This window comes from Microbacterium sp. CH12i, assembly GCF_000685355.1.
In the GTDB taxonomy this organism is placed as follows: Bacteria; Actinomycetota; Actinomycetes; order Actinomycetales; family Microbacteriaceae; genus Microbacterium.
Genome location: NZ_JHET01000003.1, coordinates 173,014 through 284,178 on the forward strand (window position 1 = coordinate 173,014; position 111,165 = coordinate 284,178).

Genomic DNA, 111,165 nt, shown 5'->3' on the forward strand with positions numbered 1-111,165 from the left:
CGGCTTCACGCCCGGCACCGACATCGCGTTGGGCCTCGACGCCGCAGCGACCGAGTTCTTCAAGGACGGCGTCTACCGTCTCGACAACAAGGACTGGGATGCCGCAGCGCTCACCGAGTACTACGTCGGTCTGGTGAACGACTTCCCGATCATCACGATCGAGGATGCACTCGCCGAAGACGACTGGGATGCCTGGAAGGCACTGACCGACGCACTTGGCTCGAAGGTGCAGCTCGTCGGTGACGACCTGTTCGTCACGAACCCCGAGCGCCTCGCTGATGGCATCAAGCGCGGTGTCGCCAACTCGTTGCTGGTCAAGGTCAACCAGATCGGAACGCTCACCGAGACGTTCGACGCGGTCAGCCTCGCCCAGCGCTCGGGCTACACCGCGATGCTCTCGCACCGCTCGGGTGAGACCGAAGACACCACGATCGCCGACCTGGTCGTTGCCACCAACGCTGGCCAGATCAAGGCGGGTGCGCCTGCCCGCAGCGAGCGCGTTGCGAAGTACAATCAGCTTCTGCGTATCGAGGAAGAGCTTGGCGACGCCGCGGTCTACGCGGGCCGCTCGGTGTTCCCCCGTTTCAAGGGCTGAACGCAGCTAAGCCACACACAGTAGTAGACCGCCAGCGAAGCGGCGCAGGGAAGGGGGAGCCATGGCACGACGTCCGGCTCCCCCTTCTCATGCCCGTAATCAGGCCGCTACTCGTCCGTCGACCACGGCGCCGCGAACTCGGACACGCTCTCGCACCCAGGTTGACGTGCGGGAATGGGCCTCCGGCATCCGTCTGTCGGGGTTCATGGTCATCATGCTGTCGTTGGTCATACTTGGTGCGTGGGTGCTGGTTCCGACGCTCGGTACGTACATTGATCAGCGACAGAAAATTGCAGCCCTTGAAGTTTCGGTGAAAGTTAGCGCCGATGAAATCAAGGCGCTCGAACAGGAGCGCGACCGCTGGGACGACCCGGCGTACATCACCACCCAGGCGCGCGAGCGGCTCTACTATGTCAAACCCGGTGAAGTCGTCTACCTCGTCGACAATGATCTCGACCCGGCATCCCTTCCTCAGGAACAGACTGCGGTCAGCAAAGAACTCAAAGAGACCCCGGCCGATTGGATGCCGCAGCTCCTGCGAACCGTTGCCGGTGCCGGTCTCGCACAGACCGCGAGCGAAGCTCGCTAAGGGCTTCCTCAGGGTTGCCTCCCGTAGGCTGAGCCGGTGACGACCCCGCCTTTTGCCCCACCCACGCCCGCCGAGATCGACGTTGTGTCTGCGCAACTCGGCCGTCCGGCTCGTGGAGTCCTCGGCATCGCCGCACGTTGTGTCTGCGGCAACCCGACGGTCGTCGCCACCAGTCCTCGACTGCCCGACGGCACGCCGTTTCCGACGTTCTATTATTTGACGCATCCGGCCGCGACCGCCGCGATGTCAACACTCGAAGCCACCCAGGTGATGCCGGAGTTCGCAGCGCTCCTTGCGGATGACGAAGCCGTCGCGGCCAGCTACCACGCCGCGCACGCGGCATACCTCGCCGATCGCGCCCAGTTCGGTGACGTTCCGGAGGTCGATGGCATCTCGGCCGGCGGGATGCGACCCGGGTGAAGTGCCTGCACGCGCTCGCGGGTCACGCGCTCGCCGCGGGGCCCGGGGTCAACCCCATCGGCGATGCGGCACTTGCCCGGTCCTCCTGGTCTCCACAGCGTTGCCAGTGTGAGGCGCCAGGAGCCGCGACGGCATGAGGATTACGACGATGCTGCGCAGCACCGTCGCGTTTGCGGCGGTGGCGGCATCCGTCCTGCTCACCGGGGCCACTGCGACTCCGCCGCCGATTCCAGACAAGCCGACGGACCCGGTGCGCGCGGCCGAGTACTGGCTCGATGGTGCCGGCATCCGCCAAGCGTGGCAGACGACGCGTGGTGCAGGTGTCACTATCGCGATCATCGACACGGGCATCGGCAAGGTGCCGCTGACGTTCGGGGACGCAGTGCTCGACGGTACAGATGTCTCGGGCAGCGGCTCGCCCGACGGCCGTTCACCCGTTGGCGCCATTGACGGCGATCACGGTTCGTGGGTAGCGTCACTCGCGGCGGGGCGTGGCAATGCGGATGGCACCGGAATGATCGGCGTGGCGCCCGAGGCGAAGCTGCTCTCGGTGTCGGTGGGTTTCGGCGCCGCCGCGACTGTGCCTTTCGTTCAGCAGGTGGCAGATGGTGTCCGCTGGGCTGTCGATAACGGCGCCGACATCATCAACATGTCGTTCACGACGAACACGTTGGACTGGGACCCGAGCTGGGACGATGCGTTTCTCTACGCGTATGAGCACGACGTGGTAATCGTGGTGGCTGCCGGAAACCGTGGCAGCGGCACCGATGTCGTCGGCGCTCCGGCCACGATTCCCGGTGTGCTCACGGTTGGCGGCGTGGATCAGACCGGAACCGCGAGTGTAGAGGCCTCCACTCAGGGCATCACGATCGCAATCTCAGCCCCGAGCGAGGGGCTGCTTGGCGTCTCCGCAGACGGCACGCTGACATCATGGAGCGGCACCAGCGGTGCGGCTCCGATCGTCGCGGGCGTCGCGGCGCTGATTCGCTCGGCACACCCTGAATTGGATGCCGCGAACGTCATCAACCGCATCATCAAGACGGCGATCCCAGTCCCCGGCGTGACCAAGGTCCCAGACAAGCTCTACGGATACGGCCTGCTGGATGCATCACGGGCGGTATCGGCATCGGTTTCGCTCGTCGATGAGAACCCGATGGGTGATCTCGCAGAGTGGGTGCGGCTGTATCGACGGGCCGAGGCCGAGCCTCTGCCCGACCCGGAGGTGACGCCGATTGCGGTCGAACCATTGCCTGCCGCAGACCCGCCCACTGAGGCTGGTTCGCCGCTGGTACCGAGTGTCGAATCGTTGCGATATGGGACTCTGCCGCTCATTGCACTTACAGTGCCTGGTATTCTTATCGGGCTAGGCGTCACCGCTGCTGCCCGGCGCATCCGAACGGCGCGCAAGCAAAGCACGCCAGCACCCTGACGAGGAGTTGTCCACCTGTGCCCAAGATCCTGATTGTCGGCGGCGGTTATGCGGGTTTCTACACTGCGTGGAAGCTCGAAAAACACCTCCGCAAGGGCGAAGCCGACGTGACCATGGTCGACCCGCTGCCGTACATGACTTACTTGCCTTTCCTTCCGGAAGTTGCAGCGGGATCGATCGAGCCGCGCCACGCAGTGGTCTCTACTCGACGTCACCTCAAGCGCACGAACGTCGTCGCGGCGAAGGTCACGAACATCGATCACGCGAACAAGGTCGCCACAATCACTCCCGCCGAGGGGCAGTCGTACGAGTTCGAGTACGACCAGATCGTGGTCACCGCGGGCTCTGTCTCACGCACCTTCCCGATCCCCGGTATCGCCGACAATGCGATCGGCATGAAGTCGATCGAAGAGGCTGTCTGGGTCCGTGACAAGTTGCTGTCGAACTTCGACAAGGCAGCAGCGCTCCCGGCTGGTCCTGAGCGCGAGCGACTGCTGACGGTCGTCGTGGTCGGTGGCGGGTTCGCCGGTATCGAGGTTTTTGCCGAGCTTCGCTCCTTCGCCTCTGCACTGCTCAAGCGCTACCCGCAACTCTCCTTCGACGAGACGCACTTCCACCTCATCGAGGCCATGGGGCGCATCATGCCGGAGGTTTCGCTGAAGACCAGCGAATGGGTCCTCAAGGATCTCGCCAAGCGCGGTGCGAACGTGCACCTCGACACTCAGGTGACGGGCGCCGTGAACGGCGACGTGCAGACCTCAGCAGGCGACGTCATCCCGACCGACATCATCGTGTGGACGGCCGGTGTGATGGCCAACCCGCAGGTGGTGCGTGCCGGTGACCTGCCCACCGAAGAGCGCGGTCGTATTCGTGCGGAGGCCACGCTGCGCGTCGTTGACGCCGACGGCAATGTTGTCGACGGTGCCTGGACTGCCGGAGACGTCTCGGCCGTTCCTGATCTGACCGGTGGCGGTGTCGGCGGCTTCTGCGTTCCGAACGCCCAGCACGCTGTCCGTCAGGCGAAGCGTCTCGCGAAGAACCTGGTTGGGGTGCTTCGCGGCGAAGAGCCGATCGACTACGTGCACAAGAACCTTGGTGCCGTTGCGGGCCTCGGCCTGGGCACTGGTGTCTTCCAGTCCGGCAACCTCGCGCTCAAGGGCTTCGTTGCCTGGATCGCGCACCGTGGCTACCACGGCCTTGCCATGCCGACCTGGGAGCGCAAGTTCCGCGTGCTGTGGGGCTGGTGGAACAACCTGTGGCTTGACCGCGACATCGTCAACCTCGAGAAGGTTCAGGAGCCGCGCGCATCTTCGAAGAATTCGCCTCGCGCCCGCGCCCGACGACGGATGCTGCCCCGGCCGCTGCGGCGAAGCCTGCTGCTGAGAAGCCCGCTGAGGCAGAGAAGGCGCCGGCTAAGAAGCCTGCCGCGAAGCAGGCTCCGGCTAAGAGCGCGGCTGGCGCTCGCTAGCCACCCGCTTCTCCAACGAAACGACCGCCCTTCCGATATTCGGGAGGGCGGTCGTTTGTGTTCTCAGTGGTGTACGAAGTTTCGGTGCCCCCACTGGGACTCGAACCCAGACTGTAGCGATTTTAAGTCGCCTGCCTCTGCCATTGGGCTATGGGGGCGTGCATCATAAGCCTAGCCGCGCGAATCCTCTGCCCACGTCGTAGGGTGGGAGAGTGCTCGACCTCACTGCTGACCTGGGCCCCGTAGATTCGCGATCTCGCGCGTGGGAGAATCCTGCTGCGTGGTGGCCGAGGCTGACGGATACCACCGCGCATCTGTCTGCGCCCGTCGCTGTCATTGACCTTGAGGCGCTGCGTCACAACGCAATGGATCTGCTGGTGCGTTCCGGCGGCATCCCGATCCGAGTGGCATCCAAATCAGTGCGTGTGCGATCCGTGCTCGATGCTGTGCTGCGTATTCCGGGGTATCGCGGCATCCTCTCGTTCTCGCTCGCGGAAGCGCTGTGGCTGGCTGAGACGCACGATGACATCGTGCTCGGGTACCCGACGGCGGATCGTGCGGGGCTCGAGCGACTCGTGCACGATGAGGTCGCAGCATCCCGGATCACTCTGATGGTCGATGACGTCTCGCACCTCGACCTCATTGACAGCATTTCCGCACCTGATCAGCGTGAGCCGATCCGCGTCGCTATTGATGCGGATGCCTCGTGGCGGTCTGCGCTACTTGGACATATCGGCGTGCGGCGATCGCCGCTTTTTACCGCGGCCGACGTTGCGGCGTTCGCCCGCAAGATCACTGGACGCCCGGGATTTCGGCTCGTGGGGTTGCAGATGTACGAGGCACAGATCGCCGGTCAGGGCGACAACGGTCCGGATGGGCCGGTGATCCGCAGGGTTCAGGCTCGTTCGCGCGACGAGTTGCGTGTGCGTCGCGCTGAGATCGCCAATGCACTCACCGAGATCGCGCCGCTGGAGTTTCTGAATGGCGGCGGTACAGGTTCGTTGGAATTCACGGGCAGCGATGAATCCGTCACCGAGGCCTCGGCCGGTAGTGGCCTGCTTGGCGGACACCTCTTCGACGGCTATCGGTCATTCCGACCAGCGCCCGCAGCGGCATTCGCCTATGACGTCGTTCGTCGGCCAGCGGGCGATATCGCCACGGTGCTGGGTGGCGGATGGATCGCCTCTGGTCCGGCGCTCGCTTCACGCCAGCCGCTGCCGGTATGGCCCGCGGGGCTGCGCACGATGCCCAGGGAAGCCGCTGGAGAGGTGCAGACGCCCCTTCAGGGTGGTGCGGCTCGCGCTCTGAAACTCGGCGACCGGGTGTGGTTCCGGCACGCCAAGAGCGGCGAGCCTGCCGAGCGCATCGATGCCTATCAACTGGTTTCAGGTACGCAGGTGATCGACGAGCTTCCGACGTATCGCGGTGAAGGAAAGGCGTTCCTGTGACCCGACCTGGTGGTACGTGGCAGAACTGGGCACGTTCGGCACAGGTCAAACCGACCAGCGTTGAACGCCCGCGCAGCGCGGAGGGTGTGCAGCGGGCGGTGCAAGCGGCCCTCGCCCACAATCTCCCTATCAAAGCCGTCGGTGCCGGGCACAGCTTCACCGGAATCGCGGTAGCGCCCGGCGTCTTGCTCGAGCTCGATGACATGCAGGGACTGGCGTCGATCGAACCCGATCGGGCCAGGGTGACCCTTCTCGCTGGCACCCGCCTGCACCGCATCCCTCGCCTCCTCGCGCCGCACGGGCTCGCGATGCAGAACCTCGGCGATATTGACCGTCAGTCGATCTCCGGCGCAATCTCGACAGGAACGCACGGTACAGGCGCGCGTTTTGGTGGGCTTGCGACGCAAGTCGTCGGCGTCACGCTAATCTCGGCGGCCGGCGAGTTCCTTCGCGTGAACGAGACCGAGAACGCCGAGCTACTGCCTGCCGTCGCGCTCGGACTTGGCGCGCTAGGTATCCTCGTCGACGTCACGCTGCAGTGCGTCCCCGCCTTCGTCATGCACGCGATCGACGAGCCGCTCCCCATCGAGGACGTTCTTGCGACGCTCGACGAGCGGGTCGCAGCATCCGATCATTTTGAGTTCTACTGGTTCCCCCACACCGACATCGCGCTCACCAAGCGGCAGAGCAGACTGCCGGAGTCCACGCCTCGACGGCCGCTGCCTCGTGTCGGCCGCTGGATCGATGAGACCCTGCTCTCGAACGGCGTCTATCGCGCCGTGTGTGACGCGGCGCGAACGATCCCTGCGATCACCCCGCCCTTCAATCGCCTTGCAGTGAAGCTCACTGGGGATCGTGAGTACACCGACCGTTCGCATGTGGTGCTTACGCAGAGTCGAACCGTGCGGTTCCGCGAGATGGAGTACGCGTTGCCGGCCGAGAACGTGATCCACGCCTTCAGAGCAGTACAGGCGCTGATAGCTCAGCGCGGTTGGCGGATCGAGTTTCCGGTCGAGGTGCGCTTTGCCGAAGCCGACGACCGTTGGCTCTCTACCGCATATGACCGAGCGAGCGGATACATCGCGGTGCACCGATACTGGCGCGCCGATCCCACCGAGTACTTCGAAGCGGTCGAGCGAATCTGCCTCGAACACGGCGGAAGGCCACACTGGGGCAAGCTCCACACCCTTGACTCCGAGCAGCTGCGCACCCGGTACCCGCGGTTCACCGATTTTGTGGCGGTGCGCGACCGGCTCGATCCTGAGCGCCGTTTTGCCAATCGCTATCTTGACCGAGTACTCGGAGAATGACGCGTCGCCCAGTCGCTGTGCAGACTGCGCGGTTAGGATGAAGAAAATTCGGTTCAAGGGGGGTTGTGTGCCATGGAGTGGCTCATTCCGGTTGTGATCATCGTCGCGGTGCTGGTAGTCATCGGCATCTATCTCTGGGCGACGTACAACTCCTTGGTGCAACTGAAGATTCGTGTCGATGAGGCATGGAGCGGCATCACGGTGCAACTCAAGCGACGTGCAGACCTGATCCCGAATCTCATCGAGACGGTCAAGGGGTACGCCTCACACGAGAAGGCCGTCTTCGAGAACGTCACGCGCGCCCGCGCCGAGACGCTTTCAGCGGGGAGTCCCGGCGAGGCCGGCATCGCCGAAGGACACCTGCAGCAGGCACTGAAGAGCCTGTTCGCGGTGGCTGAGGCCTACCCGCAGTTGCAGGCGAGCCAGAACTTCCTTCAGGTGCAGCACGCTCTCGTCGACACCGAAGACAAGGTGCAGGCCGCTCGTCGCTTCTACAACGGTGGTGTGCGCGAGCTGAACACGAAGATCAGGGTCTTCCCGAACAACCTGTTCGCCCGTGGACTCGGCTTCACCGAGCGGGAGTTCTTCGAGGTCGCCGACAGCGCTGCGATCGCCGAGCCGCCGCGCGTACAGTTCTGACACGTCACGACCTTCAGCGCTTCACCACACCGACAACACGATGTCGTCTGCCGTGAACGTGACGTCTCCGCGCAGCGCCCAGTTCACCGTGCGGTAGCTCAGGGTCTTCGTTGAGCCGTCGAGCGCGATTCCGGTAATCGTAGCGACGAGCGTGCCGCCGCCGGCCTGAAACGTTGTGGGTGTGAGTGCGAGCTTCGGTGTCTGCTCAATGCGGTAATTGATCCCGCTCAGCGTGGCGAAGTCGGCAGCCCACGGAATGCTGATGCCACAGGATGCTCGCACCTCTGCTGCCGCCTGTGTGCAGGTCGCCAGATATTCGTCGAGCTGTTCCTGCGCGGCGGTGGTTGCTGCGGGCTGAAGTGTCGCCTCGAGAGCCACGTCCTGAGCGCTGCCAGGCAACACCTGGATCACCGTGCTGCCTTTTAGGAACTCGGCAGGGGTCGCGACAACCTCGTATTCTGCCGGCAGCAGCGCGATCGTGGCATCCGGTGTGAGCAGCGCGGCGCCGATCCCGGCTGGTGCGTCGACCTGGACGGTGCCCAACGCCGTTGCCGCATCCGGCACCCACTGCCCGGAGTCTTGGATCATCGTGATCTCGGCGTCGAATTTCTCACCTGCAAGTGCGTACGAGACCTGGACGACCGTCGAGGAATCGGTGGCCGCAGAGGACTTAACGGCAACATCACTGAGGTGATTGCGCGCAGCGGCGAAGGCGGCTGCCGCTTCTGTCGAAACCTCGACGCCGGTGGCTTCGAGGGCCGCCACATCGCTGTTTTCTAGCGCATGCAAATACGCCAAGGCTTGATCCTCGGCGCCGCTGGCTCGGGGGATCAGCAGCACTGCGGCACCCGCGGCTACGACGAGCACGGCTGCGGCTCCCGCGATCCAGTAGGTGCGGCGTCTCATATGGATCCTTCGCGGACGTGAACATGCCGCTGCACGTCACCGCGGGAGATGTGCAGGGCTCCTGCCACCGAGTTCGCGGCGTCACCCCATCCGGACACGGAGACGTTCTCCAAACCCTGCCAGAGGGCTGCCAGGGCGAGCTCGCGGGCGATGGGCTCGGCGTCTTCCGCCCGCGCCTGCGGCTCCCACCAGGCCGACTGCACTTGCAGTGTCGACGAGGCGCGGTCGGCCTTCAGATCTACTCGGGCGACGATCCGATCGCGACGAGCACGGGAAGTGAGTAGTAACCGTAACGACGCTTGTGCGCGGGAACGTAGATTTCGATGCGGTAATCGAGGTCGAAGGCGCGGAGCGCCCTCTCGCGGAACCAGACCACCGGGTCGAACGGAGTGAGGATTGCCGCGGCATCCACTCGTCGGGGCAGAACCGCATCGCGATGCAGCCAGGTGGGCACCGGGCGCCCGCCGCGTTCCCAACCGCGCACCTGCACCGGCTGCAACTCCTCCGAATCGACGAGGTCATTGATCGCCCGACGGACGGCCTGACGATCGCGGATCCGGTAGTAATCGGCGAGGTCAGCCTCGGTCGCAACTCCCGAGGAGCGTGCTGCACGGCGAACCAGCTCGCGGACCGCGTCGTCTCGGGGAACGATCCGTTCGCGAACCTCCGTGGGGATCACCTGTTCTTCGAGCGCGTAGTGCCGCTCAAATCCTCGGCGCCCGCTGATGGCGACATCTCCGATGCGCCAGAGGTACTCGAGAGCGAGTTTCACCTCGTCCCAGTCCCACCAGGTGCCGCGCTCGCGGGGTGCGTCGGCGCGCAGCTGCGCTGGTCGCAGGGTGCCACGGGCACGCAGCTCGTCTTTCACCCACGCGACAGTGCGGGTATTTTGGCTCAGCCATGACTCGGGGTCGGACTCCCAGCGCCTGCGGAAATCATCCATCCGGAATCGCCACAGTGACCAGTCCTCAATCGGCACGAAGGTCGCCTCGTGGGCGAGGTACTCCACGTAATGAGTGGTGCGGGAGAGGAATACCCGATCAAGCAGTGCCGGGTCATACGCACCCAGCCGGGAGAACAGCGGCAGGTAGTGGCTGCGGGCGAAGACGTTCACCGAGTCGATCTGCAGTACGCCGAGGCGCTCCATCGCGCCGTGCACGTGCCGAGCCGAGACCTCGACGGTGGGACGCCGACGAGTGAACCCTTGGGCCGCCAGCGCGACACGACGAGCCTGCGCAGCACTGAGAGTCTCGGACACCTCGTCAGCGTATCGCCCGGCTCCGACACGGCCGTCCTGAACCACAAACTAGAATGGCGGAATGACGGATGAGAAGCGCCCACGCAAGCGTGACCTTCTGTGGGGCGGGATGTCGCTAGAGCGCACTGTTTCCACCCCGACTGACCACGCCGTGCCGTTCTCGCTCCGCGTTGCCGCCGGGTACGCGTGGCGCCTGCTGCTTATCGCCGCTGCCGTAGGCGTGATCATCTGGATCATCATCCAGCTGAAGCTTCTCGTCATCCCCCTTCTCGTCGGCATTCTCATCACCGCACTGCTGTGGCCAGCATTCGAGTGGATGCTGCGCAAACACTTCCCGCGCTGGCTCGCGATCGTGATCGCGCTGCTCGGCACGCTGGCGATCGTCGCGGGACTCGTGTGGCTCGTTGCCTGGCAGGTCTCGCTCGAGTGGTCTCAGGTGCAGACTCGATCGCTTGAGGCGGTCGATGAGTTCCGTAAGTACCTCACCAACGGGCCGCTGCATCTGTCGGAGACAGATATTCAGCACTACATCGATCAAGGGTTCACCCTGATTCAGGAACAGGCCCAGTTGCTGTGGTCCGGTGCCCTTGCGATCGGCACGACCTTCGGGCACGTTGCTGTCGGTGCACTTCTCACTGTCTTCATCCTCATCTGCCTGCTCGCTGACGGTGGCGGCATTTGGGGTTGGGCGACGAAGCTGTTCCCGAAGGCGGCACGGCCCGCGGTCGATGCCGCAGCGCGCAATGGCTGGCGGACGGTCGTCAGCTACGCGAAGACCCAATTGCTGGTCGCGACGATCGACTCCATCGGCATCGGTCTCGGTGCCTTCCTGCTCGGCGTCCCGCTGGCGATCCCGGTCGCGGTGCTGGTGTTCCTTGGGGCGTTCATCCCGATCGTTGGTGCGGTGGCGACCGGAGCGGTCGCCGTCTTCCTCGCGCTCGTCTACAACGACCCATGGAATGCGCTCTGGATGCTGGTCGTCGTGATCGGCGTGCAACAGCTCGAGGGCCACATCCTGCAGCCGATCCTGATGGGATCTGCCGTGAAGGTGCACCCGCTCGCTGTGGTGCTCGTGGTTGCTGGCGGCTCGATGATCGCCGGAATTCCCGGCGCGCTGTTCGCTGTACCGCTTGCCGCCTTCGTCAACGTTGTCGCGGTCACGCTCAGCAGCGGTTCGTGGAAGACCGGTGGGAAACCTGCCGGTGATTTGATCTGGAGTACAGTGCCGCGCGAGCGGCAACGGAGGAATACATGAGTGCAGTCCCGAGCCTGGCCGAGTTCGAAGAAGCCGCACGGGGGCTGGAACGTGTAATTTCGCACACGCCGACGCTGCCGTCTCGCGCACTGTCGGACATCCTTGGTGCTCCCGTGGTGCTGAAGATGGAGAACCTCCAGCGCACCGGCTCGTTCAAGATCCGTGGTGCAGCGTATCGCCTGTCGCAGCTCACCGCCGAAGAGCGCGCGCGCGGTGTGGTGGCAGCATCCGCTGGCAACCATGCGCAGGGCGTCGCGCTCGCAGCTCAAGCGCTCGGCATCCCCGCGACGATCTTCATGCCGCTCGGTGTTCCGGTGCCGAAGTTGCTCGCCACCCGCGGATACGGCGCAGAGGTCGTGCTGGAAGGCGAGACGGTTGCCACGTCGTTGCGCCTCGCCGCGGACTTCGCCGAGCGTACCGGGGCAGTGATGATTCACCCCTTCGATCACCGTGACATCGTGATCGGCCAGGGCACGCTCGGTCTCGAATTGATTGAGGATGCTCCAGACGTCGACACAATCCTCGTCGGAATCGGCGGTGGCGGTCTCATCGCCGGTGTCGCCACCGCGGTAAAGGCTATGGCGGCGAAAGCAGGGCGCACCGTGCGCGTGATCGGTGTGCAGGCCGAGAATGCTGCCGCGATGGCGCCGTCACTCGAGGCGGGGCATCCCGTCGAAATCGAGACCCACCCGACGATCGCCGACGGCATCCTGGTGTCGAAGCCCGGTGCGGTGCCGTTCGAGATCATCAAGGATCTCGTCGACGAGATCGTCACTGTCACCGACGATGACATCGCGCGGGCGATCCTCATCCTTCTCGAGCAGGCGAAGGTCGTCGTAGAACCGGCGGGCGCTGTTGGCGTCGCCGCGATCCTCGCCGGCAAGATCACTGCAACCGGCAAGACGATGGCTGTGCTCTCCGGCGGCAACATCGACCCGCTGCTGCTGCAGCGCGTCGTGTCACACGGGCTCGCGGCATCCGGACGCTATCTGACGATCCGCATTCCGCTGCCAGATCGTCCAGGTCAGCTCGCTAGGGTCTCCGAGCTCGTCTCGCAGGCAGGGGCGAACGTGATGGAAGTCATGCACACCCGTCACGGTCAAGGCCTGCAGATCAGCGAGGTGATCCTGCAGATGAGTATCGAGACTCGAGGAGCAGAGCACACCGAGCTGACGCTCGACACGCTTCGCCACGCCGGATACGACCCGAGCGTCGTCCCGGACTGAGCTCGCAAGAGACAGCCGACGGGAAAGGTCCAGGCGCCTCAGCCGGCGTAGGTGTCGACCTTTGTGACCTCGACCGAGATCGACTTGCCGTTCGGCGCCTCGTAGCTGGTCTTCTGACCGATCTTGAGGCCGAGGATCGCCTGGCCCAGAGGACTGGCCTCACTGTAGACGTCGAGGTCGCTGTTTACTGCGATCTCGCGGCTGCCCAGCAAGAAGACTTCTTCGCCGCCGGCGACAAGAGCGGTAACAACGGTGCCAGGTTCGACGATGCCCCGGCTGGCGGGCGCTTCGCCGACCTTCGCGGTCTTCAGAAGCTGCTCCAGCGTGCGAATGCGCGCCTCCTGCTTGCCCTGCTCGTCCTTGGCCGCGTGGTAACCGCCGTTTTCCTTGAGGTCGCCCTCTTCGCGGGCCGACTCGATGCGCTTAGCAATCTCGTCGCGGCCGAACGTCGAAAGGTGATCGAGCTCAGCGACGAGTCGATCGTAGGCTTCCTGCGTGAGGAACGGTACCTGAGCGTCTGTGGACACAGCCTGCTCCTTTGTCGAACGCCCTTCAGGGCGGTGGGGATATGCCAAGACGCCCCGGCAATGGGCCAGGGCGTCGGTTGTCTCAGAGGAGTCTATGCGACCCAGCAGGTGTTCACCAAACCTGTGGTGGCCTCGGCGACTGTCGCAATGGTGGCGCTCAGCTGCTGAATATGGCCCTCGCCGGGCGGGATCTCGACGATCTTCCAACCGACGATTCCGAACTCCTCGTCGAGCGCCTCGAGCGCACAGGTGACGGCGACGCCCTGCTTGCCGGCGATCTGAAAACGCACCGTGACAGTGTGGGCATCGACCACTTCGTAGCCGAGATCGTCGGCATCCACAGAGTTCATCGACTGTGAGACCGTCATCCAGCTGAAGATGAGGACCACGATCAGGGCGATGGCGCTGCCGACGATCCACGGCGTCCGCTTGTCGCGGGTGCGGCCGTATCGCTCGTCTAGCTCAAGTGCTGTCGTCACAGGGCGGGGCTTTCGGTCGTTAGGCTGGTAACTCCAGGTTATGCGAACTGCGCAGGAAAGGCTGACACATGCTCGTGCTGTTCGGGACAGAGACTCCGATTCCGACGCCGTCGATGACCGTCGACCCTAACTCCGTCACTCCGGGCCCTGCCGGCTTCATCGTCGTCGTGATCGTCGTGATCGCGCTCGTGTTGCTCATCTGGGACATGAACCGTCGCGTGCGCCGCGTGCGTTACCGCGGAGAGGTTCGCGAAGAGTTGGATGCTGAAGAAGCCGCGCGTGCGACTGCCGAGGAGCCGGATGCCGCGGCGTCCGCCGATCCGAACGTCGATGACGCGGCGGCCGATGACGAGACCCCTCCCGCGGGTCCCGTTCGCTGAGCCTGCCGACGCGGCTGAGCCTGTCGACGCGTCAGTGCATCGTCATGCCGCCGGTGACATTGAGTCCTTGGCCGGTCATGTAGCTCGCGAGGTCACTGGCGAGGAAGAGGGCGACGCCCGACACGTCCTGTGTCGTTCCGGTGCGGCCTAACGGCACCTGCGAACGGTCCTCGGCGGCAACCTCGTCGGCGGTCATGCCGCGGATCGCACCGCCCTCGATGCGCTCGCGATGCTTCATCGGCGTCTCGATGATGCCGGGGCAGATCGCGTTCACGGTGATGCCGCGGGGAGCGAGCTCGACCGCCATCGTCTTCGTGATGCCGAGGACTGCATGCTTTGAGGCCACGTATGCGGTCATACCGCGGTAGCCGTTCTTGCCTGCCTGCGATGAGATGAAGATGATGCGTCCGGTGAGGTCGGCCTCGACCAGACGGCGCGCGACGCCTCTGGCCACGAGGAACGAGCCCTTCGCGTTCACATCGAGATTGCGATCCCAGTCTGACCCGGTCGTCTCGGTCGAGAAACCCATCGTCGAGGTGCCTGCCGCGGTCAGGACCACATCGACGGTGCCAACCGTCTGTGTGATGGCATCCAGAACGCCCTCCACCGCCGTCTCGTTGCTCACGTCGAGACGCACCGTCCAGCGTCGTTCACCTGATTGCTTCAGCCCCTCATCGAGGCTCAGATCGGCGCTGATGACCGTTGCGCCCTCGGCGAGGAACGCATCGACGATCCCGGCGCCGATCCCACTGGCGCCGCCGGTGACGAAGACGACGCGACTGCGGAGTTCGTCGAACATCAGACGCCGACGCGCTCGAACGCGTCGAGGCTGAGGCCCTGCTCGAGGATGCGCTTTGACCATTCACGTGCGCTGTGCAGACTGTGGTCGCGGTAATTGCCGCAGCTGATCGCGTCGACGCCCGGGACGTCATCCCACGTGGCCTTTTCTGCGATGAACGTGAGCCCGGCGCGGACAGCAGCGACAACATCGGCGACGCTCGGCTCGCCCCAGGCGATCAGGTGGAATCCGGTGCGGCACCCGAACGGGGAGATGTCGATGACGCCGTCGAGATGATCGCGCAGGATGCTGGCGAGCACATGCTCGATCGTGTGCAGGCCGGCCGTGGGGATTTCGCCCTCGTTCGGCTGCACGAAGCGCACATCGAAGTTCGAAATCGCGTCGCCCTTGGGCCCGTGCTCCACCGCGATGCGGCGAATGTAGGGGGCAAGTACGGCGGTGTGATCGAGGGCGAAGCTTTCGACGTCAGCCATGATGATCTCCTATCTGTTGGGCGTCAGCCGGGTAGGCCGAGCGACGGTGAGTACGGCGCGATCGAAATGAGCAGGCACGCCACCCAGTGGCAGAGGAAGGCGAGCACCGTGCAGAGGTGAAAGATCTCGTGGAAGCCGAAGCGGCCCGGCCACGGGTTCGGCTTCTTCATCGCGTACACGATGGCTCCGCCGGTGTAAAGCAGCCCGCCGACGCAGACCAGCACCATCATCATCACGTTCGCATTCAGCAGGTCAACCATGTACATCAGAGCTGCCCAGCCGAGCACGAGGTAGAGGGCGACGTAGAGCCATCGCGGTGCGTTGATCCAGAACACTCGAAACAGGATGCCGAGAAGAGCGCCGCTCCACACCAGAACGAGCAACAGCGAACCCTTGTCGGGAACAAGCGCATTGACAGCGAGGGGAGTGTAGGTACCGGCGATGAGCAGCAGGATGTTCGCGTGATCGATGCGCTTGAGTATCAGTTTGGTCTTCGGTGACCAGTCGATGCGGTGGTACAGCGCGGAATTGCCGAAGAGCAGCAAGGAGCTCGCCATGAACACGGCGGCTGCCCACTTCGCTGGCGCACCATCGGCGAGCACGATCAGTACAATCCCGGCGACAATGGCGACCGGGAAGGTGCCAGCGTGCAACCAGCCGCGCCAGGTCGGCTTGATCTCGATGGCGGCATCGACTACCGCTGCTTCGTGCAGTGGAAGCTCGGGGACCGAGGCGGAATCAGCGTCAGAAGTGCTCACCTACTCACTCTAAACTGACCCTTATGTCGTTCCACGTACGTATCCAAGATCCACGGTCTGCTCACACCGCAGTCGACTGCGGCGCGGTAGCGTAGGCACGTGAATGCACGCGTGAGCGAGGGTCGGGGGCTGCTGTACCGGCTCTACGGCAAGAGGCTCCGGCGACAGCTCGATCCGGCATCGGTGCCGCATCATGTCGCGATGATGATCGACGGAAACCGTCGATGGGCCCGACAGCTCGGCCTCGATTCACCCGCTGACGGCCATCGGGCCGGTGCGGCCAAGATGCGCGAGTTCCTGAGCTGGTGCGATGACATCGGCGTCCGAGTCGTGTCGCTGTACCTGCTCTCCAGTGACAACCTGCGAAAGCGTGACTCGCAGGAGATCGCCGATCTCATCGAGATCATTGCCGAGCTTGCCGAGGCGCTCTCCCACGAGGCGGACTGGCGGGTAAAGCACGTCGGTCGTTCCGACATCTTGCCCGAAGAATTGGCACGCGTGCTGCGTGACACCGAAGAGCGCACCAAAGGGCACGCAGGTCTGCACGTCAATCTTGCCGTCGGATACGGCGGACGCAACGAGATCGTCGATGCGGTGCGTTCGATCATCGCCGAGCACGACGCGTCTGGCGGCACGCTCGAAGATCTCGCCGCGCACCTCACCCCGGAGATGATCGGCGAGCACCTCTACACCGGTGGCCAGCCAGACCCAGACCTCGTGATCCGCACCAGCGGCGAACAGCGACTCAGCGACTTCCTGCTCTGGCAGAGCGCGCACAGCGAGTTCTACTTCGTAGAGGCGCTCGGCCCGGATCTTCGCCAGGTCGACTTCCTACGGGCAATCCGTGATTTCGTCGACCGTGATCGGCGCTTCGGGCGCTGAGGCCGCCTCCCGTCTCGCGTCTGGGCGAGGTTTCTGGGAAGTTCACCAGCGGTTAACCCGGCGTGTTGCGTGTCGCTCACAGCGCGTTGCCGTGCCGGTCGTAGCTTCGAGTCATCGGGCATGGTGCCCGTTCGAGTCGGCCTTCTGGATCACGACTCGTGGCCCCTTGGTCGACTCGTGGCATAGCCGGGAATCATCCCGGGTCGGGAGTGGGTCGTGACCACACGTACAGCACAGCAGTCCACCCGTCAGGTTTCGCGTCGGGCATCCTCAGGGAAGCCAGACCAAGACCTCCGCACCTATGTGCTTGACACTTCGGTGCTGCTGTCGGATCCTCAGGCGTTCTTCCGCTTCGCCGAACACTCGATCGTTCTTCCGGTCGTAGTGATCACGGAGCTGGAGGGCAAACGTCACGATCCGGAGATCGGCTATTTCGCCAGGCAGGCGCTCCGGCACCTCGACGAGTTGCGCATCGAGCATGGTCGTCTCGATTTCCCCGTGCCGGTCGGCGAGGGCGGCACGCTCCGAGTGGAGCTGAACAATACCGACGGCTCCGTTCTGCCGAGCGGCATCCGTCTGGGTGACAACGACAGCCGGATTCTGGCTGTCGCCATGCACCTTTCGCAGGACGGGCAAGACGTCACGATCGTCTCCAAAGATCTGCCGATGCGCGTGAAGGCTGCGTCCTTGGGCCTGATAGCCGAAGAGTACCTCGCCGAGCAGGCCGTCGACTCTGGCTGGACCGGTATTGCCACGCTCGACCTTTCTGGCGATGAAATCAGTGACCTTTACGAGAGCGAGGTCGGCCTCAGCGAAGACGCCCGCGGATTCCCGGTGAACACTGGCCTCATCATCCACTCCGAGCGGGGCTCAGCGCTTGGCCGGATGACCGGGGAAGGCGAGTACAAGCTGGTTCGCGGCGATCGCGATCTCTTCGGCATGCACGGACGCTCGGCCGAACAGCGCATCGCGATCGATCTGCTGACCGACCCTGACGTCGGAATCATCTCGCTGGGCGGACGCGCCGGCACCGGAAAGTCGGCGCTCGCACTGTGTGCCGGACTGGAAGCGGTGCTCGAGCGTCAACAGCAGAAGAAGATCATCGTCTTCCGGCCGCTGTTCGCGGTCGGCGGGCAGGAACTCGGATACCTCCCCGGTGACCAGGCCGAGAAGATGGGGCCGTGGGGGCAGGCGGTGTTCGACACGCTCGGTTCGGTGGTCTCGGGCAATGTCGTCGAAGAGGTTATGGAACGTGGCATCCTCGAGGTGCTGCCTCTGACGCACATCCGCGGTCGATCGCTGCACGACGCGTTCGTGATCGTCGATGAGGCCCAGTCGCTCGAGCGCAACGTGCTGTTGACGGTGCTGAGTCGGATGGGACAGAACTCCCGAGTCGTACTCACCCATGACGTCGGTCAGCGCGACAACCTGCGCGTCGGCCGTTACGACGGCATCGCTTCGGTGATCGAGACGCTCAAGGGACACGACCTGTTCGGCCACGTAACGCTGATGCGCTCGGAGCGCTCGGCCATCGCGGCGCTGGTCACGGAACTGCTGGAGGGCGGAGAGCTCAGCTGAGGGCGGCTGGGCGTTGCGCCTGTCGGAGGTTGTTGCAGATGTCGGAGTTACTCGACGAAAACCTCCGACAGGCGTGACAACCTCCGACCAGTGCAACGCTCACGCATGGTCGCGTAGGCGGTTGAGAGCGGCGAGGATCGCGGCCTGAACAGTCGGCCAGTCGTGGAGGATCTGCGCGTAGTCGAAGCGCAGCGTCTCATATCCACGAGCGGATGCCGCGGCATCCCGCACTAGATCCTTGTGGCGGTTCTTCTCCGAAGCGTGATTCTCCTTGCCGTCTGCCTCGAGTATCAAGCGGCCTCCGATGACGAAGTCGACCTTGCCTACTCCGCTGATCACGACCTGGCGGTCCAGCTGGATGCCGAGGATGTGCAAGCGGAGCCGCAGAAGCGACTCCAGCCCGCTGTCGGCGTCGGCGCGTGCAAGGTCGACGAGCCACCGTGCGGATGCGGGTAACGCTGCACGAATGCGGGAGCGGGCTGCGCGGGACAGCAGTCGGAGTCTCCACGCGGACTCGAATGCGGCGAAAAAGGCCTCGCCGCCCTGGCAGCGGTACAGGTGTTGCAGTGCACGCTCGAGTGAAGCCCTACCGAGTGGTGGGTCTCCTCGGTAGTAGTGACTGACGCATGTGCAGTTCGTATGCTCGCGTGCTCGCCCCGACGGGCCCATCCAGATGTGCGGTTCGGTGCCCTCGTGCAGAACCCATACTTCGTGCGTGCGCAACGCCGAGGTGCAGGTGAGCGCACCGCCGTGCGCAATGGCTTCGCGTACCGGCGGCATCAGTTCTGGCACGGCGAAGACGCCGGAACGGATGCGTTCGATCGTTCCTTTCGCAACGAGGCGAGAGAGTGCCGTGCGCGAGATGCCGTACTCCTGCAGGCGAGAGCCGAGGGCTACGCCGCCGAGTTTCGTGATGAGCTGTGCGGGATCGATCATCGTTCCAGGGTTACTGGAACAGGCGCCCAGCAGTGGCCACTGCCGCCAATTGTGGAGAGAATCGTCAGATCTCTGATTGTGGAGAAGGACTGGCCGCGTGACGCCTTGCGGAGCATGTTGCGTCCGTCGGAGCAATCGTGGCAGGACCTCCGATGTCCGTCACACACTCCGAGGAGCGGAACATTCAAGTGTCGTCAGTGCGCCGATACGATGAACGGATGCCTGGATCACCCGACCTGCCCGTACCCGACCTGCCCGTATCCGAGTACGCATTCGCGGGGCCGCTGCGCGATCAACTCGTTGGCGCGATTCTGAGCGGCGAGAAAACCTCGACGACCTCACTTGTCGCGGGGTACGAGCTGGACGACGAACCTCTTCCCGCCGTCGGCGACCGCGCCGTCGTGATCGACTCTGCCGGTGCGCCGGTGTGCGTCGAAGAGATCACGGATGTGCGTGTGGTGCGGCTCGGAGATGTCGACCTCGAGCACGCGATCGCAGAAGGCGAAGGTTTCACGACTGTCGACGGATGGCGCGTCGGTCACGAGGAGTTCTGGCACAGCTCGGAGTTCCGCGAAGAAATGGGCGACCCGGAGTTCACCGTCGACGACAACACTCAGATCGTGCTCGTGAGGTTCAAAGTCGAGCCGTTGCCGGCCTGATTCCGCCCAGCATCCGGCAAAAATACCCCGATCTGCGGAGCCGGTCCCGATCTGCTGACGAATATGAGAAATAAGTCAGCAAATCGGGACGGACTCAGCGAATCGGGGCGTTCGCGGCAGACCAGTATCAGCCGGCGTGCGTCATGCTCAGCAGGTCGAGCTTCTCGTCGAGCTGCTCGATGGTCAGCTCGCCGCGCTCGACGTAGCCGAGGGCGATGACGGATTCACGCACGGTGATGCCTTCAGCGACAGCGTGCTTCGCGATCTTCGAGGCAGCCTCGTAGCCGATGAGCTTGTTCAGCGGCGTCACGATCGACGGCGACATACCGGCAAACGCTGCGGCACGCTCGAGGTTCGCCTCGAGGCCGTCGATCGTCTTGTCGGCGAGCACGCGTGACGCGTTAGCCAGCAGACGGATCGACTCGAGCAATGCGGTGCCCATCACCGGGATGGCGACGTTGAGCTCGAACGATCCACTCGCGCCCGCCCACGCCACGGTCGCATCGTTGCCGATGACACGGGCGCAGACCATGAGCACGGCCTCCGGAACGACCGGGTTCACCTTGCCGGGCATGATCGACGACCCGGGCTGCAGGTCGGGAATGTGCAATTCGCCGAGACCCGTGTTGGGGCCGGAGCCCATCCAGCGCAGGTCGTTGTTGATCTTGGTCAGCGAGACGGCAATGGTGCGAAGCGCTCCGGATGCTTCGACCAGACCGTCGCGGTTCGCCTGAGCTTCGAAGTGATCCTTGGCCTCGGTGATCGGCAGTTCAGTCTCTTCAGCGAGTAACGCGATGACCTTCTGCGGGAAGCCAAGCGGGGTGTTGATGCCGGTGCCCACCGCGGTGCCGCCGAGGGGAACCTCAGCGACGCGGGGGAGCGCCGACTGCACGCGCTCAATGCCCAGACGGATCTGACGGGCGTAGCCGCCGAATTCCTGGCCGAGGGTCACGGGCGTCGCGTCCATGAGGTGCGTGCGGCCGGATTTGACGGCATCCTTCCACAGCTCCTTCTTCACCTCGAGGGACACCGCGAGGTGGTCAAGCGAGGGGATGAGCGTGTCGATGAGCGCCTGGGTCACGGCGATGTGCACCGACGTCGGGAACACATCATTCGACGACTGCGAGGCATTCACGTGGTCGTTCGGGTGCACCGGCGAGCCGAGGATGCCGGTCGCCAGAGTCGCGAGCACCTCGTTCATGTTCATGTTCGACGAGGTGCCGGAGCCGGTCTGGTAGGTGTCGACGGGGAATTCGCCGTCGTGTGCGCCAGAGGCGACCAGGTCAGCAGCCTGAGCGATCGCATCCGCAATCGCTCCATCAAGGGTGCCGAGCTCCTTGTTCGCGAGGGCTGCGGCCTTCTTGATGCGTGCAAGGGCGGCGATCTGCGTCGATTCCAGTCCCTTGCCCGAGATCGGGAAGTTCTCTACAGCGCGCTGCGTCTGCGCTCCATAGAGCGCGTTCACGGGCACGCGAACTTCGCCCATGGTGTCGTGCTCGATGCGGTACTCGATATCAGTCACTTCGATCCCTCCTGGGTTGTGGGGACATCGTCGATCCCCGTGTTGTCGATTCCGACGGTGATGGCGGGCACAGCCGTGCCCTCGGCAAGACGGTAATTCGCGCCCACGATGCCCAGGCGTCCCTCAGCGACGGCCTCGCTGATCAGCTCGGAAGACTGCAGCAGGTTGGCGACCGTGTTGCGCAAGTGTTCGCGTCCGACGAGTTCGGCGTCGATGTCGGCGGGCGAGGTGCCGCCGGTCTCTGCCAGAACCTTGCGGGCGGCGGGGATGATCGGAGCGATCAGCTTCCAGATGTGCGGCGGAAGCGGGGCAGCATCAATCGCGGTGCCGGCGATCGCGGCAGCCACAGCGCCGCATTCGTCGTGCGCGAGCACCACGATGAGTGGAACCTTGAGGATCTCGACGGCGTACTCGAGACTGCCGACGATCGACTCGCCGATGACCTGACCGGCGTTGCGCACCACGAACAGGTCGCCCAAGCCTTTGTCGAAGATGATCTCAGCAGCCAGGCGCGAGTCGGAGCAACCGAAGAGCGTTGCCACCGGATGCTGCTGATGGGCAAGGTCGTTGCGACGCTCGACATCCTGATTCGGATGTCGCGGCTCACCCGTAACGAATCGACGGTTACCGGCCAGCATTTCCTGCCAGGCGGCTGTCGGGGTGAGCGTTGTCATTTGGCCTCCGCGATAGCTTCGATCTGTGGGCTGAGAGCCTCTGCCAGCTCAGCCGTGGAATCGGCCGAACGCGAGCCGTACAGGAGGATGTAATCGGTGCCGGCCTGAGTGCCCAGCGCGTATGAGATGTTGTCTTGTGCTGAGTCGGACAGCTTGTAGACGTCCCAGTCGCGACCGTCGATCTGCGTGGTGCCGGTGGCGGCGCTGCCGTTGAGCAGTTGCGGTGCCCAGGCTGCGTCAGCGTCGAAGGCCTGAGCGACGCGGATGAAGCCGCGTTCGTCTTCGGCGGATGGTGCGAGAGTGATGTTCCAAACGACCGTGGCGCCGCCATCCAATGCCGCGGCGTTCACACGCCAGAAGTCATCGAGCTCCGGGACAAGCACGGGGCGGTCGAGGTTCGATTCGACGTCCTGCGCGATGCCGACCATGTCGACGGTCGGCTCGGATGCCCGTTCTCCGCGTGGCACGGCGAAGATGACGATGGCGACCACTGCCACCGTAATGATCAGCGCGGCGATGAGGTTTCGAAACGTCTGGCTCGCACGGTAGTTCTTGCTGAACTCGGCCTTGCGGGCGGCTGTCTCCTCTGGCGTCTCAGGACGACCGAGCTCGGCGACGATGGGAGCGTTCTTGCTCACGAATCGTCCTCATCGGATGCCGCGGCGCGAGCCTCATCGAGGCGGCGCTTCGCGCCGAGTAGCCACTCCTCGCAGCGTGCCGCGAGAGCTTCACCGCGTTCCCAGAGCGCGAGCGAGTGCTCAAGCGTCGGAGAGCCCTGCTCGAGTTCGGCGACAACCTGCACGAGTTCATCGCGAGCGGCCTCGAACGACAGGGTCTCAATCGGGGAGACGTTCGGCGCAGTCACGCCTTCCATCCTACGGCCCTGCGTACGCTCACTCAGCCTCGGTGATCTCGCCTTCGGAACGCGCTGCGATCGACCCTCGGTCGACCGTGATGGTGAGGGTGCTGCCTACTGGGGCATCCGCGGCATCCCGAAGAATCACGCCACCATCCAGATGCGCGATCGCGTAGCCCCTGGCCAGGGTCGCGGCCGGTGACAGCGCGCGCAGCGAGGCGCGCAGTTCGCTGGTCTTGCGAGCGGCGACATCGAACCGGCGGGTGATCGTGTCGCGACCACGCGAGACCAGTAACCACACCTCTTGTGCGCGCTCGTCGATGATCGGGTCGGGCGAGCGCAGTACCGGGCGGGTGCGCAGCTGTTCGAGCTGGGCGATGTCGTTCCTGATGCGCTGGGTGAGGCGCGTGGTGACGCGGGCGCGCAGCTGTGCGATCAGAGCGCGCTGCTCTCCGACATCGGGCACGACGCGTTTTGCAGCATCCGTCGGCGTCGAGGCACGAAGGTCCGCCACGTCGTCGAGAAGCGGATGGTCGTTCTCGTGGCCGATCGCCGAGACGATGGGCGTGGATGCTGCGGCCGCTGCTCGCACGAGTCGTTCGTCGCTGAACCCCAGCAGTGTCTGGGGGTCTCCGCCGCCGCGGGCGATGATGATGACGTCGACGTCGGGATCGGCATCCAACGCAGCGAGCGCGGCCAACGTCTCAGGTACGCAGCGTTCGCCCTGCACAGCGACGTGCTCGGTGCGGAAGCGCACCTGGGGCCAGCGCAGCTCGGCGTTGCGGTGCACGTCTTTCTCTGCATCCGACCTCTCACCGGTGATGAGACCGATGACGTGGGGGAGGAAGGGCAGTGGCTTCTTTCGGGCAGAGTCGAACAATCCTTCCTGGCGCAGCTGTGCGCGCAGCTTCTCGAGACGCTCAAGCTGGTCGCCGAGTCCGACATGCTTCATCGATGAGACGGTGAAGCTGAAATCGCCAGCTTTGACGAAGTAGTCCGCCTTCACAGCGGCGACCACATGATCACCGATATTGAGGTCGGCGGGGATGCGTCCGCGCACGCTCGACCAGATGCGGATCGAGATCTGCGCGTCGGATTTGGTGTCTTTGAGTCGGCCGAACACGTTGCCGGAGCGCACATTCCATGAGGTGATCTCACCCTCGACCCATACGACGTTCCAGCGGGCGATGAAGTCGCGGATCGTCCCGTTCAGGCGGGCGACGGAGGTCGGGGTATCCGCCGTCGAGTCGCGGGGAGCAACGGCATCCGCTGGCGGAGCTTCGCCGTCCGTGGAAGATGCCTCAAAGACCGTCATCGTGCCCTTTCCTGCTTATGCGTCTGAATGCTCATCCAGGCCCGTCGAGGGCTTTCACCGGTAGAATCAAAGCGTGAGCCAGGCCACCGTACATCTTCCCATTCCTCGCATCCCTCGTTCGCGAGCGAAGCGGCTTCAGGATAACCCGGTGGACGGACGCAAGCGCGTGCTGCTCGCCGCTCCCCGCGGCTATTGCGCGGGCGTTGACCGTGCCGTTGTGGCCGTCGAGAAGGCCCTTGAGCGCTACGGCGCCCCGGTCTATGTGCGCAAGCAAATCGTGCACAACATCCACGTCGTCACCGAGCTTGAAGAGAAGGGCGCGATCTTCGTCGAGGAGGTCGACGAGGTCCCCGAGGGCGCCCACATCGTGTTCAGCGCACATGGTGTGTCACCGGCAGTTGTGAGCGCAGCATCCGATCGAGGACTGCACGCGATTGACGCGACCTGCCCGCTGGTGACAAAGGTGCACCGCGAGGCGGTGCGGTTCGCACGCGATGACTTCGAAATTCTCCTCATCGGCCATGAAGGCCACGAAGAAGTCGAGGGCACAGCCGGTCACGCGCCAGAGCGAGTGACCATCGTGAACTCTCCTGACGAAGCAGACACCGTCGTGGTCAAGGACCCGTCGAAGGTCGTATGGCTATCGCAGACCACGCTCTCGGTTGACGAGACGATGGAGACAGTGAATCGGCTGCGCGCGCGCTTCCCCGAACTGCACAATCCGCCGTCGGATGACATTTGCTACGCCACGCAGAACCGTCAGGTCGCGATCAAGAAGGTCGCTCGAGATGCTGACCTCGTGATCGTCGTCGGTTCGTCGAACTCGTCGAACAGTGTGCGACTCGTCGAAGTGGCTCTGGAGTACGGAGCCAAGGCGGCGTACCGTGTCGACTACGCCGAAGAAGTCAAGCAGGAATGGCTCGACGGCGTCGCCACCGTGGGAGTGACGAGCGGAGCATCCGTACCGGAGGTTCTCGTCCACGAAGTCCTCGAGGCGCTGAGCGCTGCCGGATACGGTGACGTAGAAGAGGTTCGCACCGCCGAGGAGGATCTGATGTTCTCGCTTCCCAAGGAACTGCGTCACGACGCCGCAGGCAACCGCGATGCCCGTGCCCTCGGTGGACGCGCAACGGATTCCGATACCTCGACGTGAACACCCAGGAGTCGGAACCCACGTTGATTGGATCTGTTCAGCGCGCGTTACGGCTTGTTGACATCGTTGCCAACGCGCCCCGTCCGATTCCGACGAAAAATGTTGGCTTCTGCCACCGGGCTCACGGCTGGCACCACGTACAACCTCGTTCGCACTCTCGTCCACGAGGGGTATCTTGCCGCCGAGCCAGACGGAGTGGTGCTCGGCAAGCGATTCCCCTCATTTCAAGGTCAGATCAGTGCGCGCGGCGTGTTTCTCGCCAGAGTTCGTGCGGCGTTGCGTGAAGTCACAGACGAGGTGGGTGCGACCGCGTATCTTTCGCGATTCGATGACGGTGAGGTTCATCTCGTTGACATCGTGGATGCCACGCACAATCCGCGCGTCGAGCTCTGGGTCGGTCTGCACTCCAGCGCTCACGCCACTGCGCTCGGAAAGCAGATCCTTGCGAACCTTGATGAAGGCGGCCGGCTCGACTATCTCTCGCGGCATCGTCTCGAAGAGCTGACGCCGAAGACGATCAGTGATCGCCGCACGCTGCTGACCCAGCTGGAGCATTCGCCAAGGTGGGTGGTCGATGATGAGGAGTACTCGGTTGGCAGCACCTGTGTCGCCGTTCCTGTCATCGCGCCAAACCTGACGGCGTCGTTGGCGATCTCGCTACCCGCCGATCGCGCAATTGTCGATGGTGAACTCGTTCACAAGCTTCAGCGCGCCGCGCGGCGACTTTCGCTACAGCTGGGTGCGGATGCCATGGAGGCCGGTGACGCCGGACGCGGCCCTGGTGACGAGTTCACTATCTGAACAAATAGGGATCGCGCTAACCTTGACGGTTGTCTACTCTGATGTTGTAGGCATCCGTTTCACGGTGCTACAGGTGAAAGTAGACGTCCCCAGCGTCATTTCATCTTTTCGGCATGAGCGTCCCCAGCGCTCGATGTCAGCGGCCCCGAGGAGTCCCCACTTCTCCGGGGCCGCCGCCGTTTCTGCACGCTGTGTGGGTTGTTCAAAGGCATCACGGTTAGCATGGCGGAATGACCGATCAACGGCCCCAATACGGCGAATATGCGACTCCGGAGGAGCAGCGTCGTCTGGCAGGGCTCCCGCCGCTTGAGGCCGCGACTTCAGTGACGCCGATGGATGCTTCGCCTGCAGCGCCCCAGCGGGTGCAGGCCGCGACGCCTCCTGCCGCAAAACCGCGTCGGGCCGACCGGATTATCACGATCGCCCTGCTCGCCTACGGCCTGGTCAACGTCATCATGACTGGGATGTCATATCTCGATCTGCCCACGGTGATGAATCAGAGCATGAAGATTCTCGGCATCCCGGGGGAGTTCACGAACTTTGCCCAGGGCAAGCTCTGGGGCACGATCGCTGCGGTGCTGCTGGTGATCGGTTGGGTTATCACCACCTGGCTCTCCGTCAGGCGGTTGCGCAAAGCAAAGCTCACCTGGTGGGTTCCGCTCGTCGGTGCTGCGGTGACCATGGTGGTCGTGTCGATCTGCATCATGATTCCGATGATGAGCGATCCGGCGTTTATAGCGTATGTCGGCTCCGCAGGAGGATGATGAACACCCCACGCGTACTCGCCGTCTGTACGGTGCATCAGGCCTAAGGTGCCCGGTTGCCAGCAAACACGGATGCCCTGACCGCACTGGCCAGGGCATCCGTCGTTCTTGATTCGAGTATCAGCTCTTGGACTTGCCGTATGAGCCGAGCTGGCGGGTCGACTCGATGACACGAGCGGCCATCGCGGACTCGGCGACCTTGCCCCATGCGCGGGGGTCGTACAGCTTCTTGTTTCCGACCTCGCCGTCGACCTTCAGCACACCCTCGTAGTTGCTGAGCATGTAGCCCGCGACCGCACGCGTGAAGGCGTACTGGGTATCGGTGTCGATGTTCATCTTGATGACGCCGTTGGCGACCGCCGTCGCGATCTCCTGGTCGGTCGAGCCGCTGCCGCCGTGGAACACGAGGTCAAGCGGGTTAGGACCGGTGCCGAACTTGGCGGCGATGCCTTCCTGGATCTCGCCCAGCAGTTCGGGGCGCAGCTTCACACCGCCCGGCTTGTACACGCCGTGCACGTTGCCGAAGGTGAGTGCTGCGATGTAGCGACCCTGCTCGCCGAGGCCAAGCGCCTCGACAGCCTGAGTCACGTCGCTGATCGTCGTGTAGAGAGCGTCGTTCGAGCCCTCGTGCTGCACACCGTCTTCCTCGCCACCGACGACGCCGATTTCGACCTCGAGGATGGCGTTGATCGCGCGCATGCGGGGGAGGAGATCCTTGGCGATCTCGATGTTCTCGGCAAGCGGCACCGCCGAGCCATCCCACATGTGGGACTGGAAGATCGGGTTGCGACCGGCCTTGACCTCTTCTTCAGAGGCGGCAATCAGCGGCTCGACGAATCCGGCGAGGGCATCTTTCGGGCAGTGGTCAGTGTGCAGCGCAACCGTGACCGGGTAGTTCTTGGCGACCTCGGTGGCGTAGCGAGCGAAGGCGAGTGCGCCGGTGGCGCGAGCCTTCACGGTGTGGCCGGCGAAGTAGTCGGCACCGCCCGTGGTCACCTGGATGATGCCGTCAGAGCCAGCCTCGGTCAGGCCCTGGAGCACGGAGTTGATGGTCTGCGAGCTGGAGACGTTGAACGCGGGATACGCGAAGCCACCAGCCTTCGCGCGGTCGAGCATTTCTGCGTACTGATCCGGAGTGGCGACGGGCATGAAAACTCCTGCGATAGATGAAGCCGGGACACTGCTCACTCTATCGCTGGCGTCGAGCGGATGCCGTGGCCAGAGGCGTCTTGGACATCGCAGTCTTCGCTGTCGTTAAGAAAACCGATTCCTTCGTCTGAATTCGCCCGAAACACTGGCTGTTTCACGCGATGGCGTGGATATGCTGGCCCAATGGTGAGTCTGACGGCTGATATGAGCCCCCTGCGTCCCGATCGTAATCTCGCACTGGAACTGGTGCGTGCGACCGAAGCAGCGTCGATCCGTGCGGTGCCATTTATCGGTCGAGGTGACAAAGAGGCTGCAGATGGTGCAGCCGTTGACGCGATGCGCGCCTTCCTCGGAACAGTGAACTTCCAGGGTCGTGTCGTCATCGGCGAGGGCGAGAAGGACAACGCCCCGATGCTTTTCAACGGCGAAGTCGTCGGTTCGGGCCGCGGGCCTGAGTGCGACATCGCGGTCGACCCGATCGATGGCACATCGTTGACTGCGGCAGGCCGCCAGAATGCCCTTTCGGTGATCGCCGTCTCCGATCGAGGCACGATGCTTGATGCATCCACCGTCTTCTACATGGACAAGCTCGTCACCGGCCCCGCCGGCGTCGGCATCGTCGATATTCGTCTGCCCGTCGGTGAAAACATTCGCCTGCTGTCGAAGGCGCTCGGAAAGCCGGTCGATGAGATTGTCGTTTCCGTGTTGAACCGTCCGCGCCACGAACGCCTCATCGAGGAGATTCGCGAAGCCGGTGCTGGCACCCGCCTGATGAGCGACGGTGACGTCGCTGGCGGCATCAACGCAGCCCGCCATGGCGCGCGCACCGACATGTGTGTCGGTGTCGGCGGCAGCCCCGAGGGCATCGTCACGGCCTGCGCGATCAAGGCGCTCGGCGGACACATCCAGGGGCGGCTGTGGCCACGGGATGATGACGAGCGTCAGCGTGGCATCGACGCGGGGCTCACGATGGACTACGTGTATGAGGCCAACGAACTTGTGAAGGGCGACAACACGCTTTTCGTCGCAACAGGCGTGACCGACGGCCAGCTGGTTGCCGGAGTTCGTCGCGACGGCAACTACGTCTACACGGAGTCTGTGGTGCTGCGTGGAGCCTCCGGAACCCTTCGTCGCATCGCTTCGGAGCACCTCGTCTCGAAGTGGCTCTAACGCGCATCGTTACCGAGCCGGTACGGCTCTGAGTCTCGCTCCTCCAACCTTTCTCAGGCATTGCTGGCACAATGGTGCCTGGATTCGTCGCCATCAAAGCATTTTTACGATGGCATCCAGGAGGGTGAGAGATGACCACGGAGCAGACGCGTAGCGGCGGTAAGCCACTGCCGACGAACATGGTCACCACCAACACTGGCCGCATCCTGCGGATCGCACCAGAAGACGAGGCCGCTCGGATTGCTGCCGCTGCAGCCGCAACTACCGTGCCTGCGCACATCGACCCGGCACGCCGTCCAGATGTATTCTTCCGCGTTCGCCGTGACGAGGGCCATGAGCTCAGCTCGTGGTGGATGATCGGCGCGTTCGTTGCCACTTCTGGCGTCGTAATCGCCTTGCTCAGCTGGGTGCCGAACGGCGCCTAACGTTCGTCTAGCCGCTCGCGCACCGCGCCAAGATCGGCTTGCACTCCTGCGGTCAGCTCTTCGTCGATGGCCAGGTCGTTGACCAGTTCAGGCGCTGTGAACTTGCGCGCCGACGCGGTGATTACCGGAGGCCCGTCATCGAGTGCTGATGCGTCGATGCCGGGGAACTGACGAGCAGTGACTAGCACTCGACTCTCCAGCGAACCCGCGAACCGGTTGTAGCTGTCGACGGTGCGCTCCAGGGCGCGGCGTAGATCGTCGGCATGCCCGGCCATGGTGCCGATCCGCTCGAACAGTTGTGTGCCGAGTTTCAGCAGTGTGCGTGCCTCGGTCGAGACCTCATGTTGCGTCCACGTGAACGCCACCGTCTTCAATACCGCCCAGAGGTTCACCGGCGAGGCAAGCGCTACACCCTTCCCGAAGGAATAGTCGAGCAGCGTGGGGTCTTCATCGATCGCTGCGGCGAGCAGCGACTCGCTCGGCAGGAAACAGATCACGAACTCAGGGCTCGCATCTAGCCCCGACCAGTACGCCTTCTTCGCGAGTGCGTCGACGTGCGCCCGCACCGCCTTGACGTGCTTCTGCATGTATTGACGGCGCTCGGCCTCTTGCGCGCCGCCGCCGGTGAGAGCGCTGGCTTCGAGGTACGCGTCGAGCGGCACCTTTGCGTCGACCGCGATCGAGGTGCCGCCAGCGAGCCGGATCACCATATCGGGGCGCCCCTGACCGCGATCGGAGGAGATCGTGGACTGCAGGTCGAAGTCGACATGCCGGGTGAGACCAGACGCTTCGACGACCCTTCGCAGTTGTGCCTCGCCCCACACACCTCGGGTGGAAGTTGATCGCAACGCGCCCGCGAGCGACTCGGTCGTCGCGCGCAGCGCCTCGTCGGATTCTTGCGCGCGGCGCAACTGCTCGGCCAGCGAGCCGAACTGAGCATGTCGCTCTTGCTCGAGGGTGGTCACCTTGTTCTGCATCTGCTGCAGCGACTCGCGCACCGGCGCAAGCGCCGTCAGCACGGCGTTCTGTTGCTGCACGCGCTGCGCCTCAGCGTGTTGCTCTATCCGCGCGTGCTCGACGGCATCGCGATACAGGTCGTACTGCCGATCTCGATCGTCGCGTGCTGCCGCGAGCTCGGCCTGTGCACGTGCGAGTTCAGTAGCGGCGTGTGTGCGTTCGTTCGCTGCGCGGGCGGAACACGCGAACCAGCCCACGGCGATTCCTACCGCGAGGGCGGCGGCGGTGAGAAGAACGATCAGCCAAGCATCCATACCGCCATGATGCCGAGGGTGTCTGACATTGGTGGGATGCCGCTCCGATCAACGGTTCGCGTACTCGTCGACAATGGCGCGCATCTCATTGAGGGCGAACTGATCTGCGATCGCTGCAGCAGACAGGCCACCGGCATCCGGATCGGCACCAGCCTCGAGAAGCATGCGCAGCAGCGTCTCGTTCTTACGGAACACCGCACACGAGATCGCGGTCTGTCCGTTGGCGTTCACGGCATCCAGATCGGCGCCGCGTCGCACCAGATCAGCGACGGTGCTCTCTTGCTCGGCGTAGGTCGCCACGATCAGCACAGTGTCATTGCGCGGGTTTCGCACATCGATCGGCACACCGGCGTCGATCATCTCGCCGAGTGGGCCGGTGCGACCCTGGCGAGCCAGATCGAAGGTGCCCTCAATGACCTCAAGGCTGACGGGGGAGTCGTCGGGGATCGTCATGCTCCTATTGTGGCGCGAGAGGGGCGTGTGGCGCGAGAGCGGCACGGATGCATCGCTGCTCAGGCGGCGCGTTCTTCCACGAGAACACGTGAATCGGCGACGCGCGGCTCCGTTACCCGGATGCCGAGGCTCTCGGCCAGCGCGTCGACATCTGCGGCATTGGCCCGGCGGGCGGCATCGATGACGATCTGGGCGCAGGCGCGAGCGTCCGCCAGCGCATCATGGTGCGAGAACTCCGCGAATCCGGCAGCCTCAGCCGCCTTCGGCAGGCGGTACGACTCGAGTTCGTACGTCTGTCGGGCAACCTGCAAGCTGCACAGCGAGCGGTACGGTGGGCACTCCGCGCCGGTAACTTCGGCAGCGGTGCGGAGAACCTTGAGGTCGAAACCCGCGTTGTGAGCGACGAGAACATCGGCGCCGGCGAAGCCGCACAGTCGGTCGAACTGTTCAGCCCAGGTGGCGGCATTCACGACATCCGTCGACCGGATGCCATGGATCTTGGTGTTCCACTCTTGGAACTCGTCGTGCCCTGCCGGCGGACGAATCAGCCAGCCAGCCGTGGCGACGACCTGGCCATCGCGGACGCGGACGAGTCCGACGGAACAAGCAGAGGCGGCGCTGGAGTTCGCCGTCTCGAAGTCGATTGCGGTGAAGTCCAAAGGCACGATTCCACCCTCTCCTCGGATAGGTCGGGTCTGTCGCAGGCTCGCCGTAGGCTGGCGTCATGAGCGACGCAAAGGCGACTTCTTTCGGGGCTGCGGCCGACAGTTACGAGGCGGCACGGCCGGAATATCCCTTTGAAGCTGTCGCGTGGATGCTCGAGAAAATGCCGCACGCGTCACGTCGGATCGCCGACGTCGGCGCTGGCACGGGAAAGCTCACGCGCGTGCTTGCGGAGAGCCCGGATGCTGAGGTCATCGCGATCGATCCTGACCCGATGATGCTCGCTAAGTTGCGTGAAAGCGTTCCGGGCGTCCCCACATTCAACGGCACGGCCGAACAGCTGCCGCTTCCCGCTGGGAGTCTCGACGCGGTGGTCCTGGGGCAGGCTTGGCACTGGGTCGATCCGGTCCGAGCGTCCGCGGAGATCGGCCGGGTCGTGCGCGCCGGGGGAACGCTCGGTTTGATCTGGAACTCGCGCGATGCGCGCACGGAGTGGGTGCGTCGGCTCACCGAGATCATGCACGCGAGCGCCGCGGAAGAGATGTTGGCTGCGTCTGGACCCACGGTCTGTCACCCGTTCGGTGAGCTGGAAGAGCAGGAGTGGGAGTGGGTGCGTCCTATCACTCGTGCGCAGCTGCATCAGATGGCAGCGTCGCGCAGCTATGTCATCACAGCATCCGATGACGAGAAGGCGCGCATCCGCGCGGGCATGGACGCTCTGTTCGACGAGCTCGGTCTCGATGCCGGGGGCACGATTGACCTGCCGTACATAACGCGCGCCTTCCGCGCCGTGCGGGGCTGACGCGGCGACTACCGTACTCGGCGGTGGGGCATGTCCGAGAAGTTGCGGGTCCCGGATGGCTGAGACCGCATCTTGTGGGACACGCCACGGGAGCGGGGACGCGCCCGGCATCGCCGGTCTGCTCGCGGCCAGCGCAATAGCACCCAGCATCCGCCCCGGTAGACTCTTACCCCGTGGCTCTAACTATCGGAATCGTCGGCCTGCCCAACGTCGGCAAGTCCACCCTCTTCAACGCACTCACCAAGAATGACGTGCTCGCAGCGAACTACCCGTTCGCGACGATCGAGCCGAACGTGGGTGTCGTCAACCTGCCTGACTCGCGACTGCGCGTGCTGGCGGACATCTTCGGCAGCGAGCGCATTCTGCCCGCCGCGGTGTCGTTCGTCGACATCGCCGGGATCGTGCGCGGTGCGAGTGAGGGCGAGGGGCTTGGCAATAAGTTCCTTGCGACCATCCGTGAAGCGGATGCCATCGCACAGGTCGTCCGTGGTTTCGACGACAGTGACGTCGTGCACGTCGACGGCGCCATCAACCCGAAGAATGACCTCGAGACGATCAACGCCGAGCTGATGCTCGCCGATCTGCAGACCCTCGAGAAGGCGATCGTGCGTATCGAAAAGGAAGTGCGAGGCAAGAAGACCGAGCCGATCGTTCTAGAGACGGCGAAGCAGGCGCAGGATGCCCTCGAGCGCGGCATCTTGCTGTCAACGAGTGGCATCGACATCGCGCCGATCCGTGAGCTCGGACTGCTGACCGCCAAGCCCGTCATCTTTGTCTTCAACGTCGACGAGGGCGTGCTGACGGATGCTGCGCGCAAGGCGGCACTCGCCGAACTCGTCGCGCCGGCACATGCGATCTTCCTCGACGCGAAGATCGAGTCAGAGCTCATCGATCTCGACCCCGAAGACGCTGCGGAGCTGCTCGCGTCGACCGGCCAGGACGAGTCGGGTCTCGACCAGCTCGCTCGCATTGGTTTCGACACTCTGGGGCTGCAAACGTATCTGACTGCTGGTCCCAAGGAGGCTCGCGCCTGGACGATCCCGAAGGGTTCGAAGGCTCCGCAGGCGGCTGGCGTCATCCACACTGACTTTGAGAAGGGCTTCATCAAAGCTGAAGTCATCTCTTTCGAAGACCTCGTCGCGACCGGATCTGTCGCCGAAGCTCGCTCGAAGGGCAAGGCGCGGCTCGAGGGCAAGGAATATGTCATGCAGGATGGCGACGTGGTGGAGTTCCGCTTCAACGTGTAGTCGCTTGCCCTTCTCCGTGCTTCTTGTGATGCTCTCTTATCGCGCCGATTATCGGCGGCCCGGAAGCCATGGGTCAGAGGCGATGTTCGTGAGCTCGCTGTGGGTCCAAGGCGCGGCGGTTGGCGGAACACGTTCAGCCAGGACACGCCGGTGAGTTCCTGACTTTCGCGATGGATGTTGCGTCGCGCCGGATCGCTGTGATTCGGGAGACGTTCAAGGCTCGCGCACCGACCGTGAGCTGAGGCGTCATCACGACGAGCGCGCCGTTGGGGTGCGCGTTCCCAGCGTGGGTGGGGAGTGCTTCGATATGCCGGCGGACCCGTTCTGGCCAGGATAGACTCCTGCCCAGCGCGGAATTTTTTGCACCCAGTTTGCCGTTGGCTTTACATATATGCAAATGCATACATGTTGTAAAGGAGACTGAGATGATCAAGTTCGACTTCAGCGGGAAAACCGTCGTTATCACGGGCGGTGCCACAGGAATCGGCCGTGCGACGGCCCGCGCATATGCCGAAGCGGATGCGAATGTCGTTATCGGCGACGTGTCGTCGGCCGCAACCGAGACTGTCGAGCTCATCAACGCGGAGCACGCGGGTCGGGCAGTGTTCGTCAAGACGGACGTCACTGAGGAGGACGACGTCAAGAACCTCATCAAGACCGCAGTGGAGACCTTCGGCAGCCTCGACGTTGCATTTAACAACGCGGGCGTACTGCCGCCTGTCGCACCTCTCGTCGAGCAGACCGTCGAGACGTTCCGCAAGGTCATCGCCGTCGACCTCGTCGGCGTCTTTATCCCGCTGAAGTACGAAATCGCGTACATGAAGGAGCACGGCGGGGGAGCCATCGTGAACACCGCATCCGTCGCGGGGCTCATCGCTGATCCCGACATGGCACCATACGTCGCAGCCAAGCACGGTGTCGCAGGGCTCACTAAGGCAGCGGCCATCGATCACGGCAAGGATGGCATCCGTGTCAACGCGATCGCACCGGGGCTCGTCGACACGGCGATGACCCAGGTCTGGAAGGAAGACCCGGCCAAGTGGGCCGAGGTGACCGGCGCGAACGCCCTCGGCCGCGCTGCGTCACCGGAGGAGATCGCCTCCACAGTGCTGTATCTCACGAGCCCTGAGGCGGGCTTTATCAGCGGTGGCGTCTACCCGATCGATGCTGGGACCACCGCCCACTGAGCGCTACGGCTCTGCGCTCCAACATGCTGGCGCACAGTTCCTCGTGAACTGGCGCGCCAGACGTTGGTCCGCTTCAACAACTAAGGATCAACGATGACATCTCATGCCACCATCTCCGCCATCCGCAGTGTCGGGGGGCTCACCATCGTCGCTGGCACGCTGTTCATCGCTGCGGGTGCAGGTGCCTGGTGCACCGTGACGAAGCAGTTGCGCGACGAGAAGATCACGGTGCCCGGCAATGCACCGATTCTCGCGGGCAAGCCGGTTCAAGACCCGGTGACTGCCTACGTCGAGGCGCTCGTCATCAAGAGCAACGCCGAGCGCGGCGCGGGCGGGCGTACCTTCGCCGATATCAGTGATGCGCTGCGCGTTATCGACGGAAGCAGCGACGAAGCGGCCGAACTGCGCAACCACAGCTCGGCGCTGTCGACCGCGGCATCGCTGCGCACCTCCCTGATGACCTCGGTACTTGCATACGGAGTCAGCGCCTTCGCTGCCGGGCTTGGCGCCTTCTTCGTGGTTGTCGGGGCGCGACTGCGGCGAGCCGACGGGCAGTAACGCCCGGGGCCTGCGACGGTATGGCACCGTCGATGCCGCCTCGCGGAGTGTCGAATGGCGTATTCAATACCGGAACATGGTGAAGTCGCCTACTCAGTGAGCGCGGCGGCATAGTTGCGCATTGAACGCTGGTAGCGAGTCAACGTTTCTATCTGCGCTTCGATGGCGACCCGGAGTGCTTCATCCTTGCGTCCGGCGCTATGGAGAGCCAGCGCCAACACGACGCGGGGTGCGGAACCCGTCGATTCATGCGTCGGCGCGGCTTGAAGTATGGCGATTGCCTCGTCGAGGCGGCCGAGATTGCGCAAGGTCGACCCGTACTGGACGGCGAGTTGCGCATGCCTGGCTGCGTCGAGGCCGAGTTCGAGAGAGCGCTCGTATTCTGCGCCGGCCTCAGCCTCGAATCCCATGGAGTCGTACATGCCCGCAAGTTCGAACGCCGCCCTACCGTCGGTTGCCGGGCATACCGTGGACAACTCACGCATCGCGGCCACGCCGTCATCGCGATCGAACGAGTCGAAGCGTTCCCACAGGTCGGCGACGGAGGCCTCCCACTGTTCAACTGCCGGTGTCATGGCACCAACTCTGCCACGACGCGAATCGAACGGGCGACACTAGCGACAGACGACCCAGAGGTTGCTCCGCGCCGCATGAGCCGCCGCATCCGCTGGATGCTCCTGGCAAAGCATTCCTCGGGAGAGTCTCCGGAGTATCGGCGTTGCCGCTCGCAGGATCAGAGGACCGAACGCGGAGCAGGGGCATCCGTTGCCCAACAGCTACCCTGGCATGTCGAACTGACGCCCGCAGAACCTGGCTGCGTCTCTTTCCTAGTTCGAGCAACAGCAGATCCGCTCATCTGGCAGGTGAAGCGAAAGGTCCGTGGATCGCGCAGCGTTCGATGCGCACCAGGCGCGCGTTGCGGCGAGCGATTGGGGTCGCGCCACCGCAGGCATCAAGCGCGACTACGTCATCTCAAACGACGCTCAGCGCCGCAGAGCCTGAAACGTCTCGAGAATTAGCTCGACGCTGACCTGTGACGGCACCTCGGGAGCGCCGTACTCGAATTCTGCGAGTTCTACCCCCTTGATACGGTCCACCGGGAGCGCTGCGAAGATGTCAGCGATCTGATGCGGTAGCAGCCCGCCAGGTACACGGTAGGCCGCGGGGATGTACCCCGGCTCGAGCACATCCCAGTCCACATGGATCCACACTTCACGGCCGGCTACAAGCTCCGCCACGCGCGCGGGGGTGCTTTCTTTCGGGGACAGCACGCGAACGCCGGCTCCTGCCAGTAGGCCAGCTTCAGTCGGGTCGATGTCGCGTCCGCCCACGACGATGACCTGCTCGGGGTTCAGACCTGCGCCGTGGCCGCTGTCCCACAACCCGCATGCGGCCGCGAGTACCATTCCGCCCAGATATCCGGAGTCGGTGCTCTCAGGTGTGTTGAAGTCTCCGTGGGCATCGATCCACAGCACGACCGCTCCGGGGTACCGGGCCGCGGCAGTCGGCAGCGTGCCCAAGCTCGCCGCGCAGGTGTTGGTCAGAAGAAGCGGTACTTGACCGGCGTCCAAAACAGCGGTGACGGCATCCTGCAGGCCCTCCAGCGTCTGCCGTGCGGCGGGAAGCGCGACGCTCCAGTCGTCCACCGCGCCTGGAGACGGCGTCCCGACGATGACCGGGGTGTGATCGAGGTAAGCACTCAGCGCCTCCCCGGCTGCCTGAGCGCCTCTCAACGCGCCATCCGTGCGATCCGCAACGCGGCCCTGCGAGATGATGATCTCGAAATCCTGTGTCATATTCGTTCCTTCCGAGAGCTGCCGCCGATCAGCGGGCCACGGAGCATCCATCCTGGCGGCAGTGTCCGTCCACGGCTGCTCATTCGAAGCCTGTCGCTGCGGACCACCCCGGTGCATCGCACCCAATGTTTGCACAATTCGCATAAGCCGCCCCATCCGCTCAGAGATTCGTCTGATGGCTGCCGACTTCTTCGAACCCGATCTCGTTCCCGAGATGCTCGTCACCGACGTCGCCAAGAGCGTCGGTTCTGGTGCGGTCACCGCGATCGTGAGGTTCGTCAGACTGGGACGAGTCGGCGTGGGAGGACTACAAGCACTGGCAGACGCTGACCGCCAGATCCTCAAACGAATCAACACACTAATCGACGCTTGTCTGCGGGAGCCTTGTGCAGGCATCGGTAAACCCGAGCAGCTCAAGTACGGCGCGCATGGCGCTTGGTCGCGTCGCATCACCGAATAGCACCGACTCGTATATATCGTCGACGGCGACGACCTGGTGATTCTGCAGGCTCGATACCACTACTGAGCAGCTGGGCGGCCGCTACGCCGCGCGGTCTAGGAGCGTCTTGATTATGCGCTCATCACCCTCGAACGCGGGGGGAGGCGTCCCGTCCGTCGGTGCCACCACGAACGCCGAGGCCATCCGGATCGGTCCACGCACCATCCAGCGCTTCGGTGCGAACGAAACCGGCGGGCCACGCGGCGAGTCCGATGGTTGCCCATGAACCTTGAGGGCCTTCATTGGCGCCGCAGAGCGCGATGACCACACGACCCGTCGCAGGTCGGTAATGCGCCAGAAATACCCTTCCATCGCGACACCGTGATGCGCTCGAGTGGGATTGCCGAACAGCGCATCAGCGCCCGTAGATCGGTACCGCTTCAGGAATCCCATGCGGCGAGTAGACCACAGGCTATGACGTCTTGTCTCTGTGAGAGCGCACATCGTCCTGATCCCCGTAGCACCCCGCGTAAAGTTGGAGCACGAGAGATCGCCCGCGCAACGAGGAGAATCACGAGCATGACCGACATCCAGATCTTCGACCCTGAGGGCCGGGCGATCCCGTATGCCGTCGAGGCCACGGCCCCGCCATCGTCTTGATTCCTGGGCAGGGACTCGACATCACCTACCTGGGGCTGCTCGCTCACTCCGTCGCCCAGGAAGACTTCCGCATCGTGCGGATCGGTTCGCGCTGGGCGGATACCGCGGCATCCCTGAACGATTTGGCACAGAATGTCGTTGACGTGATGGATCATCTTGCAGTGACGAATGCGTGGGTAGGTGGGCATGCCTTCGGCGGGTCCGTCGCACGCACAGTCGCGCTCGATCATCACGATCGCGTCAACGGTGTGCTGCTTCTCGGCGTTGAAGAGTCAGCGCTTGTACCGGGTGCGCTCGCCGCCGGCATCCCGGTTCTGGTCATCCAGGGAACCCACGACGAGATCACGCCAGCCGTCAACGGCGAGAAGTTGCAGGCCGCGGCCCCTGGCCTGGTGAGCGTTGTCCCGATCGAAGGTGCTGGGCATATGTTCCCCGAAACGCACATGGGCGCGACCAGTTGGGCCATCGAGGATTACCTCGACTGGGACTAAGCCTCATCCGCCCCACACCGCTCGTGCACCGGCTTCGCCGATCAGGATGACCATGACTGTGCTGCCCACTGCGACCACCGTCGCGGCCACAGCGAAGACAACAACGGTTGCGCGGTCGCCCTTGGTCGCTTGGCGATTTGCAGGCCGTGGCCGGAACCTGAACCACGCCCACTGAGCAGCGGCAACGATGAACAACGCGATCGCCCAAGGCGGCAGCATCCGCCCCAGCATCTCGTGATGCTGGACCGACGGCAAAGCTCCGACCACTTCCTTGAGCGATTCACCGGCCGCGATGGTGATGGGAACGAGTGCCAGCACGACCAGCGAGGCGATCGGTGTCACGACGCCGAGACGTCGACGGGCGGCTGGGACGAAGGTGCCGAGCAGCAGAGCGCACGCGGTCAACGGCAGGAGCACGACAACGGCATGCACGATGAGTGGGTGCAGGGGGAGCCCTGAGATCTCCAGCAGGTCCATACTCAGAACACGAGGCGGCACGCAAATCGGTTCAGATGAACCTGACGCGTCCCGGTCTCGTGTCTCCTGAGGGAGGTTAAGGATGCCGAGCGACGACGCGGCGCGACTGGGCGCGCTCTATGACGCGCACGCGGCCCCGATCTGGCGCTACGTCGTGCATCTCACCGGAAATCATGCCGCAGCCGACGACGTCGTGCAGGAGACGCTCCTGCGCGCGTGGCGCACGCCTCGGATCCTCGCCGAAGATCCGGACACTACTCGGTCGTGGATGTACACCGTCGCGCGCCACCTGGTCATCGACGAGGTACGCAGTGCGCACCATCGCCGGGAAATCGCGATGCCGGAGCCTCCCGAGTCGGCCGTGCGTGACGCCACCGACGCTATCTTCGACGCCATCCTCATCGAGGAGGCGCTGACCACTCTCACCGACGCTCATCGCACCGTCGTTGTCCGCGCCTACTATGGCGGGCTGACCGTCGCCGAGATCGCGGAGGACCTCGCTGTCGCCGAAGGCACGGTCAAGTCCCGTCTGCACTACGGTCTTCGAGCCCTGCGCCTGGCACTGCAGGAGAAAGGAGTGACGCGATGAATTCGGATCACTCGCGCTTCGCGGACTGGGATGCCGCCTATGTTCTGGGATCACTCAGTCCCGCCGATCGTGCGCTCTACGAGAGGCACCTTGCGCAGTGTGGAGTCTGCCGCGCCGCCGTCGCGGAGATTGCACCGACGCTGGGTCTGCTGTCTCGCGTCCTTCCGGAGCGTGCCCAAGCGCTGCTCGATACAGATGCACCGTCGCCGGGGCCCGATCCAACGCGACGCAACAGCGTGATCGAGCTCGGCGAGGCCCGCGCCCGTCGGCGTCGGACGTGGTGGGTCGGCGGGATCGCGGCCGCCGTCGCACTCGTCATCGGGATCGCGGCAGTTCCCATCGTGTCGTCCCTCATCCCCGCCGCATCGCAGACGGTCGCACTCGAACCCGTCGAGGAAGCGCCGCTGACGGCATCTGTCGCACTCACCGAGGTGGCCTGGGGTACGCGGATCGACATGACGTGCCGCTACGAGAAGAACGTCGATGCGCCACCAGACGGATGGGGCTACGCCCTCGTCGTGATCGCGACTGACGGCACCGAGAGCGAATTGTCCAGTTGGCGGGCATATCCGGAGTCGACGACACGGCTGAGCGCGGGAACTGCGCTCGACGCGTCTGCGATCGCAGCCGTCGAGATCCGTGCCGTGGCGACAGGCACTGTGCTGATGCGGAGTGATCCGGGAGATTTCGGCCCGGAGTGAACCAGAGCCGCGCCGCACTCGTGTCTACCGTGACCGGACTTCCGGTTGCGGAGCAGGAGGCTCGAAATGAACTCGAAAATCACGATGGCCGTTCTCGGCGCCACGTTGTTGCTCACATTCGGTCTCGCCGGATGTGCCTCGACGGCCGGAGATTCGACAGGAGGTGCGGATCCTGGGTACGGGGGTGTTCAATCGTCCGAGGCGGCGCCCTCTGAGGCGGCGCCATCCGCGGGTGGGGCATCGCTGGCTACCGCTGAATCGTCGCTCGGTGAGATCGTCGTGGACGGTGAGGGTCTCACGGTCTATATGTTCGACAACGACACGCAGGGGGCTGAGACGAGTAGCTGCGAGGGACAGTGTGCAACGAACTGGCCGGCAGTGACGACCTCTGGCGATATGCCTGAGCTCGAAGGCGTGTCGGGCGAAGTCGGCACGATCACCGGTGTGGACGGTGCCATGCAAGTCACCCTGAACGGCTGGCCGCTGTATTACTACGCAGGAGATGGCGCGCCCGGTGATGTCATGGGACAGGGGATCAACGGCGTGTGGTGGGTGCTGTCGCCTGCCGGTGAGCGGATGGCACAGTGAGAGCCTAGGGTTGTACCGTGGCCCGTAACTCAGCAGACTCCCCGTCAGTCCCCGTCGACCTTCCTCTTGAGCAACGGCTGGCGGCTGCTGTCGAGCGGTACGGCGAGCCCGCGGTCGTTGAGCGTTCGCTCTCGCTGCTTGCTGGCAACAATGAGGGTGAGGACTTTCTTCTCTTCGTGGGGGGAGAGCACGCTCAGGGCATTCTGGATGGCGCGCCTGTGCTGTACTGGCCTGAACTCTGGGGCGCCCGCGCACTGCTCTATGTCTGGGATGACTCGGCCGCACCCGTCGTGATCGGAACCCTGAACAACCCCGCCTGGCGCGTGCGCGAGATGGGTGCGAGGGTTGCCGCAGCGCGCAACCTGCCCGCCGCATCCGAACTCGCAGAACTGCTGACCGACCGCGTGCCTCGCGTGCGTGTCGCGGCAGCAGAGCTCTGGGAACGGTGGGTTCCGTCGCCAACATGAATGGCGTCCGCGCCCTCCTCAAGGATCCTGAGATCGAGGTGCGTCGCGGAGCCCAGCAGGGGCTCGACGCCCTCCGCACCCGCTTCCCCAAGAAATGAGTAGCGGTCAGCCCTGATCGTTAGGCCGTCTACGGCCGCTCTTGGTCTCTGAACGCTGGCGCTTTCCTTCGAGTCGCCGGCGCTGCGATCCCTTCGTGGGTCGCGTTGATCGACGAACTATGCCGGGTACGATCGCCTCGCGAAGAAGCTCGGCAAGCCGCTGCCGTGCGGCAACCCGGTTCTGCCGCTGGGAGCGCTGTTCACTGGCGCTGATGATGAGGATAGTCCCCGAAAGCCTCGATGCGAGCCGTTCCAGGGCCCGCGTGCGTTGAATATCGCTCAGCGCGCTCGTGGTACCGACGTCAAAGCTGAGCTGCACGCGCGAGTCGGTGGTGTTGACGCCCTGACCGCCCGGGCCGGAGGCGCGAGAGAACTGCTCGACGAGCTCTCCCGCCGGAACCCTGAGGCCGCGAGGAGCGCCGGGGCCCGGAGGTACATGCAGGTCATCCACGTACTCAGTCTGCCGCAATGAGCTACGGAAAAATCCGGGCCGTGAATCCTAAGCGCTCGGTGATCTCGAGGATCTCGGCGACATTTGCGATTGGTACCACCACGAGCGGGTACGCATCGGAGTCTTCGTCGAGATAGACGATACGAAGGTCACGGGATGCCAGGAGACTGTCGGCGCGAACGATCGCGGCCGTCAGATCCCCTTCGACATCGCCGACCTTGTCAAGCTCGACGCCGGTCGCGAAGACGCGCGGCAGCGGGGGAAGGGCATCGGCGAGTTCGATGCCGGTGTCGTTCACCTCGAGGTAGGCGAGCGCTCCCGCGTCGTCCAGTCCGTCGATGAGGGCTGTCCACGGATCTTCGTCGCCAGCCACTGCGAGCCGCACGGCCGGCAGGAGTTCAGGGTCATCATCCAGAAGTTCGCAGAGACGCGTCCAGTCGTTCATGCCAGGGGACTCAGCCATGGTGACGACGCTAGCAGTCCGCGAATGGGAGGATTGAGCAATGACCGCAACACTGGTGGCCCGCGACCTTGCCGGCGGACACGGCCATCGCACCCTTTTCGATGCTCTCGATCTCACCGTCGCCCCTGGCGATGTCGTGGGAGTCGTCGGCGCGAACGGTGCAGGAAAATCCACGCTGCTTCGCCTCCTCGCCGGCATCGATGAGCCACAGGGCGGCACCATTTCGTTGGCGCCCGCCGATGCCTTCGTCGGCTGGTTGCCGCAGGAGCACGAACGCGTCGTCGGGGAGACGGTCGCCGAGTACATCGCGCGCCGCACTGGGTGTGCCAAGGCAAGCCGAGACATGGATGCCGCAGCTGCCGCCCTCGGCGATACCACGGCTGCGACGAACGAGGGGCCAGATCCCGCCGACGTCTACTCCGCAGCTCTCGAGCGCTGGCTGGCCAGCGGCGCCGCCGACCTCGAGGACAGACTCCCCGCAGTGCTCGCTGATCTGGGACTCGACCTTGGCGACGAGGAGGTCGCGGATGCATTGATGACGTCGCTCTCCGGTGGGCAGGCCGCCCGCGTCGGGCTGGCAGCTTTGCTCCTCTCGCGTTTCGACATCGTGTTGCTGGATGAGCCCACCAACGATCTGGACCTGGACGGTCTTGAACGCCTCGAGTCGTTCGTGCGTGGCCTCCGCGGTGGCGTGGTGCTGGTGAGTCACGACCGTGAGTTCCTCGCTCGCTGCGTGACACGAGTGCTAGAGCTCGACCTCGTGCAAGCATCCAATCGTGTTTTCGGTGGCGGGTACGACTCGTACCTCGAAGACGCGCGACCGCTCGCCGCCACAACGTGAGAAGTACGACGAGTTCGTCGACAAGAAGTCCGACCTCGTCTCGCGTGCACAAACCCAGCGCGAATGGTCGAGCCAGGGCGTGCGCAACGCCATGAAGAAGTCACCAGACAACGACAAGATCAGACGCAAGGCAGCGACCGAATCGAGCGAGAAGCAAGCGCAGAAGGTGCGCCAGATGGAAAGCCGGATCGCCCAGCTTGATGAGGTTGAAGAGCCGCGTAAAGAGTGGCAGCTCGAGTTCACGATCGGCTCGGCACCGCGCTCAAGTTCGGTGGTGTCCACCCTCAGCTCTGCCGTGTTCACCCAAGGATCGTTCACCCTGGGCCCGGTGTCACTGCAGGTGAGCGCCGGCGACCGCATCGGCATCACCGGGCCTAACGGCGCGGGCAAGTCGACGCTGCTTCGTGCGTTGCTGGGCAGGCAGCTTCCGAACGAGGGAACCGCGAGTCTTGGTGCCAGCGTGCAGGTCGGAGAAATCGACCAGGCGCGGTCGCTGTTCACAGGCGTGCAGCCGCTCGCTGCGGCTTTTGAGGCACTCGTGCCGGAGATGGCCTCCGGCGAGGTGCGCACCCTGCTGGCGAAGTTCGCGCTCAAAGCCGATCACGTGAATCGTCCGGTCGATGAGCTGTCGCCGGGAGAGCGCACACGCGCCGCGCTGGCGCTGCTGCAGGTGCGCGGCGTCAACCTGCTGGTGCTCGATGAGCCGACAAACCATCTCGATCTTCCGGCGATCGAGCAGCTCGAGCAGGCGCTGGAATCTTACGAGGGCACGCTACTGCTGGTCACACACGACCGGCGGATGCTCGACACGGTGAAGACTGACCGGCGCTGGCGCGTCGAGGCGGGTCAGGTCAGCGAGCTGTAAGAGCTAGCGCCCCTGGCGCTTCTTGAATGGCTTCGGCTGACCCTTGACGACCGGTGCTCGGCCTTTGCCCTTCGACGCCTTTGCCTTGCCGCCAGCCGGCACTTTCGGCTTCTCGGCGGGGGCGGGTGCGGCGGCGATCATCGCCTTGGCTTCGTCGATGAACATCGTTCCGACGGGAGTCAGCCGGGTGGGGTTTCCACGCGTGAGCAGCGGCTGTCCGACCTCATCCTCGAGCTTCTCGATCGATGTGTACAAAGCAGCGAGGGGAATGCCGAGCGTCCCGGCTGCTCGCGGGAAGTGCAGTTCGTCGGCGACCGCGACAAAACGCTGAAGCAGGGTGATGTTCATAAGGATTCCTTCGAGTCGAGCGGGTTCTCGTCGCGCAGGCGCGGCTCGGTGCGCAGCTCAGGACGAAATCCTGACTTGTCGGCGTAGAACGCGCGGATGCGGTCCATATCGGCGGCAACATCGCCGGTCATATCGAGAGTGGGGCCAAGGCCGGTCGTCATAGTGGTGCGGTCCACGAATCCGAGGGTCACCGGCATTCCTGCCTCGCGCGCGATGCGGTAGAAGCCCGATTTCCAGTATTCGTTGCCGCCTCGAGTGCCGTCTGGTGTGACCACCAGGCCGAACACCTCGCCGGCATCTATTCGCTCGACGACATCGGCAACGACCGTGCGGGGATCAGAGCGGTCAACGGCAATCCCGCCCAGCGCGCGCATGAGGGGTCCTCGCCACCCGCGGAAGAGACTGTTCTTCCCCAGCCAGCGCATGTCGATGCCGAGGCGCCATGCGATCGCGAGCATGAACACGAAGTCCCAATTCGACGTATGAGGCGCCCCCACGAGAACCGTCGGTCGCTGCGGGGCGCTGTTCCCGGCGAGCGTCCACCGGCTGAACCGCCAGAAGATACGAGAAATGAGTCGTCGAAGCACCTCTCAACCGTAGATCACCCCAGCTGAGATTCCTCGCTCAGACGGTGCCAGCTGCGGTTCTGGTAGACGAGTGCATTGCCATGCGTACCGGCTTCGACGTCGCGATCGATGTGCGCTTGGACTGCGTGTGCGGCGATGACCGTGGAGCCACCGGCATCCATCCGACTCACGATCGCGCAGCGCACCCACGCCCGGGAGCCGGCGTACACCGGCTCTCCGGTGGGAAGCGGAGCCCACGTCGTCGTGTCAGCGAATCGGTCCACTCCGCTGGTGGCACCGAGCTGGGCGATCGCAATGTCATCAGCATCGAGCAGGTGTACGACGATCGTTGAGGCGTTCAAGATCGCCGGTGCCGCCGACGACAGGCTGGAGACGGAGAAGATCAACAGCGGCGGGTCAACACTCACCGACGACACCGATGACGCGGTCAGCGCTACTGGCCCCGCTTCGCTCTGCGCGGTAATGACGGCGACGCCCGACGGGTGCCCACGAAACACCGACTTGAACATGTCAGCAGACACCGAGCCGAGTTCGTGACGTTCGACAGGGCGGCTCTCGTCATGACGGGAGGCGGTGGGTGCAGGCAAGCTGGTCATACCGTGACACTAGAGATCGACACCCCGGCCTGCTCGCCGATCGAAACATGCCGAAATGTAGGGGACGCGCGAAAGGGGCGCCGAAGGTGATTCGACGCCCCTTCCGGTGAAGCTTTACGCCGGTTGCGGCAGGATCGTGAAGCTGACCGCTCCGGCATCATCGACACCAGCATCGAGCACCTTGTCAGAGAGTACCTCGGCGGCATTCTCTTCCAGAAAGACACGGCTGCCGTCTCCTTCGATGATCACGTCGGCGGCCTCGGGTGCGGTGACGACGTGCACTGCGAATCGTGCTTCTCCGCTCGGGCCTTGCCCGTCAGCGGTCTGGATACGCAGCCCGGCTTCCGCGCTGGTTTCTTCTCGGCCGACGATGGTGGTGACGACGGCATCTGCATTCTCGGTGAGGGTGAGCAAAAGACTCTCCTTCCGGTTGCGGACATGCCCCAGACGGAACATGTCCGGGCTACGATTCCGCAGTGCGACGGATGCTGCAACCTCAGAACCGAATTCGCAGGAACCTCTCAACCTCGTCGCATCAACCTCGGAAGCACTACCCACAGGGCGATGACAAGGACTGTACCGACGGCGAGCACTGCGGTCGAGATTATCCGCTGGAGCGTGAAGTCGACGATAAGCGTCACTACACCGATGCTGAGAGCGCCGATGACGACGAGGTCGGCTTTCACGATCTGAGATGCGAACCGCACGAGGTCGGGTTTGCGGTGTTGCCCGAACAATGATCGGTGCATCCCCACTGGGGTGAGAGCGAGGATTGTCGCTAGCGCAGCGAGTCCCACGAGCACGATGTACAGACCGCGCTGCAGATCGTCGAGTTCGGTGAATCGCGGCTGGAAGGCGACCGCGAGCAAAAAGCCCGACAGTACCTGAGTGCCGGTCTGCATTACGCGCAACTCCTGCATCAGCTCATCCCAGTTGCGATCCGCGCGCTCGTTTGACGTCTCGCCTCTGCCATCGTCGCTCATGCCGGGGGAATCGTTCATGCTCTGAGTGTTCCGCTTTAGCAGCGGTACTGTCCACCCCACAAGACGTGCCACTTGTCGTACGCGGGCGTAGCATAGGGGGATGCGTACTTCTCAGACCTCGGAATCCACACCGGACGTGGACACGCTGGCGGCACCTGCTGGACTGAATCTGCTGGGCGACCCGAGCGTTGGCGCCTGCTGTGGCGGCGGCTCCTGCTCGATGCCTGGAGCCTAGAGCCCGCTCGCTCCACGGCGGTCAGTGGCCGCCGTGCGCACCCTCTTCCTGGTCGTCAGCGGGCTTGCGAACGAAAGCGCTGAGCGCGACTCCTCCGAGCGAGATGATCGCGGCGATCAGGAATGCCAATCGTGCACCGGGCGCCCCCGCGACCGCGGTCGGGAGCCCTGCGTTTTCGCCCGCGTGCAGGATCGACGAATACGTCACCGTCAGCAACGCGACACCGGCAGCCCCCGCGACCTGCTGAATCGTATTCAGCGCGGCGGATCCATGCGAGTAGAAGCGACGGCGCAGCGACCCCAGTGATGCTGAGAACAGTGGCGTGAACGACATCGCGAGTCCCACCGACATGACGGTCTGTGAGAGGACCAGCATCCACCACTCGGTGTGCTCGCCGACCGTTGAATAGAAAAACAGTGCGGCCGACACCATGATCGTGCCCGGAATCAGCAGCGTGCGCGTGCCCCGCGCATCATAGATGCGTCCCATGATCGGCCCGAGGAGCCCCATCAACACCGATCCCGGCAGCAGGATCAGTCCCGACTGCAGCGCATCGAGACCAGCAACGTTCTGCAGGTACTGGGGCAGCAGGGTGAGCGTGCCGAACATCGACAGCGCGAGGATCGCCATGATGATCACGCCGATTGTGTAGTTGCCAGAGCGGAACACGCGTAGGTCAAGCAGCACATCGTCGACGCGCTGCAGGACGAGCTGGCGCCAGACGAACAACGCCAGCGAGGCGCCACCGATGACGAGCGAGATCACGCCGATCGTCGCGCCGCCTGATTCACCGCCGCCGCCGAACTGGCTGAGTCCGTATACGACACCACCGAAACCAAAGACCGACAGCACGATCGACAGCACATCGACCGGCGCCTTGCGTGTTTCGCCCAGGTTCGTCATCCACTTGATGCCCATCGCCAGGGCGATCAGAGCGATCGGCAGGATGATGGCGAACAGCACCCGCCAGTTGAATGAATTCAGTACCGCGCCGGCGAGAGTCGGTCCGATGGCAGGCGCGAGAGAGATGACGAGTCCGACGCGGCCCATCATGCGGCCGCGGGACTGCGGGGGAACCACGTTCATGATGGTGGTCATGAGCAGCGGCATCATGATGCCGGTGCCGCCTGCCTGGATGACACGGCCAACGAGTAGCATCTCAAAACCAGGCGCGACCAGGCACACGAGCGTTCCGAGCGTGAAAGCGCTCATCGCGGCGATGAAGACCTGCCGCGTCGTGAAGCGCTGCAGCAGGAACCCCGTTGTCGGAATCACAATCGCCATCGTGAGCATGAACGCGCTCGTGAGCCACTGACCGAGCTCGGGCGGGATGCCGAGGTCAGTGTTCAGGTGCGGAATCGCAATGCCCATCGTGGTCTCGTTGAGGATCGCAACGAACGCAGCCACCAACAGTAGCCAGATCACACGCATATCTGAGGGCGCGATCAGCGGCGCCGACTTCGCAGTGGGGATAGAACCGGTCGATGAACCGGTAGATGTGGTGGCCAAAACGTCTCCTCAGCGGGTGGGGTGGGCGGAAGGCCAATCGCGGAGCCGACAGATACGGCATCCGCTCGCGGACGACGATCCAGAATAACGCCCCTCGCTGTGCTCCCATTCCCGCCAGAGGGAAGTTTCTCGCAGATAGGCTGACCGAATGAGCATGGGTGGTGGCGGCGGTGGACGCGGTGGTGGCGGTGGCGGCGGTTTTCGGGGTGTCGATGAGGCAGCGCAGAAGAAGCTGAACGCACAGGCCCCGAAAATCACCGGACTCGGATCGCGTGTCGTCGGGCTGTTTCGTCCTTATGTCAAACGCATCGTGCTCACCGGCATCCTTGTGGTTGTCGGCGCCGCGATCGCGGTCATCCCGCCGCTGATCGTCCAGCGGATCTTCGACGATGCGCTGTTCCCGGTTGACGGCGGCAGTCCCGAGATTGGTCTGCTGATCCGCCTCGTGCTCACGATGGTCGGACTTTTCCTGTTTTCTGCCGTGCTCGGCGTAGGCCAGACCTGGTTGACCTCCACGGTCGGCAATAGCGTCACCGGCGACCTGCGCGTGCGTCTTTTTGAACACCTGCAGGCGATGGAGCTGGGCTTCTTCACCCGCACCAAGACCGGTGTCATCCAGTCTCGACTGCAGAACGATGTCGGCGGCGTCTCTGGCGTGCTCACGAACACCGTCACCAGCATCCTGGGCAACGTCGTCACCGTCATCGCATCGCTTGTCGCGATGATTCTGATCGACTGGCGGCTGACGATCATCGCCGTCGTGCTGATGCCGTTCCTCATCATCGTCCAGCGCCGCGTCGGCCAGGTGCGAGCGCGGATTGCTGGCGAGACACAGGAGTCGCTTTCAGAGCTGACCTCGATCACCCAGGAGACGCTGAGCGTCTCGGGAATGCTCCTTTCGAAATCCTTCAACCGTCAGCGCGCCGAGTCGCAGCGCTACCAGGCTGAGAACCAGAACCAGGTGAAGCTGCAGGTGCGGCGGGCCATGAGCGGCCAGGGCTTCTTCGCGGTTGTTCAGGTGCTGATGGCGTCAGTGCCCGCCGTGATCTACCTCGTCTCTGGTTATCTGATCGCCGGGGGTGCCGGAGCGATCACCGCCGGGACTGTCGTCGCGTTCACGACCGTGCAGGCCCGACTGCTGCAGCCACTCATGGGGCTGATGCGCGTCTCGCTCGACCTGCAGACCTCGTCTGCGCTGTTTGCCCGCATCTTCGAGTACCTCGACCTCGTTCCTGAGATCGAGGATGCTCCGGGAGCGACATCCGTCGTTGAGGCGCCCGGGCCGCTCGGACGCATTGAATTCGATCGGGTTGTGTTTCGGTATCCGGATGCCGCGGCGGATTCCCGTCCGACTCTTCAGGGCGTCTCGTTCGTGGCAAATCCCGGCCAGCACGTTGCTTTCGTCGGACCGTCTGGTGCGGGTAAAACGACGATCTTGTACCTCGCGCCGCGCCTGTACGAAGCGCACGGGGGAGCGGTCCTGTTCGCCGGCGCCGATGTGCGCACCCTGACGCAAGAATCGATCATCGACAACGTCGGCATCGTGTCGCAGGAGACCTACCTCTTCCACGCCACGATTCGCGAGAACCTGATGTACGCGAAACCCGACGCTTCAGAAGAGGAGCTGATTGCCGCGTGCGTGGCAGCGAACATCCACCACATCATCGCTGGCTTCGAGCACGGTTATGACACCGTGGTTGGCGAGCGCGGATACCGACTTTCTGGTGGGGAGAAGCAGCGCATCGCGATCGCGCGGGTGCTGCTGAAGGATCCGCCAGTGCTGCTGCTCGACGAGGCAACCTCGGCACTCGACACAGTGTCAGAGAGGGTCGTTCAAGAGGCCCTCGATGAGGCTGCGAAGGGCCGGACGACGATCTCGATCGCGCATCGCCTGTCGACGGTGATGGGAGCCGACGTCATTCACGTTCTCGAGGCGGGGCAGATCGTCGAGTCCGGCACGCACAGCGAGTTGCTCGCGCACGGTGGCCTGTACGCCGAGCTCGCGGCACAGCAGGTCGCGGCATCCCGCGTGCTTGAGGTCGAAACGGTCATCGAAGGCGCAGTTTCCGGCGGCATCGCTGCGGCGTTCGCGAATCGGCGTGCAGATCGTGCGCCGGAAGGTTCCGTCGCCGAGGACGCCGTTGATGCACTCACTGCTCCGGTGCCGCTGCTCGATGGCCCCGGTCCGGGTCCTCGAGGCTATCCCGACGAGGGGTGAGAGACGGTCAGTGAGCGATCGCCCTCACCAGGCGAGAGCGACGGCGATGTTCGGATCGGGGTGGGCCTCGGCGAACTCGGGTAGCGCGCGCAGCCCTTCGACGAAGGCGTCGACCTCGGCGGCGTATGCAGGGTCCGCATGGGTACTGACGATCTCGTGCAGCGGCGGCAGATCCATGGCCAGGATGAGTTCGACTCGCGCGGCCACCGCGTCGGTTGCACCGGCTTCGCGCAGCACGCGGATGCCGCCACGAAGGGCGCCAAGATAATCACGCAGCACCGACAGCTGTGCCTTGCCCTGCGTGATGGAGGTACCGTCGGCACGCAGCCGCCACTGCACGACGACGTCCGGGATGACGTCGAAGGATGCGGCCCGTGTGTACATCTGCTGCGCCACGATCTGATCTTCGTAGGCGACGCCTCCGGGAATCGCAGGTCGCGCCAGAAGTCTGTCCGGCTGATCTTTGACCAGGCGACGATGTTCGCTGACGCCCGGGGGTGCTCGGCGATTGTCGTGCGCAGACGCTGCGGATCAGTCGCCGCGGCCGTCCACGGCTGAACTCTTCCGGCAACGTAGGACCCATCCTGCAACCGAGAGCGGACGTATGCGCCGGCGACGAAGTCGCTGCCGGTCTCGGCGAGGGTGCCGGTCAGTCGAGCGAGTGCGGTGGGGGTGAGCTCGTCGTCGGAGTCGAGGAACCCGAGCAGGGGAGTGTCGACGAGTTCGAGGCCGATGTTGCGTGCGGCGCCGAGGCCGCGGGAAGCCTCGTGGCGGAGCACTGTGAACCGCGGGTCGATGCCGCGGCATCCGCGAAGACGTCGCCAGTGGCATCCGTCGACCCGTCATCGATGAGGATGGCGCGCCAGCGAGTTTCGGTCTGCACCTGGAGGGAGGCGATCGCGGCCGGGGCGAACGCCGCAATGTCGCGGCCGGGGACAATCATCGTCACGATCGGGGCGGATCCGGTCGGATCAGAGGCGGTCACCAGCCGAGTCTAAGGTCCTGGCCGTTCACAACTCCTCCAAAAACGGTGCCAGCGCGGGAGGTAGTGCCGCAACGGCGCGGAACTGGAGCGTCCCACTGATGAATCTGGAGGAGTTATGAACCAGAACCGACAGCATCGACTGCAGCAGCGACGAGCGCAGCGAGTTGTTCGGGCGCTTGTTCGACCAGCGGCGTGCGACCGAACGTGAAACGCACCGACGTCTGGGCGACCTCCGGCGCGATGCCGCAGGCCAGCAGCACGTGCGAGGCTCGCCGCTGCCCGCGGCGCACGCCGATCCGCTCGACGAGATCACGCCTCGTCGCTCGAGCTCCAGCAGCACAGCTTCGCCGCTCGTGCCGGCGAACGTGAAGCTCGCAGTACCGGGAAGGCGACGCACCGCGTCGCCGGTCAGCGCAGCCTGCGGTACTGCGGTGAGCACTCCGGAGATGAACCTCGCCGTCAGCTCCTCGACGCGCGCAGCAACGGCATCCCGCTCAGCCTCAGCCAGTTCCAAGGCGACCGTGAGCCCCACGGCCCCTGCGACATTCTCGGTGCCGGAGCGGCGCCCGCGCTCCTGCCCACCGCCGTGCAACAGCGGTTCCAGCGGCACACGGCCCCGCACAGCCAGCGCACCGATGCCCTTGGGCGCTCCGAGCTTGTGGCCCGCGATCGACACGGCATCAGCGCCGAGCCCTGCGAGCTCCAGCCAACCGGCCGACTGCACCGCATCGAGGTGCAGCGGAACGCCGGCGGCTTTTGTCACCGCGGCGAGGGTCGCGGCATCCTGCACCGTGCCGATCTCATTGTTCGCGTGTCCGAGCGAGACCAGGGCGGTGTTCTCGCGTAACGCGTCGGCGAGAGCATCAGCGCTCACACGCCCGGCAGAATCGACCGGCACCCGTGTCACTTCGACGCCGTGAAAGCGCTGCAGATACTCTGCAGATTCAAGGATCGACTCGTGCTCGATCGGCGTCGTAATCAGGTGTGTGCGTCCGCGATCGAGCGCAGCGAGCACGATCCCCTTGACCGCGAGGTTGTTCGCCTCGGTGCCACCCGCTGTAAAGATCACGTCTCCGGTACGCATTTCCAGCACCCGAGCGACCCGCGCTCGTGCATCCTCCAGCGCGCTCGCCGCAGCCTCACCCGCGGTGTGATGGCTCGATGGGTTGCCGAAGACGCCGGTGAGGTACGGCTGCATCGCGTTGAGCACTTCCGGACGCACCGGAGACGTCGCCGCGTGATCGAGGTAGAGCATTATTGATCGTCTTGCATCAGTCGATCCGCACGTCGAGTCCGAGGTCGAGCGCGCGTGCGGAATGCGTGAGCGCTCCGACCGAGATGACGTCGACTCCGGTCTCGGCGATGGCGCGCACCGTGTCGAGATTCACGCCGCCGGATGCTTCGACCGTCGCGCGATCGCCGATCAGAGCGACGCCCGCCCGCAGGTCTTCGAGGGAGAAATTGTCGAGCAGAACGGTGTGGGCGCCGCCGGCGAGCACCGCTTCGATCTGATCGAGTCGGTCGACCTCGACGACGACGTGCGTGGTGTGCGGCAGACGAGACAGCGCCTCCCGCAGGGCCGTGGCGAGATCAGCTCCGGATCGCTGCAGCACGGCGAGGTGGTTGTCTTTGGCCATTACGGCATCCGACAGCGAATGCCGGTGGTTGCTGCCGCCCCCGGAGACCACCGCGTGCCGCTCGAAGGCACGCAGCCCCGGCGTTGTCTTGCGAGTGTCGGCGATGCGTGTGTCGGTGTCGTGGATCGCGCTGACGTACTGGGCAGTGAGCGTCGCGATGCCGCTCATCCGCTGCGTGAAGTTGAGCGCGACACGCTCGGCGGTGAGGATGCTGCGAGCCGATCCCGACACCGAAGCAAGCACGTCGCCCGGCGCGAACTCGTCGCCGTCACCGACGTGCATATCCACCGTGAGCGTCGGGTCGGTGAGTGAGAACGCGGCAGCGAAGACGTCGCCGCCACTGAAGACCCCGCGCTCACGCGCCACGAGGTCAGCCGTCGCAGTGGCATGTGCGGGCAGCAGCGTGCTGCTGGTGAGGTCGCCCCAGGGGGCATCCTCTTCGAGGGCTGCGCCGACGACGCGGGTGAGGGTGGCGGTAGTGAGCATCAGGCTCCGATCAGGGCAGGTTCATGAGCGATGTGGTGAGCGCCGACGGATTCGGCGCGGGCGAGGGCTGCGGATGCCATCGCCTCTGCGAGCTGCAGGAGACTCGCGTCTTCGTGCTCGGCACGGGTGCGGGGGGTAGCGATGGGGGCTGGCGCTGCGGCCCACGAACGAATCGAGTCGAGCGCTTCGACGAGGCCGCCTTCGGTGCGAAGCAACCCAACGTTGTCCCACATGAGCTGCTGGAGGCCGCTGCGGTCGTGGGGCACTTTCGAATCGCGCAAGTTGTGCCATTCGCCCCTCGGATGCAGCAACTTGCGCGATTCGAACGGAGAGGTGACAGCGGCTGCGGCACGCGCGGCGAACACCGCACCCTCGAGCAGCGAGTTGGATGCCAGACGGTTCGCGCCGTGCACGCCGGTGCGGGCGACCTCGCCGACTGCAAAAAGTCCGGGAATGGACGTGCGACCGTCGAGGTCTGTGATGATTCCACCCATTAGATAGTGCGCAGCGGGCGTGACGGGGATCGGCTCGCGCGCCCAGTCGAAGCCACGCTCGCGCGTGACCCGGTCGATCGTGGGGAACCGCTCGGCCAACCGCGAGGCGCCGAGCATCGTGGCATCCAGCAGCACGGGCCGGCCCTGCGCCGCAGCCTGGCGGGCGATCGCACGCGAGACCACATCGCGCGGGGCAAGTTCTCCGTCGGGGTGGCTGTCGAACGCGAACCGCCGACCCTCGTCATTGAGCAGTGTCGCGCCCTCACCACGCACAGCCTCGGAGATGAGGAATGCGGCCCCCGCGGCGAGCACCGTCGGGTGAAACTGCATGAACTCCAGGTCGGTGACGGCGACGCCAGCACGCATCGCTGCGGCGATGCCGTCGCCCGTCACACCGAGCGGGTTCGTCGTGTGAGCGAACAGTTGACCGGCGCCGCCAGTAGCCAGAATCACCGCATCCGCTTCGAGATCGACGGATGCTTCGCCGCACAGCATCCGGACGCCGCGCACTGCGCGCTTCCCGGTGAGTTCGTCGTCGTCGACGATCAGGTCGGCCAAAAACGCGTGCTCAATGACATGGATCGGACATGACGACAGCTGCGCGATCAACGCGCTCGAGATCGCAGCTCCGGTTGCATCGCCGCCCGCATGAACGATTCGGGCGTGACTGTGGGCGGCCTCGCGGCCGAGCAGCAACGTGCCATCGGGAGCGCGATCGAACGCCACACCGCGCGCGATCAACTCGGCGATCCTTTCGGCGCCTTCGCTGACGAGCACGTTCACGGCTGAGGGGTCAGAGAGGCCGGCGCCCGCTGAGAGCGTGTCGGCAGCGTGAGCCTCGGGCGAGTCACCGGAACCGTAAATTCCCGCGACGCCGCCCTGCGCGAGCGGCGTGGAGCCGCCTCCGAGCGCACCTTTGGTGAGGAGCGTCACCGTGTGACCGGCTTCGGCGGTATGCAGGGCCGCGACGAGTCCGGCGATGCCGGAGCCGACGACGATGACGTTCATGCGCGGGGCTTTGCGGCCAGCATCCGCTCGAGAGCGATGCGAGCGGGATCAGCGACGTCGGAGGCTACCTGGATGCGGTTCGGCGTGCGCCCGGCGACGAGCTCTTCCAGCACCCAAGCGAGGTAGCCGGGGTGGATGCGATACATCGTCGAGCACGGGCAGACGACCGGATCGAGGCAGAAGATCTCGTGCTGCGGATACTGCGCGGCGAGCCTGCGCACGAGGTTGATCTCGGTGCCGATCGCGAAGGTCGACGGCTCCGTGGCGGCATCGATCGCGCGGCGGATGTAGTCGGTCGAGCCTGCTTCGTCAGCGGCATCCACGACCTCCATCGGGCACTCCGGGTGCACGATGACGCGCACGCCAGGGTGATCGACGCGGGCCTGATCGATCTGCGCGACGGTGAACCGGCGATGCACCGAGCAGAACCCGTGCCAAAGGATGACTCGTGAATCGACCAGTTGCTCAGCCGAAGAACCGCCAAATGGGCGACGCGGGTTCCACATCGGCATCTGCTCCAGTGGCACACCCATCGCCTTGGCGGTGTTGCGGCCGAGGTGCTGATCGGGGAAGAACAGCACACGCTGGCCGCGCTCGAAGGCCCATTCCAGCACGGTCTCGGCGTTCGAGGACGTGCAGACGATTCCGCCGTGGCGTCCGACGAATCCCTTGATCGCGGCAGAGGAGTTCATGTAGGTCACCGGGATGACGGGCACCCGGCCGCTCGCGTCGACGGCGTCGAGCGGACCGAGTACATCGGCCAGCTGCTCCCAGCAGTCTTCGACCTGGTCAATGTCTGCCATGTCAGCCATCGAGCATCCGGCAGCGAGGTTCGGCAGGATTACGGCCTGGTCTGGCCCGGAGAGCAGATCAGCGGTTTCGGCCATGAAGTGCACGCCGCAGAAGACGATCGCCTCGGCATTGGGGTTCTCGAGAGCGGCGTTCGCCAGCTGGAACGAGTCTCCGACGTAATCCGCGTGCTGAATGACCTCCTCGCGCTGGTAGAAGTGGCCGAGGATGACCGCGCGGTCTCCCAGAGTTGCTTTCGCGGCGCGAATGCGAGCGTCGAGATCTTCCTCGCTCGCCTCGCGGTACGCGGCAGGCAGTTCCCCCTGGCGCGGCGACCCGGTCGGGATGACGTCGCCCATCGAAGAGCCGGGACCGTAGCCAGGCCGAGAATCAAAATCCCACGGGCCCACGGCCAGATCGGTGCTGCAGGTCGCATCCGTCGACGCACCGGTGACGATGGTTTGGATCAGATGATCGACGGAGGCGTCGACAGGGGGCAGCTGCTGAAGGGTCATCGGGTCCTCTTTTCATCCACGGCGAGCGGGCCACGGTCGGCGAGCTCGACGGCGTTGTTGTATCGGTACAGGCGGGCGGGACGGTGACTGCCGGTGCGGAACTCGTCGGTCGGCAGCAGCGTGGCGGAAGTTTCGACCTGGCGGCGGAAGTTGGCCGGATCCAACCGTTTGCCGAGGATCGCCTCATAGGCCTCGCGGAGATCAGCCAACGTGAAGGTCGGGGGCAGGAATCCGTGTGCGACTCGGCTATAGCCGACCTTGTTGCGCAGACGCCAGAGTGCATAGTCGATGATCTGGTTGTGATCGAAGGCGAGTGCGGGGAGAGTTGCGGCATCGAACCACTGCACGTTCTCGGGCGCCAGACCGGATGCCACATGCGCCGCGCTTTGCGCGTCGACTTCGTCTGAGCGCACCAGCGCCCAGTAAACGATGGAGATGACGCGGCCTGGGGAACGGTCGACGGCCCCGAAGGCATATAGCTGCTCGAGATAGCTGGGGGAGAGGCCGGTGGTTTCGTGCAGGGTGCGGGCCGCGGCATCCTCAAGATTCTCGTCGGGTTCGAGCCAGCCGCCAGGAAGAGCCCAATCACCCTGGTGCGGATCGCGCGTGCGCAGCACCATCGGCAGCGCGAGCGAGGGCAGCTCTTCGACGGGCGCGCGCCGCAGCGTCAGGATCACTGTCGACACCGCGACGCGAATATCAGACTCCCGGGTTCTGGTCATCATGACTTTAACCTCCGGAATTGATCTTAGTGTCAGAGTGACCCGAAGCGCAATTTCGCGTCGTAACACTTGATCACGCGTTCGCAACTCCTCCAAAGTTCGCGCGCGCGAATGCAAAACGGCTCGGTTGTAGCGAACGGGACCAAATTGGAGGAGTTGTGAACGCTAAGCTGGTGCGAACAACTGAAGACAGGCCCCACGACCCGTGCGGGAGAGCTCCGGTGAATGCAGCCGGGCACCGAAGGAGCAAGCCTCCCCGTCAATCTCTCAGGTACCGCGTACCGCGCAGGTCAGGCCACTCTGGAAAGTGATGCGTGCATCCGCCGACGGTGAAAGCCCCCAATCTGGGGCGAAACTCTCAGGCCCATGACAGAGGGGGAGTTCTCGGATACCGTGCATTCCGTACGGCATCCTTCCGATCGACACGGGAGAACTCCATGACTGAGGCCCATGCGCCGCGCGAGAGCGCGACGCCGACCAGCAGATACACCCCGCTTCGCGAGCGGCACGAGTCGCTCGGTGCATCCTTCACCGACTTCGGTGGCTGGCAGATGCCGGTGCGCTACACCTCTGACCTCGCCGAGCACCACGCAGTGCGTGATGCCGCCGGGCTCTTCGACATCTCGCATATGGCCGAATTCACGATCGAGGGCCCGGATGCTGCGGCATACCTGGACTACGCGCTCGCCGGGCGCCTGTCCACGATGACAATCGGCAAGGCGAAGTACTCTCTTCTTCTGGCCGAGAGCGGCGGCATCATCGATGACGTCATCGTCTACCGACTCGCTGACGATAACTTCCTGATCATCTCGAACGCCGGAAACCGGGGTGCAGTCGCCGAAGCGCTCGGCGAGCGAGTGCGTCCGTTCGTGCGTGAGCTGGTCGTGGAAGACGACGACACCACGCGCCGCGGAGTCAGCGTCTCCGACGTCTCCGACACCTACGCGCTGCTCGCGATCCAGGGTCCTGCTTCCGAGGCGATTGTTGCCGAGATCGACGGCATCACCGAGCTCAGCATCCCCTGGGGGGAGCAGAAGTACTACGCCTGGGCGTCCGCGCGCTACAACGGCGAACCGCTGCTGCTCGCTCGCACCGGCTACACCGGCGAGGACGGCTTCGAACTGCTCGTCCGCGCCGAAGATGCCCCTGCTCTCTGGGATGCGGTGCTCGCAGCCGGAGAACCGCACGGCATCGTCCCGGCTGGCCTCGCCGCCCGCGACACGCTGCGCCTCGAGGCGGGCATGCCGTTGTACGGCCATGAGCTCTCGCTCGACACTAAGCCTGCGCAGGCCGGACTCGGTCGAGTCGTGGCATCCGATAAGGAATCCTTCGTCGGCAAGGATGCTGTCTCGGCCGCGGAAGGTGCGCACGTGCTTGTCGGTCTCGCAGCCGAAGGCAAGCGCGCTGGCCGCGCCGGCTACGCGGTGGTCGACGCAGATGGCACAGTGCTCGGTGAGATCACCAGCGGCGCGCTCAGCCCGACCCTCGGCCACCCGATCGCGATGGCTTTTATCGATCCTTCTTCCGTCGAAGAGGGAACAGCCGTATTCCTGGATGTACGTGGAACTAAGATCCCCGCGGCCGTAGCCGCCCTGCCTTTCTATCGGAGGAAGAAATGACTGACCTCAACGCCCTCAAGTACACCGAAGAGCACGAGTGGCTCTCGATCACGGACGGTGTCGCCACCATCGGCATCACCGATTTCGCTGCCGAGAAGCTCGGTGACGTCGTCTTCGTCGAGCTGCCCGCCGTGGGCACCGAGATCGCGGCCGGCGCTGTCGTCGGCGAGATCGAATCGACCAAGTCGGTCGGCGAGCTCTACGCACCCCTTGTCGGAACGGTCACCGCGATCAACGATGCTGTTGTCGATGACCCCTCACTGGTGAACAGTGAGCCTTTCGAGGGCGGTTGGCTCATCAAGGTGGCCATCAACGATGGTGCCGCCGACGCACTGCTCGACCGCGACGCCTACGTCGCTCTCACGGAGGGTTGATTTCTCAGTGACAAAGTTCGCCGACCGTCATATCGGGACGACCGCCCAGACCCAGCGCACGATGTTGGATGCTCTCGGTATCTCCGACGCTGACGCACCCATTGAAGCTCTGATGCGCAGCGCAGTGCCGGCGGCGATCTTTACCGAGCCTTCCGAGACCTCCGTCATCCCGCATGCCGCGACCGAGGCAGAAGCGCTCGCCGAGTTGCGTGGTTTCGCGTCGCGCAACACGGTGAATCGGCCGATGATCGGTCTCGGCTATTACGGAACGCTCACTCCGAGCGTGATTCAGCGCAACGTCTTGGAGAACCCGTCCTGGTACACGGCTTACACGCCGTACCAGCCGGAGATCTCGCAGGGGCGCCTGGAGGCGCTGATCAATTTCCAGACGATGGTCGCTGATCTCACGGGGCTCTCGACTGCGAACGCATCGATGCTCGATGAGTCCACGGCCGTCGTCGAGGGGATGCTGCTTGCCAGGCGCGCATCCAAGTCGAAGTCTGCCGTGTTCGTCGTTGACGCCGACGCGTTCCCGCAGACCAAGGCACTGCTCGCCACACGTGCTGACGCCCTCGGCATCGAGCTCGCCGAGCGCGACCTGTCCGGCGGTGAAGCGCTGCCGGAGGAGCTGTTCGGCGTGTTCGTGCAGTACCCCGCCGCATCCGGTCTCGTCTGGGACCCGACCGCCGTCATCGATGCCGCCCACGTGGCTGGCGGCCTCGCGGTCGTCGCGGCCGACCTGCTCGCGCTCACCCTGATCTCCTCACCGGGCTCGCTCGGCGCGGATGTCGCAGTGGGAACAACGCAGCGCTTCGGTGTGCCGATGGGATTCGGTGGACCGCACGCCGGCTATATGGCAGTGCGCCAGGGCCTGGAGCGTCAGTTGCCCGGTCGACTCGTCGGCGTCTCGGTGGATGCTGAGGGCAAGCCTGCGTATCGTCTTTCGCTGCAGACGCGCGAGCAGCACATCCGCCGTGAGAAGGCGACGTCGAACATCTGCACCGCGCAGGTGCTGCTGGCCGTCATGGCCGCGATGTATGCGGTCTATCACGGGCCGGATGGGCTGCGACAGATCGCGGGCGAGGTTGCCTCGAAGGCAGCGTTCCTTCGCAAGCAGATCACGGATGCCGGCGCAGAGGTCGTGCATGACTCGTTCTTCGACACGCTGCAGGTGCGCGTGACGGATGCCGCAGCCATCGTGCAACGTGCGCATGACGAGAAGGGCATCCTGCTGCGGCTCGTCGACGCAGAGACCGTCGGAATCGCGGTCGATGAGACGACGTCGTTCGAGCAGTTGCTCTCGGTTGCGAGCCTGTTCGGGGAGGGCGGAGCGCGTTCGTTCGCCTTCGTCGGCAGCGGCGGAAAAGCGCTACCTGAGGCGCTGGCGCGCCAGGACGAATTCCTCACCCACCCCGTCTTCCACGTGCACCACAGCGAGACGGCGATGATGCGCTATTTGAAGAGCCTCGCCGACCGCGACTACGCGCTTGACCGCGGTATGATCCCGCTGGGCTCGTGCACGATGAAGCTCAATGCCGCCACCGAAATGGCAGCGATCACCTGGCCGGAGTTCGCCGGAATCCACCCCTACGCTCCGGCATCCGATGTCGAGGGATACCTTGACCTCATCGATCAGCTGGAAAGCTGGCTCGCAGAGGTCACCGGCTACGACGCCGTCTCGCTGCAGCCGAATGCGGGCTCGCAGGGTGAGCTCGCAGGGCTCCTCGCGATCCGCGGCTTCCACCAGGCGAACGGCGACGCGCACCGCACGGTGTGCCTGATTCCGTCTTCCGCGCACGGCACGAACGCGGCATCCGCAGTGCTTGCCGGAATGAAGGTCGTCGTCGTCGCGTGTGACGAGATGGGCAATGTCGATCTGACCGACCTGCGCGCGAAGATCGAGGCGCACGCCGACGAGATCGCGGCACTCATGATCACGTATCCGTCGACGCACGGCGTATACGAGCAGGATGTCATTGACATCACCACCGCCGTGCACGACGCCGGAGGCAGGTATACGTTGACGGTGCGAACCTCAACGCGCTGCTCGGCTACGCGCGCTTCGGTGACCTCGGCGGTGACGTGTCGCACCTGAACCTGCACAAGACGTTCGCCATCCCGCATGGCGGCGGTGGCCCCGGCGTCGGTCCGGTGGCGGCGAAAGCGCACCTGGCGCCGTATTTGCCCTCGCATCCGCTCGAGCAGCGTTCCACGCACGCCGGAGGATTCGAGTTCGCCGGCGGGGCCGTGTCGGGCGCCCCCTACGGATCGGCCGGCATCCTGCCGATCTCCTGGTCGTACGTACGAATGATGGGCGCCGAGGGACTGCGCGATGCCACCGCGGCTGCGGTGCTGTCGGCGAACTACATCGCCGCACGTTTGGGCGAGCATTTCCCGGTGCTTTATACGGGGGAGAACGGTCGGGTCGCACACGAGTGCATCCTTGACCTCCGCCCCCTCAAAGAAGCCACCGGCATCACCGTCGACGACGTCGCCAAGCGCCTGATCGACTACGGCTTCCACGCGCCGACCATGTCGTTCCCGGTGCCGGGAACGCTCATGGTCGAGCCCACGGAGTCTGAGGACATCGGAGAGATCGACCGGTTCATCGAGGCGATGATTCAGATCAAGACCGAGGCGGATGCCGTGGCATCCGGTCGCTGGCCCGCCGATGACAACCCGCTGGTGAACGCGCCGCACACCGCCGTCGCGCTGATCGCAGGGGAGTGGTACCACGCCTACACGCGCGAGGATGCCGCATACCCGGTGCGCACGCTCGTGGCAGGCAAGTACTGGCCACCCGTGCGCCGAATCGATCAGGCATACGGCGACCGCAACCTCGTGTGCGCCTGCCCGCCGGTTGAGGCGTTCGCCTAGCCTCTGCAAGATATTTCCAGAAGGTCACCACTCAGTAACGGTTGATTAACACAACACCCCATTGCGGGTCTGCGCGGGTTACTCTCAACACATCTGCGACTCGAACTCGGGTGCGCACTTCTACATGTCCACAGGAGGACAAAGTGAAGAGAAACAAGATCGCCCTCGCGGGCGTGGGGATGTTGGCAGCGGGCGTCATTGCTCTCTCCGGATGTGCATCAGGTGGCGGCGGCGACGGTGGCGGCGACGCAGGTGGGTCTGGCGGAGTCGTCACGGTCCAGAGCAACGAACCGCAGAACCCACTCATCCCGGCAGTGACGAACGAAGTCGGCGGCGGCCTCGTGCTGCAGAACATCTTCGCCGGGCTCGTCTACTACGAAGCCGACGGCGCGATGGCGATGGATGTCGCGGAGTCGATCGAGTCTGAAGACAACCAGCTCTGGACGATCAAGATCAAGGACGGCACGAAGTTCAGCGATGACACCCCTGTCACCGCCGAGTCGTTCGTGAACTCCTGGCAGTACGCCGCATCCGATCCTGCCGCTGAGAACCAGTGGTGGTTCGCGAACTTCGAGGGCTACAGCGCCGACGCCATTGTCGAGGATTCGCTCAGCCTCGAGGTCGTCGACGACACGACCTTCACTGTGCAGCTTGCTGCTCCCCAGTCGGACTTCCCGATCTCGCTCGGCTACCAGGTGTTCTCGCCGCTGCCCGAGTCATTCTTCGATGACCCGGAGGCGTTCGGCGAAGCTCCGATCGGCAACGGCCCGTACAAGCTCGACAAGTGGGAGCACGACTCGGTCATCTCGCTCGTCCCGAACGAGGGTTACGACGGCCCGCGCAAGCCTCAGAACGGTGGAGTCGACCTCGTCAGCTACGGCACGGGGGAGGCGGCATACGCCGACCTGCTCTCCGACAACCTCGATGTGATCAACCCCGGCGTTCCGCCGTCGGCACTGGCCACGTACAAGGATGACCTCGGCGACCGCGCTGTCGACCAGCCCGCCGCGATCTGGGAGGGGCTGACGATTCCTGCCCGCCTCGATCACTTCGCGAACGACGAAGAAGGAATCCTGCGTCGTCAGGCGATCTCCTACGCCATCGACCGTGACGAGATCACCGATGTGATCTTCGAGGGCACCAGGACGCCTGCCGTCGACTACACATCCCCAGTGATCGACGGATGGAACGATTCGCTCAAGGGTTCCGAGGTCACGCACGCGGATGCTGCGAAGGCTAAAGATCTGTGGGCACAGGCTGACGCCATCTCGCCATGGAGCGGCACCTTCACCATCGCGTACAACGCCGATGGTGGCCACCAGCCGTGGGTCGATGCAGTCTCGAACCAGCTGAAGAACACACTCGCCATCGATGCGGCCGGGCAGTCGTTCCCCGATCTCGCCACGCTGCGTGAAGAGATCAAGAACCGCACGTTGAACGCCGCAACGCGTTCGGGGTGGCAGTTCGACTACCCGGGTGCCTACAACATCCTGGGTGCGCTGTTCATCACCGGTGCAGGCTCGAACGACGGCGACTACTCGAACCCCGAGTACGACAAGCTCGTGCAGGAGGGTGCGACAGCGCCAACGGTCGAAGACGGTCAGAAGCTCTTCGACCAGGCGCAGGAAGTTCTCTTCGCTGACCTTCCCGTCCTGCCGCTCTGGTACCGCTCGACGAACGCCGGCTACTCGACGGTGGTCGATAACGTGGAGTACGGCTGGGACAGCTGGCCGATCATCTACCAGATCACGAAGGCCGAGTAGCTCTCAGGCACTGTCCTGAACGTGCGGTGCGGAGCGATGCAGATTCGTCGCTCCGCACCGCACGGCTTGGGTGCTCGCTATGACTGGATATATCTTCCGACGCCTGCTTCAGGCGATACCCGTTTTCCTCGGGGCGACCTTCCTGATCTTCTCGATGGTCTTCCTCCTGCCCGGCGACCCGATCCTCGCGCTGTTCGGCGATAAGACGCCGACCGATGCGCAGTACGCAGCGCTCATGGCGGAGTACCACCTCGATCAGCCGTTCTTCACGCGCTACCTGATCTACCTGTCCGATCTGTTCCATGGCGACCTCGGCACGACGTTCCGCGGTCAAGAAGTCAACGACATCCTGCTGCGAACCTTTCCGGTGACGCTGCGGCTTGCGCTGCTGGCCATCGTGCTGCAGCTCGTGTTCGGTGTGGCCGTCGGCCTCGTTGCGGGCCTGCGCAAGAACAGCGTTTTCGACCACGTTTCAATGCTGATCTCCCTGCTCCTCATCTCTCTTCCCGTGTTCGTGCTCGCGTTCATCGCGCAGTTCTTCCTCGGCATCCAGCTGGAGATCTTCCGGCCAACCGTCAGTAGGGGCGTGCCGTGGATAGACCTCCTGCTTCCGGCGATCGTGCTTGCTGCGCTGAACTTCGCCTATGTGGTGAGACTGACCCGCGCTTCGGTCATCGAGACTCGCCAGCAGGACTTCGTCCGGATGGCCTCGGTAAGGGGCTGCCCACGCGGCGAGTCATTCCCGTGCACGTGCTTCGAAACTCGTTGATCCCCGTCACCACGAACCTCGCTGCCGATTTCGGCATCCTGATCGTCGGTGCCACGGTCACTGAGGGCATCTTCAACGTCCCAGGAGTCGGCAACGAACTCTTCCAGGCGATCCGAAGACACGATGCCCCCGAGATCGTGTCGATCGTCACCGTGCTGGTCATCATCTACGTCTTGGTGAACCTGCTGATCGACCTTCTGTACGGCGTGCTGGACCCGAGGATTCGCTATGTCAAATGAGATTCCTACGCGCCGGATGGCGCACTACGTCGCCGAAATCGACGAGGCGGGACTCGGTGCTGTCGACGCCGTACGAGTGAGCGAGCGCAAGAGCAACCTCTGGCTCGATGCCTGGCGTGACCTCCGTGGGCGCTGGATGTTCTGGGTCTCCGCGGTGTTCGTCGTGCTGCTCATCGTCGTCGCGCTCTTTCCTGGCCTTTTTGTGCAGGTCTCACCACACGCCTGCGAGCTGTCGAACTCGAACGCCGACCCTCGCGCCGGGCACCCGCTCGGTTTCGACTTCCAAGGGTGCGACGTCTACTCGCGAGTCATCAATGGCACGAGCACCTCGCTGTCGGTCGGCATCATTGTGACGATCATCATTGCCGTGATGGGTATCGTCGTCGGCGCGTTCGCTGGATTCTTCGGCGGATGGGTCGACTCGCTGCTCATGCGCATCGGCGACATGTTCTTCGCGATCCCTTACGTCCTCGCAGCTGTCGTGATCATGTCGATGTTCCTGGCTAACCGGAACATCCTGGTGATCTCACTTGCCATCGGCTTCTTCGGCTGGCCATCGCTCGCGCGCATCCTGCGATCGGAGATCCTGCGGGTGCGATCGAGTGACTTCGTGATGGCCTCCGAGGCGCTCGGAGTATCCCGAATCCGTACGATGTTCACGCACGTGCTGCCCAACTCGATCGCTCCCGTGATCGTGGTGAGCACCATCGGGCTCGCCGCGGCGATCACGGCGGAGGCAACGCTCTCATTCCTCGGCGTCGGGCTGCCCGGCGACGTCGTTTCCTGGGGCAAGGACATCGCCGATGCGCAGATTCGTCTGCGCACCGACCCCATGCCGCTGATCTATCCATCGATCGCACTGTCGCTGACCGTGCTCTCGTTCATCATGCTGGGCGAGACTGTGCGCGATGCGCTCGACCCGAAGGCGAGGGCATTGCGATGAGCATCAACGATGCGAACGTTCCGCTGCTATCCGTGCAGAACCTCGAAGTCGCCTTCCGGACGCAGGATGGCGTCGTGCCTGCCGTGCGCGGTGTCAGCTTCGATATCTACCCCGGCGAGACGATGGCGATCGTGGGCGAGTCGGGCTCTGGAAAGTCGACGACCGCACACGCCATCATCAACCTGTTGCCTGGCAGCGGGCGGGTGACCGGCGGAGCGGTGAACTTCCAGGGACGCGATCTGACGAAGCTGAGTCGCTCTCAGATCGAAGATGTGCGAGGAAAGCTCATAGGCCTGGTGCCTCAAGACCCGATGAACAGCCTCAACCCCGTGCACCGCATCGGATTCCAGGTCGAGGAGACGATCCTCGCCAACGGGCTGGCAAACAATCGTCGGGCCGCACGCAAACGGGCAATTGAGGTGCTCAAGGAGGCCGGACTCGCTGATGCAGAGGCTCGGCTGAGGCAGTTCCCGCATGAGTTCTCCGGCGGGATGCGCCAGCGGGTGCTCATCGGAATCGGCCTGTCGTCGCATCCGGACCTGCTCATCGCCGATGAGCCGACCAGTGCGCTCGACGTCACCGTGCAGAAGAAGATCCTCGACCATCTTGCGGGGCTTGCTGCGGAACGCAACACGGCGATGCTGTTCATCACGCATGACCTCGGTCTTGCGGCCGAGCGTGCCGAGAACCTCGTGGTGATGCACCGTGGGCGGATCGTGGAGTCGGGGCCCGCGCTCGAGATTCTGCAGAACCCGCAGCATCCGTACACGCAGCGGTTGGTCTCAGCAGCGCCGAGCATCGCCTCGAAGCGGATTCAGGCTGCATCCAGTGCCGACGCGCCGGGCGAGGTGATCGAGATCACCGACACAGCAGGGGCGGCAGACCTGGCGGCGATCCCTTCGGTCGCAGCGCACGTTGTCTCGGAGACTGCCGAACCCGTGATCGAATTCCGCGGCGTGACGAAGGTGTTCAAGATTCGCGGCACCGGGTTCAGCTCAACGCGGTTCACAGCTGTGGACGACATCTCGTTCCAGGTGCCCAAGGGTTCGACGATGGCGATCGTCGGCGAGTCCGGATCGGGCAAATCGACGGCGGCGAAACTTCTGCTGCGGTTGGAGCATAAAACGGCTGGAAAGATCCTCGTCAACGGCAGAGACACCGACACTCTCAACCGGTCGGAGCTGCAGGCGATGCGTCGGCAGATGCAGCCCGTGTTCCAGGATCCATATGGGTCGCTTGATCCGTTGCACAACATCGGAAACACGGTCGCCGAGCCGCTGCGCGTGCACGGGGTAGGTGACGCCGCCTCGAGGCGTGCCAGGGTGTTCGAGGTGCTCGATCAGGTGGCGCTGCCCGCGAGCGTGGCAGACCGGTACCCGAACGAGCTCTCCGGTGGGCAGCGGCAGCGTGTTGCGGTCGCCCGCGCGTTGGCTCTGAAGCCCGAGATCGTGGTGCTTGACGAGGCGGTGTCTGCTCTGGATGTGTTGGTGCAGGCGCAGGTGCTCGCCTTGCTCGCCGATCTGCAGTCCGAGCTGAACCTCACGTATCTCTTCATCACTCACGACCTCGCCGTCGTGCGTGTGATCGCCGACCGCGTCTGCGTCATGGAGAGCGGACGCATCGTGGAGCAGGGAACCGTCGACGACATCTTCGCGAACCCGCAGCAGGAGTACACCGAGCGCTTGCTGAGCGCGATCCCCGGCGCCTCGATCACCCTTGGCGCCGGCTGACTTCTCCGAGACTGCAAAACCACGCCGAGACAGCGACGTATCGCACGCGTCTCGGCGTGGTTTTGCAGTCTCGAGGATCAATCCCGACCGAACGGACGCAAGCCTGTCAGGCGCATCGTGTCGCGAGGCCGCACGGGACGCAACCCCGCAGCGCGTAGTGCGGCATCGGCGGGCTCGATTTCATACAGTTCCGTCCAGCCCCAGCGCGCGAGCCCGGCCGTGTTGCGGCGAAGCCGGTTCTCTCGACGCTTCTCATCGACGATCGCGCGAGTCGGGTCGCCGAGATCGCTCGAGTACTTCACATCGCCGTCGGACTCACCGATGATGTCTGCATTCGGCCAGTAGAAGTCGGCGCGGTCGAGGTGTCCCTCAAAGAAGAACTCCTGCTGGAGGATCGGCCTCTCATAGCCGAGCCATTCGATTACGGCGAGGCTGGCTGATTCGAGCACGCTCTCCGGAGTCCCAGTCGCACGCTCCAGTGCCCAACGTGCTTGGCGTCGCCCCCGTCCCGATCCCAGTGACTCGTTGAGCGCGAGGAGGGATGCTGGACAGGCGGCGACGTCGATACGCAGCAGAGCATCGGCGTATGCGAGCGCCTCCGCGGGCGGCCGAGAACGGGCAATGTCGACGGCGGTCACGGCGGGGGAAGTCAAGCGGATGCCGTCGATCACGATGATTTCGCGAGTGTCAACCGAGACGTGGGTGCGGATTCCGCGGTACTCGCGGGCCGTTCCTTCGCTGACGAGCACGTGTACGGGGCGACTCGGGTACGCGATGAGCACACCGAGAAGTGTTGCCGAGGATTCACCGCAGATCACGCGCCGAGGATCAGTCGCCAGCGCAGCGTGTACGCGTACGAGCTGCTTCTCCCAAGGAGGAAGCGCATCCCAGCGAGCCGTCTCGACATACACACCGCGTGCGAGACGTTTCAGCGCACCAGAACGCCATCCGCGTTCGGTGTGGCTGACCCCTTCATCGCGCGAGAGGATAAACGGCAGGGGGCTGGGGACGATTTGCATAATCCAACGTTGCCCGTGCGGCGGAACGATTCTCGGTTTGCACAGCTGTGTCCCCGCTGCATCCGATGTGCAGAACGAGTTGGCCCGGCACCCCTCACTCAAACTGCAAAACCACGCCGAGACAGCCGCGATGCGACGCTGTCTCGGCGTGGTTTTGCACTCTGGCTAGGGGAGGAAAGGCGCCACCAGGGGGTACCCCACGAGGCCACGGCGTCGATCAGGAAGTGTGCCACTAGGAACGGCAGCAGCCTACCGGTGCGAGCGAACAGCCAGCCGAACAGCAGTCCCATCGCGAGGTTGCCGATAAAGGCGCCCGGCCCCTGGTACAGGTGATAGCTCGCACGCAGCACCGAGGTCGCGATGATGATCGGCCAGGTGCCCCAGCCGAGCTGCTTGAGACGGGTGAACAGGTAGCCCAGCACCACGAACTCCTCCATGAGAGCCGCGCGCGCGGCGGAGAGCAGCAGCACGGGCGCCGTCCACCAGTAGGCGTCGAGACTGCCGGGATTCACGGCGACGAAGAGTCCCAGCATCCGTCCGCCCACGTAGAGCGCAAGTCCGGGGATGCCGATGGCCAGAACGAGCAGGATGCCGCGGCCGACGTCGCGGCCCACGCGTGTGCCGTCGAGCCCGAGCCGACCCAGGTGCGGGCGTGACGACTGCCACAGCAGGAAGCACACCAACAGCACCGGAACAATAGAGAACCCGACACCCAGCACCTGGTAGATGAGGTCGAAGATCTCACGGTGCTGCGCGAGGGGTTCAATGTGGTGGTCTGCTCGGCCAGCGGCGTCGAATCCGTGAGTCGATACGCGAGCTGCACGATGGCGTAGACAGCGGATTGTCCGAGGCCGAGCGCGAGCACGATGCAATCTCCCACCAGATGCGCGAACGCGCTGGTGCGGGCACCGCAGGTTCCTGACCTGCCGGTCCCTGAGCTCGTCGAAGGGTCACAGACCGATGTTACGGGAGCGTTCATATGCGCGCTCAGAGTGTGATCAGCCATCGTGCGATATCCTGTAGCGTCGGCATCCCGGCGCACCCCCTCCTCGTTTAGGAATTTTGCATGGCGCACGCCCTTCGTTCTGACCTCCGCAATGTCGCTATCGTCGCGCACGTCGACCACGGCAAGACCACGCTCGTGGACGCGATGCTCCGTCAGACGGGCTCGTTTGGCGAACACGCTCACGTCGATGAGCGCGCCATGGACTCGAATGACCTTGAGCGCGAAAAGGGCATCACGATCCTCGCGAAGAACACCACGATCACCTACAAGGGTGTGCACGCGACCGACGGTGATGTGACGATCAACGTGATCGACACCCCCGGCCACGCCGACTTCGGCGGCGAGGTCGAGCGCGGCCTGTCCATGGTCGACGGTGTCGTGCTTCTCGTCGACGCGTCTGAGGGCCCGCTCCCGCAGACCCGCTTCGTGCTGCGCAAGGCACTGGAAGCGAAGCTTCCCGTCATCCTCCTGGTCAACAAGACCGACCGCCCCGACGCTCGCATCGCCGAGGTCGAAGAAGAGGCGCACGATCTGCTGCTGGGCCTGGCATCCGACCTCGTCGATGACGTGCCAGACCTCGATGTCGACGCGCTGCTCGACGTGCCGGTTGTGTACGCATCCGGCCGGGCCGGTGCGGCATCCCGCAATCGTCCCGAGAATGGCACGCTGCCCGACAACGAGGACCTCGAGCCGCTTTTCGGTGCGATCCTCGAGCACATTCCTGCGCCGTCCTACGACGACGAGGCGCCGCTGCAGGCCTGGGTCACGAACCTCGACTCCAGCCCGTTCCTCGGCCGCCTGGCGCTCCTGCGTGTCTTCAACGGCACGTTGAAGAAGGGCCAGACTGTCGCCTGGGTGCGCGCAGACGGCACACACCAGAACGCCCGCATCACCGAACTGCTGAAGACCCGCGCTCTGGAGCGCTACCCGGCCGAGTCCGCTGGCCCCGGTGACATCGTCGCCATCGCTGGCTTCGAAGACATCACGATCGGTGAGACCATCGCCGACCCCAACGATGTGCGTCCGCTTCCGCAGATCCATGTCGACGACCCCGCCATCTCGATGACGATCGGTACCAACACCTCGCCGCTGATGGGCAAGGTGAAGGGCCACAAGCTCACCGCCCGCATGGTGAAGGATCGCCTCGACCGCGAGCTGATCGGTAACGTTTCGTTGAAGGTCGTTGATATCGGACGTCCGGATGCCTGGGAAGTTCAGGGCCGTGGCGAGCTGGCTCTCGCGATCCTCGTCGAGAACATGCGTCGCGAGGGCTTCGAGCTCACTGTCGGCAAGCCCCAGGTCGTCACCAAGCAGGTCAACGGCAAGGTGCACGAGCCTTTCGAACACCTCACCATTGATGCTCCCGAGGAGTACCTCGGTGCGATCACTCAGCTGCTCGCGACCCGCAAGGGCCGCATGGACAACATGATCAACCACGGCACCGGCTGGGTGCGCATGGAATTCATCGTTCCTTCGCGCGGACTGATCGGCTTCCGCACCGAGTTCATGACCACCACGCGCGGCACCGGCATCGCCAACGCGATTTCGCACGGTTACGACGCGTGGGCAGGACACATCTCCACGCGTCAGAACGGCTCGATCGTTGCTGACCGTTCGGGTGTCGTCACTCCGTTCGCGATGATCGCTCTTCAGGAGCGGATGTCGTTCTTCGTCCAGCCGACGCAGGAAGTGTACGAGGGCATGGTCATCGGCGAGAACTCGCGCGCCGACGACATGGACGTGAACATCACCAAGGAAAAGAAGCTCACGAACATGCGTGCCGCAAGCTCGGACACCTTCGAGTCGATGACACCGCCGCGCCAGCTGACCCTGGAAGAGAGCCTCGAGTTCGCCCGTGACGACGAATGCGTAGAGGTGACACCTCAGGTCGTGCGCATCCGCAAGGTGATCCTCGATGCGACCGTTCGCGGCCGCGAGACATCGCGTATGAAGCGTCAGGACGCCAACGCTTAACGGACACTCGTCCGCCATTCGAATCGCTCAAGTTGTTGCATCCGCGCCAGGATGGAACAACTTGAGCGATTCGAACGTGTGGGGCGAGCGTCAGCGCAGCTCGGTGATGAGCACTGCGCTCGTACCGGGCGCCAACGCCTCGAACACGTGCGGTGCGTCGCCCGCGTACGAGAGGTAGTCGCCGGGGGGAGAGCAGGATCGGCTCTTCAGCGGGGCCGATGAGTGCCGAACCGGTCATGAGGATGACGTGCTCGGTCGTGCCAGCCAGGTGTGGCGTTGAACGTCGTGGTTCGCCGGGCTCGGCGCGGATAACATAGACGTCGCGGCGTGCACCGGGTGGGCTCGCCGAGAGGAGTGTCGCGCTGTAGTGCGCGGCCGCAGAAGGCACGCCGTCGAGATCCCCGGCGCGAATCAGCGTCGGCGGATTGGCTTGCTGGTCAACGAGCGAGGCGAAGGGGATGCCGAGAGCATCGCCGAGAGCCCACAAAGTTTCGACGCTCGGGTTTCCGGTGCCGCTCTCGAGCTGCGAGACCGTTGCCTTGGAGACTCCGGCGCGCCGGGCAAGCTCCGAGATAGTGATCGCGGCGGACTCTCGCTCACGCCGTAGGGCTTGTCCGATTCGTGTTCCGAGATCCTCCATTCGTTCAGTATGGCAAACGATTGTTCATCTTGACTAGTGGTCTCGCATTGTTCACAATGGTGGTCAGTGTTCAGTAAAACGAACGAGGAGCGGGAAGTGACCGAACGACGCGAGGTGTTGCGCGAAGCCGTCGGCGTCGCCGTGGCCACGAGCGCCTATGGCATCTCGTTCGGCGCGCTCGCCGTGGCATCCGGTCTCGACGTCTGGCAGACCTGCGTGCTGAGCCTGCTGATGTTCACCGGCGGGTCACAGTTCGCATTCATTGGAGTGCTCGGTGCGGGAGGGGTTGCCGCACTCCCGTCGGCGATCGCGTCGGCGGTGCTACTCGGGGTGCGCAACGTTGCTTACGGAATGCGGATGTCGCCGATCATCGGCAGCGGGTTCTGGCGGCGTACGGCCGCAGCGCACGTGACGATCGACGAGTCGACCGCGGTGGCGATCTCGCAGCCTTCGCGTCCGCTCGGGCAACTCGGATTCTGGGTGACCGGCGTTGGCGTCTTCATCGGTTGGAACATCACGACGCTCGTGGGCGCACTGCTCGGTGATGTGCTCGGCGCTCCCAAAGACTGGGGTTTGGATGCCGCGGCCGCCGCCGCATTCCTCGCGCTCCTGTGGCCACGGCTGAAGCAGCGTCAGGCGATCGCCGTGGGTGTCGCGGCGGCTGTCATCGCGGCATCCCTCACGCCGTTCCTCATGCCGGGGCTTCCGGTGCTTGTGGCTGCCGTCGTCGCAATCGTGGTCGGTTGGTTCAACTGGCTCGGGCGCGACGATGCGCGCGGCGCGGCGGCTTCGAAGGAGGCGATCGCGTGAGTGTCTGGAGCGCGGTGCTCCTTGCCGCCTGCCTCTGCGTGGCGCTGAAGGCGTTCGGATACCTCATCCCCGCGCACCTCCTTGAAGCGCCTCGCCCTGCCCGCATCTCCGATCTGCTGACGGTGGCGCTACTGGCTGCGCTCGTCGCCGTCCAAACCGTGGGGAGCGGACAGTCAGTGGTGGTGGATGCCAGGATCCCCGCGGTGCTCGTAGCAGCGGGCCTGCTGTACCTCCGGCAGTCGTTCCTCGTCGTTGTGATCGCCGCGGCTGTGGTCGCAGCATTTCTCCGGCTCGTCGGCTGGGCCGTCTGAGTCGTTGGGCTCATAGCCGAAACCGGGTTCCAGTTCGGGGCGGCGTAAGCTCTCAGCGTGCCCAATTGGATGTCTCGTGTTCTCTCTTGGATCGCGGCTGCCCTCGTCGGCGTCGTTTACGGCGCGGCGGGCACCATCGCGCACAGCCTCATGTGGGGCGTGATTCCGGTCGGACTGATCATCGGCGGCATCGCCTGTGGAGCTTTGCTTGTCGCCGTTCGCACGCTGACGCACGATCGTGGCGCGGCGCTCGCCACCGCAATCGGGATGCTCGGGACGCTGTTGATCATCTCTGGCCCTGGCCCGGGTGGTTCAGTCATCGTGCCGAACACTCCGGTTGGCCAGATCTGGATCTACCTCGTCGCCGGACTCGCACTGGTCGTAATCGCCTGGCCATCGCTGCCGCAGCGTAGGTTGCCCGTCGCGACCGAGGCTGTCGCTGAGCCCGAGGCGGCCCCGCTCATCACCTCTGTTCCGATGGAGGCGGTTGTAATGGTGGCCGTTCCGATTGCACCTGTTCCGTCCGAAACGCCTCGTCGCGGAGAGAGTAGCGGCCCCACGTCGTAGACTGGGGGAGTGACGTACGTGATCGCTCTTCCGTGCGTCGATGTCAAGGATCGTGCTTGCATCGACGAGTGCCCCGTTGACTGCATCTACGAGGGCGAGCGTTCGCTGTATATCCACCCCGATGAATGCGTAGACTGCGGAGCTTGTGAGCCCGTCTGCCCCGTCGAAGCGATCTACTACGAAGACGATCTGCCCGAAGAATGGGCCGACTACTACAAGGCGAACGTCGAGTTCTTCGTCGAGGTTGGCTCTCCTGGTGGCGCGGCGAAGGTGGGCGTGATCAAGTACGACCACCCGATCATCGCGGCTCTTCCCCCGCAGGGAGAGTAAGTCCTGTGGGCGTCCGCGACCTCGCCGACTACCCCTGGGATGCGGTGGTCCCCTACCGCGAGCGTGCGGCGCAGCATCCGCAGGGTCTCGTTGATCTTTCGGTCGGCTCGCCCGTCGACCCGACGCCGGAGATCATTCGTCGAGCACTGGCCGAGGCTACGGATGCGCACGCCTACCCTCAGACGGTCGGCACTCCTGCGCTGCGTGAGGCGATCGTCGACTGGTACGCACGTCGACGCGGGGTCACCGATCTGACAGTCGACAACGTCCTGCCCACTATCGGCTCCAAAGAGCTCGTCGCACTTCTGCCGACGCTGCTCGGACTGGGCGAGGGCGACATCGTTGTTCTTCCGCGCGTCGCGTATCCGACGTATGAGGTGGGCGCGCGGGTCGCCGGCGCGACTCCTGTCGCCGAAGATGATCCCGCCGCGTGGCCGGAGGGCACCAAGCTCATCTGGATCAACACGCCGGGCAACCCGGACGGTCGCACCTGGACCGTCGACGAACTTGCCGTGGCAGTGCGCCGAGCGCGTGAACTCGGTGCGGTGCTTGCGAGCGACGAATGCTACGCCGAACTGGGCTGGGACGGTCGCTGGTCCGAGGAGCGCATCCCCTCAGTTCTCGATCCTCGGGTGACCGATGGCAGCCGCAAGGGGTTGCTCAGCGTGTACTCGCTCAGTAAGCAGTCGAACCTCGCCGGCTACCGCGCGGCCTTTGTCGCTGGCTGCGCAAGTGTCGTCGGCGATCTCCTCACCGCCCGCAAGCACCTCGGCCTGATGCCGCCCGAACCGGTGCAGCATGCGATGACGGTCGCTCTCGGCGATGATGCGCATGTCGCCGCGCAGAAAGAGCTCTATCGTGCTCGGCGCGACGTGCTGCGGCCCGCGCTGGAAGCGGCCGGATTCCGCATCGATGGCTCAGAGGCGGGACTCTATCTGTGGTCAACCGAGGGTAAAGATGCCTGGGAATCGATGGGTCGCCTTGCCGATCTCGGCATCCTCGCTGGCCCCGGACCGTTCTACGGGACGGATGCTGGTCAGCATGTGCGATTGGCGCTCACAGCGCCGCTAGACCGTGTCTCCGAGGCGGCACTGCGTCTACGCGGCGCAGCTCTGTAGGTTCTCACGGTGCTCCTCGAGCATCTCTTGGTGGATGTCACAGTAGGCCAAAGTGACGACTAGGCTGTAAGGGCGATTCGGTCGAGATCCGGCCAGGCGCTCCGCGCCATACATCGCCCTCGACGAATCAGACCGACCAGGTCGAGTACGACGTACAAGGAGGACCGCGTGAGTGCAGCGGGAGATCAGCAGGCGAAAGCGACTCTTACGATCGGTGGAACCACAGCAGAATTCCCCGTGCTTCGTGGCACAGCTGGTACGAACAGCATCGATTTCTCGACGCTGACGAAGCAGACCGGCTACACCGGACTCGACTACGGCTTCGTGAATACGGCATCCACCAAGTCGGCGATCACCTTCATCGACGGTGACCAGGGAATCCTGCGCTACCGCGGTTACCCGATCGAACAGATCGCGAACAACTGCAACTACCTTGAGGTCGCCTGGCTCCTCATCTACGGTGAGCTGCCTTCGGCGACTGAGCTGGCGGACTTCGATGATCGCATTCGTCGTCACACACTGTTGCACGAAGACCTCAAGCACTTCTTCTCGGCACTGCCGCACACCGCGCATCCCATGTCGGTGCTCTCGTCGGCCGTCGCTGCCCTCTCGACTTACTACGAGGGACAGACCGACCCGAACAACCCCGAGCACGTTGAGCTCAACATGGTGCGGATGCTCGCGAAGCTCCCCGTCATCGCTGCATACGCACACAAGAAGAGCGTCGGTCAGGCGTTCCTCTACCCAGATAACTCCCTGAGCTTCGTCGATAACTTCCTCAAGCTCAACTTTGGTGTGCACTCGGAGCCTTACGAGGTCAACCCGGTCATGTCCAAGGCACTTGAGCTGCTGCTGATTCTGCATGAGGACCATGAGCAGAACGCGTCGACGTCGACGGTGCGACTCGTCGGCTCGACGGGTGCCAACCAGTTCGCGTCAATTTCTGCCGGTATTCAGGCACTCTCCGGTCCGCTGCACGGTGGTGCCAACGAGGCCGTCCTCACGATGCTCGGCCAGATCCGCGACTCCGGCCAGGGTGTTCAGCGCTTCGTCGAGCGCGTGAAGAACAAAGAAGAAGGCGTGAAGCTGATGGGCTTCGGGCACCGGGTATACAAGAACTACGACCCGCGTGCCAAGCTCGTCAAGGAAGCAGCCGACGAGGTGCTTCGCGAACTCGGAGTCACTGACCCGCTGCTGGATCTCGCCAAAGAACTTGAAGAGATCGCTCTCGCAGACGACTACTTCAAGGAGCGTCGCCTGTACCCGAACGTCGACTTCTACACCGGCGTGATCTACAAGGCGATGGGCTTCCCGACGCGCATGTTCACTGTGCTGTTCGCGATTGGCCGGCTGCCCGGCTGGCTTGCCCAGTGGCGTGAGCTGAACCTTGACCCGCAGACGAAGATCGGCCGCCCGCAGCAGCTGTATACCGGGGCTCCGGAACGCCAGTTCCCGACCCGCTGAGTCATCGAGCAGCATGCCCGTCGTCACCGCGAAGGTTTTCGTTCCGGTCGATGTGGCGACGGCTTTTGCCGTGTCGCAGACAACCGGTGCGATCCGTCGCCGCTGGGATCCGTTTATCAGCGAACAGCACTACCTAGACGACGCCCCAGTCGCGGCCAAGGGTGTGCGCGTGTACACCCGGCAGCGTCTGGGCTTCACGATGATCAGTCACTACGTCTCGTTTGCGCCGCCGCTGCGTGCAGGCATGGTGATGGAACGCGGTCCGTGGTTCTTTGAGAAGCTCGGCGGCGGATGGCGATACACTCCTGCCGAGGACGGCTCGGGCACCTACGCAGTGTGGAAATACAACTTCACCTGTCGTCCGGCCTGGCTGGCGCCGATTGCCGAATGGGTCGGTGTCCGCGTGCTCGGCTACGAGATCCGCGGCCGCATCAAGGGGTTTGCAAAAGGATGCGAGGACCCGAAGGTCCTCGCATCCGTCAATGCTTAGTTATACCGACCTGATTGTCGGCTGCGGAGCTTAGCGACCCGACGAGTATCCTGCGCGGCCGCCCTGCGAGCGCTGACCGCCCGAGGAACGACCCTGTCCAGCGCGCTGCGGCTGGCCGCCCTGTCCGCCCTGGGCGGGATGAGGACGACGGCGACGTGCGGGTGGAGCTGAGCCGTCTGAACGCTGCTGAGAGGCCTGGCGGGGCTTGCGAGGCTGCTGGGTCTGCTGGGCCTGCACAGGAGCCGGACGCACGTGCTCGGCACGCTCTCCGACGAGCTCGTTCACGATGTTCGCGTTGACATCCTCAAGGGCGGCAGAAATCTGCGCCTTGCGCAGGAGGTCCTTGACGTCGCGACGCTGCTCGGGCAGAACCACCGTGACAACGGTTCCAGCTGCGCCGGCGCGTGCGGTGCGGCCAGAGCGGTGCAAATATGCTTTGTGCTCCATCGGCGGGTCGACGTGAACGACGAGGTCGACGTTATCGACGTGCACGCCACGAGCGGCGACATCGGTTGCAACGAGCACACGTACGCCACCATCTGCAGGATCGGCCGAGAACGCGCCGAGGTTGCGCTCACGTGCATTCTGCGACAGGTTGCCGTGCAGATCGACGGCGGGGATGCCGGAGGCAGTGAGCTGCTTTGCGAGCTTCTTCGCCTGGTGCTTAGTGCGGGTGAAGAGGATGCGACGGCCGGTGCCGGAGGCAAGATCGCGCACGAGCGAGGTCTTGTGCTCGGTGGAGGTGGTGACGAGGACGCGGTGGATCATCTCGCCGACCGGCACACTGGACTCGTCGACCTCGTGGCTGATCGGGTTCGAGAGGAAGCGGCGTGCGAGCGAGTCGATGCCGCGGTCAAGCGTCGCGCTGAACAGCAGACGCTGTCCGCCGGCGGGTGTCGCCGTGAGAATACGAGTGACACCGGGGAGGAAGCCGAGGTCGGCCATGTGGTCGGCCTCGTCCAGCACAGCAACCTCGACCGAGTCCAGGTTGACGACCTTCTGCTTCATGAGGTCTTCGAGGCGGCCAGGGCACGCGACGACGATATCGACGCCGCCGCGAAGCGCCTGCTCCTGTGGGCGCTGGCTGACGCCACCGAAGACGGTGGTGACGCGCAGGCTACGGCGGCGGCAAGTGGTGCGACGACCGCAGCAATCTGCGTGGCAAGCTCACGAGTCGGCGCGAGAATAAGGCCGCGCGGGTGGCCGGGACGGCTCTTGCGTCCTGAGTCCGTCAGACGAGCAACGAGCGGGATGGCGAAAGCGATGGTCTTGCCGCTTCCGGTACGACCGCGACCGAGGAGGTCGCGACCGGCGAGGGAGTCGGGAAGCGTGTCGCGCTGGATAGCAAAAGCTTCGGTCTTGCCTTCGGCAGCAAGGACCGATGCGAGGGGCGCAGGCACGCCAAGTTCAAGGAAAGTGGGCATAAAAATACTCCATGAGCGCGCGTCAATACGCGCGATAGTTTGATGGGCGACCGCACACAGGAAGTGCGCAGAGGTTCGCCGTTCGAAACGCCAACTGGTGGAGGAGCTGTGCAGCTCGCTTCGATCTAAAAAGACCCCGTGACGACGACGTAGCTGCCCAAAATCAATCTGGACAACTGTCCTAGCCTAGCAGGTCCCGACAGCGTCAGGCGTGCAGCGCCTCGTTCAGGGTGACCCCGGCGCCCTTGCGCTGCTTGGCTTCGAGCGCTCCGGTGAGCGAATTGCGCCAGAACAGCAGGCCATCGCGCCCGGAGAGCTCCGCAGCCTTGACGGTGCGCTTGGCACCATCAGCGGTGGTCGGGCTATCGACGAGAACAATCTTGGAGCCGGCGGTGATGTACACCCCGGCTTCAAGGATGCAGTCATCGCCGAGTGCGATGCCGAGACCAGAGTTCGCGCCGAGCAGTGTGCGCTCGCCGATCGACACGCGCATCGTGCCGCCACCCGACAGAGTGCCCATGATCGATGCACCGCCACCGATGTCACTGCCCTCGCCGACGACGACACCCTGTGAGATTCGTCCTTCGACCATTGAGGCTCCGAGGGTGCCGGCATTGAAATTCACGAAACCCTCGTGCATGACTGTGGTGCCGGGGGAGAGGTACGCGCCCAGCCGCACGCGGGCGGCATCGGCGATACGCACGCCCGCAGGCTGAACGTAGTCAGTCAGGCGGGGGAACTTGTCGAGCCCCTGCACCTGGATGCTGTGTCGACGCATCTGCGGCTGCAAGCGTGCGGCGTCATCAGGATGCATCGGGCCCGCGTTCGTCCACGCGACGTTCGGAAGGTGGCCGAAGATGCCGTCGAGGTTCAGCTCGTTCGGGCGCACCAACAGGTGCGAGAGCGCGTGCAAGCGGAGGTACGCGTCAGCGGTCGAGGCGGGGGCCGCGTCCAAGTCAATCTGCAACTGCACGGTCTCGATGCGGACATTGCGACGCTCGTCTGGGCCGGTCTCAGCCTCGAGCGCGGCGAGGTCAGCAGCGGGCAACTCGCCGCCGCCGACCTCCAGGTACCACGCGTCAAGCACGGTGCCGTCTGCGGCGATCGTGGTCAGACCTATACCCCATACTGCGCGTGCGTTGCTCATGCCTCAACGCTACCGCCCGGTGCGCCGTAGGCTGGATGCATGCTGCTCGATCTGACTGCGTCATCCATCGATCTCACCCGTGCGATCTGCGATATCCCGAGTGTCTCCGGCGACGAAGCGCTTCTCGCCGACACGATCGAGGCCACCGTTGCGGGACTGTCGCACCTCGAGGTCATCAGGCATGGCAACACGATCGTCGCCCGCACGAACCTCGGTCGTGCTCAGCGGGTGGTGATCGCCGGACATATCGACACTGTCCCGATCAACGAGAACCTGCCGACCCGCGACATCGACGTCGACGGCGAACCGCACCTCTGGGGTCGCGGCACCGTCGACATGAAGGCCGGTGTCGCGGTGCAGCTGAAGCTCGCAGCCGAGCTCACTGCGCCCGTGGTCGACATCACGTGGATGTGGTACGACAACGAAGAGGTCGCGGCATCTCTGAACGGACTCAATCTGCTCTCTGCTGACCGGCCGGATCTCTTCGCGGCCGACTTCGCAATTCTCGGCGAACCGTCGAACTCCCAGGTCGAGGGCGGATGCAACGGCACGCTGCGCGCCATCGTTCGCACCCGGGGGTGTGCGCGCCCACAGCGCCCGTGCGTGGATCGGCGAGAACGCGATTCATGCCGCAGCCCCGATTCTCGCGCGTCTTGCGGAGTACCGCGCCAAAGAGGTGTTGGTGGAGGGCCTGGCATACCGCGAGAGCCTCAGCGCCGTGCGCATCAGCGGCGGCATCGCCGGAAACGTCATTCCGGATCTCTGCGAGGTGGAGGTCAACTATCGATTCGCGCCGAGCAAAACAGCGGCGGATGCCGAGGCGCATGTCCGCCGGGTGCTGGGTGGCTTTGAGGTCGAGATCACTGATTCTGCCGAGGGTGCGCGGCCGGGCTTGGACGCCCCGATCGCTCAGCAGTTCGTCGCTGCAGTAGGGGCTGAGCCCCTTCCCAAGTACGGCTGGACTGATGTCGCGCGCTTTTCAGCGCTCGGCATCCCGGCTGTGAACTACGGTCCCGGCGATCCTCATCTCGCCCACCACGATGAAGAACGTGTGCCGCTCGCTCAGATCGACGCGGTAGAGCAGGGCCTACGAGCGTGGCTCACCGCGCCCTGATTACCGCTGCGCGACGGTGGGCGCGGATGCCGATCATCGCGCGCATCTCGGTAATCTACGTGCTTGGTCGAGTGGTCACGACCGGTTTTCTGCAGATTGCTGCTCAGCTGTCTGGTCCAACGTCACGCTTCGGCGCCGATGCGAGCATCGGGAGCTTCCTGGTTGGCTGGGACGCTCAGTGGTACTGGCTGGTCGCATGGCAGGGATATCCGTCCGTCCTTCCGCTCACCGAATCGGGTCAGATTGCCGAGAACGCCTGGGCCTTCATGCCGGTCTACGCCTACACAGCCGGTGTGCTGGGACTTCCGTTCGGGTCGTGGGGCATCGGCGCGCTGCTGATCTCCCTCGTCGCAGGGTTTCTGGCCTGCCTCATGCTGTATCGACTATTGCATGGGCGGGTGGGCTCCTCAGCTGCGCTCTGGGCGGTCACATTTTTCGCGTGGGGGCCGCTGGCGGCGATGTTCCAGGTCGGCTACGCCGAGGCGTTGTTCGTGCTGTTGCTGCTACTTGCTCTCGACCTGGTTGCTCGACGGCGCTACGGCTGGCTCTACCTCGTGGTCCCGGTCATGGCGTTCACCCGGCCTGGCATCCTCGCTTTTGCGTTGTATCTGGGGCTCTACGGCATCCTGCGCTGGATCCGGCGTCGCACCGATCCGCTTCCGGTGCGCGAGATCCTACATATCGTCGCGCTCGGGGCGCTGGCGACAGCGACGGGCTTCGCGTGGCAGGTGATCGCGGCGGTGGTGACCCAGGATCCTGGCGCATATATGGCGACGGAACTCGCCTGGCGACGCAACTGGGTTACCGGCGCTGACGGCAGCTTCGTGCCTTTCGATGGCTGGGTTCAGGCCGCGCAATTCTGGTTCACCCAGTGGAGGATGCCGGGATGGTGGGGGCTCATCGCGCTGGTGCTGCTGGTCATCGGCTTCGCAGCCGTGTTGCTTTTCGCGCCGCAAGTACGACGACTCGGAGTGGATCTACGACTGTGGAGTGCGAGCTATCTGCTGTACCTGCTCGCGGTGTTCTTCCCGCAATCAAGCGCATTCCGGCTGTTGATGCCGCTCACTCCGCTCTGGGGACCGTTGCCGTGCCGCGCTCGCGCGGGTATCGCTTCGGCGTACTGGCGTTGTGTCTGCTTGGTCAGTGGCTCTGGATCTACTTCGTTTTCGCGCTCGGCAACACGTTCTGGCAAGTGCCGTGACGATGAATTCACGTTGCGTTCTCCACTCGGCGCGCCAGGGCGGAAGCATACCGATAAACTTGATGCATACCACCGAGGGAAAAGGAGCCACGATGGCAGCGATGAAGCCGAGGACCGGAGACGGACCCATGGAGGCCGTGAAGGAGGGACGACTGATCATCGTGCGCGTTCCCCTCGAAGGCGGCGGACGACTGGTCGTCTCAGTCAACGATGCAGAAGCGAAGGAGTTGCACGGCGTGCTGGCAGGCGTTGTGAGCTGATCTTCGATTTCCACTTCGAAGGGGCGACGGATCTTTTGATCCGTCGCCCCTTCTGGGTTGAACTCGAACTGAGTTGAACTCGAACTGGTTCGAGCTCGAACTGTGTCGAGCTCGAAGTTTTCAGTCCGTCTTAATGCTGACCAGCTGCAGCAGGCCTTCACCAGCCGTGGAAATCGCCGCGAGCACCGCAGGCGACTCCTGAGTTTCCTGGATGAGCGAGCGGTAAGCCGTGGTGATTGCGTCACGCTGCACCGGGTCTGCCGTCTTGCCGCCGGCGAGCACGCGCGGAACGAGCACGATGCCACCAGTGCGGGCCAATCGCAGACCATGTTCGACATACTCGATGACGTTTTCTGGATCGGCATGACGAGCACGATGTCGTACGACGCCTCGTTCATGCGCGGCAACACATCGGCAGCACGACCGGTGATGAACCGTGCCTTCGTCGACGGGATCTTCGCCTCGCTGAAGCTACGCCGTGCGGCGACAAGATGCTCGGGCTCATTGTCGATAGAGGTGAGCACAGCCTGAGGCGCGCCACGCATCAGCCAAAGCCCGGAGACGCCAGCGCCCGTGCCGATCTCGACGATCGAGCGGGCGTTGGTCGCAGCTGCCAGAACGGCGAGCTGCGCACCCACCGCAGGGCTGACCGGAGCTGCACCCAACTCGACCGCGTGTGCGCGAGCTCGTGCGATGGTGGCGGGCTCGATGATCGCCTCGCGGATGTAACGTGCGTTCGCGTCGTTCTCGCTCATGACCCTGCTCCCGTGGAATTGCTGCTTCCACCAGAGTATTCGCATGCCGCGGCTGAGGAGGCCAGGCGCGGCGGGTAGCCTATGTACATGGATTTCGGGCTCACCTTCGAGAAGCTTCTGCTCATCGGTGTGATTGCGGCGTTCATCATCGGTCCGGAGCGCCTTCCGAAGGCAGCCGAGACGTTCGCTGGCGCGGTGCGAAAAGTTGGTGAGTATCTTCGCGATACGAAGACCAGGATGCGTGACGAGATCGGGCCAGAGATCGACGATGTCGACTGGCGCAAGCTCGATCCGCGCCAGTACGATCCGCGCCGCATCATCCGCGATGCACTGCTCGAAGACCCTCCCACGCCGCCGGTCAAGACCGCTACTGTCGTCGCCGCTACCGGCGTGACCGAACCGATTGCGCCGCGCACGCCTCTGGTTCGGAGAGAATTCACGCGTGATTTCCCGCCGCCATTCGACCTCGAAGCGACCTGAGTCAGGCCGCTTCCCTGCGTAAATTCACGGTGTAAATTCACGGGGCGAAGCTCAGATTTTTGAGCGGAGCAGTGCGATGTCGGAGTCACTCAGCAGCGCGCGCGGCACAGCTGTGATCGCCGAGTCTCCGCGCAACTGCAGAAGTACCGCATGCTTTCCCACGCGCATTGCTCGGAATGTCGAGTAGACCATCACCGAGCGGCCGCGCTTCGCGGCGAGCTGGATGCCGTCCTCGTCGAGACTCGCTGACACCGTCGTTCCGGCGGGCATAGCGGTGGTGATCGCGCGAGCTACCGATGACCGCGTGAACATGATCGAGGCGACGATGAGCGCGGCGATCGCCAGAGGCGTCCAGGCGAGGGTCGACGCTCGGTCGCTACCGGAGTCTCCGATGATCGTCAGCACGATGATGTTGATGATGAATGCGGCAAGTAGTGTCGTGTACGCGAGGATGGCGAGCGGCCGGGTCACGGCGTACAGGGTGCCATCGGTGATCATGCCCCGATGGAGCTCCCGATCGACCAAAATCGAACGAGGGGCGGAATCAGCTGGCACGTCAGAAGTCTTTCACAGTGACAGCGGCAGCGACCGGCCAGCGAGTCCTCGGCCACGATGCGCGAGCGCATCTGCGAGCGTGCGGATTGCCTGTGCCGCGGCATCCGTTGGCGCCCCGAGGACGACGGGTACTCCGGCGTCGCCGCCGGTGCGCAGCGCGGGGCTGAGCGGGATCGACGCCAGCAACGGCACGGTATCTTCGGGCTGCGAGAGCGCAGCGGCAACCTCCGCGCCACCGCCAGCGCCGAACAGATCGATGATCGTGCCATCCGGCAGGGTGAACGCAGCCATGTTCTCGACGACGCCGATGACACGCTGACCGGTCTGGCGGGCAACGAGTCCGCTGCGAATCGCAACGTCGGATGCTGCGGACTGTGGTGTCGTAACGACGATGACCTCTGCGTGGGGGAGGATCTGTCCGATCGAGATCGCAATGTCGCCGGTGCCAGGGGGCATATCGATGAGCAGCACATCGAGGTCGCCGAAGAACACGTCGGTGAGAAACTGCTGCACGGTGCGATGCAACATCGGCCCCCGCCAGGCGACGACCGCCTCATCGCCCCGCAGGAACATGCCGATCGAGATCGTCTTCACACCGTGGGCGACGGGCGGCAGCATGAGGTCATCGATGCGGGTCGGCTGGGTGCCAGCGGGAATACCCAGGAGCCCGGGAATCGAGAACCCGTGCACGTCGGCATCGACGAGTCCTACCGCGAGGCCCTGTGCGGCCAGTGAAACGGCGAGGTTCGCGGTGAGGGTGGATTTGCCGACGCCACCCTTGCCGCTCGAGACGAGGATGACGCGGGTCAGTGAATCCGGGCCGAAGGGCATCTGTCTGGCTGGTCGGCCGTCACGCAGTTTCTCGGTGAGAGCCTTGCGCTCGGCGGGAGACATCACGCCGATGTCGATTGTGACGTCGGCGATTCCGGCGACGGATGCCGCGGCACGCCGCACGTCACTCTCGATGCGGTCTGCGGCGGGGCATCCGACGATCGTGAGTGCGATGCCGACACGGGCATGATCGCCATCGACGGCGATGTCTCTCACCATGTCGAGATCGCCGATCGGTCGGCGCAGTTCCGGGTCGGACACCGCGCTGACCGCCTGACGCACACGATCGACGAGGCTCATGTGCGTCGGCGGCGCGGTGCGGTCGAAATCGGACCAGTCTTAGGATCGGGGGCAGAGAGAATGTCATCGTCGTTCTCGTCGCCGAGACCAGCCAGCATCGCCTTGAGTTCTTGCCGCAGCACGTCGCGCGTCACCGTCTGAGAGTTGCGCTCCTCCAGAGCCATGCGCAGTGCGACGATCTCGCGCGCGAGGTACTCGGTATCGGCGAGGTTGCGCTCAGCGCGCTGACGGTCCTGCTCGATCTGCACCCGGTCGCGGTCATCCTGGCGGTTCTGCGCGAGCAGGATGAGCGGAGCAGCGTACGAGGCCTGCAGCGAAAGCATCAGGGTGAGGGCGGTGAAACCGAGGGCAGCATCATCGAAGCGCACCGGTTCCGGCATCAGCACGTTCCAGCTGAGCCACGCCACGCAGAACAGCGAGAGGATGAGCAGGAAAGTGGGGGTGCCCATCGCGCGGGCAACCCACTCGGTGAAGCGGCCGAAGCGGTCGCGAGATGGCGCGGGGCGCTGGCGTGCGGTGCTCCGACCGAGGGGAGCGTCGAGGGCGGAGCGGTCCGGCTTGGCCATCAACGTGCACCTCCCTTTGCGGCAGCGTCGGCGTCAGCATCCTGTGTGCGCCAGTCATCAGGCAGCAGGTAGTCGAGCACATCGTCGATGCTCACCACGCCGACCAGGCGGTTAGCCGCATCGACCACGGGTAGCGACACGAGGTCGTAGCTGGCGAGAAGTCGAGCGGTCTCCGCCGCAGATGCCGTCACGGAGATGGGTTCCATCGTCTCGTCGACAATGGCGCCCAGACGCTCGTGCGGTGGGTAGCGCAGCATCCGTTGGAAGTGTACGACCCCCAGAAGCCGGCCAGTCGGGGTCTCGAAAGGGGGAAGCGTCACGAAAACCGCAGCGGCAAGTGCTGGATGCAGTTCGTGTCGACGGATCAGAGCGAGAGCTTCAGCAACGGTGGCATCGGCGGAGAGAATGATCGGCTCGGTCGTCATGAGACCACCGGCAGTATCTGGTCCGTACCGGAGCAGGGTGCGCACATCTTCGGCCTCTTCGGGCTCCATGAGTTCGAGGAGGTGTTCCAGACGCTTCTCCGGAAGCTGCGCGAGCAGGTCGGCCGCGTCGTCCGGCTCCATCTGGTCGAGGATGTCGGCGGCGCGTTCATCGCCCAGGCGGTCGAGGATGCTGACCTGATCGTCCTCGGGCATCTCCTCAAGAGCATCGGCGAGACGGTCGTCCGATAGCTCGCCAGCAACCTCGATCATCCGCTGCTCTGGCAAATCGAGAAGTGTCGTGGCGAGGTCGGCCGCATGCAGCTCGGAGTAGGACGCGACAAGCTGCTCGGCAGACTGCGATTCACCAGGCGCGCGCTTCTCTGCGACTTCGCTCCACGCGGCAAACGTCGTCGGTCCCTTGGCGAAGGGCGAGGCGCTCGTTTTCGGCTTGCGCAGGAACAACTGACCGACGTTCCACTCGCCGAGGCGGTTCGGCTCGATGGCGACATCTTCGATCACTGCGCTGCCGCTTCCGTCGCGAGCTCGACGCGCCGGCCGAGCAACTCGGCGAGCACACGTACCTCGCCAGGGCGCGGCTGGAAGCGTCGCACGTTAATCAGCCCGGTGGTGAGGACCTGTCCTGACCGAATTGACGTGACACGTCCGATCGACATGAACACCTGGCGCCGCCCGGGAATCTCAATGACGAGACCGATCACGCGCGGCGAGACCGTACTTCGGTACACGATGACGACATCTCGGACCTTGCCGAGCCGGTCGCCTACGGGGTCGAAGACGGCGCAGCCTGCCAGGCGCGCGACGAAAACCCGTTGTGTGCTCACGCGTCCAGCGTAGTCTGCAGACCCATGATCTCGGGCTGCTGACGAGCGCACGTGGGACAATGGATATATGAGCATGTTGAACCGTCCTGCAGGCAACACAGCTGTCGGCGACACCGTCGCTTCGATGCGCGATTACGAGAGTGCACAAAAGACGGTGTCGAAGCTGATCGCCGGCGAAGTTCCGGCCCGCGACATCGCGATTGTCGGTCAGGGTGTGCGCACGATCGAGCGCATCACCGGCCGACTCGGGTACGCGGCTGCGGCCCGTTCTGGCGCCGTGAACGGTGTGTTGATCGGTCTGCTCCTCTCCGCAATCCTGGTGATCGGCAACCCAGACGTGCCGATGCAGCTGTTCGTTGGCTTCGTGTTCATCGGCGTCGCGCTGGGAATGATCCTGAGCCTCGTCACCTACGCGATCGTGCGCCGCCGCCGCGATTTTGCGAGTGTCACACAGCTCGCCGCCGACCACTACGAGGTCACCGTGCAGGCGGCGTCGTTGGCGAAGGCTCGCGGTCTGCTGGGAACAGGGCAGCGCACAGAGGTCGTGCATCCGCCCGTCAACCTCGATGAGCCGCCGCGCTACGGCGAGCGCGTCACTCCCGGTACGAATCCTCAGGATTCTGCCGTGGGTGGAGGTCCTGCAAGCGAGACAGAACGCATTGGTGAGCACGTCATCCCGCCGCGCCCGGCTGATCCGGTGCCGCGGTACGGCGAGCGAGTGCCGGATGCCGATGCTCCGGCGCCTGCGCAGAAGGAGGCTGCCGCGGGCACTGACGGACGCGAGTCGGGAGCGTCCTTCGCCGAGCCATCCGGCGACGACAACGGCGCGGCTGCCGATGAGCGTGCCTGACCTGTCGAACCTACAGCCTGACGCAACTCCTCAGGCCTGTGCACAGGGTCAGTACCCAGCGGAGTTTGCGGGACCCGCCGCGCGGCTCAGCGCCCGCTGAACTTCGGGGATCGCTTCTGTTGGAAGGCGGCGAAGCCCTCGCGGTAGTCGTCGGTATCGCAGAGCGCAGCCTGGGCGGCGTTTTCGATGTCGATCGAGTCCCAGAGGGCGAGCCGTTCGTCGCGGATGCGTGACACGAGCTGTTTGCTCGCGAGGAACGCCGAAGTGGCGCCTGTCGCCGCTCTGACCGCTGCATCCGTCGTCGTTGCCCGCAGTTCGTCGGCCGGGAGAACTCGAGAGAAGAGTCCGGACTGCACGGCCTCCGTACCGTTCATAAGGCGTCCTGTGTAGATGAGGTCCAGCGTCTTGTGTGCGCCGAGACGCTCATAGAACAGGGCGTGTCCACCCGAGTCGAGGGTCGCTCCGAGCGCGGCGAACGGGGAACCAATCTTCGCGGTGTCGGCGACGTAGACCACGTCCGTTGCGATGAGCAGGCCGAGGCCGACCCCGAGGCACGCACCCTGGGCGGCCGCGAAGGTCGGGGCGGGGAAGGCCGCCATCCGACGCAATAGCGGTGTGACAAGGCCGCCGAGGTAGCCGATCACGTCGTCGTCGCGTGGATCGACGCCGGAGATATCGCGCCCGGCGCAGAAGGCTGGTCCTTCGCCGCGAAGCACCAGTGCGCGCACGCCGGATGCTTCGGCTTCGGCGTAGGCGTCGGAAAGCTCACCCAGCGCGGCTTCGTCGAGGGCGTTGAGCTTTTCGGGGGCGTTCAACACGACGTGGGCGACACCCTCGTCGATGGTGAGGTCGATCATCGTGGCTCCTAGACGTCGTAGTCGACGACGACCCGCTCGGTCGTCGGGTGAGATTGGCAGGTCAGCACGTAGCCACGCTCGAGTTCGTCGGGCTCGAGCGCAAAGTTCTGCGTCATCCGTACAGCGCCCTCAACGACGCGTGCGCGGCACGTTCCGCACACACCCCCGGCGCACGCGAACGGCACATCGCCACGCACTCTGAGCGCAGCATCCAAAATCGCCTCGTTCGCCGAGATAGGTGACTCGACGACCGATGACAAACCGTCGAGAGTGAACTCAATTGAATACGTCTCATCGTCAGGATTGGTTTCGATGGGTCGGCCTCGGTCGACGCGCGGTTCATCGGCATCGGTCGTGAACAGTTCGAAGCGGATATTTCCAGCATCCACGCCACGACGCTCGAGCGCATCTCTGCACAGCGTGACGAGATCAAATGGCCCGCACAGGAACCATTCGGTCACCGAAGACGGCGGCACCAGCCGGTCGAGGATCGCATCGAGCTTCTCGGCGTCGATACGGCCAGATAGCAGCGGCGCCGCACGCTGCTCACGCGAAAGCACATGGTGCAACGCGAGGCGCGCGGGGTAGCGATCCTTGAGGTCAGCGAGATCCTCGAGGAACATCACATCCTGCGTCGCGCGATTCGTATAGATCAGCGAGAAGCGTGCCGTGGGCGAGGATGCCAGCACCGATGCCGCGAGCGACATCATCGGCGTGATACCTGAGCCTGCGGCGATGCCGACGAGGTGTGCGTGATCCAAATTCGGAAGGTTCGAGGTGAACTTGCCCTCCGGGCTCATCACGTCGATGCGGTCACCCGGTGCGAGGTGTTCGTGCGCCCAGACCGAGAAGATGCCTCCCCGGTCGCGTTTGATGCCGATGCTGATGAACCCCGGGGTGGGCGGGCGGCAGATTGAGTAGCTGCGGCGCACTTCGTGCCCGTCAACATGAGCGCGCAGCGCCACGTACTGACCCGGCAGGTAGTCGTACTGATCGTGTAACTCTGGCGGCACAGCGAAGGTGACCTCGATGCTCTCCGACGTGAGCGGACGCACCTCGGCGCCTCGAGTTCGTGGAAGCGCGCGCGGCGGCGGGTGGGGGTTGCGGCGATGGCGGTGGATGCGGTGTTCATAAGACTTTGAAGTGGTCGAAGGGTTCGAGACACGCGCGGCACTCGAACAGGGCCTTGCAGGAGGTCGATCCGAAATGGGCGACCTCTTTGGTGTCGAGAGACCCGCAACGCGGGCATTTGACGGCGAGACGAAGCCGAATGATGCCGCTGCCGAGCGACGCCCGCCCGGTGGGCGGAGCAATACCGTATGCGGTCAGTTTTTGTTTTCCGGCATCCGTCATCCAGTCGGTCGTCCAGGCTGGTGAGAGGGTCGTGCGCACCTCGACCGTGCCGTAGCCGGCGTGATTGAGCGCGAGGATGACGTCATCGCGCATCGTATCGAGCGCCGGGCACCCGCTGTACGTCGGAGTGAGAGTCACGACCGCGCGGTCACCTTCAACCTCGACCGCGCGCAGTACGCCCAGGTCTTCGATCGTGAGCACCGGCACCTCGGGATCGGTGACGGTCGCAGCGACGGTCCAGGCGTGCTCCTGGGAGTGTGTGAGGTTCACCATGTCGCCCCCGGATGCTGACGGGCGAGGACCTGCATCTCGGCGAGGATGAACCCGAGCGTGGAGAAGTGCGAGCCGTGGCGTCCGCCGCCCGAAGAGATGAAGCCCTTCGGGATCTCGAGCTCGGCCTCGGCGAAGACCTCGTTGACGATCGCGTCAAAACCGTCGCGTAGCGCGGACGGTCGGGCCGCAATTCCGTTCAGTCGGTCAAGCAGTGGCTCGTCGTGGAACAGCTCGTCCACGTATGGCCACACAGCATCTACAGCGCGGATCGTGCGTGTGCGGGATTCGTCGGTGCCGCCGGCGAGGCGCAGAGTCCACTGGATCGCGTGATCGCGGTGGTAGTCGACCTCTTTGAGTGACTTCTCGGCAATCGCAGCGAGCGTGGGGTCATCGCTGTGGCGAAGTGCCGAGTACAGCTCAAACATGTACGTGGCGGTGACCAGTTGGCGGGCGATGGTCTGCGCGAAATCACCGTTCGGCTGCTCGACGATCCAGGCGGAACGGAACTGCGGCTCGTCGCGGAAATAGGCGAGCTCGTCTTCGGTGCGTCCGTCTGCTGTGCCGGCGTAGCGCAGCAGCGAACGTGCGTGGCCGAGCAGGTCCAGGGCGATGTTGCCGAGCGCGACGTCTTCTTCGAGTTCTGGGGCCCGAGCGATCCACCAGCCGAGCTGTTGCGACAGGATCAGTGCGTCGTCGCCCAACCAGAGTGCGTACTCGGCGACATCGGCAGAGGCAATCGCATCGGTGTCGCCGGAAAGCTCGGCTGCCAGCGTGAGCTCGTCGACCGTGACCGAGCCGTGCGGGAGGGGCCGCACGTGGTCGTTGCTCGGCGCGGAGGCGCCTGCGTTGGTCGCTTTGGGTGTGTGATTGCGACCATCAGTGACCCCCGCTGCCTCGGTGGTGCTCATAGGTGTGGCACCCCCTCCGACGCTGTGTAGTAGACGGCATGACGGTAGTTCTTGCCGGCGGGGCTCTCGAAGAAAGCGCCCTTTGCATCGGGGTCGCTGGTGGTGATCGCGTCGGAGGGCACCACCCAGATCGAGATGCCCTCGCCGCGACGGGTGTATAGATCACGCGCGTTGCGCACCGCGAGCTCGGCATCCGGTGCATGCAGCGAGCCGACATGCACGTGGCTCAGGCCACGGTTGGCGCGAACGAAGACCTCCCAGAGGGGCCAGGTCTCTTCGGGGCTTCCACCAGGGGTAGCCATCACGCGACCGCCTTTGCTGTGCGGTCAGCCTGTTTACGCGCGTACTCGCGCGCCGCTTCGCGAACCCAAGCACCGTTCTCGTGAGCTTCGCGTCGGGCGCGCAGTCGCTCTGCGTTCATCGGACCGCGGCCGGCGAGCACTTCGAAGAACTCGGTCCAGTCGATCTCGCTGATGTCGTACTGCTGGGTCTCGTCGTTCCACCTCAGATTATCGTCGGGCAGAGTGACTCCCAGCACTTCGGCCTGGGGGACCAGCATCCCGATGAACCGCTGGCGCAGGTCATCGTTCGAGAAGCGCTTGATCTTCCACGCGGTGGACTGCGCAGAGTTCGGCGACTGGTCATCGGGTGGCCCGAACATCATCAGGCTGGGCCAGTACCAGCGGTTCACGGCATCCTGTGCCATTTGGCGCTGTTCGTCGGTGCCCTTCATCAGGGTGAGGAGGATCTCGAACCCCTGACGCTGGTGGAACGACTCTTCCTTGCAGATACGCACCATCGCGCGCCCGTACGGGCCGTAGGACGCGCGGCACAGGGGCACCTGATTGCAGATCGCTGCGCCGTCGACGAGCCAGCCGATGGCGCCCATGTCGGCCCAGGTGGGTGTCGGATAGTTGAAGATCGACGAGTACTTCGCCTTGCCGTCGATGAGCTGCTGGGTCATCTCGTCGCGGGTGATGCCGAGTGTCTGCGCCGCAGAGTACAAATAGAGGCCATGGCCTGCTTCGTCCTGCACTTTGGCCATCAGGATCGCCTTGCGCTTGAGGCTCGGCGCACGTGTGATCCAGTTTCCCTCCGGCTGCATGCCGATGATCTCGGAATGGCCGTGCTGTGAGATCTGCCGAATGAGCGTCTTGCGGTAGGCATCCGGCATCCAATCGCGGGGTTCGATGCGCGAGTCCGCGGCGATGATCTCGTTGAACCGGAGCTCTTCGTCGGACATTTCGGGTTCCACGGCGCTTAGGTCGATAGGGCTAGTCATTTCGGTCCCCTTCCACGTTTGTGAGCTGTTTCTGCACGAGGGTCAGTACGTCGTAGGTGGCGACGATGTCGTCGTTCTGGTTGCGGATCACGGCATCCCAGCGCACTTCGCCGTACTCGTCGGTCTCACGCGGTGTGATCTGTTTGGCGGTCAGTTCCACGCGGATCTCATCGTCGGGCGAGACTGGCGTCACGAATCGCAGGTTCTCGAGGCCGTAGTTGGCAAGCACGGGGCCAGGGTCCGGGTCGACGAAGAGCCCAGCCGCCCACGACACGAGCAGATACCCGTGTGCGACCCGCCCAGGGAAGAACGGGTTTGCCGCGGCTGCTTCTTCGTCCATGTGCGCGTAGAACGTGTCGCCGGTGAACTGCGCGAACGTCTCGATGTCAGCGAGCGTGACTCTACGAGAGGCGGACGCGATTTGATCGCCGACGTGAAGCTCAGCCAGTGACTTGCGGAACGGATGCTGGTCGCCAGAGCGCACGGCCGCACCCGCGTGCCATACACCGGTGAGCGCGGTGAGCATCTCGGGCGACCCCTGCACTGCGGTGCGCTGCATGTGGTGAAGTACGCCACGGATGCCGCCGAGCTCTTCGCCACCACCGGCGCGTCCCGGCCCACCGTGCACGAGGTTCGGGAGCGGTGAGCCGTGTCCGGTCGAGGAGCGCGCGTCGTCACGGTCAAGCAGCAGCACGCGCCCGTTGAACGCCGAGATGCGGCTGGTGAGTTCTACCGCAACCTCTGGATCGTGGGTGGCGATGCTGGTGACCAGAGATCCGCCACCGCGGGCGACTAGGTCCACCGCGTCGTCGATCGTGTCGTAACCGATGACCGATGACACTGGTCCGAATGCCTCGATCTCGTGCACGGCCGCATCCGTCTTGTCGGCGAATCGGAGCAGCAGCGGTGCGAGGAAGGCACCCTCGGTGCTGATGCCTGTCGTGCCGTCGGCCAGCATGACAGCGGGCGGTTCTGTCGAGCCGATGGCGATCTCTCCGCCGGCCGCCAGAAGACGGGCCACTTGGCGGAGCACCTCATCGCGCTGGGCGAGTGAGGCAAGCGGGCCCATCGTGACGCCCTCGACCCGCGGGTCGCCGACGACGACGCGATCAGCGATGCGGGTGCGGACGGCATCGATAAGTGGGTCGATGGATGCGGTCGGTACGATCGCACGCCGGATCGCCGTGCACTTCTGGCCAGCTTTTGACGTCATCTCGGTGACGAGCTGACGCACATACGCATCGAACTCTGGCGTGCCCGGGGTCGCGTCTGGACCGAGCACCGAGGCGTTGATCGAGTCGGTTTCGCTGGTGAAGCGCACCCCACCGGTCTGCACGTTGGGGTGTGATCGCAGGGTCTCAGCGGTCGAGTCGCTGCCGGTGAAGCCGACCACATCGCCGAGACGCAGGTGATCGAACAGATCGGGCACGCTGCCGCTGACCAGCTGCAGCGATCCTTCGGGCAGCAGCCCGGACTCGGTGAGGATGCGAACGAACGCCTCAGCGAGGTATCCGGTCGGGGTTGCCGGCTTGACCAGGGTCGGCATACCGGCGAGGAATGCGGGCGCGAACTTCTCGAGCGCCCCCCACACCGGAAAGTTGAAGGCGTTGATCTGCACCGCGACACCGGGCAGCCGGGTGTAAATATGCCGTCCCAGGAATGAGCCGTCCTTCGACAGCGGCTCGACCGGTCCGTCGACGAAGACCTTCGCATTCGGCATCTCACGGCGACCCTTGCCTGAGTAGGAGAAGAGCACGCCGATGCCGCCGTCGATGTCGACCCACGAGTCGGCTTTGGTTGCTCCGGTGCGCGCCGACAGGGCGTACAGCTCGTCCTTGCGTTCGGTGAGCGCGAGCGCGAACTGCTTCAACAGCACCCCGCGCTGGTGAAAAGTGAGCGCGCCGAGGCTCTTCTGACCGAGGGTGCGCGCGTACTCCAGCGCCGAGGCGAGGTCGAGTCCGGCGGTGCTGACCTGGGCGACGAGCTCGCCGGTGGAAGCGTCGTGCACTTCGGCGGGCGCGTTTGTTTCGTCAGGGGACGGGCTCCACCACTCACCCTGGATGTAGCTCGGCAGGATCATCAGTTGTTCTCCCATACGTAGAAGCCTTCGCCGCTTTTGCGGCCGAGTTTTCCCTCGGTGACCATTTGACGCAGCAGCTCGGGCGGTTCGAATCGGACTCCGAGTGCCCTGTGCAGTTCCTCGGCGATCCCGAGGCGCACATCCAGTCCGACGATGTCGGTCGTCTGCAACGGGCCGACGGGATGCTTGTAGCCGAGTACCATCGCCGCGTCGATGTCAGCGGCGCTGGCCACGCCCTCCTCAACCATGCGGATCGCCTCGAGTCCGAGCGCTACGCCCAGACGGCTGGATGCGAACCCGGGGGAGTCACGTACGACGACGGGGGTCTTCTCAATCGCGGTGACCCATCCGCGTGCAGCTTCGATCAGTGCAGGGTTGGTCGCCGTGCCGACAACGACCTCGACGAGTGCCGAGGTTGGCACCGGGTTGAAGAAGTGCAGCCCCAAGAACTGCGCAGGCCGTGAGAGGGCGCCCGCAAGATCGTTGATCGAAATCGATGACGTGTTGGATGCGAGCGTCGCTGTCTCAGAAATAGCCGCCTCTGCACGAGCGAGGGCGTCGGCTTTAAGGTTGCGATCCTCTGGCACTGCTTCGATCACGAGGTCGGCGTCGGCGAAGCCCGCGATATCGGTGCCAACGGAGAAAGCGGCCCGCAGCGCGCCCTCTGAGCGTGACGTGGCTTCGCGCTCGAGTGAACGCTCGACGCTCTGCAGCACTCGTGAGGATGCGGCCGCCACAGAATCTGCGTCGCGTTCGACGATGTGCACGCGCGATCCGGCGAGCAGGAACGCGTGTGCGATGCCCGCACCCATGCGCCCGCCACCGAGCACGCCGAGACGCGCCGGTGCCACCGTCGCCAGGTCGTCGCTCATCGCCCGCTCCGTTTCTCGAGAAACTCGGTCATGCGCCGGTATTTTTCCGGACTTTCGAAGAGCTCTGCCTGAAGCTCGAGTTCGATTGCCGGATGCTGGTCGCGTGGCGCGCGCAACGCACGCTTCGTGTACTGCGTAGCAAGCCGATCATTCGCGGCGATGCGGTCGGCCAGTCTGTGCGCGGCGGCAAGCAGATCATCAGCGTCGTGCACGGACGAGACAAGGCCCCAGGCGAGCGCAGTATCAGCGTCGATGATTCGTCCGGTCAGGAGAAGCTCGCTGGCGCGTGACTCGCCGATGAGTTCGCGCAGCCGCCAGGTCGCGCCTGCGGCAGCGATGATTCCGAGTCCAGTCTCGGGACTGCCGATCTTCAGTGCGGGTGTTCCGATACGGATGTCGGCAGCGAAGGCGAGTTCTGCACCGCCGCCGAGGGCGAAACCGTCAATGGCCGCGATGACTGGCATGGGCAGCTCATTGACGCGGATGAAAGCCATCGCGTTAATCCCCTTGCGGGCATCGTCTGCGCGGCGGTCGCGCAGCTGCGCGATATCAGCGCCAGACGCGAAGACTCCTCCCGATCCGGTGAGGATGAGGGTTCGCGGTTCGGACTCGAGCTCTGCACACAGCGCGTGCAGTTGGTCGATCGCGCTCTGGTCGATCGCGTTTCGCGTCTCAGGTCGGTTCAGCGTCGCTACGACCCGGTCGGGGTGCCGCTCGATGAGCAGAGCCGGAGCGTCGGCCATGTGAACTCCTGACTACAGCGTCGAGGACAGCATCCTAATTACTAAACGATCGGTCAGTAATCATTATGGCAAAAGGATGCCGTATCGGCAATCCCACCTGCGCTCTACACCGGGAGCGTGATGGTAAAAGAAAACCCGGCTCCGAGTGCGATCGGAGCGGGAAAATTCTTCTACCAAAGGGGTGCGATCAGCCCTGCACCCGAGCGATCCACGCCTCAACGTCATCAGCCGTCCTGGGGATGTCGGCCGAGAGATTCACGGGGCCGTCCTCGGTCATCAGAATGTCGTCCTCGATGCGCACGCCGATGCCGCGCAGTTCTTCCGGCACCGTCAGGTCATCGATCTGGAAGTACAGGCCAGGCTCGATCGTGAACACCATGCCCGCTTCGAGCACACCGTCGTAGTACATTTCGCGGCGGGCCTGAGCGCAGTCGTGCACGTCGATGCCCAGGTGGTGCGAGGTGCCGTGCACCATGTAGCGGCGGTGGTGGCCGCCCGCATCTGCATCCAATGCTTCCTGAGCAGTGACCGGCAGTAGACCCCACTCGGCGACGCGCTCGGCGATCACCGCCATCGCGGCTTCGTGCACCTCACGGAACTTCACGCCGGGCTGAGCGGCAGCGAACGCGGCATCCGCGGCCTCGACTACGGCGTCGTAGACGCGTCGCTGCACGTCGGAGAACTTCCCGTTGACGGGCAGCGTACGGGTGATGTCAGCGGTGTACAGGCTGTCGGCTTCGGCGCCAGCATCGACCAGAATGAGGTCTCCGGGTACGACGGCGCCGTCATTGCGCGTCCAGTGCAGGTAACAGGCATGCGGGCCGGATGCCGAGATCGTGTCGTAGCCCTCGCCATTGCCGTCCTCGCGAGCGCGGCGGTGAAACACTCCCTCGACGACGCGCTCGCCGCGGGCATGCTTCGCGGCATCTGGCAGCGCCTGGATGATGTCGTCGAATCCACGCGCGGTGATCTCGACGGCTCGGCGCATCTCGTTGATCTCGTACTCGTCCTTCACGAGGCGCAGTTCGGAGACGTAGCTGTCGAGCGCGGCATTCTGACCGAGCGTGACGTCGTCGTCAGATGCGGTGAAGGCGGCGAGGTGATCGGTTGCGATGTCCAGGTCCGCGGCGACACCGGCGAGCGACGGGCGCGGTCCGATCCAGAATTCACCGACGGTGGCATCCGCGTAGAACTCGGTCGTTTCCCGGCCGGCGCGCTCGCGGAAGTGCAGGGTCACATCGTGCCCGGCATCCGTCGGCTCGAAAACGAGTACAGAGTCTGGTTCAGCATCGGCGCCCCACCCGGTCAGATGCGCGAACGCGGAGTGCGCGCGGAACGGATAGTCGGTGTCGTTGCTGCGCTGCTTGAGTGAACCGGCCTCGAACACGAGACGTTTGCCAGTGAAGACCGCCGATACTGCGGCGCGACGCGCTGCCGCGTAGGGGGCCTGTGGGCGCGCTGACGGCAGCGACTCGGGCCGCTCAGCCCATCCGGTCGAAATGGTGTCGAGGAACCCGCGCGGGAATGGCTGCTTGCGGTTCGTGACAGGGGCTTCAGCGGTCGTGTCGCTCTCTGCGGTGGTCATACATCCAGTCTCTCACTCCGACCTAGGCTGGGGTACATGAGCAGCGATACCACCACACCCCGACTCTCGACAACTCTCACGATCGTCATCGACGTGGTCCTCGTGGTCGTGTTCTGCGTGATCGGCCGGTTGTCACACGCTGAGGGTATCTTCGGCGACATTCCGGGGCTCCTGGTCACGATCTGGCCGTTCCTGGCAGCAGTCCTTGTCGCGCACGTGATCGCGCTCATCCGTCGCACTCGCACCGACCGCGTGCTGCCTGGCACCGTCATTTGGGCTGTCACGGTTGTCGGCGGACTGCTGCTGCGCGCGCTCAGCGGTCAGGGCACGGCATTGCCGTTCATCATCGTCGCGACCCTCACCCTGGCGCTGTTCCTGATCGGCTGGCGCGCAGTTCTCGCGCTCATCCGGCGGGTGCGCGGGCGCGCTCGTTCATAACTCCTCCAGAAACGTTGGTTTCCGGCATCTGGGTGGCGGAATTCCGCGGGCTGCCGGGCGCGGGCTGGGGATTTGGAGGAGTTATGAACGGCGAACGCCGCAGACTCAATCAGCCGGCAGGCTCGAGCTGTACGACCAGCGCGCGGTGATCGCTGCCTGATGCGTCCAGCACGAGAGATCCGGTCGGCTTCCAGTTCGCGCTCGACATGACGTGGTCGATCGGCGCACCGAGTAGTTCAGGATATTGCGCTGGCCACGTGCCCGTGACTCCGGTGCCGGTGCGCGTCGCGGCATCACGACAGTTGCCCATGTCGCCGCCGTTGACGCCGAGCGAGGCCATGTGGTCGATCGTTGCGTTGAAGTCACCGGCGAGGATGAAATCGCCCGCCGGACACTGATCGGCGATCCACTGCAGGTCAGACTGCCACTGCTGCATCTCTTCGATCCGCGGCGCCACAGCGTGGACGGCGACGATCGTGGGTCCGGTGCCGCTCAGGGGCATCACCACAGCGCTGGGCACTGATCCGGTGTTGCTACTTCGGTCCTCTGACGATCCGATCACGGAGTAGTCGCCCAGTTCGGGGGAGATGAGGATGGTCGTCTCCCACGCCTGCGGCCCATTTTCGACGTCGCCGAATTTCACATGGTGCACCCACATCGGATGCCCCTGCTCACGCAACATCACCGCGATGCGCTCGCCGACGGACTCGGCGGTCTCCGGCAGAGACACCACGTCGACCTGCTGCGTCAGGATGGCATCGGCGATGGTCTCGGCAGAGACAGCTTCGCCGGCGGTGTTCCACGAGAGCACGCGAACGCTGCCATCGGTCTTCTCGGGCAACGTCCCGGTGCCGAATCCGCGGACGGCCCCGATCCCGCCAGTCGCTGCTGCCCCCAAAAGGGCAACGATGAGAATGGAAGCGGCGAACCCCCGCAGCGGTCGGGCAAACAGCAGCAGCAGCGAGACCACCGCGATCGCTAAGAACCCGGCCAGCACGGCGCCGCGGACGGCGATCAGCTGCGCGAACGGGTACGTCTGCTCGAGGTGGAAGAATTGCGGCCACACCACGATTGCCGTCGCGATCGCGAACAGCACCGTGAGCAGGATCCCCAGGAGTCGAAACATCCCCTCAAGCCTAAGGTCGCACTCTGTGAATCGCCTGCCGCGCCGCTGTGCAGCCGTCGCAGTAATGTCGAAGCATGACAGACGTGCAGCGCTTCTCGGGTCCGAATGATCTGCACCTGCACTCGAACCACTCCGATGGCACCGAATCGCCGGCCGAGGTGGTTCGTCAGGCGCATGCCCACGGCATTCGCACGCTCGCGCTCACCGATCACGACCGCACCACCGGATGGGACGAAGCCTCAGGGGTCACGTCATCCCTCGGCATGACGTTTCTGCCGGGCATGGAGTTGTCGGCGAAGCACGAATGGCGCAGCGTGCACGTGCTCGGCTACCTCTTCGACCCCGAGGATGCCGCTCTCGGCGCAGAGACCGATCACATCCGCGACGACCGGATCGGACGCGCCGAGCGCATCGTCCGTCGCATCGGCCGCGACTACGACTTCACCTGGGAGGACGTGCAGGCCCAGACCGTGGGGGACGCCACGGTCGGCCGCCCGCACATCGCTGACGCTCTTGTCGCCCGCGGACTCGTCAGCGACCGCTCGGCGGCGTTCGACGGCATCCTGCACCCGCGCGAGGGCTACTACGAGCCGCACTACGCGCCCGACCCGCTCACCGCTGTCAGCCTCATCACGAATGCCGGGGGAGTAGCGATCATCGCTCACCCCGTGACCACGGGACGCGACCGGATGATGCCGGTCGCGTTCATCGAGCAATTGATCAGTGCCGGGCTCGGCGGGTTCGAGATCGAGCACCGGGAGAACACCGAAGCGGGAAAGCGGATGCTGCGCGACCTGGCCTCGAAGCACGACCTCATCGTGACCGGCTCCAGCGACTATCACGGGGCGGGCAAACCCAACCTGCCCGGCGAGAACACCACGTCCGACGCGATGGTCGCGCGACTCATCGAGCGTGCGACAGGCACCGCGCCCCGCTACGCCTGAAAATACCCCGCTACGCCTGGAAATGCCCCGGTACGCCTAAAAATAGAGAGAGGCGGATGCCGCGACTGCAGCATCCGCCTCTCTAAACGCGTGTGGGACTACGCTCCGGCCGGCGCCGCACCACCCGAGCGACGACGGCGACGGCGACGCTGCGGGGCAGTCTTGCCATCGTGGTGCTCGCCACCCTTGCCGTCGTGGGTGCCAGCGCCCTCGGCGGCGCGCTCAACTGCGGGCGCTGCATCCGAAGTCGACCGCGTCCGGTGCGCCCTCGGCGAATGTTGCGCCGACCTTGTCGCCAGAGCCACCACGACGCGCCGGCGCCGTGCTCCGCTTTCGCCTGAGCCCTGTTCTGCTGCGGCGTCAGCGGCACGCTCCGGACGCGGTGTGCGCTGCGTCTTCACTGCCTGAGTCTTGGGCGCTGTGGTCAGACGGCCCTTCGTCCCGACGGGGATGTTGAGCTCCTCGAACAGGTGCGGGCTCGAAGAATAGGTTTCGACGGGCTCCGGCTGTCCGAACTCGAGCGCGCGGTTGATGAGCGCCCACTTGTGCAGGTCATCCCAGTCAACGAAAGTGATCGCAATTCCGGTCTTCCCCGCGCGACCGGTGCGGCCAGCGCGGTGCAGATACGTCTTGTCTTCGTCGGGGATGGTGTGGTTGATGACGTGCGTGACGTCGTCCACGTCGATGCCGCGTGCGGCGACATCGGTTGCGACGAGCACATCGCGCTTGCCAGCCTTGAAGGCGGCCATCGAACGCTCACGCTGTTCCTGGCCCATGTCGCCGTGCACACCGCCGACGTTGAATCCGCGATCGCCGAGCTCATCGACGAGACGCTGTGCGGCACGCTTGGTGCGGGTGAAGATCACGGTCTTGCCGCGACCCTCAGACTGCAGGATGCGGGCAATGATCTCGTCTTTGTCGAGCGAGTGCGCCCGGTAGACGAGGTGCTTGATGTTCGCCTGCATGAGACCCTCGTCGGGGTCGGTTGCGCGGATGTGAATCGGGTTCGACATGAACCGGCGCGCGAGGGCGACGATCGGGCCGGGCATGGTCGCCGAGAACAGCTGCGTGTGGCGGACAGCAGGCACCTTTTGGAAGATCTTCTCGATGTCGGCGAGGAAGCCGAGGTCAAGCATCTTGTCTGCCTCGTCGAGGACGACCTCGATCGCTCCGGAGAGGTCGAGCAGTCGCTGACCGGCAAGGTCGATGAGGCGACCAGGCGTGCCGACGACGATCTGTGCGCCGGCCTTCAGCTGGTCGATCTGTCCTTCGTACGCCTTGCCGCCGTAAATGGCGACGACGCTGGTGGAGCGGTTGCTGGTGAGCAGGTCCATGTCCTCGTACACCTGCACCGCGAGTTCACGGGTCGGGACGACGATGAGCGCCTTGACACCGGGCTCGGGGTTGAGGCCGAGACGCTGGACGACCGGGATGCCGAAGCCGAAGGTCTTGCCGGTACCGGTCTTTGCCTGGCCAATGATGTCCTGGCCGGGAAGGCCGAGCGGGATGGTCTGCTCCTGGATGGGGAACGCATCGACGATGCCCTTGCCCGCGAGTGCCTCGACGATGTCCTGATCGACGTTGAGATCAGAGAAAGTTGTCACTTTAAGTTGTGCCTGTCCGGCGGCCGTACGAGCGGCCGACCATTGAAACGGATCCACGCCGTCTCTTGTGCCACAGGCGCGGGGCCCTGCTCCGACGGCAGGACACCACAAGACTACCCGAGGGGCGCAAAACCCCTCGGATCCGGACAGCGAACATGTCTCGCGCAGGTAGTCTGAACCCGTGGTGAAGTGGTTCTGGCAGCGTGACACGCCCCTACGTGCACTCGCACTCCGCACTCGCGGAGATGCGGGAGATGCGACGCGGGTGGACTTCGCTGAGCTCGCCCCCGAGCTGAACAGGTTTCTCGGCCAGGCCGCGTACCTGCAGCTCGGTTACTTCGAAACGCTGAGCAGACTGATCAGGGCGACTCCCGAGCTGGAAGAGAAAGAGGCGCTCTCGCGTGCCGCCGGTGCTGCGTTGGTCAAACACCGCGCGATCCTCGACATCATCCGCGAGCAGGGGGATGACCCCACCCAGTTGATGCTGCCGTTCCGTGAGCACCTCGATGCTTTTCGTCGCAAGACCATCGGAGTGCGCCCGAGAGAGACTCTGCTGGCCGTTTACATCACGGCCGGCATGCTGGATGACTTCTACTTGGCCCTGGCGTCCAGCTATGGCGAGACAGGGCGTCGCGTCGCAGAGATTCTTCGAGAAGACGACGACACCGACGAGATTGTCGCGATTCTGACGCAGACGATCGAGAGCGACAAAGAGTGGCGCTCGCTGCTGTCGATGTGGGCTCGCCGACTCGTCGGTGACACACTGCTTGTCGCGCGACAGGCGCTGCGGCCCGAGCGTCTCGCCGTGGATGAGCACCGCGTCGAGCCGGTCTACACCGAACTCATGGGTGCGCACGCTCGTCGCATGGACGCGATGGGGCTCGCCGCCTGATTTTCCTTGCGCAGCTGGCGTGAGGAACCAGATTCTTCGTGAGTCACTGCATCCTGCGTGAGGCACCACGCAACGATGATGCGTCACGCAAAGAATGATGTCTCGCGCACGCAAGGTGGCTCAGATGCCGAGCGCAACCTTCGTCGCGGCATCCGATCGGCGACGCTGTTCGGTGACGAGGTAGCCGATTGCGCCAGACAGCACGACGCCGCCGCCGATGCTGACCAGCCACAGCCAGCCGCTGTCTTCGCCGACGCCTGACCACTGCATCGCCGTGTAGACGACAGCGGCGATCGCCGTGGCGACGGCGGGCACAACGGCGACGCCACGCAGCCTACGATGCGGCAGCAGATAGTGCACGCCAATGCCCAGCGCGCACGCAGCGATGAGCGCGAGAAGGATGTACATCGCGGGTCAGGCGACGAAGCCGACGCGGCGTGACTCTTCAGTGCCCAGTTCGATGTAGGCGAGGTTCGCGGTCGGAACGATGTAGGAGTTGCCCTTTACATCGGTGAAGCTCACGTGCGCGGTGCTCTGCTCGAGCGCCGCGGTCACCTGAGAGCGGATCTCGTCCGCCTTGGCGGGGGTCTCGAAGCTCAGTTCGCGGCCGGTGTTGATGATGCCAATGCGGATTTCCACGCGTGCTCCTTGAAGTTCGGGGACAGCGCCAACTCTACCCCGGCACGGCATGCTCGGATCGGGCGCGACCCTCGGTTTCGCCCTGGGCGCACAAGCCGTTCCGTTCAACGCTGCCTGCGGGTGCGGCGGTGTCTGGGCCTCCCGCTAGCGTGGATGACATGACAGAGGATGCCGGGCAGAGAGCAGTCGTTGACGCCGCTGTCGATGCCTCGGGCGTCATCATCGGCGCGCCAGGGACAGGTAAGACGCAGACGCTGATCGACCGGGTCGTGGCGCTTCTGCGCGCGCACGCTCTCACACCCGAAGAGGTGCTGGTGCTCACGGCGAACCGCCAGGCCGCAACCGTGTTGCGCGACCGGATCGGAGTGCGCATCGGCCAGGCGACTCCGGGTCCGCTGGCACGGTCGCTGGGCTCGTTCGCATTCCAGATCGTCCGCGGTGCGATGGTGCGCGCGGGCGACGAGCCTCCGGCACTTCTCACCGGCGCCGATCAGGACCGCATCATCGCAGACCTCCTCACCGGTGACGCCGACGACGAAGCAGCAGGCGAAGCATCCCGCTGGCCAGAGTCGCTGAGCGCGAGCGTTCGCGCATCGAAAGGGTTCCGCTCTGAGCTGCGTGCGTTCCTCGCCGAGTGCACCGAGCTTGGCGTGCTTCCGGAAGAACTTCAGGCCTCCGAGCGCCCCGTGTGGTGCGCGGTAGGAACCTTCATCGACGAATACCGCGCGGTACTCGCTGGCATGCGCACTGCTTATCGCGACGCGGCCGATTTGGTCAGCGAGGCGGCCGCCATTCTGCGCGAAGCGGATGCCGCGGTCCTCGGCCCACTCGCGCCGCTTCGCGTGGTCTTGATCGACGATGCCCAGGAAGTCACCCGCGGCGGCATCACGCTGGTGCGCGCGCTGCGCTCGCGTGGCATCGCCGTGTTCGCGTTCGGAGATCCCGACATCTCATCCGGTGCTTTCCGCGGTGCGAGCCCGCAACTGTTTCATGAACTCTCTGGTGTGCTCGAACACGTCTTCGTTCTCGACACACCGCACCGCCAGGCGCCGGCACTCACCGCTCTCACCCGCACAGTCACGCAGGCAATCGGCGTAGCCGGGCGCGTCGAGCATCGCCGGGCGCCCGCCCCGCGCCCCGAGGTGCCAGACCCCGCTGTGCAGGCGTTCCTTGCCCCGTCTCCCTACGAGGAGGTCGATCGAATCGCCGGCACGCTACGTGACTGGCACCTCACCGATGGCATCGCCTGGAGCGACATGGCGGTGATCGCGCACGACACCAGACAGGTCACTGCGCTCGAAACAGAGCTCGCAGCCCGTGAGGTGCCGACTCGAGCGGCTGGTGTCCAGCGTCCGCTGGGCAGTGAGGGAGTCGTCCGCGACATCGTCGGCATCGTCCGCCTCGCGTTGCAGCCGGTGCAAGAGCGCGAGCCGGAGGCTCTCATCGACGCACTGCGCTCGCCGTTTGGAGGGATGGATGCTGTCGGCCTCCGCCGCCTGCGCGCGCGACTGAGACACGTCGAACTTGCCGACGGTGGATCGACGCCCGCAACGGAGTTGCTGCGCCAGGCGATGGCCTTCCCCGCGCATTTCACGTTCGTCGACGCCCCTGAGGCCCGCATCGCATCGCGCTTCGCCACCACGCTCGCCGAGACTGCTGCGGCAGCCGAGCAGGTGAAACCATCCACGAGTTGCTCTGGCGAATCTGGGACACCGCGCGAGCTCTCGACGGCTCGAAACTGCAGAACTACTGGCGTGCAGCCTCTGAGCAGCCCGGTGGCGGTGAGATCGCCCGCGCACTCGACGCGCTCGTCGCGCTATTCGACGCCGCGAAACGGTTCGTTGAGCGCACCCCTAATGAGCGCGCGGAGACGTTCGTGCGGGAGATCCTCGACAGCGAAGTACCCGAAGACACGCTCTCGACCCCCGATCGACCCGGCCTGGTCACACTGCTGACACCGGCGACGGCGCTCGGCACGCAGTTCGATGCGGTCGTCATCGCGGGGGTGCAAGACGGGGTATGGCCGAACGTGCGCCTGCGCGGTGGTTTGCTTGAGACCTGGCGGCTCTCAGATGCAGTGAGCAGTGCGCGTACAGGAGTGTCTGCGGTTGCGCTGGATAACCTCGATCGCCGCCGTGCGGCGCTGCACGATGAGCTCAGGCTGTTCGTGCGAGCGTTGTCGCGTGCACGCAAACGCCTTGTCGTGACAGCAGTGGATGACGACGGCACCGGACGGAGTCCGTTCTTCGCGTTCCTGCCCGATCCGCCACCGGCATCCGAGCATCCGGCGGCCGAGCATCCGCTCACGTTGCGCGGGCTGGTGGCTCGACACCGGCGCACGCTCACCAGCGCGGTCGATCCCGCCACCCGAGCGGATGCCGCGGGCCAGCTCTCCGTGCTCGCGCGGGAGGGCGTTGCGGGCGCAGATCCCCAGGAGTGGTACGGCATTGCTGAGCCCTCGACTGCTGCGCCGCTGCATGACCTGGCGGTTGAAGCGGCGCGAGTCTCGCCGTCGAAGATGGAGTCGTTCGAAGAGTGCGAGCTGAACTGGGCGATTTCTGCCCTCGGCGGTGACACGGTGCTGCCACCGTCCGCCGGGATGGGCACGATCATCCACGAAGCGATGGAGACAGTTCCCGACGGAGATCTTGAGAAACTCCGAGCCGTCCTCACCGAGCATTGGCCTGAGCTCGATTTTGAGACCGAGTGGATCGGGCGCAAAGAGCTTCGCCGCGCCGACCTGTACATCGAGCGCCTGCACTCGTACCTCGGCGAGGTGACGGGGGACCGCGGACGCGTACTCGCGAGTGAAGTGGAGTTCCGCTTCTCGGTAGATGTTTCCGAAGAAGACGACGATGCTGCGGCGCCGGCTGTGCATGTGGGCGACGAAGTCAGCGGTCCGAACCGGGCGATCGTTCATGGCTTCATCGACAGGGTCGAGGCATACCCGGTCGGTGCGGGTGAGCATGCTGCCGCTCGCGGTCGCGGCTGGACCGACATGGCTGAAGGGATAGACGGAGAACGTGTCGTGGTCGTAGATCTGAAGACAGGAAAGAATGAGCCGACGACGGATGCCAGAGTCGAAGAGCACGCGCAGCTCGCCGCCTATCAAGTCGCGGTAGAACAGGGGTTAATCGAAGGCGCTGATGCCGGAGCTCTTGCGGGAGCCCGCCTGCTGCTCGTTGCCAACACGCTGTCGGGAAGTGACTATCGCGTTGCGCATCAGCACACGCTGCAAGGCGAGGCGCGCACACGGTTCCTGAACAGACTCGCCGCCGCAGCCAAGGGGATGTCGGGTGACAGCTTCACCGCACACGTTGAGGCACACTGCGCTGATGTGCAGTGGCGCGTGCACCCCTGCCGCATCCACACCGTGCCGGCGGTCAGCGCATGACCGCGTGGAACGACCAGGGCCCCGCGCTCTCGGCGCTTGAGGTAGCGGCAGCGCTCGGACAACCACCGCCCACGGCTGCCCAGCAGCGCGTCATTGAAGCTCCGCCCACGCCTGCCCTCGTTGTGGCCGGTGCGGGCAGCGGAAAAACCGAGACGATGTCTGGCCGGGTTGTCTGGCTTGTCGCCAACGGCCACGTGCGACGCGACGAGATTCTGGGGCTCACGTTCACGCGCAAGGCCGCCGGAGAACTCGCCGAGCGGATTGCCGCGCGGCTCGCGGTGATTGACGAGTACGGTCAGCGCGGACTCTTGGCGCATGTGCCGGAGATCGTCGCCTCGGGCGCCCTACGCCGGGTAGACGACGCCGCGGCAGGACCGCAACGCGCACTGGTGCGCACGCATGTGCTCGATGAACTCTCCACGCGATTCGACACAGGATGGGACCCGACCGCCCCGCGCACGGCGGAAGACCTCATGATCCGCCCCCGTGTGTCGACCTACAACGCGTTCGCTGATTCGATCGTGCGCGAGCATGCCGCACGGATCGGGCGCGACCCCGATGTGGCCATGCTCAGTCAAGCCGGGTCGTGGATGCTCGCCCGCGAGGTCGTGTTGCGTGCCGACCTGCCTGAGCTGGAAGACATCGAGTACGCGGTCGGCACCGTGGTCGACGCGGTACAGCGACTCGCGGGAGACTCACTCGATCACCGGGCGGACCTCTCCCAAGCGGAGCGGATCGTACGGGAGCAGGCGCGGGCATTCGAGCCTTATCGGAGCAGCAGCGACATCGCGAAGGTCGCCGACAACCTGCTCGCTCTGCCGACGCTCACTGCTCTCGTCCGCGAGTACATCGCCGAAAAGCAGCGCCGTGGTGTGCTCGACTTCGCCGACCAAGTGAGCGGTGCCTACGACATTGTCGAGTCATCGCCAGAGGTGCGTGCCGATCTGCGCGAGCAGCACCGGGTGGTTCTGCTGGACGAATACCAGGACACTTCGGTGATCCAGACCGAGTTCCTCGCCGCAGTCTTCCGAGACTCGGCGGTGATGGCGGTGGGCGATCCGCATCAGTCGATCTACGGCTGGCGCGGTGCCAGCGCCGACAACCTGTATGCGTTTTCGCGCACGTTCTCTCGGGATGCACCGGCACAGAGCTACAGCCTGATGACGAGTTGGCGCAACGACAGCGCGATCCTCGGCATCGCCAACCGTGTGCTCGAACCGCTCCGGCGACCGGGCCTTGCGGTTCCGCCGCTGGAGGCCCGACCAGGCGCAGGTGAAGGTGCAGTCGACATCCGTTATCCGCTCACGGTGCATGAAGAAGCAGCGGAGGTCGCGGAGTGGTTCGCTGAACGCCGTGCCACGCACGCCGCGACGCATACCGCCGGAGCGACGCCGCACACCGGGGCAATCCTGTTCCGATCCAAGCGGCATATGCAGACCTTCGCTGAGGCGCTCGCAGCTCGCGGCATCCCGCGCCGCATTCTCGGTCTCGGCGGACTGCTGGCAACGCCCGAAGTCGTTGACGTCGTCTCTGCGCTCCGCGTGATGCATGATCCGAATGCCGGGTCGGCTCTCATTCGGCTGCTCGTCGGTCCGCGCTTCGGCGTCGGCGTCGCCGATATGGGGGCGCTGTACGATCTGGCGTCTGAACTGTCGCGGCGCGACAGCGGGCTGCTGCCGCTGCCAGACGAATTGCGCGCACGGATCCGCTCCTCGCGGGGGGCGGACGAGGCGGTTTCCATCGTCGACGCTGTCGATGTGGTGCGCAGCCTTCGCGACGACTACCGGCTCATCCAGAGCATCACGACCCCGGGCCGCGCACGAATTCGAGCGGCGGGCGAGATGCTGGAGCGTCTCAGACGCGCGTCCGCTCAGCCCATTCCTGAGCTCATCCGGCTCATCGAGGTCGAGCTCCGGCTCGACATCGAACTCGCGGCCAATGAGACCCGCGGGCCCGCGCGAGTCGCCGCGACCCAGCTGCGCGCCTTTGCCGATGAAGTGCGTGCGTTCCTGTCCGCAGATCAACGCGGCACGATCTCGAGCCTGCTGGCCTGGCTCGAGAAGGCGGAGAGCACCGACGAGCTGATGCCGCGCCCAGAACCGCCAGAGCCGGGCGTAGTGCAACTGCTGACGATCCACGGCTCCAAGGGCCTCGAATGGGACGCCGTCGCCGTGGTGCGCATGGTTGAGGGTGAGCTGCCGTCCCGGCCGACCGACACGTCGGGCTGGTTCGGGTTCGGAGTGCTGCCATTTGCGCTCCGCGGTGACAGTGCGGCGCTCCCGACCTTCGTGTGGGATCCGCCCGCCGACGACGAGCCTGACCCGGCCAAGCGGCTCAAGGCTGGCGTCGCCTCTCTGACGAGCAAAAGCAAGAACGCGCCCGGGGCGCTCACGGTCTTTAAAGACGCGTACCGCGACTACCAGCAGCAAGAAGAGCGTCGGCTCGCGTACGTCGCCGTCACACGCGCGCGCACCGATCTGCTCTTGAGCGGATCACACTGGGCAGGACAGAAGAGTCCCCGCGAAGCGGGGGCATACCTGCGCGAGGCGATCGAGGTGCTCGGTCTCGAGCCGCTCGCCCAAGTCGAGGAGGACGAAAACCCGTACGCGGGGGAGGGCAAGACCAGCGTGTGGCCGCTGGATCCTCTGGGCGGACGTCGTGCCGCGGTTGAAGATGCTGCCGCCCTTGTGCGAGCGGTTCCAGGCGAACCGCGCCGGCGCCGACCGTCCAACTAGAACGCCTGCTCGTCGAGCGCGCCGAGCGACAGCGGGGCATCAGGGCAGAGCCGCCGGCGCGAGTGCCTGCCTCGAAGTTCAAGGACTATGTCACCGATTTCGATGGCACGGTGCGGGAACTGAGCAGGCCCATGCCCGAACGGCCGTACCGGCAGACCCGACTCGGGACGCTGTTTCATGCGTGGGTGGAACACCGCTCAGGTCTCGTCGGTGCAGCGCCGAGTCCGGAAAGTGCGCTGTGGGAATCGGACGATGAACAGCCGGATCCGTGGAGTGCATCCACTGCCGACGAGGCCGACCTGGAACGCCTGCGCGAGATCTTCGAACACAGCGAGTGGGCGATGCGCCAGCCCATCGCCGTAGAAATAGAAATCGACTTCGTGCTTGGTTCGCACATAGTCATCTGCAAGCTCGATGCGGTCTACCGACGCGAAGACCGCGGCGACCGGATTGAGATCGTCGATTGGAAGACCGGCAAGGCGCCGCGCAACGCCGCAGAACGGGAAGAGCGGATGCTGCAGCTCGCGCTGTACCGCCTCGCCTATCACCGCAGGTTCGATGTGCCGCTGGATGACATCGATGTCG

General features: G+C 64.6%; 108 protein-coding genes, 1 tRNA gene, 14 pseudogenes and 2 riboswitches (2 of these 125 cut by a window edge). Of the genes and pseudogenes, 61 read left to right on the forward strand and 62 right to left on the reverse strand.

What is annotated here, in order from left to right; genetic code table 11:
• From eno to DC31_RS03930, 5 genes and pseudogenes are all read left to right on the forward strand, one after another.
• Window positions 1-595, forward strand: the 3' portion of a protein-coding gene (gene eno, locus DC31_RS03910; protein WP_036277211.1) for a phosphopyruvate hydratase. It extends 686 nt beyond the left edge of the window; 595 of the gene's 1,281 nt are visible here — the last part of the coding sequence; its start codon lies off the left edge, out of view; its stop codon occupies window positions 593-595.
• Between the two features lie 61 nt (window positions 596-656).
• Window positions 657-1,184 (forward strand): FtsB family cell division protein, encoded by a 528-nt coding sequence (locus tag DC31_RS03915; RefSeq protein ID WP_081813709.1) that lies wholly within the window; start codon window positions 657-659, stop codon window positions 1,182-1,184.
• 36 nt (window positions 1,185-1,220) lie between these two features.
• Window positions 1,221-1,741, forward strand: a pseudogene (locus DC31_RS03920) (DUF501 domain-containing protein).
• Between the two features lie 11 nt (window positions 1,742-1,752).
• Window positions 1,753-3,033: a S8 family peptidase gene (locus DC31_RS03925; RefSeq protein ID WP_235201328.1), complete on the forward strand. Its 1,281-nt coding sequence runs from the start codon at window positions 1,753-1,755 to the stop codon at window positions 3,031-3,033.
• Window positions 3,034-3,050: 17 nt separating this feature from the next.
• Window positions 3,051-4,501, forward strand: a pseudogene (locus tag DC31_RS03930) (NAD(P)/FAD-dependent oxidoreductase).
• Window positions 4,502-4,586: 85 nt separating this feature from the next.
• Here DC31_RS03930 and DC31_RS03935 read toward each other — a convergent pair.
• Window positions 4,587-4,659, reverse strand: a tRNA-Leu gene (locus tag DC31_RS03935).
• A gap of 54 nt (window positions 4,660-4,713) precedes the next feature.
• Here DC31_RS03935 and DC31_RS03940 point away from each other — a divergent pair.
• From DC31_RS03940 to DC31_RS03950, 3 genes are all read left to right on the forward strand, one after another.
• The gene (locus DC31_RS03940; RefSeq protein ID WP_036277226.1) at window positions 4,714-5,949 is read left to right on the forward strand and encodes an alanine racemase; all 1,236 of its coding nucleotides are present in this window, start codon (window positions 4,714-4,716) and stop codon (window positions 5,947-5,949) included.
• Window positions 5,946-7,259 (forward strand): D-arabinono-1,4-lactone oxidase, encoded by a 1,314-nt coding sequence (locus DC31_RS03945; protein ID WP_036277228.1) that lies wholly within the window; start codon window positions 5,946-5,948, stop codon window positions 7,257-7,259. The genes DC31_RS03940 and DC31_RS03945 overlap by 4 nt, the downstream gene beginning before the upstream one ends.
• A gap of 72 nt (window positions 7,260-7,331) precedes the next feature.
• Window positions 7,332-7,898, forward strand: coding sequence for a LemA family protein (locus tag DC31_RS03950; protein ID WP_036277230.1), 567 nt, complete (start codon window positions 7,332-7,334; stop codon window positions 7,896-7,898).
• Between the two features lie 21 nt (window positions 7,899-7,919).
• Here the strand turns inward: DC31_RS03950 and DC31_RS03955 are convergent, their stop codons facing one another.
• From DC31_RS03955 to DC31_RS03960, 3 genes are read right to left on the reverse strand one after another with little or no spacing between them, the layout of a single operon-like run.
• Complete coding sequence (locus tag DC31_RS03955) at window positions 7,920-8,804, reverse strand: hypothetical protein (RefSeq protein ID WP_036277232.1); 885 nt, start codon at window positions 8,802-8,804, stop codon at window positions 7,920-7,922.
• Window positions 8,801-9,007, reverse strand: a complete 207-nt coding sequence (locus tag DC31_RS20140; protein WP_327036805.1) for a hypothetical protein — start codon at window positions 9,005-9,007, stop codon at window positions 8,801-8,803. The genes DC31_RS03955 and DC31_RS20140 overlap by 4 nt, the downstream gene beginning before the upstream one ends.
• Before the next feature lie 35 nt (window positions 9,008-9,042).
• Window positions 9,043-10,062, reverse strand: coding sequence for a winged helix-turn-helix domain-containing protein (locus tag DC31_RS03960; protein WP_327036806.1), 1,020 nt, complete (start codon window positions 10,060-10,062; stop codon window positions 9,043-9,045).
• 61 nt (window positions 10,063-10,123) lie between these two features.
• On the opposite strand from DC31_RS03960, the gene DC31_RS03965 reads away from it, so the two are divergent.
• Together DC31_RS03965 and ilvA are read left to right on the forward strand one after the other, a co-directional pair.
• Window positions 10,124-11,317 (forward strand): AI-2E family transporter, encoded by a 1,194-nt coding sequence (locus DC31_RS03965; protein WP_081813710.1) that lies wholly within the window; start codon window positions 10,124-10,126, stop codon window positions 11,315-11,317.
• Entirely contained in the window at window positions 11,314-12,543 is a 1,230-nt protein-coding gene (gene ilvA / locus DC31_RS03970) for a threonine ammonia-lyase (RefSeq protein WP_036277234.1), read from the forward strand. The genes DC31_RS03965 and ilvA overlap by 4 nt, the downstream gene beginning before the upstream one ends.
• Window positions 12,544-12,581: 38 nt before the next feature.
• Here the strand turns inward: ilvA and greA are convergent, their stop codons facing one another.
• Both greA and DC31_RS03980 read right to left on the reverse strand, forming a co-directional pair.
• Complete coding sequence (gene greA / locus DC31_RS03975) at window positions 12,582-13,070, reverse strand: transcription elongation factor GreA (RefSeq protein ID WP_036277237.1); 489 nt, start codon at window positions 13,068-13,070, stop codon at window positions 12,582-12,584.
• 92 nt (window positions 13,071-13,162) lie between these two features.
• On the reverse strand, window positions 13,163-13,549 hold the full coding sequence (locus DC31_RS03980) for a DUF4307 domain-containing protein (RefSeq protein ID WP_036277242.1): 387 nt from the start codon (window positions 13,547-13,549) through the stop codon (window positions 13,163-13,165).
• 68 nt (window positions 13,550-13,617) lie between these two features.
• Here DC31_RS03980 and DC31_RS03985 point away from each other — a divergent pair, with 68 nt between their 5' ends.
• Window positions 13,618-13,929, forward strand: a complete 312-nt coding sequence (locus tag DC31_RS03985) for a hypothetical protein (RefSeq protein WP_036277245.1) — start codon at window positions 13,618-13,620, stop codon at window positions 13,927-13,929.
• Window positions 13,930-13,960: 31 nt separating this feature from the next.
• On the opposite strand, the gene DC31_RS03990 is transcribed toward DC31_RS03985, so the two are convergent.
• The 3 genes from DC31_RS03990 to trhA are packed head-to-tail and all read right to left on the reverse strand — an operon-like array spanning window position 13,961 to window position 15,959.
• The gene (locus DC31_RS03990; RefSeq protein ID WP_036277247.1) at window positions 13,961-14,728 is read right to left on the reverse strand and encodes an SDR family NAD(P)-dependent oxidoreductase; all 768 of its coding nucleotides are present in this window, start codon (window positions 14,726-14,728) and stop codon (window positions 13,961-13,963) included.
• A complete protein-coding gene (locus DC31_RS03995) occupies window positions 14,728-15,201 on the reverse strand; it encodes an S-ribosylhomocysteine lyase (RefSeq protein ID WP_036277249.1) in 474 nt (157 codons plus the stop codon). The genes DC31_RS03990 and DC31_RS03995 overlap by 1 nt, the downstream gene beginning before the upstream one ends.
• Before the next feature lie 23 nt (window positions 15,202-15,224).
• A complete protein-coding gene (gene trhA, locus DC31_RS04000; RefSeq protein ID WP_051606391.1) occupies window positions 15,225-15,959 on the reverse strand; it encodes a PAQR family membrane homeostasis protein TrhA in 735 nt (244 codons plus the stop codon).
• Window positions 15,960-16,058: 99 nt separating this feature from the next.
• On the opposite strand from trhA, the gene DC31_RS04005 reads away from it, so the two are divergent.
• Both DC31_RS04005 and DC31_RS04010 read left to right on the forward strand, forming a co-directional pair.
• Window positions 16,059-16,841 (forward strand): isoprenyl transferase, encoded by a 783-nt coding sequence (locus tag DC31_RS04005; protein ID WP_036277252.1) that lies wholly within the window; start codon window positions 16,059-16,061, stop codon window positions 16,839-16,841.
• Between the two features lie 303 nt (window positions 16,842-17,144).
• Window positions 17,145-18,419, forward strand: coding sequence for a PhoH family protein (locus tag DC31_RS04010; protein WP_036277253.1), 1,275 nt, complete (start codon window positions 17,145-17,147; stop codon window positions 18,417-18,419).
• 99 nt (window positions 18,420-18,518) lie between these two features.
• Here the strand turns inward: DC31_RS04010 and DC31_RS04015 are convergent, their stop codons facing one another.
• Window positions 18,519-19,355, reverse strand: coding sequence for a DUF559 domain-containing protein (locus DC31_RS04015; protein WP_081813711.1), 837 nt, complete (start codon window positions 19,353-19,355; stop codon window positions 18,519-18,521).
• A gap of 218 nt (window positions 19,356-19,573) precedes the next feature.
• Here DC31_RS04015 and DC31_RS04020 point away from each other — a divergent pair, with 218 nt between their 5' ends.
• Complete coding sequence (locus DC31_RS04020; RefSeq protein WP_036277628.1) at window positions 19,574-20,014, forward strand: ASCH domain-containing protein; 441 nt, start codon at window positions 19,574-19,576, stop codon at window positions 20,012-20,014.
• 127 nt (window positions 20,015-20,141) lie between these two features.
• On the opposite strand, the gene DC31_RS04025 is transcribed toward DC31_RS04020, so the two are convergent.
• Genes DC31_RS04025 through xseA form a run of 5 tightly spaced genes read right to left on the reverse strand, consistent with a single transcriptional unit; the run spans window position 20,142 to window position 24,381 of the window.
• Window positions 20,142-21,536: a class II fumarate hydratase gene (locus DC31_RS04025; protein WP_036277254.1), complete on the reverse strand. Its 1,395-nt coding sequence runs from the start codon at window positions 21,534-21,536 to the stop codon at window positions 20,142-20,144.
• Window positions 21,533-22,210, reverse strand: coding sequence for a carbonic anhydrase (locus DC31_RS04030; protein WP_036277255.1), 678 nt, complete (start codon window positions 22,208-22,210; stop codon window positions 21,533-21,535). Before DC31_RS04030 ends, DC31_RS04025 begins: the two co-directional genes overlap by 4 nt.
• On the reverse strand, window positions 22,207-22,848 hold the full coding sequence (locus tag DC31_RS04035) for a DUF4245 family protein (protein ID WP_036277257.1): 642 nt from the start codon (window positions 22,846-22,848) through the stop codon (window positions 22,207-22,209). The genes DC31_RS04030 and DC31_RS04035 overlap by 4 nt, the downstream gene beginning before the upstream one ends.
• Window positions 22,845-23,084 (reverse strand): exodeoxyribonuclease VII small subunit, encoded by a 240-nt coding sequence (locus tag DC31_RS04040; RefSeq protein WP_036277258.1) that lies wholly within the window; start codon window positions 23,082-23,084, stop codon window positions 22,845-22,847. The genes DC31_RS04035 and DC31_RS04040 overlap by 4 nt, the downstream gene beginning before the upstream one ends.
• Before the next feature lie 19 nt (window positions 23,085-23,103).
• On the reverse strand, window positions 23,104-24,381 hold the full coding sequence (gene xseA / locus DC31_RS04045; protein ID WP_036277259.1) for an exodeoxyribonuclease VII large subunit: 1,278 nt from the start codon (window positions 24,379-24,381) through the stop codon (window positions 23,104-23,106).
• Window positions 24,382-24,481: 100 nt separating this feature from the next.
• Here xseA and DC31_RS04050 point away from each other — a divergent pair, with 100 nt between their 5' ends.
• The 3 genes from DC31_RS04050 (at window position 24,482) to DC31_RS04060 (ending at window position 27,099) form a co-directional block, all read left to right on the forward strand.
• Window positions 24,482-25,534: a 4-hydroxy-3-methylbut-2-enyl diphosphate reductase gene (locus DC31_RS04050; protein ID WP_200872864.1), complete on the forward strand. Its 1,053-nt coding sequence runs from the start codon at window positions 24,482-24,484 to the stop codon at window positions 25,532-25,534.
• Between the two features lie 99 nt (window positions 25,535-25,633).
• Window positions 25,634-26,335 carry an IclR family transcriptional regulator gene (locus tag DC31_RS04055; RefSeq protein WP_235201330.1) on the forward strand — a complete coding sequence of 234 codons (702 nt, stop codon included), beginning with the start codon at window positions 25,634-25,636 and terminating at the stop codon, window positions 26,333-26,335.
• Window positions 26,336-26,565: 230 nt separating this feature from the next.
• Window positions 26,566-27,099 carry a DUF6264 family protein gene (locus DC31_RS04060; protein WP_036277264.1) on the forward strand — a complete coding sequence of 178 codons (534 nt, stop codon included), beginning with the start codon at window positions 26,566-26,568 and terminating at the stop codon, window positions 27,097-27,099.
• A 120-nt stretch (window positions 27,100-27,219) separates the two neighbouring features.
• Here DC31_RS04060 and fbaA read toward each other — a convergent pair whose 3' ends face one another.
• On the reverse strand, window positions 27,220-28,248 hold the full coding sequence (gene fbaA / locus DC31_RS04065) for a class II fructose-bisphosphate aldolase (RefSeq protein ID WP_036277266.1): 1,029 nt from the start codon (window positions 28,246-28,248) through the stop codon (window positions 27,220-27,222).
• Window positions 28,249-28,431: 183 nt separating this feature from the next.
• Between fbaA and glpX the strand changes: the two genes are divergently transcribed.
• Window positions 28,432-29,418 carry a class II fructose-bisphosphatase gene (glpX, locus tag DC31_RS04070; RefSeq protein WP_036277267.1) on the forward strand — a complete coding sequence of 329 codons (987 nt, stop codon included), beginning with the start codon at window positions 28,432-28,434 and terminating at the stop codon, window positions 29,416-29,418.
• Between the two features lie 131 nt (window positions 29,419-29,549).
• Complete coding sequence (locus DC31_RS18045; RefSeq protein WP_036277269.1) at window positions 29,550-29,843, forward strand: hypothetical protein; 294 nt, start codon at window positions 29,550-29,552, stop codon at window positions 29,841-29,843.
• Here DC31_RS18045 and DC31_RS04080 read toward each other — a convergent pair.
• From DC31_RS04080 to DC31_RS04090, 3 genes are read right to left on the reverse strand one after another with little or no spacing between them, the layout of a single operon-like run.
• Entirely contained in the window at window positions 29,840-31,114 is a 1,275-nt protein-coding gene (locus DC31_RS04080; RefSeq protein ID WP_036277277.1) for a DNA recombination protein RmuC, read from the reverse strand. The two genes, DC31_RS18045 and DC31_RS04080, sit on opposite strands and share 4 nt — an antisense overlap.
• A gap of 48 nt (window positions 31,115-31,162) precedes the next feature.
• Window positions 31,163-31,567: an ankyrin repeat domain-containing protein gene (locus DC31_RS04085; protein WP_036277279.1), complete on the reverse strand. Its 405-nt coding sequence runs from the start codon at window positions 31,565-31,567 to the stop codon at window positions 31,163-31,165.
• Between the two features lie 59 nt (window positions 31,568-31,626).
• Window positions 31,627-32,232, reverse strand: coding sequence for an exonuclease domain-containing protein (locus DC31_RS04090; protein ID WP_036277281.1), 606 nt, complete (start codon window positions 32,230-32,232; stop codon window positions 31,627-31,629).
• A 59-nt stretch (window positions 32,233-32,291) separates the two neighbouring features.
• Between DC31_RS04090 and DC31_RS04095 the strand changes: the two genes are divergently transcribed.
• From DC31_RS04095 to DC31_RS04110, 4 genes are all read left to right on the forward strand, one after another.
• Complete coding sequence (locus tag DC31_RS04095) at window positions 32,292-33,032, forward strand: class I SAM-dependent methyltransferase (RefSeq protein ID WP_036277286.1); 741 nt, start codon at window positions 32,292-32,294, stop codon at window positions 33,030-33,032.
• Window positions 33,033-33,205: 173 nt separating this feature from the next.
• The gene (gene ychF / locus DC31_RS04100; protein WP_036277288.1) at window positions 33,206-34,279 is read left to right on the forward strand and encodes a redox-regulated ATPase YchF; all 1,074 of its coding nucleotides are present in this window, start codon (window positions 33,206-33,208) and stop codon (window positions 34,277-34,279) included.
• Window positions 34,280-34,704: 425 nt separating this feature from the next.
• Window positions 34,705-35,466 carry an SDR family NAD(P)-dependent oxidoreductase gene (locus DC31_RS04105; protein ID WP_036277290.1) on the forward strand — a complete coding sequence of 254 codons (762 nt, stop codon included), beginning with the start codon at window positions 34,705-34,707 and terminating at the stop codon, window positions 35,464-35,466.
• A gap of 93 nt (window positions 35,467-35,559) precedes the next feature.
• The gene (locus tag DC31_RS04110; RefSeq protein WP_051606392.1) at window positions 35,560-36,024 is read left to right on the forward strand and encodes a hypothetical protein; all 465 of its coding nucleotides are present in this window, start codon (window positions 35,560-35,562) and stop codon (window positions 36,022-36,024) included.
• Window positions 36,025-36,113: 89 nt separating this feature from the next.
• On the opposite strand, the gene DC31_RS04115 is transcribed toward DC31_RS04110, so the two are convergent.
• Both DC31_RS04115 and DC31_RS04125 read right to left on the reverse strand, forming a co-directional pair.
• A complete protein-coding gene (locus DC31_RS04115; protein WP_036277292.1) occupies window positions 36,114-36,599 on the reverse strand; it encodes a tetratricopeptide repeat protein in 486 nt (161 codons plus the stop codon).
• 408 nt (window positions 36,600-37,007) lie between these two features.
• The gene (locus tag DC31_RS04125) at window positions 37,008-37,820 is read right to left on the reverse strand and encodes an arginase family protein (protein WP_036277643.1); all 813 of its coding nucleotides are present in this window, start codon (window positions 37,818-37,820) and stop codon (window positions 37,008-37,010) included.
• A gap of 284 nt (window positions 37,821-38,104) precedes the next feature.
• Here DC31_RS04125 and DC31_RS04130 point away from each other — a divergent pair.
• Window positions 38,105-38,346: pseudogene (locus DC31_RS04130) on the forward strand (Txe/YoeB family addiction module toxin); the annotation flags it as partial.
• A gap of 15 nt (window positions 38,347-38,361) precedes the next feature.
• Here the strand turns inward: DC31_RS04130 and DC31_RS04135 are convergent.
• Window positions 38,362-38,712, reverse strand: coding sequence for a hypothetical protein (locus DC31_RS04135; RefSeq protein ID WP_036277295.1), 351 nt, complete (start codon window positions 38,710-38,712; stop codon window positions 38,362-38,364).
• A gap of 203 nt (window positions 38,713-38,915) precedes the next feature.
• On the opposite strand from DC31_RS04135, the gene DC31_RS04140 reads away from it, so the two are divergent.
• Entirely contained in the window at window positions 38,916-39,410 is a 495-nt protein-coding gene (locus DC31_RS04140) for an alpha/beta fold hydrolase (RefSeq protein WP_051606393.1), read from the forward strand.
• A gap of 3 nt (window positions 39,411-39,413) precedes the next feature.
• Here DC31_RS04140 and DC31_RS04145 read toward each other — a convergent pair whose 3' ends face one another.
• Complete coding sequence (locus DC31_RS04145) at window positions 39,414-39,887, reverse strand: DUF2231 domain-containing protein (protein ID WP_235201331.1); 474 nt, start codon at window positions 39,885-39,887, stop codon at window positions 39,414-39,416.
• 82 nt (window positions 39,888-39,969) lie between these two features.
• Between DC31_RS04145 and DC31_RS04150 the strand changes: the two genes are divergently transcribed.
• From DC31_RS04150 to DC31_RS04165, 4 genes are all read left to right on the forward strand, one after another.
• Complete coding sequence (locus DC31_RS04150) at window positions 39,970-40,476, forward strand: sigma-70 family RNA polymerase sigma factor (protein WP_036277298.1); 507 nt, start codon at window positions 39,970-39,972, stop codon at window positions 40,474-40,476.
• Window positions 40,473-41,177: a zf-HC2 domain-containing protein gene (locus DC31_RS04155; RefSeq protein ID WP_036277302.1), complete on the forward strand. Its 705-nt coding sequence runs from the start codon at window positions 40,473-40,475 to the stop codon at window positions 41,175-41,177. Before DC31_RS04150 ends, DC31_RS04155 begins: the two co-directional genes overlap by 4 nt.
• A 66-nt stretch (window positions 41,178-41,243) precedes the next feature.
• Window positions 41,244-41,765, forward strand: a complete 522-nt coding sequence (locus DC31_RS04160; protein ID WP_036277305.1) for a COG4315 family predicted lipoprotein — start codon at window positions 41,244-41,246, stop codon at window positions 41,763-41,765.
• A gap of 17 nt (window positions 41,766-41,782) precedes the next feature.
• Window positions 41,783-42,232, forward strand: a complete 450-nt coding sequence (locus tag DC31_RS04165) for a HEAT repeat domain-containing protein (protein ID WP_235201332.1) — start codon at window positions 41,783-41,785, stop codon at window positions 42,230-42,232.
• Between the two features lie 105 nt (window positions 42,233-42,337).
• On the opposite strand, the gene arfB is transcribed toward DC31_RS04165, so the two are convergent.
• Window positions 42,338-42,781, reverse strand: coding sequence for an alternative ribosome rescue aminoacyl-tRNA hydrolase ArfB (gene arfB, locus DC31_RS04170; protein ID WP_036277307.1), 444 nt, complete (start codon window positions 42,779-42,781; stop codon window positions 42,338-42,340).
• Between the two features lie 22 nt (window positions 42,782-42,803).
• Complete coding sequence (locus tag DC31_RS04175) at window positions 42,804-43,244, reverse strand: DUF6630 family protein (protein WP_152545334.1); 441 nt, start codon at window positions 43,242-43,244, stop codon at window positions 42,804-42,806.
• A gap of 40 nt (window positions 43,245-43,284) precedes the next feature.
• Here DC31_RS04175 and DC31_RS04180 point away from each other — a divergent pair.
• Window positions 43,285-44,950, forward strand: a pseudogene (locus DC31_RS04180) (ABC-F family ATP-binding cassette domain-containing protein).
• A 3-nt stretch (window positions 44,951-44,953) separates the two neighbouring features.
• Here the strand turns inward: DC31_RS04180 and DC31_RS04185 are convergent.
• From DC31_RS04185 to DC31_RS04205, 5 genes are all read right to left on the reverse strand, one after another.
• The gene (locus tag DC31_RS04185) at window positions 44,954-45,298 is read right to left on the reverse strand and encodes a LysR family transcriptional regulator (protein ID WP_036277312.1); all 345 of its coding nucleotides are present in this window, start codon (window positions 45,296-45,298) and stop codon (window positions 44,954-44,956) included.
• Window positions 45,295-45,885, reverse strand: coding sequence for a 1-acyl-sn-glycerol-3-phosphate acyltransferase (locus tag DC31_RS04190; protein WP_036277315.1), 591 nt, complete (start codon window positions 45,883-45,885; stop codon window positions 45,295-45,297). The genes DC31_RS04185 and DC31_RS04190 overlap by 4 nt, the downstream gene beginning before the upstream one ends.
• Before the next feature lie 14 nt (window positions 45,886-45,899).
• A complete protein-coding gene (locus DC31_RS04195) occupies window positions 45,900-46,394 on the reverse strand; it encodes a flavin reductase family protein (RefSeq protein WP_442921853.1) in 495 nt (164 codons plus the stop codon).
• A gap of 201 nt (window positions 46,395-46,595) precedes the next feature.
• Complete coding sequence (locus DC31_RS04200; protein ID WP_036277320.1) at window positions 46,596-46,895, reverse strand: Fe-S cluster assembly protein HesB; 300 nt, start codon at window positions 46,893-46,895, stop codon at window positions 46,596-46,598.
• A gap of 107 nt (window positions 46,896-47,002) precedes the next feature.
• Window positions 47,003-47,482, reverse strand: a complete 480-nt coding sequence (locus DC31_RS04205; protein ID WP_036277322.1) for a DUF6328 family protein — start codon at window positions 47,480-47,482, stop codon at window positions 47,003-47,005.
• Window positions 47,483-47,564: 82 nt separating this feature from the next.
• Between DC31_RS04205 and DC31_RS19845 the strand changes: the two genes are divergently transcribed.
• Complete coding sequence (locus tag DC31_RS19845) at window positions 47,565-47,699, forward strand: hypothetical protein (RefSeq protein WP_268748213.1); 135 nt, start codon at window positions 47,565-47,567, stop codon at window positions 47,697-47,699.
• 21 nt (window positions 47,700-47,720) lie between these two features.
• On the opposite strand, the gene DC31_RS04210 is transcribed toward DC31_RS19845, so the two are convergent.
• Window positions 47,721-49,130 carry an MDR family MFS transporter gene (locus DC31_RS04210; protein ID WP_081813726.1) on the reverse strand — a complete coding sequence of 470 codons (1,410 nt, stop codon included), beginning with the start codon at window positions 49,128-49,130 and terminating at the stop codon, window positions 47,721-47,723.
• 232 nt (window positions 49,131-49,362) lie between these two features.
• On the opposite strand from DC31_RS04210, the gene DC31_RS04215 reads away from it, so the two are divergent.
• The gene (locus DC31_RS04215) at window positions 49,363-51,426 is read left to right on the forward strand and encodes an ABC transporter ATP-binding protein (protein ID WP_036277324.1); all 2,064 of its coding nucleotides are present in this window, start codon (window positions 49,363-49,365) and stop codon (window positions 51,424-51,426) included.
• A 24-nt stretch (window positions 51,427-51,450) separates the two neighbouring features.
• Here DC31_RS04215 and DC31_RS20455 read toward each other — a convergent pair whose 3' ends face one another.
• The 7 genes and pseudogenes from DC31_RS20455 to DC31_RS04245 form a co-directional block, all read right to left on the reverse strand.
• Window positions 51,451-51,822: a hypothetical protein gene (locus DC31_RS20455; RefSeq protein ID WP_235201348.1), complete on the reverse strand. Its 372-nt coding sequence runs from the start codon at window positions 51,820-51,822 to the stop codon at window positions 51,451-51,453.
• 227 nt (window positions 51,823-52,049) lie between these two features.
• Window positions 52,050-52,369: pseudogene (locus tag DC31_RS20150) on the reverse strand (glycosyltransferase family 2 protein); the annotation flags it as partial.
• Between the two features lie 155 nt (window positions 52,370-52,524).
• A pseudogene (locus DC31_RS04225) lies at window positions 52,525-53,666 on the reverse strand (cysteine desulfurase family protein).
• Between the two features lie 16 nt (window positions 53,667-53,682).
• Window positions 53,683-54,534, reverse strand: coding sequence for a carboxylating nicotinate-nucleotide diphosphorylase (nadC, locus tag DC31_RS04230; protein ID WP_036277326.1), 852 nt, complete (start codon window positions 54,532-54,534; stop codon window positions 53,683-53,685).
• Entirely contained in the window at window positions 54,534-56,036 is a 1,503-nt protein-coding gene (gene nadB / locus DC31_RS04235; protein WP_036277331.1) for an L-aspartate oxidase, read from the reverse strand. Before nadB ends, nadC begins: the two co-directional genes overlap by 1 nt.
• Window positions 56,033-57,340: a quinolinate synthase NadA gene (gene nadA / locus DC31_RS04240; RefSeq protein ID WP_036277334.1), complete on the reverse strand. Its 1,308-nt coding sequence runs from the start codon at window positions 57,338-57,340 to the stop codon at window positions 56,033-56,035. Before nadA ends, nadB begins: the two co-directional genes overlap by 4 nt.
• On the reverse strand, window positions 57,337-58,062 hold the full coding sequence (locus tag DC31_RS04245; protein ID WP_081813727.1) for an NUDIX hydrolase: 726 nt from the start codon (window positions 58,060-58,062) through the stop codon (window positions 57,337-57,339). Before DC31_RS04245 ends, nadA begins: the two co-directional genes overlap by 4 nt.
• Before the next feature lie 198 nt (window positions 58,063-58,260).
• Window positions 58,261-58,356: riboswitch (glycine riboswitch) on the forward strand.
• Window positions 58,357-58,445, forward strand: a riboswitch (glycine riboswitch).
• A 54-nt stretch (window positions 58,446-58,499) separates the two neighbouring features.
• Here DC31_RS04245 and gcvT point away from each other — a divergent pair.
• The 8 genes and pseudogenes from gcvT to DC31_RS04280 all read left to right on the forward strand — a co-directional run bounded on the left by gcvT (window position 58,500) and on the right by DC31_RS04280 (window position 68,376).
• Window positions 58,500-59,681 (forward strand): glycine cleavage system aminomethyltransferase GcvT, encoded by a 1,182-nt coding sequence (gcvT, locus tag DC31_RS04250; protein WP_036277338.1) that lies wholly within the window; start codon window positions 58,500-58,502, stop codon window positions 59,679-59,681.
• Entirely contained in the window at window positions 59,678-60,055 is a 378-nt protein-coding gene (gene gcvH / locus DC31_RS04255) for a glycine cleavage system protein GcvH (RefSeq protein WP_036277339.1), read from the forward strand. The genes gcvT and gcvH overlap by 4 nt, the downstream gene beginning before the upstream one ends.
• A gap of 61 nt (window positions 60,056-60,116) precedes the next feature.
• Window positions 60,117-62,150 carry a hypothetical protein gene (locus DC31_RS04260; protein WP_442921854.1) on the forward strand — a complete coding sequence of 678 codons (2,034 nt, stop codon included), beginning with the start codon at window positions 60,117-60,119 and terminating at the stop codon, window positions 62,148-62,150.
• Window positions 62,138-62,932, forward strand: a complete 795-nt coding sequence (locus DC31_RS20460; protein ID WP_442921849.1) for a hypothetical protein — start codon at window positions 62,138-62,140, stop codon at window positions 62,930-62,932. The genes DC31_RS04260 and DC31_RS20460 overlap by 13 nt, the downstream gene beginning before the upstream one ends.
• Before the next feature lie 143 nt (window positions 62,933-63,075).
• Window positions 63,076-64,695: a peptide ABC transporter substrate-binding protein gene (locus DC31_RS04265; protein ID WP_200872861.1), complete on the forward strand. Its 1,620-nt coding sequence runs from the start codon at window positions 63,076-63,078 to the stop codon at window positions 64,693-64,695.
• Window positions 64,696-64,774: 79 nt separating this feature from the next.
• Window positions 64,775-65,703, forward strand: a pseudogene (locus DC31_RS04270) (ABC transporter permease).
• Window positions 65,693-66,646 (forward strand): ABC transporter permease, encoded by a 954-nt coding sequence (locus DC31_RS04275; protein ID WP_036277340.1) that lies wholly within the window; start codon window positions 65,693-65,695, stop codon window positions 66,644-66,646. Before DC31_RS04270 ends, DC31_RS04275 begins: the two are co-directional and overlap by 11 nt.
• Window positions 66,643-68,376, forward strand: coding sequence for an ABC transporter ATP-binding protein (locus tag DC31_RS04280; RefSeq protein WP_051606394.1), 1,734 nt, complete (start codon window positions 66,643-66,645; stop codon window positions 68,374-68,376). Before DC31_RS04275 ends, DC31_RS04280 begins: the two co-directional genes overlap by 4 nt.
• Window positions 68,377-68,453: 77 nt before the next feature.
• Here DC31_RS04280 and DC31_RS04285 read toward each other — a convergent pair whose 3' ends face one another.
• The gene (locus DC31_RS04285) at window positions 68,454-69,395 is read right to left on the reverse strand and encodes a hypothetical protein (RefSeq protein ID WP_051606395.1); all 942 of its coding nucleotides are present in this window, start codon (window positions 69,393-69,395) and stop codon (window positions 68,454-68,456) included.
• 98 nt (window positions 69,396-69,493) lie between these two features.
• Window positions 69,494-70,267, reverse strand: coding sequence for a CPBP family intramembrane glutamic endopeptidase (locus tag DC31_RS04290; RefSeq protein ID WP_442921850.1), 774 nt, complete (start codon window positions 70,265-70,267; stop codon window positions 69,494-69,496).
• Window positions 70,268-70,461: 194 nt separating this feature from the next.
• Between DC31_RS04290 and typA the strand changes: the two genes are divergently transcribed.
• Window positions 70,462-72,375: a translational GTPase TypA gene (typA, locus tag DC31_RS04295; protein ID WP_036277346.1), complete on the forward strand. Its 1,914-nt coding sequence runs from the start codon at window positions 70,462-70,464 to the stop codon at window positions 72,373-72,375.
• Window positions 72,376-72,877: 502 nt separating this feature from the next.
• On the opposite strand, the pseudogene DC31_RS20155 reads toward typA, so the two are convergent.
• A pseudogene (locus tag DC31_RS20155) lies at window positions 72,878-73,015 on the reverse strand (helix-turn-helix domain-containing protein); the annotation flags it as partial.
• Window positions 73,016-73,111: 96 nt separating this feature from the next.
• Between DC31_RS20155 and DC31_RS04305 the strand changes: the two are divergent.
• The 7 genes from DC31_RS04305 to DC31_RS04335 all read left to right on the forward strand — a co-directional run bounded on the left by DC31_RS04305 (window position 73,112) and on the right by DC31_RS04335 (window position 78,105).
• Entirely contained in the window at window positions 73,112-73,825 is a 714-nt protein-coding gene (locus tag DC31_RS04305) for an AzlC family ABC transporter permease (RefSeq protein ID WP_036277348.1), read from the forward strand.
• Entirely contained in the window at window positions 73,822-74,136 is a 315-nt protein-coding gene (locus tag DC31_RS04310; protein ID WP_036277350.1) for an AzlD domain-containing protein, read from the forward strand. Before DC31_RS04305 ends, DC31_RS04310 begins: the two co-directional genes overlap by 4 nt.
• A gap of 57 nt (window positions 74,137-74,193) precedes the next feature.
• Window positions 74,194-74,703, forward strand: a complete 510-nt coding sequence (locus DC31_RS04315; protein WP_200872862.1) for a histidinol dehydrogenase — start codon at window positions 74,194-74,196, stop codon at window positions 74,701-74,703.
• A 9-nt stretch (window positions 74,704-74,712) separates the two neighbouring features.
• Window positions 74,713-75,033, forward strand: coding sequence for a ferredoxin (gene fdxA / locus DC31_RS04320; RefSeq protein ID WP_036277352.1), 321 nt, complete (start codon window positions 74,713-74,715; stop codon window positions 75,031-75,033).
• A 5-nt stretch (window positions 75,034-75,038) separates the two neighbouring features.
• A complete protein-coding gene (gene dapC, locus DC31_RS04325) occupies window positions 75,039-76,151 on the forward strand; it encodes a succinyldiaminopimelate transaminase (protein WP_036277354.1) in 1,113 nt (370 codons plus the stop codon).
• A gap of 168 nt (window positions 76,152-76,319) precedes the next feature.
• A complete protein-coding gene (locus tag DC31_RS04330) occupies window positions 76,320-77,615 on the forward strand; it encodes a citrate synthase (protein WP_081813712.1) in 1,296 nt (431 codons plus the stop codon).
• A gap of 13 nt (window positions 77,616-77,628) precedes the next feature.
• Window positions 77,629-78,105, forward strand: a complete 477-nt coding sequence (locus DC31_RS04335) for an SRPBCC family protein (RefSeq protein WP_036277356.1) — start codon at window positions 77,629-77,631, stop codon at window positions 78,103-78,105.
• A 30-nt stretch (window positions 78,106-78,135) separates the two neighbouring features.
• Here DC31_RS04335 and DC31_RS04340 read toward each other — a convergent pair.
• Window positions 78,136-79,529: pseudogene (locus tag DC31_RS04340) on the reverse strand (DEAD/DEAH box helicase).
• Window positions 79,530-79,734: 205 nt separating this feature from the next.
• Window positions 79,735-80,676, reverse strand: a complete 942-nt coding sequence (gene dapD / locus DC31_RS04345) for a 2,3,4,5-tetrahydropyridine-2,6-dicarboxylate N-succinyltransferase (RefSeq protein WP_036277357.1) — start codon at window positions 80,674-80,676, stop codon at window positions 79,735-79,737.
• Window positions 80,677-80,715: 39 nt separating this feature from the next.
• Here dapD and dapE point away from each other — a divergent pair.
• The 3 genes and pseudogenes from dapE (at window position 80,716) to DC31_RS17450 (ending at window position 83,251) form a co-directional block, all read left to right on the forward strand.
• Window positions 80,716-81,790 (forward strand): annotated as a pseudogene (dapE, locus tag DC31_RS04350) (succinyl-diaminopimelate desuccinylase).
• 886 nt (window positions 81,791-82,676) lie between these two features.
• A complete protein-coding gene (locus DC31_RS19145) occupies window positions 82,677-82,991 on the forward strand; it encodes a hypothetical protein (RefSeq protein ID WP_235201333.1) in 315 nt (104 codons plus the stop codon).
• Between the two features lie 92 nt (window positions 82,992-83,083).
• Window positions 83,084-83,251: a DUF3117 domain-containing protein gene (locus DC31_RS17450; RefSeq protein ID WP_081813713.1), complete on the forward strand. Its 168-nt coding sequence runs from the start codon at window positions 83,084-83,086 to the stop codon at window positions 83,249-83,251.
• A 120-nt stretch (window positions 83,252-83,371) separates the two neighbouring features.
• Here DC31_RS17450 and DC31_RS04360 read toward each other — a convergent pair.
• A pseudogene (locus DC31_RS04360) lies at window positions 83,372-84,006 on the reverse strand (O-methyltransferase).
• Window positions 84,007-84,093: 87 nt separating this feature from the next.
• On the opposite strand from DC31_RS04360, the gene DC31_RS04365 reads away from it, so the two are divergent.
• Window positions 84,094-84,486, forward strand: coding sequence for a translocase (locus DC31_RS04365; RefSeq protein ID WP_036277662.1), 393 nt, complete (start codon window positions 84,094-84,096; stop codon window positions 84,484-84,486).
• A 51-nt stretch (window positions 84,487-84,537) separates the two neighbouring features.
• On the opposite strand, the gene DC31_RS04370 is transcribed toward DC31_RS04365, so the two are convergent.
• The 4 genes and pseudogenes from DC31_RS04370 to DC31_RS04385 form a co-directional block, all read right to left on the reverse strand.
• Window positions 84,538-84,984 (reverse strand): YcxB family protein, encoded by a 447-nt coding sequence (locus DC31_RS04370; protein WP_051606397.1) that lies wholly within the window; start codon window positions 84,982-84,984, stop codon window positions 84,538-84,540.
• Between the two features lie 69 nt (window positions 84,985-85,053).
• On the reverse strand, window positions 85,054-86,172 hold the full coding sequence (locus DC31_RS04375) for an Mrp/NBP35 family ATP-binding protein (RefSeq protein ID WP_036277359.1): 1,119 nt from the start codon (window positions 86,170-86,172) through the stop codon (window positions 85,054-85,056).
• Complete coding sequence (locus DC31_RS04380) at window positions 86,169-86,738, reverse strand: DUF1003 domain-containing protein (RefSeq protein WP_051606398.1); 570 nt, start codon at window positions 86,736-86,738, stop codon at window positions 86,169-86,171. Before DC31_RS04380 ends, DC31_RS04375 begins: the two co-directional genes overlap by 4 nt.
• Window positions 86,738-88,005, reverse strand: a pseudogene (locus DC31_RS04385) (magnesium transporter MgtE N-terminal domain-containing protein). Before DC31_RS04385 ends, DC31_RS04380 begins: the two are co-directional and overlap by 1 nt.
• Before the next feature lie 67 nt (window positions 88,006-88,072).
• On the opposite strand from DC31_RS04385, the gene DC31_RS04390 reads away from it, so the two are divergent.
• Entirely contained in the window at window positions 88,073-88,855 is a 783-nt protein-coding gene (locus DC31_RS04390; RefSeq protein ID WP_051606399.1) for a general stress protein, read from the forward strand.
• Between the two features lie 86 nt (window positions 88,856-88,941).
• Here DC31_RS04390 and DC31_RS04395 read toward each other — a convergent pair whose 3' ends face one another.
• The 10 genes and pseudogenes from DC31_RS04395 to DC31_RS04440 form a co-directional block, all read right to left on the reverse strand.
• Window positions 88,942-89,712, reverse strand: a complete 771-nt coding sequence (locus tag DC31_RS04395) for an enoyl-CoA hydratase/isomerase family protein (protein WP_036277361.1) — start codon at window positions 89,710-89,712, stop codon at window positions 88,942-88,944.
• Window positions 89,713-89,720: 8 nt separating this feature from the next.
• A pseudogene (gene paaE, locus DC31_RS04400) lies at window positions 89,721-90,844 on the reverse strand (1,2-phenylacetyl-CoA epoxidase subunit PaaE).
• The gene (paaD, locus tag DC31_RS04405; protein WP_036277364.1) at window positions 90,841-91,338 is read right to left on the reverse strand and encodes a 1,2-phenylacetyl-CoA epoxidase subunit PaaD; all 498 of its coding nucleotides are present in this window, start codon (window positions 91,336-91,338) and stop codon (window positions 90,841-90,843) included. The pseudogene paaE and the gene paaD overlap by 4 nt, the downstream one beginning before the upstream one ends.
• Window positions 91,332-92,246, reverse strand: coding sequence for a 1,2-phenylacetyl-CoA epoxidase subunit PaaC (paaC, locus tag DC31_RS04410; RefSeq protein ID WP_081813714.1), 915 nt, complete (start codon window positions 92,244-92,246; stop codon window positions 91,332-91,334). The genes paaD and paaC overlap by 7 nt, the downstream gene beginning before the upstream one ends.
• On the reverse strand, window positions 92,243-92,548 hold the full coding sequence (gene paaB / locus DC31_RS04415; protein WP_036277367.1) for a 1,2-phenylacetyl-CoA epoxidase subunit PaaB: 306 nt from the start codon (window positions 92,546-92,548) through the stop codon (window positions 92,243-92,245). The genes paaC and paaB overlap by 4 nt, the downstream gene beginning before the upstream one ends.
• Window positions 92,548-93,489 (reverse strand): 1,2-phenylacetyl-CoA epoxidase subunit PaaA, encoded by a 942-nt coding sequence (gene paaA / locus DC31_RS04420; protein ID WP_036277370.1) that lies wholly within the window; start codon window positions 93,487-93,489, stop codon window positions 92,548-92,550. Before paaA ends, paaB begins: the two co-directional genes overlap by 1 nt.
• A gap of 31 nt (window positions 93,490-93,520) precedes the next feature.
• Window positions 93,521-95,623 (reverse strand): phenylacetic acid degradation bifunctional protein PaaZ, encoded by a 2,103-nt coding sequence (paaZ, locus tag DC31_RS04425; protein ID WP_036277371.1) that lies wholly within the window; start codon window positions 95,621-95,623, stop codon window positions 93,521-93,523.
• Complete coding sequence (locus DC31_RS04430; RefSeq protein WP_036277372.1) at window positions 95,608-96,480, reverse strand: 3-hydroxyacyl-CoA dehydrogenase family protein; 873 nt, start codon at window positions 96,478-96,480, stop codon at window positions 95,608-95,610. The genes paaZ and DC31_RS04430 overlap by 16 nt, the downstream gene beginning before the upstream one ends.
• Window positions 96,477-97,223 (reverse strand): enoyl-CoA hydratase/isomerase family protein, encoded by a 747-nt coding sequence (locus DC31_RS04435; RefSeq protein ID WP_036277373.1) that lies wholly within the window; start codon window positions 97,221-97,223, stop codon window positions 96,477-96,479. The genes DC31_RS04430 and DC31_RS04435 overlap by 4 nt, the downstream gene beginning before the upstream one ends.
• Before the next feature lie 187 nt (window positions 97,224-97,410).
• The gene (locus tag DC31_RS04440; protein ID WP_036277375.1) at window positions 97,411-98,808 is read right to left on the reverse strand and encodes an aminopeptidase P family protein; all 1,398 of its coding nucleotides are present in this window, start codon (window positions 98,806-98,808) and stop codon (window positions 97,411-97,413) included.
• A gap of 36 nt (window positions 98,809-98,844) precedes the next feature.
• Between DC31_RS04440 and DC31_RS04445 the strand changes: the two genes are divergently transcribed.
• Complete coding sequence (locus tag DC31_RS04445) at window positions 98,845-99,246, forward strand: DUF3054 domain-containing protein (protein WP_051606402.1); 402 nt, start codon at window positions 98,845-98,847, stop codon at window positions 99,244-99,246.
• 109 nt (window positions 99,247-99,355) lie between these two features.
• On the opposite strand, the gene DC31_RS04450 is transcribed toward DC31_RS04445, so the two are convergent.
• Window positions 99,356-100,372, reverse strand: a complete 1,017-nt coding sequence (locus tag DC31_RS04450; protein WP_036277377.1) for an endonuclease/exonuclease/phosphatase family protein — start codon at window positions 100,370-100,372, stop codon at window positions 99,356-99,358.
• Window positions 100,373-100,446: 74 nt separating this feature from the next.
• Between DC31_RS04450 and DC31_RS04455 the strand changes: the two genes are divergently transcribed.
• The gene (locus DC31_RS04455) at window positions 100,447-101,316 is read left to right on the forward strand and encodes a PHP domain-containing protein (protein WP_036277378.1); all 870 of its coding nucleotides are present in this window, start codon (window positions 100,447-100,449) and stop codon (window positions 101,314-101,316) included.
• A gap of 98 nt (window positions 101,317-101,414) precedes the next feature.
• Here the strand turns inward: DC31_RS04455 and DC31_RS04460 are convergent, their stop codons facing one another.
• Window positions 101,415-102,920: a DEAD/DEAH box helicase gene (locus DC31_RS04460; protein WP_036277380.1), complete on the reverse strand. Its 1,506-nt coding sequence runs from the start codon at window positions 102,918-102,920 to the stop codon at window positions 101,415-101,417.
• Window positions 102,921-103,101: 181 nt separating this feature from the next.
• Here DC31_RS04460 and DC31_RS04465 point away from each other — a divergent pair, with 181 nt between their 5' ends.
• Complete coding sequence (locus DC31_RS04465) at window positions 103,102-103,812, forward strand: ferritin-like fold-containing protein (protein WP_036277382.1); 711 nt, start codon at window positions 103,102-103,104, stop codon at window positions 103,810-103,812.
• Window positions 103,813-103,932: 120 nt separating this feature from the next.
• Here DC31_RS04465 and DC31_RS04470 read toward each other — a convergent pair whose 3' ends face one another.
• Both DC31_RS04470 and DC31_RS04475 read right to left on the reverse strand, forming a co-directional pair.
• The gene (locus DC31_RS04470; protein WP_036277384.1) at window positions 103,933-104,220 is read right to left on the reverse strand and encodes a hypothetical protein; all 288 of its coding nucleotides are present in this window, start codon (window positions 104,218-104,220) and stop codon (window positions 103,933-103,935) included.
• A gap of 6 nt (window positions 104,221-104,226) precedes the next feature.
• Complete coding sequence (locus tag DC31_RS04475; RefSeq protein ID WP_036277386.1) at window positions 104,227-104,451, reverse strand: DUF3107 domain-containing protein; 225 nt, start codon at window positions 104,449-104,451, stop codon at window positions 104,227-104,229.
• A gap of 158 nt (window positions 104,452-104,609) precedes the next feature.
• Between DC31_RS04475 and DC31_RS20160 the strand changes: the two genes are divergently transcribed.
• The 5 genes and pseudogenes from DC31_RS20160 to DC31_RS19155 all read left to right on the forward strand — a co-directional run.
• Window positions 104,610-106,406 carry a UvrD-helicase domain-containing protein gene (locus DC31_RS20160; protein ID WP_051606403.1) on the forward strand — a complete coding sequence of 599 codons (1,797 nt, stop codon included), beginning with the start codon at window positions 104,610-104,612 and terminating at the stop codon, window positions 106,404-106,406.
• Window positions 106,304-106,603, forward strand: a pseudogene (locus DC31_RS20165) (hypothetical protein); the annotation flags it as partial. The gene DC31_RS20160 and the pseudogene DC31_RS20165, both read left to right, overlap by 103 nt.
• A 168-nt stretch (window positions 106,604-106,771) precedes the next feature.
• The gene (locus DC31_RS20170; RefSeq protein ID WP_442921855.1) at window positions 106,772-107,845 is read left to right on the forward strand and encodes a RecB family exonuclease; all 1,074 of its coding nucleotides are present in this window, start codon (window positions 106,772-106,774) and stop codon (window positions 107,843-107,845) included.
• Window positions 107,842-110,580 carry an ATP-dependent helicase gene (locus tag DC31_RS04485; protein WP_235201335.1) on the forward strand — a complete coding sequence of 913 codons (2,739 nt, stop codon included), beginning with the start codon at window positions 107,842-107,844 and terminating at the stop codon, window positions 110,578-110,580. The genes DC31_RS20170 and DC31_RS04485 overlap by 4 nt, the downstream gene beginning before the upstream one ends.
• Window positions 110,581-110,642: 62 nt before the next feature.
• Window positions 110,643-111,165: the 5' portion of a PD-(D/E)XK nuclease family protein gene (locus DC31_RS19155; protein WP_235201336.1), read on the forward strand. 101 nt of this gene lie beyond the right edge of the window; 523 of the gene's 624 nt are visible here — the first part of the coding sequence; it begins with the start codon at window positions 110,643-110,645; its stop codon lies beyond the right edge, outside the window.

What these genes read in the sequence shown, in the direction of transcription:
- DC31_RS03915 (WP_081813709.1), top strand. Translation starts at nt 657, where the DNA reads ATGGCACGACGTCCGGCTCCCCCTTCTCATGCCCGTAATCAGGCCGCT.
- DC31_RS03925 (WP_235201328.1), top strand. Translation starts at nt 1,753, where the DNA reads ATGCTGCGCAGCACCGTCGCGTTTGCGGCGGTGGCGGCATCCGTCCTG.
- DC31_RS03950 (WP_036277230.1), top strand. Translation starts at nt 7,332, where the DNA reads ATGGAGTGGCTCATTCCGGTTGTGATCATCGTCGCGGTGCTGGTAGTC.
- DC31_RS03955 (WP_036277232.1), bottom strand. Translation starts at nt 8,804, where the DNA reads ATGAGACGCCGCACCTACTGGATCGCGGGAGCCGCAGCCGTGCTCGTC.
- DC31_RS03965 (WP_081813710.1), top strand. Translation starts at nt 10,124, where the DNA reads ATGACGGATGAGAAGCGCCCACGCAAGCGTGACCTTCTGTGGGGCGGG.
- ilvA (WP_036277234.1), top strand. Translation starts at nt 11,314, where the DNA reads ATGAGTGCAGTCCCGAGCCTGGCCGAGTTCGAAGAAGCCGCACGGGGG.
- DC31_RS03985 (WP_036277245.1), top strand. Translation starts at nt 13,618, where the DNA reads ATGCTCGTGCTGTTCGGGACAGAGACTCCGATTCCGACGCCGTCGATG.
- DC31_RS03990 (WP_036277247.1), bottom strand. Translation starts at nt 14,728, where the DNA reads ATGTTCGACGAACTCCGCAGTCGCGTCGTCTTCGTCACCGGCGGCGCC.
- DC31_RS03995 (WP_036277249.1), bottom strand. Translation starts at nt 15,201, where the DNA reads ATGGCTGACGTCGAAAGCTTCGCCCTCGATCACACCGCCGTACTTGCC.
- DC31_RS04015 (WP_081813711.1), bottom strand. Translation starts at nt 19,355, where the DNA reads ATGATCGATCCCGCACAGCTCATCACGAAACTCGGCGGCGTAGCCCTC.
- DC31_RS04020 (WP_036277628.1), top strand. Translation starts at nt 19,574, where the DNA reads ATGCCTGGATCACCCGACCTGCCCGTACCCGACCTGCCCGTATCCGAG.
- DC31_RS04030 (WP_036277255.1), bottom strand. Translation starts at nt 22,210, where the DNA reads ATGACAACGCTCACCCCGACAGCCGCCTGGCAGGAAATGCTGGCCGGT.
- DC31_RS04040 (WP_036277258.1), bottom strand. Translation starts at nt 23,084, where the DNA reads ATGGAAGGCGTGACTGCGCCGAACGTCTCCCCGATTGAGACCCTGTCG.
- xseA (WP_036277259.1), bottom strand. Translation starts at nt 24,381, where the DNA reads ATGACGGTCTTTGAGGCATCTTCCACGGACGGCGAAGCTCCGCCAGCG.
- DC31_RS04055 (WP_235201330.1), top strand. Translation starts at nt 25,634, where the DNA reads ATGTTGGCTTCTGCCACCGGGCTCACGGCTGGCACCACGTACAACCTC.
- DC31_RS04060 (WP_036277264.1), top strand. Translation starts at nt 26,566, where the DNA reads ATGACCGATCAACGGCCCCAATACGGCGAATATGCGACTCCGGAGGAG.
- fbaA (WP_036277266.1), bottom strand. Translation starts at nt 28,248, where the DNA reads ATGCCCGTCGCCACTCCGGATCAGTACGCAGAAATGCTCGACCGCGCG.
- glpX (WP_036277267.1), top strand. Translation starts at nt 28,432, where the DNA reads ATGGTGAGTCTGACGGCTGATATGAGCCCCCTGCGTCCCGATCGTAAT.
- DC31_RS18045 (WP_036277269.1), top strand. Translation starts at nt 29,550, where the DNA reads ATGACCACGGAGCAGACGCGTAGCGGCGGTAAGCCACTGCCGACGAAC.
- DC31_RS04080 (WP_036277277.1), bottom strand. Translation starts at nt 31,114, where the DNA reads ATGGATGCTTGGCTGATCGTTCTTCTCACCGCCGCCGCCCTCGCGGTA.
- DC31_RS04085 (WP_036277279.1), bottom strand. Translation starts at nt 31,567, where the DNA reads ATGACGATCCCCGACGACTCCCCCGTCAGCCTTGAGGTCATTGAGGGC.
- DC31_RS04095 (WP_036277286.1), top strand. Translation starts at nt 32,292, where the DNA reads ATGAGCGACGCAAAGGCGACTTCTTTCGGGGCTGCGGCCGACAGTTAC.
- DC31_RS04105 (WP_036277290.1), top strand. Translation starts at nt 34,705, where the DNA reads ATGATCAAGTTCGACTTCAGCGGGAAAACCGTCGTTATCACGGGCGGT.
- DC31_RS04110 (WP_051606392.1), top strand. Translation starts at nt 35,560, where the DNA reads ATGACATCTCATGCCACCATCTCCGCCATCCGCAGTGTCGGGGGGCTC.
- DC31_RS04115 (WP_036277292.1), bottom strand. Translation starts at nt 36,599, where the DNA reads ATGACACCGGCAGTTGAACAGTGGGAGGCCTCCGTCGCCGACCTGTGG.
- DC31_RS04125 (WP_036277643.1), bottom strand. Translation starts at nt 37,820, where the DNA reads ATGACACAGGATTTCGAGATCATCATCTCGCAGGGCCGCGTTGCGGAT.
- DC31_RS04135 (WP_036277295.1), bottom strand. Translation starts at nt 38,712, where the DNA reads ATGGGATTCCTGAAGCGGTACCGATCTACGGGCGCTGATGCGCTGTTC.
- DC31_RS04145 (WP_235201331.1), bottom strand. Translation starts at nt 39,887, where the DNA reads ATGGACCTGCTGGAGATCTCAGGGCTCCCCCTGCACCCACTCATCGTG.
- DC31_RS04150 (WP_036277298.1), top strand. Translation starts at nt 39,970, where the DNA reads ATGCCGAGCGACGACGCGGCGCGACTGGGCGCGCTCTATGACGCGCAC.
- DC31_RS04155 (WP_036277302.1), top strand. Translation starts at nt 40,473, where the DNA reads ATGAATTCGGATCACTCGCGCTTCGCGGACTGGGATGCCGCCTATGTT.
- DC31_RS04160 (WP_036277305.1), top strand. Translation starts at nt 41,244, where the DNA reads ATGAACTCGAAAATCACGATGGCCGTTCTCGGCGCCACGTTGTTGCTC.
- DC31_RS04175 (WP_152545334.1), bottom strand. Translation starts at nt 43,244, where the DNA reads ATGGCTGAGTCCCCTGGCATGAACGACTGGACGCGTCTCTGCGAACTT.
- DC31_RS04185 (WP_036277312.1), bottom strand. Translation starts at nt 45,298, where the DNA reads ATGAACATCACCCTGCTTCAGCGTTTTGTCGCGGTCGCCGACGAACTG.
- DC31_RS04195 (WP_442921853.1), bottom strand. Translation starts at nt 46,394, where the DNA reads ATGTTCAAGTCGGTGTTTCGTGGGCACCCGTCGGGCGTCGCCGTCATT.
- DC31_RS04205 (WP_036277322.1), bottom strand. Translation starts at nt 47,482, where the DNA reads ATGAACGATTCCCCCGGCATGAGCGACGATGGCAGAGGCGAGACGTCA.
- DC31_RS19845 (WP_268748213.1), top strand. Translation starts at nt 47,565, where the DNA reads ATGCGTACTTCTCAGACCTCGGAATCCACACCGGACGTGGACACGCTG.
- DC31_RS04210 (WP_081813726.1), bottom strand. Translation starts at nt 49,130, where the DNA reads ATGCGTGTGATCTGGCTACTGTTGGTGGCTGCGTTCGTTGCGATCCTC.
- DC31_RS04215 (WP_036277324.1), top strand. Translation starts at nt 49,363, where the DNA reads ATGGGTGGTGGCGGCGGTGGACGCGGTGGTGGCGGTGGCGGCGGTTTT.
- nadC (WP_036277326.1), bottom strand. Translation starts at nt 54,534, where the DNA reads ATGCTCACTACCGCCACCCTCACCCGCGTCGTCGGCGCAGCCCTCGAA.
- nadB (WP_036277331.1), bottom strand. Translation starts at nt 56,036, where the DNA reads ATGAACGTCATCGTCGTCGGCTCCGGCATCGCCGGACTCGTCGCGGCC.
- nadA (WP_036277334.1), bottom strand. Translation starts at nt 57,340, where the DNA reads ATGACCCTTCAGCAGCTGCCCCCTGTCGACGCCTCCGTCGATCATCTG.
- DC31_RS04245 (WP_081813727.1), bottom strand. Translation starts at nt 58,062, where the DNA reads ATGACCAGAACCCGGGAGTCTGATATTCGCGTCGCGGTGTCGACAGTG.
- gcvT (WP_036277338.1), top strand. Translation starts at nt 58,500, where the DNA reads ATGACTGAGGCCCATGCGCCGCGCGAGAGCGCGACGCCGACCAGCAGA.
- gcvH (WP_036277339.1), top strand. Translation starts at nt 59,678, where the DNA reads ATGACTGACCTCAACGCCCTCAAGTACACCGAAGAGCACGAGTGGCTC.
- DC31_RS04260 (WP_442921854.1), top strand. Translation starts at nt 60,117, where the DNA reads ATGTTGGATGCTCTCGGTATCTCCGACGCTGACGCACCCATTGAAGCT.
- DC31_RS04275 (WP_036277340.1), top strand. Translation starts at nt 65,693, where the DNA reads ATGTCAAATGAGATTCCTACGCGCCGGATGGCGCACTACGTCGCCGAA.
- DC31_RS04280 (WP_051606394.1), top strand. Translation starts at nt 66,643, where the DNA reads ATGAGCATCAACGATGCGAACGTTCCGCTGCTATCCGTGCAGAACCTC.
- DC31_RS04285 (WP_051606395.1), bottom strand. Translation starts at nt 69,395, where the DNA reads ATGCAAATCGTCCCCAGCCCCCTGCCGTTTATCCTCTCGCGCGATGAA.
- typA (WP_036277346.1), top strand. Translation starts at nt 70,462, where the DNA reads ATGGCGCACGCCCTTCGTTCTGACCTCCGCAATGTCGCTATCGTCGCG.
- DC31_RS04335 (WP_036277356.1), top strand. Translation starts at nt 77,629, where the DNA reads ATGCCCGTCGTCACCGCGAAGGTTTTCGTTCCGGTCGATGTGGCGACG.
- dapD (WP_036277357.1), bottom strand. Translation starts at nt 80,676, where the DNA reads ATGAGCAACGCACGCGCAGTATGGGGTATAGGTCTGACCACGATCGCC.
- DC31_RS19145 (WP_235201333.1), top strand. Translation starts at nt 82,677, where the DNA reads ATGGTGGGGGCTCATCGCGCTGGTGCTGCTGGTCATCGGCTTCGCAGC.
- DC31_RS17450 (WP_081813713.1), top strand. Translation starts at nt 83,084, where the DNA reads ATGGCAGCGATGAAGCCGAGGACCGGAGACGGACCCATGGAGGCCGTG.
- DC31_RS04365 (WP_036277662.1), top strand. Translation starts at nt 84,094, where the DNA reads ATGGATTTCGGGCTCACCTTCGAGAAGCTTCTGCTCATCGGTGTGATT.
- DC31_RS04370 (WP_051606397.1), bottom strand. Translation starts at nt 84,984, where the DNA reads ATGATCACCGATGGCACCCTGTACGCCGTGACCCGGCCGCTCGCCATC.
- DC31_RS04375 (WP_036277359.1), bottom strand. Translation starts at nt 86,172, where the DNA reads ATGAGCCTCGTCGATCGTGTGCGTCAGGCGGTCAGCGCGGTGTCCGAC.
- DC31_RS04380 (WP_051606398.1), bottom strand. Translation starts at nt 86,738, where the DNA reads ATGGCCAAGCCGGACCGCTCCGCCCTCGACGCTCCCCTCGGTCGGAGC.
- DC31_RS04390 (WP_051606399.1), top strand. Translation starts at nt 88,073, where the DNA reads ATGAGCATGTTGAACCGTCCTGCAGGCAACACAGCTGTCGGCGACACC.
- DC31_RS04395 (WP_036277361.1), bottom strand. Translation starts at nt 89,712, where the DNA reads ATGATCGACCTCACCATCGACGAGGGTGTCGCCCACGTCGTGTTGAAC.
- paaD (WP_036277364.1), bottom strand. Translation starts at nt 91,338, where the DNA reads ATGGTGAACCTCACACACTCCCAGGAGCACGCCTGGACCGTCGCTGCG.
- paaC (WP_081813714.1), bottom strand. Translation starts at nt 92,246, where the DNA reads ATGAGCACCACCGAGGCAGCGGGGGTCACTGATGGTCGCAATCACACA.
- paaB (WP_036277367.1), bottom strand. Translation starts at nt 92,548, where the DNA reads ATGGCTACCCCTGGTGGAAGCCCCGAAGAGACCTGGCCCCTCTGGGAG.
- paaA (WP_036277370.1), bottom strand. Translation starts at nt 93,489, where the DNA reads ATGTCCGACGAAGAGCTCCGGTTCAACGAGATCATCGCCGCGGACTCG.
- paaZ (WP_036277371.1), bottom strand. Translation starts at nt 95,623, where the DNA reads ATGGGAGAACAACTGATGATCCTGCCGAGCTACATCCAGGGTGAGTGG.
- DC31_RS04430 (WP_036277372.1), bottom strand. Translation starts at nt 96,480, where the DNA reads ATGAGCGACGACCTGGCGACGGTGGCACCGGCGCGTCTCGGCGTGCTC.
- DC31_RS04435 (WP_036277373.1), bottom strand. Translation starts at nt 97,223, where the DNA reads ATGGCCGACGCTCCGGCTCTGCTCATCGAGCGGCACCCCGACCGGGTC.
- DC31_RS04440 (WP_036277375.1), bottom strand. Translation starts at nt 98,808, where the DNA reads ATGACCACCGCAGAGAGCGACACGACCGCTGAAGCCCCTGTCACGAAC.
- DC31_RS04445 (WP_051606402.1), top strand. Translation starts at nt 98,845, where the DNA reads ATGAGCAGCGATACCACCACACCCCGACTCTCGACAACTCTCACGATC.
- DC31_RS04450 (WP_036277377.1), bottom strand. Translation starts at nt 100,372, where the DNA reads ATGTTTCGACTCCTGGGGATCCTGCTCACGGTGCTGTTCGCGATCGCG.
- DC31_RS04455 (WP_036277378.1), top strand. Translation starts at nt 100,447, where the DNA reads ATGACAGACGTGCAGCGCTTCTCGGGTCCGAATGATCTGCACCTGCAC.
- DC31_RS04470 (WP_036277384.1), bottom strand. Translation starts at nt 104,220, where the DNA reads ATGTACATCCTTCTCGCGCTCATCGCTGCGTGCGCGCTGGGCATTGGC.
- DC31_RS20160 (WP_051606403.1), top strand. Translation starts at nt 104,610, where the DNA reads ATGACAGAGGATGCCGGGCAGAGAGCAGTCGTTGACGCCGCTGTCGAT.
- DC31_RS04485 (WP_235201335.1), top strand. Translation starts at nt 107,842, where the DNA reads ATGACCGCGTGGAACGACCAGGGCCCCGCGCTCTCGGCGCTTGAGGTA.